Consider the following 115,343-nt stretch of genomic DNA (forward strand, 5'->3'; position numbering starts at 1 on the left):
TAACAGAATTTCATTATAACTATTGTTAGATGTCTAGTAGTATATCGGCCTAACAACATGAAAGATTTAATAGGTCCATATAAAACCATGATTTTTAATGGATTTATAATAGTAGTTACCATCCCAACTCTGGTGTACAAAATAGGGTATCTCTGAAAAGCAAAACCTCTTATTCATGTTTTCTTATTTTACAACCACTATATCAATGTAATAGTATATTAAAAATGATAATTATTTAATTTAAGTCTAATTCAATATAAGAGGTGTATACTTTGTCCGGAGAAGTGTATAAATATAAACGACCAGGTACCAAAAAACATTTTCACTTAAAAGAAGCAGACGTTTTTATGTTAACAGTTTTATATTACAAAAGAGCTCTTACAACACGACAAATCACAATGTTATATAGTGCATTTGAGGGAAGAGAATGTTCTGAAGCTAGCATATTTACAAAACTTGACCGATACTCACAATACGGGGCTATGCTAACTAAAAAAATAGATAAAAGGGATGACAGCATTACGAAACGTGCCTTATTTTCCTTAAAAGAAAAAGCAATTGAATTTTTAATGGGGATAGGGAGAATTCCCAAAAAAAGTTCCAAAAGAAGGTACTCACGAGCAACTTCTTTTCACACAGTATGTTCACGCGAAGTCATTATGCGTACTCTTCTAGCGACTACAAAGAAAACTCAAACCAATGAATTATTATATAAAATGGATATTCGTTCTTTTTACCAGAAACAAAATATGAAAATTGAGGATGACCAGTTGCCTTTGATTCCAGATGAACATATTTCATATCAAGGTAAAAATATCTATATCGAGATGGATATGTGTAAAGAAACAAATGCTACCTTAGTTGAAAAAGTAGGTAAGTACATAGAATTCTCACAAAAAACGACTGAGAATATAACCGTTGTTTTTGTTATGTACGACAAAACTATGTTTCTTGCAGAAGATGCTGAACCACCATACATGCGGATGAAAAATCTATTATTTTCTATGCGGAAATATCATGAAATTTTAATGAATCAAACCAATCTACATCTACACGTCTGCTCACTTAAAAATGCTGGAGATGTTATTTCAGATATCATCCTTGGAAAAGATGATAATCAAAACTTCGAACAAGATATTCTTTTATCTTTATCTCAACGTACAGTAGGAGATGCCGATTGGCGTTACGCATTTGTTGAAAAGGTTCAAACGTTCAAAGAATCAATAGATGGAGGACTTCGACGAACGTATAGGAGAGATAAAGATGTGATCCAAGATTTCTTCTTTATTTTCGGAAATGAAAATGATTACAGGATGATTGCTAGACTAGACGATGTCGTATTTTCAAGAAAAGAAGGGGACGAAGGCGTTCCACTTGTTGTTATTTATCCGAAACGTGAGAAACCTAGAGATATTCTTTTAATGAACACTTATAACAACGTACTACTACTATCCTTACAAAATGAGAGTGTCACTATGGACGCGAATGAACAGATCATGGCACGTACTGCAAATAACATTCATCCAAAAAGACGTAAACTTGTAGAATTATATTAATCCATTGTTTTTTATATACTTCTATACAATTTTATTGATTTCTATTTTTTAAGGTGTTAGAATAGCGATTGAACATATAATAAAAACTACAATCAAATCAGAACATATGAAATTAAGGCAAGCGACACACGCTGTTTTTACAGTGGGTGTCGCTTGTCTTTTTTTATATGGAGAAAGGTGGAAAATGATAATGAATTTACAATTTGCATCAACAACGAATGGAGGAGTGCTCTCTGCAAGAGAAGCATTTAAGAATCCAGAACTTGTCCTAAAACATATGACAGAAGAGGGGGCAACGTTTAGTGTTTCTCTACAAGATATCCAAATTCCAGGAAAACCGAATTACTTTTGGTATGATGTAATAATTGAAACGGCAACGAATAAAAAAATAGAAGTAAATATTGCGGTACTTTCACAAGAAGAATACGAGCAACTATGCGAAAGAAATAGCATTGATTTATATTTAAAACAAACCGAAGATGCAGCGAAATTCTTTTTAGAAAAATCAAAAGAACAATTTAAACAAGAATTCAATAATCGATTTACACTCCATCATAAAGCTCAATTATATCTGTAAGAGGTAGGTGAGCCTATATGGAGACATTTAAACAACGATTACCTCTATTTACTACAATTGGTTTAATTAGCGGGTTTATTCTTTCATTTGGATTCGGTTTAGTAAACTACATAAAACTACTTTACTATGCATTTGAACCACCGTCTTATCCTATAGAAATCACATATGTACCGCTCATTTTAATGTTCTTTTCTTTACTATTAGGAGAGTTCAGCTTTAGGTTTTACAGCCGTATTCCTGCTTTGCATGTAAAAAATGGGAAATTAATAATTTTGATTGCTTCTCATATTGCAGTTGATATTCAATTTTTATGGTTTGCAACTGCTCCGATCCATGCAAAGGTTATTCCTTATCTCACGGAGAAATCAAAACATGTTAATTTTGGTGAGTATGAGGCAATAGGTCACGTCTTAACAGGAAATTTTCACACACTCACTTTGATTTTTGTATTTTTACCTACAGTATTTATGATTTTGTTTACACTTTGGTATAGTGGCCATATTGTTCGTTACCGAGTGGAGATATTAAAGTGGGTACAAAAATACGAATATAAAAATCACAAGTTACAAAAATGGTTTAATAGCCAAGAAGAACAAATATATCCTGATGTAGAAATTGGGCCTCATATTGAGCATAAAGAGATGGTTCGTATTAAGGGGAAAGATAGAACGCTAAATGGAATTATTATTGGTCCAATTGGTTCTGGTAAAACATCAAGTTTAATTATTCCTATGATAAATCAAGATTTACACTGGATGGTACGTTTCATAAATAAGTTTAAAACAGCGTATAAAAAGAATAATTATGATACAGAAGAAGTAAAAGGAACATTTTTAAATGGTGTGACTGTTATTGAACCTAGTAATGATTTATGTCAAAAAGTATATAAGTTGGTACAAGCACATAAAATCCCTGCAAGTTCTGTTTACTATATCGACCCAACTAATCCTGATACCAAAAATATAAATATTCTGCGAGGACCAGTTGATAAAGTAGCAGAGGTTTTCGCAATGGTTATTCAAGGTTTGTCTGAATCTAACAATGCGTTCTTTGAACAGGCCCAGCGTAACCACCTTAAACAACATATCTATTTACTAAAACTACACAACCCACAAAAAGATGTTACCTTCGACGACTTAATTGAGATGTATGATGATGTAGAACGTGTCCATCGTATGCATAAGCTTTTAAAGGCCCAAGTAGAGAAGTTATATGATTTTGTTCAAAGCGGGGCTGCTTCACGTGACCAAAAAAATGAATATAAAATTATAAAAGGTATTGATGAATGGTTTGATAATACCATTCGTGAAAAAACAGGCTTCCAAGGAGAACCAGCAGTTTATAAATCAGGGAAATATCGCGGACAACCAATGCATTATGACAGAGAAGAAGAATATGTTAAAGGTTTACGTAATATCTTAAAAGATTTGGCATCAAACATTTTAATACGACGCGTTTTATTTGGAACATCCCATTTTGATTTCGATGTTCATTTAGAGCAGGGGGGCATTTTACTTGTTAATACAGCGAAAGGGGAGTTAGCGGACCTTTCAAACGTATTAGGAAAATTTATATTGTTAAGTATGCAGAATGCAGTATTCCGTAGAGAACCAAACATCTCACCTTACCATCACATTATTGTCGATGAGTTTCCGGATTATGTTGTGCGGCCATTTAAAGAATTCCCTGCACAATCTCGTAAATATAAAGTAATTCTAACAATCGCTAGCCAAACACTATCTCAATTAGCTCTCGACTTCACAGAGCAATACATGTTTACCTTACTGGGCTCATTCCGTAACAAAATGATATTTGGGGATGTAACGCCATATGATGCAAAAATCTTCTCTGACATGTTTGGTGAGAAAGAGGAATTTAAAGAGGCGGAATCCGAACAAGGTATTTCTCCTATGCAAGAGAATCCTGTTAGTCGATTAGGATCAACCTATCAGAAAACAAAAGAAGTTATTATGTCACCAGGAGATATCATGGCACAAGGTGCATTTATCTGTGCTGCTCGTATTGTACAAGACAATCATGTCCAACCCGTACAACAAATTACAAGTAACTTTGTACCAAAAGAAGCATATGTTCAAGCGGTTATTCAGCTAGATATGAAAATAGGACGATATTGGGAAAATGAACGTCTCCGTCTGATTAATGAATCTATCGTCAAAGCAAATCCTATGAAGCATGTAGATGCAGAGAAGATGAAAGAATTTGTACCTTTATTCCCTATTCAAGATGAGGAAATGGAGAAAGATATACCAATAAAATTACAAGATAAGCAACAATACATTGTATCATTGGAGAATTATAGGGGACATAAATCAGAAAGTACAACCTCTTCTAACGATTCTGCAGTTGTCAGCCAACAGATCGAGGTTGATAAAGAAGAGGCGGAAAATAAATTGTATAAAGAAATTAAAAGATTCGTTATTGAATCACAACAAGTCTCTCCAGCCTTTCTGCAAAGAAAATTTAAAATTAGCTATATGAAAGCTGCTCGATTTATTGAGCAGTTAGAACAAAATCAAGTTGTAAGTTCTTATGCAGGGAATGGTCCTCGTACAGTTCTAATTTCAAAAGATAATAGTATACCAATATTACCAAGAGAATCAGATATTAATACTACCCAATCACCTAATATAAGTGTAGAGAATACTATTTCACAAAAAGTAGCCATTTCAGGTGAAGACACCGAGGTCACGCAAGGAGAGACAGATTTCTTTAAAGATATTCTATATGACGATGTTTTAGCTTTTGTAAAAGAAGCTGGTACCACGTCTATATCTTTACTACAGGACAATTTTAAAATAAATTATACACGTGCATCGAGATTAATAAACTCCTTACAACGAAATGGCGAGCTGCCAGTATTAGAAGAAATATCAATAGAAAGTGTAATTCCTGAAATAACAAATACAGTCTCGGAAGAGCATATTGAGGAAGTCATGAGTATAGAATTACCTCATATGGAAGAATGCCATGAAATAAACATGGGGGTAGAGGAAATGAACAAAGAATTATCTATTACTATGCTAGAACAAGAGTGGGACAAAGATTCCATAATGCATTCCGAAATTTCTGATGAGACTGAACCATTTCTAGAAAAATTTTCATCAAACCGACTTCCAATTACAATAACAGAGGATGCAGAAACAAATATAGAATCTACTCCCATTTTAAAGGAAACAAAAACTAATGTAGAGGCCAATGCGATTCCAATTGCAAAAACAATTGATCATATTGAAGAGAATAAACTCGAAGAGGAAGTTGCAAAAGTTTACGAATCCATTAGCCTTACTGTTCATCAAAACTTAGAAAAAAATATGGTAGAGACCATTAGAAATGATGAGGAACAGCGTCAATATAAACTCATAAGCTATAAAAAACAACAAAATCGCTTGAAATCACAACAAAAAAATAAGTATAACAATACAAAATCACTACTTAATAAAAATGAGGAACCGAAGAACAAAACATCGAATGCTATGAGTAAAAGCCTGGATAATATATTTGGTAATATCGAAAGCTAATCTATTAATATTCAAACCCTACATCTCGATAAACTTATACTAATTTTATACTTGCAAAAATTACATAACACCATTATATTAAAATTAATAATTATATAAATAAAGCATAACTTACGTGAAGGACACACCTTACGTACCATTCCAACGGTACAGGTGTGTCCTTTTTTACGTTCTAGGAGGAAAATATAATGGCAGAAGGTAAAGTAAACACTCAAATTACAGAAGAACTAGGGATGGCTTTTGAACTAGAGAACAACAATATAGGGGAAATGCATGTAGAAATAACCTTTAATCAATTTGAACGAGTACGAGAGCATGAATTAGAAGAATTAGCTCGCATGAAACGAGAGCGTACTGTAGGAAAAGGGTTAATTACTGTTGTATCCGAAAAACTGTTTCCAACTAAAAATGGTACATCAGAGCGTATACAAGTACTTACAATTGAAATTGGTACTCATACGACTGCATACTGTCCCATTACAGAGGCTGGAATCAGTATTCCTAAAAACCCTCAGTGGCTAGTAGGAAGGACAAAACCTGTTATTATTGAGCACTTCCAAAGAACTGAAGAAGGTAACTTCGCCGTCGTATCTATTACCGCGGGAGAACTAGCACTTCAAAAGAGGTTGTATGAAGAAGTAACAGCACAAGAGGGGAATAAAGTATACACGGGAACTGTCTCTGGACATATTCCATCTGCACAAACTGTTTTAGTTGAGGTTCATGGTGTAACCGTAGGAGTGAGGTATTCCCAATGGTCACATTCATTTGTACGTCCAGAGAATATTGTGATTGGCGATGTTGTAGAACTTATCATTGATAAAATAGTAGAAAAGAATGGCCGTTATGAATTTAGAGGAAATAAAAAGAAACTAGAAACAGATCCAATGGATAAGCTATTAGAGCTAAAGAAACGCCGTGACCGATTTGTAGGTAAAATAGTAGGGGTAGATGCAATTGCTGGTATTTTCGTAGAAGTTGCACCAGGTATTCAGTTTAAAGGACTAAAGAGCCGTAATCTTGCCAACCCAACTGCGGAAGATGCACTAAACCAAACGATTGTTACATGTGAGCTGCTTAATATCGATGCCAAAAATAAAAAAGGAACTGTGCGTATCCTAAATTATCCCCAAGGACAGAGTAAAAAATCTAATTCGTCAATTTACCAATTTTAATGAATGATTATGCGTACAATGGAGAAACAATTGTCTACTTATGTACCATCTATTCCTCATTTATCAAATGGGGATGTACAGGGACTTCAAATATATGAATACATGAACTGGATAAATCCTATGTATTCCATTCTTATGAGGAATTGGTTAAGTTTAAGCAGCGTTTGACAGAGGAACAGTATGCCATACTCACTTTCATTGGTGTTCATACATCTGTTCGATTCAATCATTTACTATATTTATTCAAGAACAAATACTCACGTAAGAAAATAAATGATGCACTTCAAGGATTACTTTACTATCGCCTAATTGAAAAATGGCGGGTTAAGAGTTTTGATATGGAAATCTTTGAAGAAACATATACATTATCGGATAATGGTTACAAGCTCTTAAAATACTGGAAAGGTAATATGTTCTTCTTTTCTCCAGAGCGTCTTGATAATCACGGTAAATATGTTCATCTACGCTATTGGCATGATATAGACCTACTTTGCCACTTGCGTTATGCTCCTTCCTTTATAGGGCATATTATGCATCCATCTATTAGTAAAGGGGTTTTTACCCCTCCTTTAAGTTTTGCTGCGCAGGACGGAGTAAATCAAGAATTTAATTTTGTTGTATACTCTACCTTATTAACAGATAAAAAGGATCGCTTAAGACAAATTATTGCTAGATGGAGAGATTTCGTAGAGTCAGGTAAGGATGTTATTATGAATGATTTAGGGAATAACCCTACAATCCTAGTTATTTATGTTTCTACTGAAAAACAAGCAAAGCAAATTAATAATGAACTACTACTCGATTTAATTCCTGGTAAAGTATTACTATGTATAGGAGAAACATTACATGTAGAAGGATTACAACATGCCTTTTATCAACCTCTTGCAGAAGGAAAGATTAAGCAATTAAATACAAAGCTATTCACAATAAACTAAGCCACCCTTACAAGCTATTGCTTTCTTTTAGAGGGTGGCTTGTTTATTGTATAAAAAGCATAAAATATTTAAAAACAACTTAAGAGAACTAATTATCCCGTGTCTACCTCTATACAAAGTACGGATTTTACGAAATAATACTACTTGATGCCTATTTTAACAACAATGATATATATAGATGTTGTTATTATTAAAATAAAATATACAAGAAAGGAGTAATACATTGCTACGCATACAAAGAGGGTACATGTACGATCCAGATGATAATGAAGTAATTGTAAATGAAATTTTCTACGATGCTGCTTCAGCTAAAAAGCTAGGAAGTAAAATGGGGGTATTTTGTGCAGTAAAACTACCTACTGCTATTTTTCGAAAGCTTCAAGAAAATGAAAGTAAGTCCTATATAGAAAATATTGAAGTTAAAAAAGAAACTATTAGAGAAATACTTTTTTATTTAGACCAAAATCAAAAACCAGAAAAACTTTATTTTGAAATACAGTACATGAAGTAACACCGAGAACCGAAAATAAGAGGGGATTTGTAGCAGGGGAAGCAGGGACATTATTATTCAATACATATAACAACTGCATATAAAACCTCTTCTTATATTCGTTCAATTAAAACAATTGAATACAATATAAAAATAGTTTAATATAAACGTATGTTTATTGTTTAATTGATTCCGTTTATTCCCACGCCTTATGAGTTGTGGTTGAGTTGTAGAAGCAAGTTGTGTTCTTGTTTCAATTATGAAAGGGCTTCTTTGAGCCGATTAATGTATATAGCTTATTTTGCTATGCACATTTTCAATCGACTTAAAGAAGCCCTTTTTATGTTGTCTTTAAGTTAGGAATCACTTGTAAATAGACCCTTTGAGCTAATAATATGCTAAGTGAAAAAAGCACATATATTGTGCTTTTTTATTTAAATTAGAGGAGGGATCATATGAAACTTTACAAAGTACGGCATAAGAAAAAGAATGTAAGCGTAATATGTGATCGTATTTCTTATGAAGCAGTAAGTTTTATTAAAAGGAAGCGTACATGATTGCGATTGTGTGCAATGGCTAAACTATCAAAAATTAAGTTCAACCGAACAAACTAAAGTCATTCATAATGGATATGAAACATTAAGATTACTACAGGATACCTGTAATGAGATAAAAATTACTGGCAGTCTTTATACTCTTGTAGGAATAGTACAATAAAGAATGAATTCATAGCCTAACTTTTTAGTATTGTTAAGACTTTTTGAATTCAAAACGAAAAAAAGATATTTAATGCTAATTTATGGTAGAATAGATAAAGAATGTAATATACAAATTATAAGATAGGGAATTTATATAGAAATAAGGTACTCGTTGCAATGCTAAAAGCACAAGGAATTAGAAAACGAAATGTGAGAGGAGCACTATAATATGCTTACAGTTAACCGAGGATATATGTATGATCCAGATGATAATGAGGTTTTAATTACCGAAATTTATTATGAAGCTGCTACCGATACTAAGTTAGGAAGTAAGATGAGGAGTTTATCTTACACAGTTATTCCTACTGAAATTAAAGAAAAAATAGAGGCAGCTGATTCATTATCTTATATGGAAAACATTGAGGTGCCTCAACAATTGGCTGCTGTATATCAAGATGAAATTAACATGTATGGAAAACCGGAAAAATTGTACTTTGAATATACAAATATGTAAGAGGCGAGAAGACATTGAACTAATTGGTTCAATGTCTTTTTTTCTGTAGTTTATGAAAAAAATGAATAGGAAAAGATATTTGTTCATTTTTGAGATGAAATAACGTTATAAAATAACCATATCAATTTCCTGGGCCAAAAAGCTTTTAAGAGAATAATATCAACCGATGAATTGGTATAAATGTAAAAAATATGAGAGTGTAACTATTAGACAATCCTAAATTACAACATAAATTAATACCCCAAAAACGTATGTAATGTCGTCCTCAATACTATTAACTTAATTATTATAAAATCATTTTTATATTAAAATATTTAAAAAGTCTGTCACGAAATATTCAGATTTTCAGGGTTGCTATTTTCATATGATTCCATTTATTATAATCATCGAGATATCTCCAAATAATGGAAAAATACTGGTGTAGCAAAATAATTTTCAATTGTCTTTGCATTAAAATTTAAAAGGGATGAGAGGGAACGGGATGCTAAACAAACAAGTAATCCTTCAAGTAGAAAAAATAAAGAAAGCTTATGAAACCGAGGCAGGAACAATCCAAATTTTAAAAGGGATGAGTACTCAATTTTATTCTGGAGAGGTTGTTAGTATTATTGGTCCTAGTGGAAGTGGAAAATCCACACTACTTGGAATACTCGGATCATTGGATACACCTACCGAAGGACGTATTATTATTGAACAACAAGATATTACCTCCATGTCAGAAGAAAAGCTAGCTGATTTCCGTGCCCAAAAAATCGGTTTTGTTTTTCAATCGTATAATTTAGTCTCAACAATGACCGCTCAAGAAAATGTTATGATGGCGCTTATGTGCGCTGGAGTAAAAAGCCAAAAAGAAATGATAACAAAGTCTAGGGACATGTTGGACCTTGTTGGGATGGAAGAGCGATATCACCATTTACCAAGCCAGCTATCCGGGGGACAACAGCAGCGTGTAGCAATTGCTCGTGCATTAGTAAATAATCCAACCATTGTTATTGCTGATGAACCAACCGGGAACTTAGATTCAAAAACAGGAAAAAATATTTTGGACTTGATTTTTCAACTACGTGATCAACTCCATATGACATTTATTATCGCTACACATGATACGCATGTGGCAAAACTCTCAGATCGTGTTTTAAAAATGGAAGATGGTCTCCTAGTTCAAGAAACTCTTAACAACCATACAAAATCTAGTAAACAAGAAGGTGGCATAACATCATGCTACTAAAATCTGCACTACGTAGTTTAGCGCGTAATCGTTTAAGAACTTTTTTTACAGTGTTCAGTATTTTAATAGGAATAGCTAGTTTCTTTTCTATGTCCATGTTGGTAGAGCTAGTTCCTCGATCTATTCACGAATCTTCTAAAATCCTTTTAGGAGGGGATGTGTCAGTCCAGTCCTATTTGAAACCGATGGATCGTGAGACTCTTATTTCTTCCATACCTAAAGAAGAACAGAAAGCGCTCACAACTTCTTTATTAGGTCAAAGTATGGTCAAATCTGATCAAAAAACAACAAGCTTAATCGTAAAAGGAATTGAAACGAATCACTATCCTTTCTTTGGTGATAATCTGTTTCTTAAGATTCGCACTTTACATAAAGATGAACTTCTACTCTCCAAAAATACAGCTGACCGTTTGCAAGTCAAAATAGGAGATCGAGTAGAGATTCCTAATCGTTCTACTGGGGCAATGTCCTCATATAAAATCAGTGGTTTAGTAGAGGGTGTCCAAGAATCCTATGGCGATGCTTCGATTTTTGGAACTGCCTATTTACATTTAGATCAAGTACAGCAACTCTTAAATGTACCTACAGGTACATTTAATGAAGCATTAATCTTATTAAATGAGAATGTTAATACTACTTCTTTTAAAAAGAATATCCAAAAACAATTACCACAAAGTAGCGTAATAGATGTTCAGGATAAAGAACTAGAGAGACAAAAAGATTTACGGATGTTGTTACCATTTCTTCAACTTTTCAGCGTATTAGCCCTTGGAATTGCTGCTATTACTACTTCTAACACAATGAAAGTCATTATTGCTTCACGTACGCATGATATCGCTGTTATGAAGTCAGTAGGAATGAAAACTAAATATATTATTCGATATTTTCTATTAGAAGCATTTTGGTTAGCGATTCTCGGAACAGTTGGTGGGATTGTACTTGGCTTATTAGCCAGCGTTTGGCTAACTTCATATCTAGCAGACGTGCTTTCACTACCTCTACATTGGGGAATTTCATGGTCTGTAATTTTCACAACCATTATTGTGGGATTAATTGTAACCTTCGTAGCGTCTTGGATACCTGTAAAAAGTGGCATGCGTGTATCACCACTTCAAATGTTACGTGATACCGAGAATACAACTGTGAATTATACTTTACCATTTAAAAAGAAATTTCAACTTTTTATATTTATTTGTGGCATTCTTTCTATTTATGTTTATAATATAGCTTTTACAACAAATACAAATGGCAACGCCATCTTTAAGTGGTTTCTTGCTTTTTTACTTACAAATGCAGTTTTATTATTTATTTTTGCTTTTATCCGTTTTATAGGATTTATATATTCTTTATTATTTAAGTTAATTGGTGCTATGAAAAACATAATGCCACAAACTCTATTCCTTGCTTTACACAACATGGCTACTACAAGTAAACGAAGTGGTTTATTGGCAGTTACTTTAACGATTGGTGTTGTTTCTGTTGTCTCTAGCCATGTATTTGCAGACAATTTAATTGAATCAGTTCAAGGCCAATTGGAAAAAGAAGCAATGGGAAATCTTCTTATTACCAGTTCCATTCATGATGAAGAGAAAGTTGAAAAACAACTAAACTCTATTAAGGACATAAAAGGATGGAAAAAAGGATATCAACTAGATGGAAGACTCCAAAATATTAACGGGGTAGACGCAGCATCTATATTTACGAAAAATGCAAAAGATGATAAATTTTTTAGTTCAACTAAAATCTCTATAGAGGGCGTGGGTACAGCCCTTAATTCTAGAGCTTATACAATTTCTGAAGGACATGATTTATCTCTATCGGATGTAAAAGGGAAAAAAGCAGTTCTTTTGGACAGCTATAAGAAATTAGGTATGAAAATTGGCGATACAGTTGACATTCAAATTGGAAATGAATTAGTAAACTGCGAAATTATAGGTTTCTTTAAATCTGGTGTAGTTAAAACAGTTGGCATACGTATCCCAACTGAAACATTAGCTACATATGGGAAACCAAGCCGAATTACTTATTCCTTAGATAGTGATCCTCAAAAAACCAATGCTATATTAACAAAATTAAATGAAAAACTTCCTAGTTCAGCAATGACATATTCAATTGCCGCTACAGCAATCGATAGTCTTCAGTATATTATTCAAATGCAAAGTGCTTTCTTCTCAATTGTAGCGCTATTCGCATTTTTAACGGCTGTTCTCACAATTGGAAATCAAGTTGTCATTCGCTTAATGCAACAGACACAAGATGTTGCTATTATGAAAACAATTGGTATGTCTTCTAGTAATTTGATGAAATCCATTTTATTAGAAAATACGATTATCTCCCTATCAGCCGGATTAGTTGGTGCTGGAATTGCATTAGCCTTTTCAGGTATCATTTTGCGCTTCTTGTTCCAAATGCCGATGAAAATAGATATGACTTGGTCTATTTTAGGCATACTTTTATCTGTTATAACAACAATCATTGTGGTGTGGATAGCAGCTAAACAATCATTATCAGCTAAACCTATACACCTTTTACAAAATAAATAAAAAAGCGTATTGTGACTAGGGGTCAAAATACGCTTTTTTCCATTCCTAACATATTAAAAATAATAATTATCTCAATCAACTTAGATTCCTTAATTACAACTTTTTATATTTAAAAAGTTGTAAAAGCTAGAAAATTTCTTGCTATAGTAACCTCAATTATGAAACATATAGAGGTATTATTAGCTTATTTTGCTATGTACATTTTTAATCAACTTGAAGAAGCCTTTTTTGTTGTCTTCAAGTTAGGGCTTTTTGTATAGCCCCGCATTTTAGGTACGTTTCGTTTCGTACACTCAACGAAACGTACCTCGATTAAAATGAAATGCCACAAACAGGGGACTATCTGTGTGTTGTCAAGATCTTACTGGTTCCGGAATAGTCGTATAATATTTGTAAAGCTGTTGTGTATTTTCTTTAGTTAAGGAGACAGACTTAGTTAATCCATTTCCTCCAGATACCACGAAGGTATTTCTAGCAAACTGTATATGGCTCATATTAAGCGATACAAGCTCTTTCAAGGATAAACCATAGTTTACTATTAAATTGATTATACAAGCGTTTCTATCCATAATTAGAGTTCGTTATTTAGCCTGTCTTTAAGTTAACCCCTTTGTCTTCATTCAAATAAGTAGAAAAGGCTTTTAAGATTTTCTCTAGACTAATTGTCACCTTCATTATAATTACCTAATTTTTTTGGGTGTATTATAACAGAAAGTAGGGTGCAGACCTGCTATTGTTTTTTGCTACGCATGGTTACTGGTATATCAAAAAGCAAACGAACAAACAACTTTTTGCTTTTTGATATGTTGATTATTATTTACAAAGCCAAATGAATAAGGCAATCATACTACTCCAAAAAGGAACTACAAAGATTAGTCCCAAAAATATCCCTTTGAAAAATCTAATCTCATTATGCGTATTCATATCTATGTAATTTGTATTTTTTAGTACAGCCATATTTTATCCTTCTAATAATAATTGTTTACTATAATGAAAAAAGGACAAACCTCGCCCTGTTAGGGATACGTAGGTTTGTCCTTTTTTATGAGGGTAATGCTATCCTTAATTACCATTATTATAACTAAATTAACAAATATTATCAATTAGGTCTGACATCTTATTAACAATCATACTAGTAATAATAAAATCTATTATAAATATATATCTTATATATTAAAAAGAAATAAAGATAAAGCTATTATAGGTTATCAAAAATAGGGAGAAGATCTACTCCCACAAGGGAAAATTTGATGTTAGAACATAAAAAATCATAAATAGTAGAAAATGTATCCGTAGATTTAATGATTATTAGACTTTCAATTCTACAAAAAAGCAGAAAGAAAATTATATGTTTCTACATGAAATCGGAAGGAAATTAATACAAATCACAGTATATTTATTCAACCATGTAAATAGAAGGTATTTTCTTTATTTTAGTAAAAGGGATGATATTTAGCGTGCTATTATCCACAATTTATTCAGATTTAGTCTCTACTTGTTAACATAACTCAGTATTTACACATAACTCACATTATTATTGATGATTTTTATTAGGTAAAATGAACGACACTAGTATTATCAAGGATATTGAGGAAATCTTATTCACATTTAATTATAATTGTCCTCATATCCACTATTTTTATAAATATCCTTCTGATTTTTTGTAGATATAAAATCGAATGTTTTACTATACGTGAAGAATACCAAATGTGTAGTGTGGAGATTTTTGTATAGCCAGAAGAAGATTTGTATAGAATTGCATAAAAAAAGACCCCATTTTACATGAAGCCCTTCTGATTTGGTATGTATAAATAGATAAGTGGAAAAGGGGTATTAATGAAACAAACACGAATAGCCCTCCACTTTCGATTTTTTCAAAAATAGAGAGCTTGTTGCTTTTTATTTTATTTCCATCGCGGTTAGCACCTGATCCGGATTTGTTATTGTTACACCAGCACGTACTAAACGTTCGAAGGTACGCATAAACTCTAGTAAATTAAACTGCTTTGGTAGCTCAATAACACGAAGTTTTTCTTGTGGTAGCTTATCAATGGCTTCGATAAACCATTCACGTACATCACTTGGAATCGTACGTTCTTTATGACCACGAACTTTTAGTTTTTCACGCATTTCAATTTCTAAAGCGATATATGCATGGAGATTAACACCCTGATCATATGCATATTTTCTAAATAAAGTTTCTTCTTGGTATTTTAGATAATTACGGTGATAAGACTCTTCCGTCACTGGTACCGCAAACTTCTGCTTCAGTAGTGCATGCACATTTTTAAACATCTTCTTAATGTTATGAAGAGAGTACATAGAATAATGTAGACCAAAATTAAAGACAGCTTGCTCACGTTCACTATTTCTCTCTTTTGGTATATGTTGCGCAATAAGAGGGTAGATGCCTTCTTTTGCCGCTGTATCAAGAATTTGATATTGAGATGTTTGATGCAATAGTTTTTTCAATGTATATACAATTTTCGTTGGATATCCTTCTTTTCGATCAACCATGTCACGAAGACCACGAATGACACTGCGAATTTGACGATGACAAGTATACTTTAAAACATGAATGAATTTATTCATGTCTGCAGATAGTTCACCGATATTCATCTCTTGTAAGACTGCTTCGATAAATTTCGCTTTTCGAGCATAGGTAGCTTTTGGTGTAAATGGATCCCTATGTTGTTCTTCACCAGATTCTTTCGTGCATAAGAAGTCTGAATGGATTGAAAGGTATAGTGTTGTATATCTTTTTGTATGCTTTACACCTTTTTGCATTTTACAAATTTTGAATAGGGGATTCCCCGTACATGGTAATGCAGTTGTTAATTCTTCGATAACCGCACGAATTTGATGCGGATATTTTTTATGTAAGAAACGATACATCCCGCCAAAGTGAGTTTTATTGCCTCTTTCGTCCTGTTTGTCCAAAGAACGTTTTAAAGTTGTTTCTGTATGTTGTTGCATTGCGATATCTAAGAATAGCTTCTTAGCCGCTACAGAGAGCTTAAAGAAATCCTTTGTAAATACAACCGGACTAATATATACGTACGGATTTGCTTTTTCTGTTTCCTCATTCATAAAATGAGTCAGTTTAATTGTATATCGGCCATCTACGCCATTTTCAATGGAGATAATGTTATGTAAGTTTAATTTCTTTAATGCGATATAGAATTGAGAGTGTTGGATATAAGCACATTCTTCTTTATATTGCTTGTAATCTTCCCACATCATATGTATTGTTACATTTGGAATGACCCCATTTGTATAGCATTTTTTATGTAGGTACAAGAATACTTCAAGATCTGCATTCGTAATACCGTATAATTTATGTTTTCTTCCGGTTTTTTCTGCAATTGCAGACATTGCGCGACGTGAAAAAGATGGCTTGGCTTTTTCGACAAAGCCTTCTACGTCAGCAATACGTTCTTCGTATGTCATGTGCTGCAGAATATCTTCTAAATATGTATCTTTATAGCTGTAGTATTTCTCCTCAAATGTTTCCACAAGCTTTTGCCAAGATTTTAGTGTGACTAAAACTGCGTTTGTCTTTTCCCCATTTAAGCTACGTTGATTACGTATCACAAATGATTTCCCCATCTTTTTCACCTCCGTTCTGCAAAATTCGAAATGTATGCCAGAATACTATAAAATATACCAATTTTGATTATAGCAAATCGAAATTTGGCAAAATGTGCTCCTTTAAGAAGAAAATTAGCAACTTGCAACAGCTTATGAAGCTAGTTGTATCAAGGGATAAGAGAATTTCATAATTTTTTTTTGTGTTAAGGATACCGCAAACGTGTTGCAAGTTGTGTGATATGTATAAAAGTAGGTGAAAAGGTACCTAAACCCTTGGTATATAAAGAATTAGATTGAAATCTGTAGGGAAGTTAGGGAGAGGATACCGCAAACGTGTTGCAAGTTGATGAACGCAATCATTAAAAATGAATTACAATGATTAACCTTGATATAAAAGGACTTGTTGGCATTTATAGATTAAAAATAGGGAAAGGATACCGCAAACAGTGTTGCATCTTGCGAGAAAAATAAGGGTATGCATACCGCAAACGTGTTGCAAGTTGTGCGATATGTATAAAAGTAAGTGGAAAAGTACCTAAACCCTTGGTATATAAAGGATTAGAGTAAAAATGATAGAAAAATTAGGGAAAGGATACCGCAAACATGTTGCATTTTATGTATCTAACTTATTCAAAATATGAGAAAAATAGCTTAAAAACTTTAAAATGACATGATTTTTTAAAAATTACTTGGTTGAGAAATAAATTATACTGTTGCAAGTTGAAAGAAATAGGGCAAGGATACCGCAAACGTGTTGCAAGTTGAGAAAAATAAGGAAAATAAAGCGCAAAAGGAATGTAAGTAAGGAGAGATAGGTAAGAGAAAGAGCAAACTGTTGCAAGTTGAAGAGTTAAGGCAAACAAAGCGCAAAGGAATGTAAGTAAGGAGAGATAGGTAAGAGAAAGAGCAAACTGTTGCAAGTTGAAGAGTTAAGGCAAACAAAGCGCAAAGGAATGTAAGTAAGGAGAGATAGGTAAGAGAAAGAGCAAACTGTTGCAAGTTGAAGAGTTAAGGAAAGCAAAGCGCAAAAGGGATGCAAGTAAAGTGGAATAGGGAAGAAAAAGAGCAACGATGTTGCAAGTTGAAGAGTTAAGGGAAACAAAGCGCAAAGGAATGTAAGTAAGGGGAAGTAGGGAATAGGAAGAGCAAACTGTTGCAAGTTGAAGAGTTAAGGAAAGCAAAGCGCAAAAGGAATGTAAGTAAAGTGGAATAGGGAAGAAAAAGAGCAACGATATTGCAAGTTGAAGAATTAAGGCAAACAAAGCGCAAAGGAATGTAAGTAAGGAGAGATAGGTAAGAGAAAGAGCAAACTGTTGCAAGTTGAGAATTATAAGGGAAACAAAGCGCAAAAGAAATGTAAGTAAGGAGAGATAGGTAAGAGAAAGAGCAAACTGTTGCAAGTTGAAGAGTTAAGGCAAACAAAGCGCAAAGGAATGTAAGTAAGGAGAGATAGGTAAGAGAAAGAGCAAACTGTTGCAAGTTGAAGAGTTAAGGAAAGCAAAGCGCAAAAGGAATGCAAGTAAAGTGGAATAGGGAAGAAAAAGAGCAACGATGTTGCAAGTTGGAGAGTTAAGGAAAGCAAAGCGCAAAAGGAATGTAAGTAAAGTGGAATAGGGAAGAAAAAGAGCAACGATGTTGCAAGTTGAAAAATTAAGGCAAACAAAGCGCAAAGGAATGTAAGTAAGGAGAGATAGGTAAGAGAAAGAGCAAACTGTTGCAAGTTGAGAATTATAAGGGAAACAAAGCGCAAAAGAAATGTAAGTAAGGAGAGATAGGTAAGAGAAAGAGCAACCGTGTTGCAAGTTGAAGAGTTAAGGAAAGCAAAGCGCAAAAGGAATGCAAGTAAAGAAGAATAGGTAAAAGAAAGAGCAAACATGTTGCAAATTGAGGAGTTATGGAAAGAAAGACGCAAAATCTTGTAAATATCTGTTACAATAAATTAAATAAAATAGTAGTAAAGAATTTATGATAAAAACTACTTTGTTGTGATCCATGGTTTAGGGAGGAATATAAAGTGGATAACTTATTACAAATGTTTCGAGATGCTTTGCTAATCTCTGAGCCAATTTATAAAACGAATGAGCTAGTATGGAATAAGTGGAATGCATACTTTAAAGATGTTGAAAACAATAATAATAAAGTATTAACCTCACCGCATGCTTCCCCATCATTTACTGCATTAGTGTCTTGGCTAGAAAAAAAGCAAGAATCCGGTACTACATTAGTACAAATTTATGCCAAAATTGATTCCTATAAGGAAGAAATATATAAAGAAATTGAAGGATTTATAGACAAAGAATTTCAAAATGTAGCATCTTCAAGTTCCATAATATTAGAAAATGATCAAAATATAGAAGAGACCAACATAGTAAACCACGAGGATTATTATGAGGTAAATAACTCTGCTGTTTATTATAAATTAAGAGATGGAATTGCAAAGAATCAATTTGAGGAGGATGACAATACCAAAGTTTTACAATATCCTATTGAAACGAAGTCTTCTAATGGGATGGCCCAACTTTCTTCACATAAAGACGAGGATTTAAGACTTACAAATATTGAAGAAGCTGCCCGATGGAATACCCTTGTTGATGATGTAATGAGTAATATGGATGATTTAACGGCAGATTGTTTAGATGCAATTACAATACAGTGGATCAACGAAGCAAAATCTCCAGATGAGTTTATTGATTTTTCATATGAGCAAGTTTTAGAAATGTGCAACATTCCAAAGACAGTCGTTAAAAATAAAGAATATTATCGAGCTGAAGATAAAATTAAAATAGCAAAGAGAATTGCTGCTTTAGCGAGTATTTTTATCTATTTAAATGATGAAAATGAGGTTGTAGTATTAAATGACCGCGATGATGAAGGAGAACGACTAGAATTAAAGCGTGAGGTTGTTAAGAGATTATTCGTATTAGATTCGGTTGTATTGTGGAGACATAGTGTTACAAATGAGTATATGGGTATTGAGTCTTGTCGTATTAAGCCCGGCAGCTTTTTAACTAATTACTTATATGGATCAAATAATACAACGGCCTTATTGTCTAAAAAAGCACTTGAATATAATAGTTATAGACATAAATATCATAAAAGGTTAATTCGATATTTAACGTGGCAATGGAGAATTAGGCAAATGTATTCATCATTGAAAAAGCCTTATTCTATAGGAGGGGACAAAGGATTACTAGCAGTAATGGACATTCCAAAAGATTGGAAGCCGAATCGTATTAAGGAACAGCTAGAAAATGTTCTAATGGATTTGGAAAATGAGAAAGTAATCTCTCATTGGGAGTATAGTGATCCGCTGGATGAACAACAAATTGGGAAACGTAACTGGTTTAAAAATTATTACGCTAACTTAGGAATAACTATTTTACCTCCTGAGGAAATGCTGCAATCAATGGATAGAGTAATTGGAAAGAAGAGCATAGAAGAGCCTCAAGAACAATTACCTGAAGTAACAGTTGTTAAAGAGATAAAGAAGACTGTAGAATCGGTCGAGCAAATAGAGAAAAAGATTCGTGACCAAATACTGAAAGTACACAATGAAAAAAAGGTAAGCATTCGTGAAATAGCAGATGAAATTAGTATTTCTCCGTCTACATTATCGAGATTTTGTAATCATAAAACAAAACGTTTATCTAAAAAAGCATTAGAAAAGCTAACAAAATGGTGTGAAAGACAAGAAATATTAGAAAAGATGTAACATAGACTAAGTATTTCTCTTAATAATAGTCAAATTAAAAATACACATACATTATGTATGTGTATTTTACTTATTACCAATTACAATAGTCTGAATTCTCTTTATAATTAGTGGTTTTGAAGGGTAAAGGTCCTACTTGAATCTCGATATAGTTATGCTGTTTAATCAACTACAATTAAATTTCTTGTCTTATCGATATGGTTCAGTAACATACGATACTCTTCTTCATACATAGTTAAACGTTGTAAAAGGGATTGATTCTCAGCTTCTAAATCTTCAATTTGATTTTGTAACTTTGTCAATTCATTCACATCTTTATAATTTTGTAGAAAGAGAATAATGTCATCTAATGTAATAGGCAAAGAGTTTGTTTCTTTTTCTGGTGGAGAGAAGGGAATGTTGTTTCCCGCTTTTCGCTCTTGTTTTGCTTGTTGTATTTCTTCTTGATATTGTTTTCTCACATATGAATTCCAACGAAATCCACAGGCTGCGGGTGTTCTAGCTAGTAGTTTTGAGACTTCTTTGAATGCAGCTAACTGTGTTCCACCGTTACGAATATTCTGAAGTACTGTTGATGCGAGAAGTAAATCGTTATCATCAGTCCAGGAATCTTGTCTTGAGATTACCACATTTTAACCTCCTTATATGTTTTATATTACATATATGCAATTACTCAAAATGATAGAAGTTCAACTTCTTTTGAAATAATTGGAGGCAAGTTAATAGAAGTATGTATGATTTTACATGCAAAATTGCATTTAAGGTTGACTATTTTATAAAGGTGTAACTATAATGGTTACAGTTGTGCGACTGAATGAATAAAATTGTCGGTATGAATTAGTTGTATTAACGGTGTATAAACAAGTATTAAATAATGAATGGAGTTGAAAATACAGTCCTACATATAAAACGGTTTGATAAAAAGAAGTTAGGTAATATACATTTTTTTATAATTATATATTGATAAGAAGAGGTGCACGTTTTGAAAATTTTTAAGGGAATTCTAGTTTCTTCAATTGCATTAACAGCATTTAATGGAATAGGCGGTATACTTCCAAGTGAAAAATCAGAAGTTGCCTACGCAGCTACTTACAATTATTCAAATAAGCAATTGAATTCTACTGTACATAAGCAAGCTACTAAACAATTAATTTTAAAATTTAAAAATGAAGCGAATTTACCATATCAGGATGGAATAGAAAAATTCATTAAAGAAGAAAAACAAGATCCTGAATTCATTGGAATTTTAGCTGAATATCCAAATGTAACTATTAATCGACTTTTTAATTCTTTAAATCCTAAAGAAATTAAAAATCTAGGTAAAGAAATAAAAGATTCCGATCATATTTCTTCTAATTTGCTAAACTACTATATTGTAGAAACGCAAGATGATATTGATGTACAAGCATTACTTACAAAAATTGAAAAATCATCTCTTGTTGAAACGGCGTATTTACAGGAAGAAGAGGCGCCACCAGAAGAGCGTTTACCAAATTTATCTGTTAATCCATATGATGAGCCTAGACTTACAAGACAAGGTTACCTTGAACCAGCACCATTAGGAATTAATGCACCTTATGCCTGGAGCATAAAAGGTGGGGATGGAAAAGGGACTACATTCGTAGATATGGAGTATGGGTGGTTATTTAGTCATGAGGATTTAGTGAATCAAAAGATTGAATTGATATCTGGACAGAATAAAAGCGAGCACCATGATCATGGTACCTCAGTCTTAGGAATTGTTTCGGCAGAGGATAATAACATAGGTGGAATTGGGATCGCACCCAAAGCTAAGGTAAAGGTTGTATCTCAGATTAGGGATAACGGAAATTATAATACAGCTGATGCTATTTTAAGTGCGGTTAACAATATGCAAGCTGGAGATATTCTTTTATTAGAGGCACAAGCAACTTACGATGGATATGGGGATAAGAACTATTTGCCTGTGGAAGTAAAACCAGACATATTTGATGCAATTCGTATGGGAACAAATAAGGGTATTATTATTATTGAAGCAGGTGCAAACGGCGGAAATGACTTGGATCAATTTAGAGACCGTAGTGGTAAACAAGTTTTAAATCGTAATAGTCCTGATTTTAAAGATTCAGGGGCAATTATGGTTGGGGCAGCTTCTGCAAGGGTTCCTCATAAACGTTCATATTTCTCTAATTACGGTAGTAGAGTGGATGTGTATGGATGGGGGAATGCAGTAGATACTACAGATGCTAAACCAAGTGAATTTATAACAAATCTATATACATCTAGTTTTGCTGGAACATCTAGTGCATCGCCTATTATTGCTGGTGCTGCTGCATCAATTCAAGGAATTGCAAAAAATAATCAGGGGAGAGTATATACACCAAGCCAGATTAGAGCTATTTTAAGTGACCCTAGTACTGGAACGAAATCTAACGATCCAATCTCTGATAAAATTGGTGTTTTACCCGATCTAAAAGCTATTTTATCTAAACTTGGTTTTTCACCAAACTTAGGGAATGATTCTTCCATTGTATTTCCTGAGGAACAAGAAATAAATAAAGGGAATGGAGGTTCTACTATTACGTTCACGAAAGAGGATTCCGATAATAGTGAAGGAAACTCTAACTTCATTTTCCCAGAATAATAGAAATATCTCCTATTTAGAATAAGGCAAAATAGTATACTCAATAAGAACAAAGGATATGAATTCAATAGAAATATGAATTCATATCCTTTTAATTTTATGCTGTTTTTACTACCTTACAAAAACGTAATGTTAGAGTAATGTTAATGGATTTTGGTAGTGAGAAGATTCGGATATAATTTTTGTGAGAAAAGATATGAGGTGAATAATATGAAACGAATAGTGCTTATGTGTAGTGTTTTTGTGATGTTTACTGTATTGTTATCGGGGTGTAATTTAAATCGTCTTGGTACAGATACATATTATGTGCAAATTACCAAGGATGGTGAAAAATTAAAAGAGAAAAATGTAAATGGGGATACGACTTACGAATATAAATTACCTGGATTTGATAAGGATGGTAAAGAGAAAGAAATGGAGTTTACAGCGTTAAAAAACCTTCGTAAAGAAGCATTTTTACGTATATATTACTCTGAGAAAAAAGGTGTGAAATCTTGGGAAGAGGTTAAGAAAGACGAACTCCCTACAAAAGTAAAAGAAAAATTAAAGGTGGATTAATATATAAGTCTTTGTTAGGGTAATATACCCTCAAATTATTAGAATGTATATTAAAATAGGCTAAAGTTCTTCAGAGTTATAAAAGTAAGAGGCTGACAGTTATTGTCAGTCTTTTGCCTTTGCAAGAAGAAAATATAAAAGACATTTAATAGGCGAAGTGTTGGATTATAAACAATTATTTATGATTCAAAGCTACAACATACCTACTCCAGACCTATAATAATTTTAGGTCAGAAATAAGCTTCTAGTTTTGTTTAAGTATTTGTAGTCGTTTAAAGGATTGATGATTGGTTATGATATAATAAAATTCAAGTATACTAAGGGGGATTAATGAGATGATTTTTCAAGGCATGATAACAGCTATTATAGAAAAATTACAAGAGACGGTGAATCCCTATTGGATAATTGTGTTTGGATCAACGGCTGAGAACAGAGAACGAGAAGATAGTGATATTGATATAGCTTATTTAAGTGACACAACTTTAGGGAACTATGAACGGTTTTTATTAGCGCAGGAGTTAGCTAATATTGTTCATAGAGATGTTGATTTAGTTGATTTATCCGAAGCTTCTACAGTTTTTCAAGCTCAGATTATACATACAGGAAAGACAATATTTTGTTCGGATGAAAAACGTAAGGTCATTTTTGAAATGAAAACCTTAAAAATGTATTCAAAATTGAATGAAGAAAGACAGATAGTATTTGATGATATAAAGAAAAGAGGTTCTATATATGAAGAATGAGGTTATTTTAAATAAAATTTCTACAATAGAGCGTTGTATAAAAAGAATCCAAGATGTGTATGGAAATGACCCTGAAAATTTAGAGGACTTTACAAAACAAGATTCAATAATATTAAACATACAAAGAGCTTGTGAAGCGAGTATTGATTTAGCAATGCATATTGTTGCAGGGAAAAAATTAGGACTACCCCAATCTAGTCGAGAGGCCTTTGATTTATTAGTTACAGCAGGATTACTTAGCGCTGATTTAGCAAATAAGTTAAAGGCGATGGTTGGATTTCGTAATATTGCTGTTCATGATTATCAAAGTGTAAATTTAGATATTGTTCGTCAAATTATTGAAAAACATTTAACTGATTTTAAACTATTTACGAAAGAAGTAATGGGGATATTGGAATTTTAGGCAAAAGAACAGAATAATAGGGCTGAGAAAGAAAGTAATTCTATGATTCCCAAACTAGCTATTGAAACAATCACTTAATTTCGTAAGAAGAAACGCAGTCATAAGATGAATTTGTTTATGTTGTAGTGAGGCTTTGCATGAAATGTATGTAGATAATAGTAGGAACAATAGCCATATACAATTTTATCAACAAATAAGTAAATATTTTCAAAACTAATTTTTATACATATAATGTATACCAAAAACAAAAAAGTTTCCTTGAGGAAACTTTTTTTGTTTTTGGTGAATTTACAGCGATTAATTAATATACAGTTTTTGAGAAAAATGATGAATCATGTCAAATCATCTTCATTTACACGAACATGAACGTAGTATAAAAAGGAAGCATATCTAAAATAATTAAAGGGGCTGAAAAAATGATTAAAAAACTTATTATTGGTTCTATTGCTTTAGGCACAACAATAGGAGTGAGCAAACCTACATTTGCTGCTACAATACATTCTCCATCACATTTTAAAGAAATTCAAAATGTTCATGTGCAATCCCTACACTCTCCATGGCAGTATTTAGGGCAAACTTCAAGGGAACTGCAAATTAAAAGTAAGGATCCAAAAGTACTAGCTTTTGAACTAGCAAAAGAAGCGCCATTTTACCAAGAAGAATTAGTAGACATATGTTCGGTAATTTTAGATGCAAATGTAGATGTTGTATATTGGACAAGTAAGGAATGGGTTAGATTTGAAGAAGGAAATTATGAATTTAAACATGAAATTAAAATTTTTAGAGATAAAGAACGTCAGCAATTAATTACTGCGCTAGAATCTTAGATCTTTTACACAAAAGAAGCTATGCCATACTCCCCTCATAGTAGATAGGAAAAAGAAAACACATTAACCTATTTATTATGGAGGGGATTTTTCTATGGGTAAAATTAGAGTCACTGACGATGTAGAATATAAGAAAAAAGTATTGGATGTATACTAAAAGAATGTATGAGGTATAAATAATTGAGTCTTTTTTTATTTAACATGTGTACGTTTATTACTGATGAAAATCGTACTACAATTACATCCATGGCTTATATTGTAGGAGTATGTCCTTTAGTATTTTTTAATACAAAAGTTTCGTAATAAGAATTTACTGATTGTGCTATTTCATACGACTTTAAGATAATTGAAGAAATAAATTGGATTAGGCTAAAAGGGTTTAGGTTTACTTTGTACAAGTAGATATTAAAATGTTATAGAAAAATAAGGAAAATAGTTATAAAATAGGAAACTGGAAGGAACTTTCCAGTTTGTTTTTGTTGTGCGAGATAAAGATGGCCAAAGATGAGAGCTTAAGAATTCTTTTCTTCGTCTAAAACTAACACTTAACATAATGGATCTAGAAGGTATCAGTACAAATGGAAAAGGTGAAGTAGTAGAAGGTAAACGTCTTCCTACTAATAGATTTCCCAAATCAGCTGGATATATATAAGATGAGATTGCAAATGGGAAAACTGATATTTGTAGAATAGATTGTAATGGGGTTCAAAATAAACTTTAGCATTATTAATTATAGGTTTCATAACTATTATTTCTTTAGTGGAGATATATAAGAGATTGTTGTAAATTAGCTGTATTTTAATGCTCATTACAATGGCAGGATGCTTTGAGATTTAAATACATAAATGCTTAGATTCGTTAAATTATTACTTTAAATATAGTGAAGCTATCAGTATACAAGGAAAAAAACTCTATCAAACGAAAAAAATTGGAACGTTTGGTTGAATGACTAGTATGCTATTTCAAATATTTAAATTAATAACAGAAAGAGAACCTTTTTATATGTTACTACTTTGTTTTTGTATTGTTGAAAATAAGAAAGGTGAAATCAATGAAAAAATATTGGCATAAGCTATCGTTGCTTCAGAAAAATATATTACTAACGGTATTAGTAATTCTAACGCTTGTGGGAAGTATGGGGGCGTTAAGTTTTAATATGTTTCAAAATAGTATGATGTCTATGTTTGAAAGGCAGTCTTTTGAAACAGGCGATATAATAATAAATCAATTAGATCTAGAAGTAGTAAGAGATGTAGCAAAAGACCCCACAGCACAAAAAGTGAAGAAAGAAAAATTGACAGAGCAATTAGATAAAGCTATAAAGAATATGAAAAGTGTCGGACAAACATATGTTACAGGAGCCAAGCTAAATGATAAAGCTGAATTACAATTAGTAGCTTTGGATACAGAATTAGTAAATACAGTTTCTGTAAAACTAGGTTCTGTAAAAGCAGGTGACTATTATGAGCATCCTACTCATTGGAAGAAGGCATACGACAAAGTAATGAAAACGAAGCAGGCACAAATGACCGAAGTGTATGGAGATGCACTAGGTACATGGGTAACAATTTTAGAGCCAATTACAGATGAAAATAAAAATATAATAGCAATTGTTGCAGCAGATTTGGATGCTTCTATTATTCCTCTTACAAAGAAACAATTTATAGTGCACGGTTTACTATTTATAATAATTTCATTAACCATCGCAATTACAATTCAAATATTCATCTCACGAAAATCTCTATCGCCTTTAAAGGATCTACAAGAAGGGTTACGTAAAGTTGGTGAAGGTGATTTAAGTATTAAATTGAATGAAAGGTCTGATGATATAGGGATAACTAATAGCTATTTTAATAACACTATTAAAAAGTTTAATAAAATTATAGATAAAGTAAGGCAGACTGCTGAACAGGTTTCGACATCTTCACAAGAATTGTCGGTAGGTACAAAAGAGAATAGCATATCCTTTAAAGGAATTGCGAGTGCTATTACAGGATTAAATTTAGGAGCACATTCTCATGAACATGTAGTGCAAAAATGTTTAGGAATTGTTCAAGAAATGGAAAGTAAGATGAAAGAAATGAAAGGAGCTGCCAAACAAGTTGCGACTGCTTCGGAAGACATGGAACAGCATTCTGGAGAAGGAAAAGATTTGATTAAGCAAATTGTGAATCAAATGAAAAGAATCCAAGGTACAGTTCAAGATGTATCTTTTAGTATTTATGTATTAGAAGCACGATCTAAGGAAATTAATGAAATTCTTACTATAATTACAACCATTTCAAATCAAACAAATTTATTAGCTTTAAATGCTTCTACTGAAGCTTCATGTGTTGGAGAGATGGGAAAAGGATTTTCAGTTGTTGCAGATGAGGTACGTATATTAGCGGAAAGAACCGAGGCATCTGCAAGGAATATAACGAATTTAATTGGTGAAACCCAAGCTGAATCAGAGGAGGCTGTAAGATCCATACTGAAGTGTTCAAAGGAAGTGGAATCAGGAATAACGCTTGTTCAAAGTAGTGGTGCTTTCTTTGAAAAGATTTCAGGATCTGCACAATCTGTTACAAATCAAATTAAAGCGATTTCGAATAATTCAAGTGACATTTTAAAAGATTCTCAAACTATTGTTAAGGTTGTAAATGAATTATCACACATTGCAAATACATATGTGCATAGCAGTGGTAATGTAGAGACAAGTATGAAAGAGCAAGAACTGTATGTACAAGATATTGCAGAGTTAGCGAATTCTTTAAATTGGCTCTCCCAAGAGTTACAGGAGTTAATAGAGGAATTCAAAAGTAAGTAGGATAGGAGAAGGTGTAGGTATGACCTATACCTTTATTTATTCCCACATAAGGGATGAAAGTTTAGGTATATATGTAAAATGGCTAAACAAATAAATTTTTTTGCATATTTTGTTGGAAATAGAGCATGATATTACCAAATCCAACGGAGGTGTTTAAAAAATGCAAATTCGCGAAAATAATAATTCAAACGAAATCTTAATAGCAGCTGCAGCAAGTGCAATTGAACAAATGAAATATGAAATTGCTCAGGAGTTTGGTGTTACACTTGGACCAGATTCAACAGCAAGAGCAAATGGTTCAGTAGGTGGAGAAATTACAAAACGATTAGTTCGTATGGCGCAAGAACAGTTATCTGGTCAATATAAAATTCACTAAAGTTAAAGGTATATCCCATGGAAGGGATATACCTTTTTAATTTGCCTTTAAAGAGGATAGTGAAAATCTTTACTGCTAGTTAAATTTAGACACTGCAAATTTGGCTGTGAAATTCATCTTCTTCATGTAAGAAGAATTTACTCCTGCTTGAAATTGAACAGAAATATTACCGTCTTTTTGTGCTTTGAATACGCGACCGTATGGTGAATTAGCATTGTATGTGCCAATTACTTGATCATCCGCATCAAAGACTGTATAAGAAATTGGGAACCCGGAATTTTGTACAAAGACCGTAAGTTCTTCCCCTTTACTAAGATTAAATGATTCTTTTTGAGAAACTTCATAGGAACTCATAGAGTAATATTTTGTAACTTCTTGAATGTCTAAGTTCGTAGTTGCCGCACTTGCTTTTGGTGCCTCTGCTCCTGGTAAATTCATACCTGATAGTACTGCAATTCCTAATGCCCCTGCTAAAATAACTTTTTTCATAATGCTAGTTCCTCCTTTAATAAATTGTGAGATTTGAAAACGAAGTGAAAATATCACTTCTTGAAACCATTATAGTTACAACGAGAATGATTTTCAATGAGATTTGATATGTAATTCTGCATACATAAGATAAAGATATAAGGTAATTTATCCGAAGTTTAAAGTGTTCTTAAAGAAGGAGAGGACAAATCTTCAAAACTATGAATGGGACGGTAACTGTTTTTTGCATGCGTTGGTACTATAAGTAAATATTTAGTTGGCTTTATTTTTGTGCATTGTATGTAAATAAACATTTAAATGTTGATAAAGCTGTATAATTTGGAATTATTAAACGGAATGAGAGGTTATATGTTATAAAAAGCTGCAATAAGGTTCAGCATCCTAATCTTATTGTGTATATTTAGCCTATGTATGTCGTTTGTATTAAAAATAAGAAGTCTCTCAAAAAGAGGCTTCTTATTTTTGGTATGGAGGGGGATTACAGATGATTGATTATTATCAAATTTTTTTATATACAACATGTTAGAAAACCAACGAAAAGAAACAAATACAAGTTCATTTTCATAGTATCTTTATTTTTCCTTTTAAATTATTTATTTCTTAGATTCGTATAGGAAAATGTAGGAGGGGATACGTTTTTATTCTAAAATATAAATTTGTTATTTCTGATTCGTTATAGAGCATTAATAGATTAAAAGGGGGATACATACTTTGGTTATTTAAAAGAAAACGAAATAGAAAGTATATTTAGGGAAATTTAAAAGGCCTTGTCATTATAGACAGGGCCTTTCAAAAAGGGACACAATTGACAACTGAAGGTGACTTCATATTACCATTTTTGGTATTTTAATTCCAGGTGTTCATATTGAGAAATAAAATGATTATTTTGTAGAGTGTGAGATGGGGGATACTGCCTATTAATTTTTCAGGATGGGAAGGCATAAGCAGAATTTTTTATTTGCTTTAAACAAGGGATAGAAGAAATACTTTTGCTTAGTAAAGCGTGTTAATCATAGTTCAAAATTTATGTAAAAAACTGTTTTCAGAATGGGTGTCCTTTTTGTTTTAAGAAGAGAATATATTTTCTCAACAGGACAAATGGTAAACATCTATAAGTACTATTTATAAGGATAATAAGAAAAGTAGAAATTAATAATAAAGGAGAATGCGAAATGAAAACAGTAGTAACTGATAGAGATCTAGCTGAAATCCGCGAAGAAGACGTAGATGTTTTAAAGGTAATGGCACATCCGGTTCGATTACAAATTGTAAATGAATTAATGAAACATCAAATGTGTAATGTTACGCAATTAACGGAAATATTAAGACTCCCACAATCTACTGTTTCACAGCATCTATCAAAATTAAGGGGAACCGTACTTCGTGCAGAAAGAAAGGGATTAGAGATGCATTATTATATAGATAATGTTAAGGCTCGTCAGATTGTTGGAATTTTAGGCTTGTAGGTTAGTAAAAAGCAAAAAAGATTCCTATTATTAAGTAGGAATCTTTATATATAATAATTTTATTTCTTGAGGATTACTGTGTAAATAAGTAAATATTGTCCATAGAATTTCTGTACCTTTTAAAGGAGTGTAATGAAATAAGATCTACTAATTTGTTTACAATAGAGCTTATAATTATGTTTATGTTATAAAATTTTTTTGGTTTACCTATATTGATGGAATTTAGCTAATTCATAGGAAGATGTGGAGTAGGTTTACTATTTTCTTTATAAATAATAAACCTACTGTATTAACTGAGTTTTCTTATAAGAATTATAACAAATTATTTTAGTAATAAACAGACTTGAAGTCACTTCCCAATAAATCGTAAAATTTACATGTAAGGTAAATATAGGAATATTTGGAGGTTGTTATGAAAAGGGTATTAGCAAAATCATTATTAGGTATTTCAGCATTTTCTCTATTAACTACATCATTTTCTATGAGTACGCAAGCAGCGACTCATGAATTAGATAATGTACCGGTTATTAGTGTAGAAACAGTAGAAGATAGTAAAATTGAAGTGGCAGAATTTAATCAAGTAGAACGATTTGCATTCCCATTAGCCATTCCTGTGATTATTTGGGGTGCTAGAGGCGCACAAGTAGTTCATAAGGTATGGAAAGCAGGTAAATTAGTTACAATTGGATCTGCTGTTGGTATTTCTGGAATGAAAGCACAAGATGTCATTGGTAAATATAAAAAAGGTGCTATTAATAAGGAATTTCCAGGCTCAATGAAAAATAAAACGGTGAAGGAGATTGAAGATTTAGCTAAAAAAGGAAATAAAGATGCGAAAAAGGCAAAAAAATTACTAACAGATAAGAGATTTAACAAGGGTGATAATAGAAAATGAGTATAATTACTAAAAGTGATATTTTAAATACAGTAGATTCATTTTTTTCATATGAAGGACCTACGGATAAATCATCAGTAAAAATTTTAAAGCCAAATGAGAGGTTACTTTCTTTAAAGAAAAATAGTCAAGAAGATAATATAGATAAAATTTGGTATACCGAGTTTCAAAAATTATACTCTAATAATGCAGTTGTTAATTGGACGGATTTACCTAATAGCCAGTGTTTAGAGTATAAGGTTTTAGCTCACAGTAATCAGAAAATTTTAGATGATGATATTGATTTAATTAAATTATTAGGCGGAAAAAGAGTAGATTTAAGGATCTTTATTAGTTTACTAGGAAATTATTATTACTGTATGTTAGAGGAAACTAGCTATATTAAAGAAACAGACGAATGGAATTTCAATAATATAAGTGATAGTGGGCAATACGTTAAACTTCTAGAAGAGGCTAAAATTTTTATGGATAAAAAAGGGTTTAGTTATATCTCTAAAGAGTTATTAAATACTACATTAGAAGGTATAGAAACAGAATATATTTCTTATAATAAGGTCACTTTATTTAATTGCTTATTCTCTGAATTTGAATCTATAGATTAACAATAGGATGATAGCTTTCATTTTGATTAATAAGCTATGAGAAAATTTCTTAAAACAATATTAATTATTAGGTTACTGTCAAATAGATATATAGACTAAAAAACCTTCCTTAATGGAAGGTTTTTTAGTGCTTAATTTAAGTAGGATGGGAGTAATATGTAAAAACCTGATAGTATAATATATAATTTTAGGAGAGTAAAAAATATAGGAGAGACCAACTGAGTTATCCATTAAAGGAGATTGCTACATGTATAATTGTAATCAATGTGGAACAGAAATAATTACGCAACTGCAAGATAGATATAGAGAATATTGCCCGAAATGTGAAATGCCTAGGCCGAGTAGCTTATTGTATTATAATTTATATGAGCTGCTGGAATATATGGAAGTTAATGAATACTTGAGTAAGGAAAGTATGCTACATAACTTTCTAAAATGGGAATTTGAGTTAACGAAAGGAAATATATTCAAGTTGTATTTAGATGTAGAAAGATATGATCAAGTCGGTGATGAGAATTTTACAAAACAATTAAAAACATATATGAAGGGGCTTCGCTCAAAATTAAATGTCAAATATGAGGATGATTATATCTGGGTTAAGGTTAATTAGTAGGGAATCAACCTATAGTGTGTTCTAGTTTGAAAAGATAGTAAGAAATAGAGAGGAGACTAATAGTGATGGAAGATTTACAAAAGGCAGTAATAAAATTTCGAGATGAGAGAAATTGGGGACAATTTCATAATGCAAAGGATTTAGCCATTTCATTGAATTTAGAAGCTGCAGAATTGCTTGAGACTTTTCAATGGAAAACCAGTCAAGAAGCAACGGAGACTAAAATGGAGGAAATGAAAGAAGAAATAGCTGATGTAATGATTTACTTGCTTCTGCTAAGTGATCAATTAAATATAAATTTAGAAGAGGTAGTACAATCTAAGCTTATAAAAAATGCTGAAAAATATCCTGTAGAAAAAGCATTTGGAAAAAATAAAAAGTATAATGAACTCTAGAAGAGGAATGACATTTTTACATATTATTTAATATTAAGATTATATTTTATCAACTTTGCTTAACTTGCCAGGTACAATATATTACACTGTATTGGTAGAAACTTACAAGGGGGATGTAAAATGGAAATTAGTATTGAAAAACTAGATAAAAAAATGGATAATCGAGAGAGTATAAAAGAAATAATAGAATTATGGAACCTAAACGCAATAGAAACTGCAGATTGTGAATTAGAGGAAAGTCATAAAAAAGGGATTGAAGAGCAATTAGTGGAATTGATTCAATCAAGATATGGTGCGGTTTTTGTAGGAACTGATGAAACTAATAACCTAATTGGTTATGGAATTGGTTCAATAAAGCAAGATCTGGTTACAGATATGTTATATGGTCAAATAGAGGAAGTTTATGTAAAATCCGAATATAGGAGACAGCAAATTGCGCAAAATTTAGTTGGAAATATAAGCAATTGGTTGAATCAAGAAAATGTCTCTTTGATTCATGTCTATGTTGACTTAGCTAATAAATTAGCATTGAATTTTTGGGAGAATACAGGATTTGAAAAAGAATTTTTTCTGTTATCTAATAGTTAATCAATATATTGAAAGTATAAATAAAGATAGGATCACTATAATAATAGCATTTCGCTACTATAGTGATCCTATTTTTATTTAGAAGAAAATAAAGGTTAAAAGTCATTATTTAGAAACGTTTAAGTAAATGGATAGAAAAATAGTAGTATTATAGTTTTTGAAAATATCTTGATATGAATATATATTTTTTGTAATATATAGGTATATTGTTAGTTTATTTGATTCCGTTTATTCCCACACCTGATGTGTTGTGGTTGAGTTGTAAAAGTAAGTTTTGTTCTTACTTTAATTTTGAAAGGGCTTCTTTGAGCCGATTAGTGTAAATAGCTTATTTTGCTGTGCACAATTAATCGACTTGAGGAAGCCCTTTTTGTTTTGGGTGAAACAAGTATGAAAATGTATTTCTGTTACAATAACAGATTAAAAAAGGAAATTTATATAAGGGGAGAACCATTACGAATAATTTATTTGTATATGAGGGAATTAGGAGGGGGATATAGTTTTTTTAATGTATGAAATAGTTCATTGTACAGTTTTATTTATTAAATAATAATGAAAGATAGGTGGGGATGAGTATGAAATTTAAAACAGAGGAACAATTATTAGCATTTACGGAAGGAATTATTGGGAAGAGTTTTAAAGAAATTGATACAAAAGGAATCTTACAAGGAAATAGTAACGATAAAGGAATACTAGGTAAGGTTGTTGAGACAGGATTTTACGATTATGAATTAAATAATTGTCCTGAGGCAGACTTTGGAGAATTAGGAATTGAGTTGAAAGTTTCTGGTTTTAATCAACTTCGAAATGGATCATGGTCGGCAAAGGAAAGAATTTCTTTAAGCATGATTAACTATAAAAATATTATTCATGAAGAATATGAGTTTAGCAAAGTTGTTTCTAAGAACAAAAAGTTGCTAATTATTTGGTACGAATATATGAAAGGTGTTCCGTATGGAGATTTTATAATTCGAGATTTTCAACTCTATGATATGTCGCAAGATGAAGCAATAATCAGAAATGATTTTTATACAATAAAGCAAAAAGTGCTAGAAGGACTTGCTCATAAATTGTCTGAGGGCGATACCGTTATTCTAGGGGCGGCCACAAAAGGACAGAAAGGACAAAAAGCAGAACAGCCTAATTCGGAAATCTCTGCACCTACAAGAGCATTTTCCTTAAAAAATTCTTTCTTTCGTGGTGTTTTGAGAAGCCATGTAGAAAGAATGGACAGAGGTGAAAAATCTAATGTATTTGTCACACCTGAAGGATACATTTGGAATCAACTAAAACCGTATAAGGGGATGAATCAATTAGATATATTAAATCTTTTTGAGAAGCGTGATTCAGCTAAAAAAATACCTAACAGTATTAGTAAAATGGTAGCTAATAGGATAGTAGGTACAGATAAGGAATTACCAGAGAAGCATGAGGTATTCAGTAAATCTAATTTTCTAATTAAAAATATACCAATTCGAGAAGATAACAGTCCTATAGAAAAAGCAACGTTCAGAACCTTGCAACTTGCAGATTTTGAAACTTCTTGGGAAGAGTCTTCCTGGAAAACATTCTTTGAAGAAGTAACTTTCATATATGTAGGTTATCTAGGAGAGAAAGATGGTAAGAAGCTAGGTAATGGCCAAAGGATTCTGGATAAAATTTTTAAGGTTACATTCACTCCTGAAGAAGTGGACGAGTTTGAGAAAACTTATAACATGATAAAGGAGACAATTGAGACAGGGGATATTCGTAAACTTCCAAAAGCTTCACATGATTTAGGAAAGGAGCTTAAATTGGTTGTTTCAACAAAAGGGAGTGGTACAGGGGGCTATGAGAGGTTTTTTGATGATACAAGAGAAACATGCTTTATGTTAAATAAAGATTTTATTCATCAGAAGTTTAATGAAGCTGTGATTCTAAAGTAGATACGTAATCGATTTACGAATTAAATTACAGAAAAACAATCATATAGAAGTTTCGTAGATGACATAAATGTTCTAATTTATAAGAGGAGAGAATGGAAGTCTACTGTTAATTAACAAAAAACGTATCAATTGATACGTTTTTTTTGTTGTTATTCTAGTAAATATGAGGTATGATTTGAAAGGGGAAAGAACTTGAGTGCGCATTAGCTTACAAAATAAGGAGACAAAAAAGCACACTAATTTTACAATTGGTGAGATTGAGCAGTACATAATTGAATTTAAAAAATTAATTAAAACTAATCGATTTACGATTTCTCGAAATGAAAAAAGGAAAGAGAATATTGAATTTCTAGAGGCTTATAAGATTAATGCTAGTAAAGTGAAAGAGATTCTTCTTAATATAGGAGTACATGACTTTTGTTATGCAGTTGATAATAAAAATCTAAGTTTTTCTTATGAAAAATTGTATATCTTTTGTCTACAATATGAGCTAGATAATTGGGGACAAAAGAAGTCGGTAGACATATATGTTAAAACAAATTTAATTGAAAATAAGGACAGGAACAAATACATGATTGTTGTTTCTTTTCATAAAAGGAATAAACCAGTCACTTATCTTTTTAGATAAAGATAAGTGACTTATGGTTTTATAATGAGGGAGGATTTTTATGTTGGTTTTATGTGAGTGTTGTCGAGATATGGTAAAGTATTCTACTAAGGATGTTCCAAAAATGACAGTCATTAGAGGGAAGCAATATCATTACGTGGGTAAAGAAGCAAAATGCGAAGAGTGTAAATCTGAAATATTTGTTCCTGACATTCATGATTATAATTTAGAACAATTAGATCATGCATATAGGAAACAGGAGCAGTTAGTTACTATTTCTGAAATAAAAGAGGTTTTAGAAAAATATAAGATTGGAAAACGTCCACTATCTTTACTTCTAGGTTGGGGTGAAGTTACCTTAACAAGATATGTAAATGGGGATATTCCGACAAAGCAGTACTCAGATATATTGCAAAGATTAAGTAGGGATCGATCTTTTATGCTAGATATTCTGGAAAGAAATAAAGGTTTAATTACTCAAAAAGCATATAGGGTTTCTAAAGAAGCGATTGTAAAGCTGCAGGAAAATGAGAGTGTTACTTCTAAACAGACTACAAAAATTGAGGCAGTTGCTAATTATTTGCTATATAAAAATGATGATATTACTCCTTTAGCTCTTCAAAAGCTTTTATACTATGCGCAGGGATTTTGTAGGGTGTTTACTGGAACATATTTATTTGAAGATGATTGTGAAGTAGGAAGTCACGGCCCGGTATATCGAGTTATTTTTGATAAATACAAAGGATACCAGTACGACAATCTTGAAGTTAATTATGATAGTACAAATCAGTTAACTCAAATAGAAAAGGAACTATTAGATTGTGTAGTTAATACTTTAGGCTGTTATAGTGGGAAGAGTTTAAAGAAAATGATTCTATTTGACTTACCATGGGCAGTAACCAATCTAGAATTAGAAGATAATAATTCTGGTAAACCCATCATGGAAAAAGAGGAGATAGATAATTGTTTTAATACAATGAAACAGGCATATAATTTAGTTACTATTTCTGATATTAAACAATATAGCATAAGAGTATTTGATTATATAAACAATTAATAGTTGTAATTATATTATTTTTAATATGATTGACATATCGATTTTTTTACTGTTAACCAAACCTCTGTAAAGGTACTAAAAGATAGTACTAATTACAAAATATTAGGAGTGCAGAATATAAACACTCTTAACACGATGCAAATATGCATATTAAATAAAAAGTAAAATGAATTGATACATTATATGGTAAAATGATATATGTGAATACGCTTTATGAAGTAAATTTTATGCTTTGGACCTTTAGCTCAGCTGGTTAGAGCAAACGGCTCATAACCGTTCGGTCGTAGGTTCGAGTCCTACAAGGTCCACTTATAAACAAGGAGAAAGCACTCATTTGAGTGCTTTCTCCTTGTTTATAATAAATAAAGGGGATTGTGACATGAAAATAATTGATTTAGAGACAGAAAGAAAAAAGAAGGAAAAATTAATGGTAACTATTCCAATTATAAAACTAATATATAGAGAAAAAGGGGAAATTGAATTTAAAGTAGTAGGAAAAAAAGTTGTTCCACAATCCATGTTTGAGAATTAAACTACTTTTACTTCCTATAGGCTATAGGATTGTTATGTGAGATGTTCCTAAATATGGAAACTTAGTGGATATTAATAAAAGGAAAAACTAAAAGTTATGTTCGAAATGGAGGTGAATTTGTAGTGATAATGGTATATTCCTTGTAAAATACATAAAAAGACCGTCACAGTATTGTGACGGAAAATAGAAAAATTCTGATGACTTACTACTATTATTGTTTATTTGGAGTTTTTAAAGCCTGTAACACTATTTTGGTTGCTTCTGCAATAAGCTTATCATCGTATTTAGCATCCTCTTTATCATGATTAGAAAGTATTGCAAGAACAATTGGCTTTTTATTTGGTGGCCAAATAATTGCGATATCATTTCTGGTTCCATAAGATCCCGATCCCGTCTTATCAGCTACTTCCCAATCTCCCGGAACTCCAGCACGAATTAATTTGTCTCCTGTAGTGTTCCTTTTCATCCAATCTATTAATAAATTCCGTTTCTCAGTTGAAAGTATATCTCCTAGCGCGAAAGCCTGCAGACTAGTAGCTAATGCCTTTGGGGTACTAGTATCATGAGTGTCTCCTGGATGCACTTCGTTTAATTCTGGTTCAAAACGTTCAGGGTTTGTAACGGTATCTCCTATTTCTCTCAGTGATTTTTTGAATTCACTAGGTCCACCTAATTGTTTAAGAATAAGATTTTGTGCCGTATTATCACTATATCGAAGGGAAGCATCTGCAAGCTCTTTCAGAGTCATACCTGTATCAACATACTTTTCTGTAATTGGATTGTAATTAACAAGATCTTCACGAGTATACAAAATTCTTTGATTTAGATCTTCTATTGATTTCTTTTGTAAAAGTACTCCTACGGCTAAAGCTTTGTGGGTAGAAGCGTATGCAAACCGCTCATCTGATTGATACGTAACGGTTTGATTCGTATCAGTGTCCAAGGCATAAATACCGAGTTTAGCTTCAAATTCTTTTTCAAGCTTAGCAAAAGAGTGATTAACTGTATTTTCTTGTTTGGTTTGTTTAGGCGGTTCAGATTGAGTATTACTATTGGAACAGCCTATAAGCGTTGCGCATGAAAGAAATAATACAGGTACAATCTTTTTGTAAGGTAACATGTTAAAAAATTTGTTTAAGATTATCATAAATTTCAACCTCTTTCAAAAATATATGGTTTTTGTCTAGGCGTTCTAAAAATCAATACAATTAAAGAGTGTATAGGGTAACACTCTTTTTGCATCACTCTTATCATAAACACCTGTTTTATACGTATAATGAATAGACAATCTAAGTAGTAAGTTTGTTCCATTTAAAGAAATAAGAAGATGTTATTAGAATTCATTACCTTAAACAATAGACATTTAGGGTAAAGGGAATTTATTTTAATTCCATAATTGTGGAAACGTTAAAGTAGAAATTTAATGTTTTTTGTAAAAAAGAATTGACTTTTAATTCAGTTGTAACTATTATGGTTACATAAAGTGTAACTTATTTAGTTACAACGAATTACTGTTTTAAGAAAAAAGATTTCTATATTTAATTAAGGATAGCGGTCTATACGTTGTCGTTCAGTGCAGAAAATTACTACTATGTTAACAACTATGTATATTCTGAATGATAGTGTTTTCTGCTTCAGAGCCATAATGTGCAGTGTTATCTTTTATAAATAATTTTATTTGATCTTTTTTTGGAAGGATTAGTTTTTGGGGAAAATAATAAGGTTGCTAAAAAAGATGCACTTTTACAAACCAAAAAGCTAGCTAAGAATTTTTAAGTGATAGCTGAACTAGCTAATAAAAATAAAGGTAGGAGATTTAAATGGAGAAAAAACAAGATAACCTTATATACGTATGGGACGCATATTGTGGATGGTGCTATGGTTTTTCAGAAAGTATTAAAGGATTTTACAAAGAACACACTGAAATGCCGTTAACAGTTTTATGTGGAGGGTTATTTTTAGATGATCTACCAATAAAAAATTTCTCATATATAGAAGAGGGAAATAAAAGAATTAATCAACTTACAGGTGCAGAATTTGGTCCTTCCTATCAAAAATTGGTGGAAGAAGGGACTTTTAAAATGAATTCGAAAGATGCTGCAATTGGCTTTTCAGCTTTACGCTCATTAGCGCCAGACCGTTTGTTAGAATTCACGTCTGCTATGCAAAAAGCGTTTTATTATGATGGACAAAGCCTAAGTAATCCTGAGACATATCGTAAGATTGCAATTGAGCATGGTTTGGACCCTGAACAAGTATTAGAGCGTTTAAATGCGCAAGAAACAATTGTAGATGTCCAAAATGATTTCAATAAGGTTCGACAGCTTGGGGTTAATAGTTATCCTTCTTTACTTTTACAAAAGGATAATCAAATTATTCCTATTGGCGGTGGGGTAATGACGCCAGATAAAATTGAAGCACGTTTTAAAAATTTATATTAGGAAAAAGTAGGCTATAGTAGCAAACATGTTAGCTTATGCCATCCGACATACATCTCCCATCTATTTGCTGGTGCGATGAACCTTTCAAGAGAATTGAAGAGGAGTCTTCTGTCGGAACAAAATAAAAGTGTGTTATCTATTCAATAACTATAACAAAAGGAGAATAACATCTATGTTTAAAACAATCGATACAAATCAAAAAGATGTGAAATTAACGGTTTTTAGTTCGGATGAAAAAAGTTTTATGGTCACTGCAACCTTAGTTGAGAAAGCAGGACATGCATTTTTAATAAACTCAAAATTTACTCAATCTGATTCGAAAGAAATTGTGGATTATTTGAAAAACAATAACTTATCTCTAGATAAAATCTTTATTATCCATGGGGATCCTGATTACTATTTCGGGTTAGAAAGTATTAAAGCTGCATACCCAGAAACTATAGCGTATGCTACAGAGTCTACGGTTGAACATATTGTTCATTCTGTATTAGGGAAATTGAAAGTTTGGAAAGATGCGCTTGGAGAAAATGCACCAAGTAATGTGGTATTACCTCAAGTGTTTAAGGAAAAATCTATTGATTTTCAGGGACTAACATTTGAACTAGTAGGCTTAGACGATTACAGAACTAGCTTATTTAACAGAGAACTGAAATTATTAATTGGGGGAATAGATGTATTTAACGAAATCCATCTATTCTTAGCAGATACTAGTTCAAAAGCAGCCATGGAGGCATGGATTGAAAACTTGAAAGTGTTACAGGCTTTAAATGCTGACATTATTGTACCGAGCCATGGATCAATTGAAAAATCATTAGATAATCAAGCGATTACTGCAACTATGGATTATCTAAGAACAGCAATTCAAGCTTCTGAGGAAAGTAAAACTTCAAAAGATTTTGTAGCAAAACTTGATACAGCATATCCAGGCTATGCTAATAAAGGTGTATTAGAATTAAGTGCAAAAGTTGTAACAAAAGAAATGCCTTGGGGTTAATGCTATGAATAAATATCAAAAACTATTACATGAAACGTATGTGTTAACTGGCGAGGGGAAAATGGATGCTTTCAAAACGTATTTAAGTGAAAATGTATCTTGGACAGAAGCTGCTGGGTTTCCATATGCGGGCACTTATGTAGGTCCTGATGAAGTAGTGAAAAATGTACATGAACGTCTTGGAACTGAATGGGATAACTATAGCGCTAAAGATGAAATTTATGCTTTTAATAACAATACTGTTATTGTGTATGGAAAATATAGTGGAACATATAAAGTAACAGGGAAATCATTCATAGCAGATTTTTGTCATCTTTATGAGTTTGATGAGAACGATAAGGTCAAAAAGTTTATTCAAATTGTGGATAGTGCAACTGTTAATGAGGTATTAAGTTAGAGTTACTCGTTTCTAACATTCCTCGTATAGGGAGTATTGTTAGGAAAGATGGATTTTCCTAACAATATCTCTTACATCACATTCTGGGTAAGGTTTATCCTTTATCGGGTGTGTTATCGAATATGAATGATAAAATTAGAAGAGGTAGGTATATATGAAATTAGAGAAAAATTTAATAGTAATAATTATTTCTGTGTTTATTTTAGGAATTGTGTCGACTTTGATATTTCAAGCTTCAACTGGTAATACCAAAGGTCATTCAACAAAGAGCGAGAATGTTGCAACAGTATCTAAAGATAATGTGACAGAAAAAGAAAAGAATAAAAAGATGGTAGTTGATTTCTATAATGAAGTTTTTAACAAACATAATATCGATATTATCCCTAAATATGTAAGTGAAGATTATAAGCAACATAATCCTTTTGTTGCTGATGGACGAAAAGCCTTCATGGATTTCTTTAAGGAAGACTTTGTAAAAAATCCAAACTCTTCTGCAGAGATTAAACGTGTAGTAGCTGAAGGAGATACAGTTGCTCTTCATGTACATTCACGTACTAATTCTCAAGATAAGGGAGTTGCTATAGTGGATATTTTTCGTATAAAAGATGGAAAGATTGTCGAACACTGGGATGTAATTCAAGAGATTCCCAATGAGGCAGCTAATAATAATACGATGTTTTAAGATGAGTAAAAATAAAGGGATGCCCTAGATATGTTACTAGGACATCCTTTTTTGTTTTAATAAGATTTAATCTAATATGGTGTATAGGGTACTTATTATATGTATTTTTTATTACCGCACAAACCATGCCTAATCAGTATTTACGAGTTGCGCTATCCTCTACAAACTCATTAGAAGATTTGAAAACAGGGCTAGAAATACTAAAACAATATCTCGGCTAGTTTAAAAAGAATATTGCAGACATTTACTAAAATAAAGGAAAATGCTATTTAACAGTAAAATTGTAGTAAAAACTCTTCTATAGGAAAGAAGAGTTTTTGTGTGAGTCTATAGCGTTCTGGAGGGAATTAGTATTTTTATCATTAATAACAGTAAATAATTATATATAAATATAATGTATTTATGTTATTATGTTTATGTTGGAAAATAAAGTATATCTTTATTCGCAAAAATAATTAGGAGAAGAAGGGGAAATAGCATGAAAATGAAAAAAATGATTTTAACAGGTGCAGTACTTGCAGCAACAACTTTAACATCTTTAACAAATGTACAGGCAGATACAACATTTAAAGATGTTCCTACTAATCATTGGTCATATAAAGCAATTATGGATCTAAAAGAGAAAAATATCGTAGCTGGTTATGGAAATGGCATTTTTGGTTTCGGCGATAGTATTACACGTGGTCAAGTTGCTAGATTGCTTTATGTATACTTGAAACCAGTAGATGTAGATGCTAAATTTCAAAATCCATTTACGGATATAAAAGGTTCTATGTTCGAAAAAGAAATCTTAGCAATCACAAAAGCAGGGATTATGAGTGGATATGGTGATGGAAAGTTTGGACCAAATGAGGTCCTAAATCGTGAACAATTGGCAGCTGTTCTAACACAAGCATTTCAATTAAAAGCAACAACTGTCACAACTTTCAAAGATGTTGACAAGAATTATTGGGCTACGAAGGCAATCAGTGCAGTGCAGGAAAGTAAAATTGCTGCTGGTACAGGAAGTAACTTATTCGAGCCAAAAAGAGTTGTAACACGTGAGCAATATGCACAATTTCTATACAATGGAATTCAAAGTGTGAACAAACCAGAAACAAAACCAGAAACAAAGCCAGAGACAAAACCAGAGACAAAGCCAGAAACAAAACCAGAGACAAAACCAGAAACAAAACCAGAAACAAAACCAGAGACAAAACCAGAAACAAAGCCAGAAACAAAGCCAGAAACAAAACCAGAAACAAAACCAGAGACAAAACCAGAGACAAAACCAGAGACAAAACCAGAAACAAAACCAGAAACAAAACCAGAAACAAAGCCAGAAACGAAGCCAGAAACGAAACCAGAGACCAAACCAGGAGTAACGCCAATAGGTATTCCCAATGCGTTAGTGACAGAAGATTTTTTCTTTGATAGATATTCAATTGAAATTTCACCTGTAAGAGAGAAATCTATTTCTAAGCAAGGTCAAAATCTTGTTACTGAAGTAAATAAGAAATATAATGCAAATTTCAGATATAGATACGTTGCATCAGAAATTGATTTATATACTCCTAATTTGCCAAGAATGATTGATTCTCATGGTTCATTTTCGTTTGTTGGGAAGGATGAAGATAATTTCTATTTCGTGTTTGTCGTTGACAAATCAACTGTTGAGCTAGCGGAAAATTGGATGCATATGATAAATCCGAATTTCACCCTTGATAAAGAGATTGATAGACTAGTAAATCCAAGTCCAGAATTAAAAAAAGAAATTGATAGTTTTGTAAAAAATAATAAGGATTATATCAATCGTTTTGAAAAAGATAATCATAGCGTAGAAATAGGTATAAGTCCTCTACATTCAATAAGCCCTGGAGAGTCTGTAGTTACTCTAAATCCAGATTACTCTATATTACACGTTTCTGTAAAAACAAAATAATATTTAAGTAATGTATCGATTTTCGTACAGGGAAGTATGGACAATATTAGAGGTTAAAGATTTTTCGAAAAAGACCGACTGTTATTGAAGTGCACCCCAATTGTTAGACACATAATTAACAATTGGAGGTGCATTTTTATATTCGATTTAACTGTATAGATTTTTTAAACAATAGATACTATTTCATTTCTTTTGCTTTAACGATGGAGCATTCTCTTTTTCTCGTCAGCGTTTGAACCAATAATTAAAATGTCTTAATACCTATAGCAAGGCTTGTAAAATTCCAACAGTTCAACTGGAATATTATTTTTGTATGCTATACATGCTTTTGTATCACCAGGCTGAATGGTCCTTTTGTCAATCAACAAAAGCGCAGCAAATGTATTTGCTTCTATCTCTAATTTATCAACGGAAAAGAATGTATTTTTACGTAGAAAGGGTGTATTTGCATGAGTATGTAGGACCGCATGTCCTAATTCATGAGCACAAACAGTTCTCTGCATAGATGGAGATAAATTAGTATTAATAACAATGAAACGATTTCTTTTTTCATATTTATAAAAACCATTTATTTCTTCATGTAAATCCCATGTTAGTACATGTATTTTTAAGTAATCAGCAAGCTCATAGGGGTTTGTCGTGTTGTATTTGGTGCTAAGTTGTTGGACTAGATCTCTAATGACGAATTTCAATGTATTCCCTCCTAAGCTCGCATCAGTTATCGTCTGGCTTACGATATTTCTTAGGCACGTATTTTTTATTGATTACTTTCGTTTGTTTTACAATGTAATCCATTGCATCTAATAGTGATTCTACAGCTTCTTGACTCATAGGTTCACCAGAGAACATTAAGCCATTTTCTCCTTGAAGGTCTTTTTTTATTTCTTCCATTCTTTTTGCTATGTCTTTCTCGTTTTTTGGCGTTAATTGCTTCTTGGTTTCGTTCGTGACATCTCGTCCTAGTAAATAGTCAGCTGAAACCGAAAAGCAATCAGCTAATTTAGTTAGAACATCATGTGGAGGGAATCTTTCTTCTGATTCGTAGTAACCTATCATTCTTTGAGATACTCCAATTTTTTCAGCCAGTTGTTTTTGTGTTAAATTTTCCTTTTTTCGTAAGGATTTTAATCTAAGTCCTATCACATTTTTCACCTCTTCAATTGAACTAATTGTTCTCTTTGGAATATATTTTAGCACATATTGTTCTTTTTTGCATTGACAAAGAACAATTAGTTCTGTAATCTGTATTTAGAACTAATTGTTCTTTCGGAGGTGGAACTATGGGGAATAAAATGTACAATACGCAAAAAAATATATATAAAGAAATTGCTCATTATTGTGGGGTGACTGAACGGTATATTCGAATGATTGATCAAAAAGAGAGAACTCCATCAATGGAAACAGCTAAGAAGATTGCTAAGTATTTTGATATGAGTATAGATGATATTTTTTTTAGTAATAAATCGAACTTAAAGTTCTTTTTAACATCGTGTTGGTGTGAAAGGAATAAAAAGTAGGTTTCATCATAGGGAAGTTAGTAATAGTTAATACAGAATATAGATTGTAGGTATTTGATTTTAACAATAATGGAGAGGTAAATATTATGGGGATTTTTAGAGTTAAAAAGGATAATAATTATTCTGTTATTAATAATACGGGTTTAAAAGATAAAAGACTTTCTTGGAAGGCGAAGGGGATATTAGCATACATACTTACACTTCCAGATGATTGGGTGTTTTATAGAGAGGAATTATCCCAGCATGCAAAAGATGGTATTAACAGCTTAAGAGCTGGAATGAAGGAATTAAAAGAGTATGGATACATTAAAAGATTTCCGATTAGAGATGAAAAAAATAAAATTGTAAGATGGGAGACGCTTATTTACGAGATCCCAGTGGATGATTTTCCACCAGTGGAAAAACTATCTGCTGGAAATCCTGTTGCTGGTAACCTACCGGTGGATAATCACAAGCTACTAAATACGGATATACAAAGTACTAAAGAACTAAATACGGATATACCAAATACAAATTATCATCATGATAATCAAGATAAATTACTATCACAAAGATTGATGGATGAAGATTTTAAAATAGCTTATAGCTATTTGCTGAAAAACGGTATTCCGTTAAGTAAAACAGCTATCCCAGAGCTCGGTGAATTTTGCGGAGCATTGGGAATTGAATTGATTTTTGAAGCAGTAAATAGATCTATTGATGAAAACGTACCAAAGTGGAGGTATGTACGTGGAATTCTTAAAAATTGGGAAATCCAAGGGGTCAAAACACTAAATGATATTGCTAAATCAGATTTACAGTTTGATTTTAAAAAGAATAAAAAAGAAATTGGTTCAGGATATATCAAGCGAATTGAAATGGTACCGGAATGGTTGCATCAAAAAGAAGGTGAAAATCCTAGGGAACAACTCCAAAAAAATACTCAATCAAATATAGATGTAGAGCGTGAGAGATTAAAGGCTTTATTAAAAAAATATAAAGCATAGGAAACATCTAAATGTTTAATACAATTGGGGCCTGGAGTTAGTTTACCTTTGTGGTACCAATAAAAGTAGAACCTAAATAAAGATAAGTGGGTGAATTATTTTATGTTTGACTGGCTGAAAGATTATCAGAAACTAGAAGAAGAAATTACATATTTAGAATATAACTTAGACAAATCAAAAGTAGAGTTAAAGCGCTGGACTAGTGGGGACTTGCAATATGTACGATTAACTGCTGAATCGGAAGGGGCTAAAGTAGAAAATCGGATTGGAGCTATTGAATATGAATTAGGACATAAGATGAATGAAATGTTCAATTTAAAGGTTTTAATTAATAAATTTTCAGGATTAGATCATCAAATACTCAAAATGAAGTATGTTGATGGAATGACTTTAGAACAAATAGCGTTTGACTTGCATTATAGTACAGGCTATATCCGACGAAAACATGCTGAAATAAGAAAGATTGTCAAGTTTTTAGAGGAGTTTTAATGTTACCTTTTTGTAGGCTACATGCAGTGTACAGAAAGTCTTGAAAAAGTGATTTATAGTAGTAATATAAGATTTCGACGAAAGAGCAACTATTTTTATGGTTGCTCTTTTTGTTATGAAAGAAGGTGAGCAACATGAAGTAATTTTATAGATTAATGGGCATTTGATTGATAGTCATATTTCGTAAAATAGTAGTATTTTAGACAAAAATAATAGGGAAATAAGGAGATGTTTAATAATGAGTATATTAGCTGCTTCAGCTACAACAAAGAATCTGCCACAACAAGTGTTACGTTGGCAATCGATGGTAGAAAGTGAATGTTCTGCACAAGGTGTTTCTGAGTTGGTTCCTTACGTACTTGGAATCATTATGGTGGAAAGTGACGGGAATTCTGAAAAAACACCTGATATTATGCAGTCAAGTGAATCACAAGGCTGGCCAATGAATACAATTAAAAACCCTAAAGATTCAATTTATTATGGAGTAAAGCATTTAAAAGGAGCTTTTGATGATGCGAAAAAAAATGGTATTACAGATTTAAGTGCCATTGTTCAATCATATAATTTTGGACGAGCTTACCTTCGCTGGTTAGCTTCTAACAATAAACAACATTCATTACCGGTAGCGGATCTGTACTCTAAAACGGTTGTTGCACCATCACTTGGAAATACAACAGGTGCCATGGTTCGATATAGTAACCCGATTGCTGTGGCCTACAATGGTGGTTACCGATATAAAAATGGAGGGAATTTCTTCTACGCTGAAATTGTTAAACAATATGTAGATTTTAATGCAGGAGGTGTTCCGCAACCAGAGGGGATTGGGATGGCAAGATCAATATACTGGGAAGGATACGGCATTAATTACTACGATGGCCCACACGGTAAGTATATTGCGGACTTTACGACAGCAGCAGAAGTATTATACTGGGATGCATACTGGGGAGAAGATAATGATGTTTGGTTAGATTTAGGTAGAAGTCGTTGGGTAAAAGCAGAGCATTATTATTGGAGACCTTTTAAAGCCATATCAAAATTCCCAGAAGGATATGAAGTAAGCTATTGTGATGGAATTGACGGCGCATACAAAGGCAGTATTAACTCAAAAGAACCTCTTACAGTATTCTTCCGTAAAGAAGGCTGGATTGATATTGGTGGGAATCGTTGGACACCAGAGAAACACTTTGACATTGTAGATATTCGATAAAAACAACTCTGTTAAGAGTTGTTTTTTATCTTTAAACGGTGTTTTAGGTAAGAAGAGTTAGCTATATAGAATAATAGCTTTCGATATTTTTGGCTAATTTCAGTGACATTTAACTTATGGTTACAAGATGGATATTTTAATAGTAGATAACAATAGGGAAATGTTCTGTCTTGTTCATTTTGAGGTTGGAAAACCTACAATATATTTAAAAATAATAAATATAGACAATATAGAAATAGAAAGGAAGATTTATATGGCAACATTTATTTATCCAACAGATACAACGAGAGTAACAAGTGGTTTTAGGGGTGACAGACCAGATCATCATGGGATAGACCTTGCACAAGCAGGTTATCATCCAATTTATGCAGCAGCTGGCGGGCAAGTTAGTCGTTCGTATTTTTCAACTAGTTACGGCGAGTGTATTATGATTGTCCATAATATTAATGGAGTTACATGGGAAACCGTATATGCTCATATGCGAAGTGGCTCCCGTACAGTTAAGCAAGGTGATTATGTTACACAAGGACAAACAATCGGGGTTATGGGAGAAACAGGAGAAGCCTATGGTCAGCATTTACATTTTGAAATGCATAAAGGCAGCTGGAATATGAATAAGAGTAATGCTGTGAATCCGTTAGACTACTTGGGAAAAGGTGGTGTTGTTGGTACACCGCAACCAGAGGGGATTGGGATGGCAAGATCAATATACTGGGAAGGATACGGCATTAATTACTACGATGGACCACACGGTAAATATATTGCGGACTTTACGACAGCAGCAGAAGTATTATACTGGGATGCGTACTGGGGAGAAGATAATGATGTTTGGTTAGATTTAGGTAGAGGCCGTTGGGTAAAAGCAGAGCATTATTATTGGAGACCCTTCAAAGCAATATCAAAATTCCCAGAAGGATATGAAGTAAGTTATTGTGATGGAATTGACGGCGCATACAAAGGCAGTATTAACTCAAAAGAACCTCTTACGGTATTTTTCCGTAAAGAAGGCTGGATTGATATTGGTGGGAATCGTTGGACACCAGAGAAACACTTTGACATTGTAGATATTCGATAAAAACAACTCTGTTAAGAGTTGTTTTTTTATTCTTAAATTTTTATAGGGGAAAGAAGGAGAATGGAAATGAAGAAAATTGCAGATTTATCTCATCACAATAATTCAATAAATTGGGCTGCAGCTAGTAAGGAGCTAGACCTTGCTATTATACGTGTACAATATGGGTCAAGGACAATTGATAAACGTTATAAAGAGTATGTGCAAGGCTGTAAAGACTATGGTGTTCCATTTGGGCACTATGCTTATGGATGTTATGTAAGTGTTCAGGATGCTATTGTAGAAGCAAATGATTTTATGGCGCGCGCTGATAAAGAAGCAAAATTTTTAGTATTAGATGTAGAAGATGATACATTAGCAAGTTGTGGAGCGGCTAACTTAGCAAAAGCTTCACAGGCATTTATTGATACATGCCGTGCAGCAGGCTGGAAAGTGGGTCTATATGTATCACACCACATGTATACAAGCTATGGACTAAATACTGTGAATGCGGATTTCCTTTGGATTCCACGTTATGGAAATAAACCAGCGTATAGTTGTGATTTATGGCAGTATACAGAAACAGGTAGTCTTGCAGGCGTAACTGGTAATGTAGATTTAAATTATTTAAACGGTGAAAAATCTCTTGAATGGTTTACAGGTAAGGGTGGCGTTGTTGGTACACCGCAACCAGAGGGGATTGGGATGGCAAAATCAATATACTGGGAAGGATATGGCATTAACTATCATGATAGACCACACGGTAAATATCTGGGGGACTTTACAACAGCAGCAGAAGTATTATATTGGGATGCGTACTGGGGAGAAGATAATGATGCTTGGTTAGATTTAGGTAGAAGCCGTTGGGTAAAAGCAGAGCATTATTATTGGAGACCTTTTAAAGCCATATCAAAATTCCCAGAAGGATATGAAGTAAGCTATTGTGATGGAATTAACGGCGCATACAAAGGCAGTATTAACTCAAAAGAACCTCTTACGGTATTCTTCCGTAAAGAAGGCTGGATTGATATTGGTGGGAATCGTTGGGCACCAGAGAAACATTTTGACATTGTAGATATTCGATAAAAGGTTAAGGTTCACTCGTATGAGTGGCACAGGTTAGGGGCTTATTATACCGGATGTAGAATTAGTAAAGAAACAATGGATTTAGCTAATATAGATATTGCATCCACAAAAAAATAAAGAAATTAAAAAGTGGAAGGTGCTAAAAAATTATCGTAGTAATACAATAAAGTTTCAAAAATATTAAAGAGATTATACAAACTCTTACTCCAGTGAAAAACAAACAAGTAGAAATAGAAAAGCAGTTACTAAAATGGGACAGCCAAATGAAGGATTTAACAAATCTATAGAAAAAATAAAGAAAAAAGATAGTGAAATCACAAATAAATTAAACACATCAGAAAAGAATGTTAAAGGTATAAATAGAAGATCTCTAAAGCACAATTAAAAACTGAAGAATTAACAAAAATAAAAACTGAAAAGAAAATACAAACGGAGCAGCTATAAGCTGCTCTATTTTTATTTTAGGGGAGAGAACAAGATGACAAATCCTATCCAAAATAAACATCCAGAAGACAATCAATTACAGAGCCAAATTATCAAGCAAATCATTCCAATCTTAGAGAAGTTAGTTATGCAATTCATTCAAAATCCAGCCCCGAATGAGGATGCGATTCCAGGTAATGACAATAAATTCATGGAAATTGATGATGTTGTAGATAATTTAGTGAATGCTGGGATTATTACCGCTAGTAATTTTAATGTTAACGTGGAGCTATTTAGAGGTAGTCCAATTACGGTTTCCATTGACAAATCTGGGGGTCCAGCAGTAGAAGTTGATGTTGGGGATTCTAGCGAGGAACATATAGAAGAGACAGATAAAAAAGAAGGAACTAAATAATGAAGCGTATGTAATGTAGGCTTTTTTATTTTAAATCAAATAAGAAGTGGGAAAGAGGTGCAATATGGATGGTATACAAGAGGTGAAAGGCGATGTTCAGGAAATAAGGCAAGATATTAAGGATATACGATTAGAGATTAGAAGTTTAGAAATGCGGACAACAGGTAATGAAAAAGACATTATTAATATCAATAAGCAATTAGATAAGATTAGCGCTAATACAACATGGATCTTACGTCTTATTATTGGTGGTCTAATTGGAGCAGCTTTGACCTTTCTCTTGAAAGGTGGCGGTATGTAATGATTGAAATTGCGGCAATGATTGGGGTTGTTACAGGGTTATCACAAATTGCAAAGACAAATGGATTGCAAACGAAATATATCCCGATATTTAATTTGACGCTTGGCATTATGCTAGGTGTTTTATTTTTGTCACAAGATATCAAAATGAATATATTTCAAGGAATGATTATCGGATTGTCAGCAAGTGGATTGTTTGACCATACGAAAATTATGAAAAAGGATGACAATAGGAAATGAAAAAGAAATAGAAACATATTTTATCCATAGCTGTTGCTGGTTTTTTTAGATGCAGGATTTACGATTGATGCGAAAGTAACTGTCAATGGATTGTCATAATATAAAGTACACAATAGCAAAGGGAAAACATACTATGTAACAGCAAATGAAGCCTATGTGTATGTGAAGTGAAAAAGAGCCGATAATCCTGTTCAATAATATAGGATTTTCTGGGCAAATGTGTTTAGCGGAAAGACGTATAAAAAATGGATGGAGGAAAACTTAACAAAATCGTGATTTGAATACAAAAAAAGAGCGTACAAATGAGTAGGCTCTTAGAAAGATAAGCTTTATGAGCATTGAATTATCATATATATTTTATTCTTCATAATCGTGTAAACAACATTGAATAAAAAGAGCACCTTTTTATGTTGCCTTTTCTAAAGAAGTTCTATCAATGACAAGCTGTCGCATCAATAATACATGTTTGTCCGGTTTAAAGGCGAAAAGTTATTTAACAAATAGTTGCTTTAATCAAATTAAAAAGTTAGAAATTATATTCCCTAAGTGATTCACAAAAGTCAAGGAGAGTTGCATTAAGAATCACATTTCTAACCAAATTAATCATCCTACCTGAAAAATACTTATACTTGCAGATACACTTGTTAAAGAGCCACCATCATTATTTGAGAGAGTGATAGTACCTGCTGAAGAAATATTATTTATTAAAGTTAATGTCGAAGGTACGGCTGCTACTGTAAAAGCAACAGTGCCTTGATTTATTGAATGGGGTGATCCCGTTCCAAATCGTCCACCTGGAATTGGTGTACCATTTAGTGCAAAGGAAAATTGATTTTCACGAGCAGCTTCTAATTGAAACCCTGCTACATATGTTCCTATTGTATTAATTATAATATTTCCAGTACCTGTTATGTGGGTAAGGGCAGTTCCTATTATAGGACCATTTGTATTAAAAGTAACATTACCTCCCACTACAATTGACTGATTAGTTGTATCAAAAACATATAGATAGTTTGTTAATCCTACACCGGGGGAGCCAGTAGAGCCAGTGGAACCAGTAGAACCAGTAGGACCAGTGGAACCAGTAGAGCCAGTGGGACCAGTAGAGCCAGTGGAACCAGTAGAGCCAGTGGAACCAGTAGGACCAGTGGAACCAGTAGGACCAGTGGAACCAGTAGAGCCAGTGGAACCAGTAGGACCAGTGGAACCAGTGGAACCAGTAGGACCAGTGGAACCAGTAGAGCCAGTGGGACCAGTAGAGCCAGTGGAACCAGTAGAGCCAGTGGAACCAGTAGGACCAGTGGAACCAGTAGGACCAGTGGAACCAGTAGGACCAGTGGAACCAGTAGAGCCAGTGGAACCAGTAGAACCAGTGGAACCAGTAGGACCAGTGGAACCAGTAGAACCAGTAGAACCGGTAGAGCCAGTGGGACCAGTAGAGCCGGTAGAACCAGTAGAGCCAGTAGAACCAGTAGAACCAGTGGAACCAGTAGAGCCGGTAGAACCAGTAGAACCAGTAGAACCAGTAGAACCGGTAGAGCCAGTGGGACCAGTTAGACCAGTGGAACCAGTAGAGCCGGTAGAACCAGTAGAACCGGTAGAGCCAGTGGGACCAGTAGGACCAGTAGAGCCAGTAGGGCCAGTGGAACCAGTAGGACCAGTGGGTCCAGTAGGATAGTGGGGGAGGATAATATTTTTAATATCCATAAGGGGAAATTTATTGAGTATATCTTTGTCTTTATAATCTATCAAAATCACCTCACTTGTGTGTTTAGAGAAATAGTATAATAAATTTTTTATTAATATCTCATTTTTATAGTATGAATTCTTTTGGTTTTGGAAACAGCAAATAAATAGTATAGGGCGGTATTATTTTTAAATCTCAATAAAATCTTATTTAGTAATAAATAAAAAGAACGCCTTTAAAAGCGCTCTTTACCAAGATATATATTGAAAGAGGAAACAAGACAGGATATGCATCCTTTTTTAGAATGGTGTGGTCCTAAAGCTAAATCTTTATTAAATAATAAATTAAAAGAGTACACATATAAGCGTACTCTTAAACAAGAAAGGTAGATCTCAATGAGCGGAGAGACTACATACAATATCGTATGTTGGTTTCATTTAAATGTGAAGAAAAAATCAACAAAATGTCAACGGAAAATCAACCAAAACGCTATTTTAAATAAAAGAACAGCTAGTGAAACCTAACTGCTCAGTTCTTTGAAAAATAAGAATTAGAATTTGTTTTATTAATGTTTTACATCAATCAACGAAATTGCTTTATAGAGGTTAATAAACTTTTATGAATACGCAATAATGTTTGAACATCATCTTCTTGAAGCTGCTGTAATGCTAGGGACATCGCTTTGTAGGAAGTAGAGTTTTCAATGGATTTTTTCGATGCCTCTTGTCCTTTGGGTGTTACTTTTAATTTGATTTCTCTACGATCTTCATCTGATTGTTTTCGTTCGATGAACTCTAGATTAACTAAATCATCTACATTTACACTCACTGTACTTTTAGGAACTGAAAGACGTTCTGAAATCTCTTTAAGAGTGATATTAGGAATTGCATAAATTGTATTTAAAATACCCATTTGTTGTACTGTTAATCCTAAACTTGAGGCGTTTTGATGTGTGAACTTTATAATTTCTTTGTTAATTGTTACAAATGACTGGACAACTTCTCCCGCTTGTTTGAAACTATCATTTCTTAAGTTCATTATATTCAGTTCCTTTCTTTTTTAGTTTAGACTAACACAAAATAGTTTATTGTTGAACTATCTATCTTTAAGCTAATTCAGAAAAGAAAACAATATATATTATTAATAGAAAACTTAATAAAAATTTCATTTTGTAGAAAAGGGGAATGGATATGAATTTATTAGAGCAATACATTGAAGAAGTGATCAGTGAGGAACCGTACACTGAGGAATGGACAAACGAGTTTGATAAAAAGTTTGTAAAGGTAAAGCTGGTTACTAATTGCTATGGTCGGAAACGCAATGAAGAACAAATCTTTGATACTGATAAATGGGAAAAGATAAAAGAACAAGGTTATTACATGGGATAAGTAAAAGAGCAGCTAGCAAAAGCTAACCGCTCGGTTCTCCAAGGGGGAAAGGAGAAAAGATTACCGTGTCATCTACATTATTGACGGAATATTTAATTTTATCCAGGGGAGGAAGAAGGAAATGGATAAGAAAATTATGATTCCTAGAGCAGTTGCTGAAGAGCTATCAAAAAAGGCTGAGAAGTACGGGAGAGAAGGCTCGGTATACATGATGCTTGAAATGTGCGACATAAATAACAATTCAACTTATGAATGGTTAAGAGGAGAAGGGAATCTTGTTAAATTAGCATCTGCTATTGAGTTTGGATATGAGATTCAAGAAGATAAGTTATTAAATCGTTATCAATGGAGCAAAGGTGAAAGCTGAAGTATTGGTCGGCTCTACGGAGCATAAACGGGAAGATTCTTACTCTTCTCCCAGTCACCGAACGTAAAGCGCGTAGCTAATAAGAGCTAGAAAATTACATGATGCGGTGGCTTGGAGAAGGTTGAGAGTGCTCAGCCTTAAATTGACTCATTTCGAAATTCCCCTTTCGTGAATGTTTCTCCCATCCCTTTGAAAGCTGTCACTTCGGTGTTGGATTTTTGTTTGTTTAGATAAAAAGGATGTTGAAGTTCTTTTTCGAATAGATAGATTTGGGGAGGAGGGGGATTTATGCTTGTTTCTTTTAAAGACGAAAAGAAAAAACTAAAAGCTTCAATAGACAGCCATGATTTAGCAGGGTTAATTGCAGTGTTAGAAAAAAACAAAAAAGTAAAAATAGGACATGATCGTTATGAAGTTGTCGAAGTAAGTTTAGAAATCAATAAGTACACAAATAGTGATGATTTAGCAGAAGTTACAGTAACTGTGAAAGAGGCTTAAAAAGAATCAAATAACTCAGAAATAGCATCCAATATGGGTGCTTTTTTCTTTGTTATATAGAAATTACACATTAATGGACTATTGGACACCTAAAAAGAAATTGGGTATAAGCACATTGCTTGAAGAGATACATATTATATATCATGAAAAGCTTCTTTGTTTTTCAAATAACGAACAACATGATGGGAACGAAACTCACAGAAATAGGTACATAAAGAGTTCGCCTTAATTGGCGGACTCTTTATTTTGAACAAAATGGGCATTTGAATAGATAATCTTCCTTAAAATAACCTTAATTAAAATATTAATTTTCTAGATATCCTAAATCAAGTTTATTTACCATTACGTTCATAGGAGTCCTGAGTAGTTCATTGGAAATGGTGATGTGAATGAATAAAATAATAAGCAGTCAAGGTCGGACGCAGATGATGCATGGCATGAAAATGTGTTCAAAAATGAATATCCAAAGCAATATAAAGATTTTGAAGGTTGGAGCGAATAGAAGTAGCGAATCAGCTGCTTTTTTATTTAATAAAAAAGCATTTTAAACATTTCTTATAGAATCGAATACTTATGTAAATATGGGAAACAGATTTGATTCTTGGAATGAGGGTATCGATGTGGATATAACACATATAATGGCGAGAATAGTGGTGAATGGGAAAGATCTTCCGTTTACTTCAGTTAGAACCTCTGCGTGGATTAATGGACCAGCGAACGATTTAATTGTTACGACTAAGCAAAGAGTGAATGAACTTTATCGGTTTATGTGGTCACGGGTGCCAGTTATGCTAACAATGTATTTCCTTCAGGGTGCTGACGTGATGAGATTTGCTAGGGTTGCTGGAATTAATGAAAGTGTAACGGGAGAATATATATATCATTTTATTTGGTGATAAGACGAATTTTAAGTAGCCTAACAGCTGCTTTTTTATTTTGAACAGAAAAAAAGAACCTGCAGTGGCTCCTTTTCACAATGCTACCTTATACTTATTAATTTTCCGCTTAACATCCATAAAAGCTAATAGTGCTGCAATCGCACAAAGGCCTTTAAACCAAAGGAACTCGGAAGAAAATAGTCCGCCCAAAAAAGCGACTGAGTGTACAAAACAAGTAATACCAAATAACCAAAGCATGAACTTTAATTCTTTTGAGGAATATTTATAGTTTTTAAATCTTTCCCACATATGTATCACTCCTATTGTTATGAGGTTCTGTAGTTTTTCTTTTTAAAATCGCGCATGTTGAGGATAAAGAATAAAAGGAAGATAACAGCTGCGATGCCATTAATCCAGTAGTATGTACGTCCTGTTGTCAATCCGTGATAGAAGGAATTGAAATTCCAAATTATAAGAAGTACTGAACAGATAGTAGAGATTATTAATGAGCTAAAACTTCTCATGATTTTCACCTCGATTCAAAATATTAGAGCTCATTTATAATTTTACATTTAAATAAATAGATTTACAATAAGAGGAATGAAAAAGAACCCGATGGAGTTCGAGTCCTTTCAGAAGTGATGATGTATTCTCGGCTTGGGAACTGAGAAAATACAAAAATATAATACATCGAGATTTAGAGAATTTCAATATTAAATTAGGGATTACCGCGAGGTGGTGAATATGGCTAGGCAAAGAAGCCTAAATTGTGAAGTGAATAATTTGTTACTGCATTTTATTTTTTACAAAAAATAACCATTTTCTTCAGATTTCAAGAAGGTTTTACAAAAAAATACATAGAAGTATAAATATATGGTAATGAAATGAGTCGAATTTTCATCATGACTGATATCCATAATATGTTCATTTCAATTAACATGAAATACACATAGAGGAGAGCGATTATGAAAAGGAGAATTGGTACAGCAGTCGTAGGTTTATCTGTTTTAGGATTTGGAATTTTTGGTTTTACTCATGGAAATGGTGGAGGGGTTGTTCAAGCGGCTTCAGAAGGGGATGGAGGAGGAGCGCCTGCATATGCACATGGAGATTATGGGGGAGCACCAACTTATACTCATGGAGAGGGCTGGTCTCCGAGTTATGCACATGGACATACAGGTGGAGCACCGTCCTATACTCATGGGCATACAGGAGCACCAGTTTATGGATATGGAGACTATCCAATACCTTCTTTTAATGTAGGAGATACACCTGCACCGAAGTTAGAAGCTGATGGGGATCATGGAGGAGCGCCAACTTATACGCATGGACATTTCCCTGCGCCGAAATTAGAATCGCATGGGAATACAGGAGCACCAGCTAATACAGAGCTTGGTGGGGGGATTTAACAATACTAAAATGAAAGTTGTAAATTTATATATAAGAAAAAAGGCTTTGTAATTTACAAGGTCTTTTTTCTTTGTAAAAAAGTTATTCAAAGGGGAAAATAAATGAATTTCTTCGTATTTTATTATTAACAAAATACGGATTTTGTATGGGGTTTCCTGTAATCAATTCACCACGAATAAGGTTGTCTCATATTATGTAAAGATTGCTCTATTAAGATTATAAAAGGATGTGAACACATTGGAAGATGTTTATGTAAAAATTGACAGTTTAAAAGCAGAACAAAAAGAACTAATGCGAGATATTCGTAATTTAGAAACTCGCACAACAATTAATGAGAAAGACATAGCTACAATTAATAAGCAATTAGAAAAGATTAGCATGAATACAACTTGGATTCTACGAATTATTATTAGCGCGATCACTATGTCGGTTTTGGGTTTAATATTAAAAGGGCTGATTTAAAATTTTAAAATAAAAGTACTTATTGAGAGAGGGACAAGTATCTCTCTTTATTTTTATCATTTTAGCCAAGAGGGGTCCTTTAGAATATGGCATAGGTAATCTGTACGATTGAATAGGAGACATTAGTCAGTGGTTATCGATGGTAAAGTAGACGTATATAATTTAAAAGGGAACCCATGAAACAATACAAATAAGAATTTGTATGTGAATGTAAACAAGACCAAGACCGTCCTGGAGAGGAGGGGGCTTGGTCTTGTTTAGCTAAGATCACGATTTTTTAAGTAATTTTCACATTCTGTTAACCATACTGATATCAAGTTCTTTAATTCAATCGTTTCAATTTCGCAAGTTTATTTTTCATCTTCCACATATCGGTAGGTAATCTTTGTATAATCTTATCTTATGTTTAAATCACAACTGTTACTCAATCACTATCCAGTTAAAGTTTTATAATACTCCAAAATGAAAAATACACTATTCTTTTTGTAGAATCATAGGAATGGGTGGCGCATTTTTCATTTTGTTTTGCTAACTTGATTTTGATGTGACGTAACCTTAAGTATTTAAAAATTAAAAAATTCCCTCAATAATGTTAAAGGGACCTTGCTCACGCAAATGATCTGTAAATCAATTCATCTTTGATATACAGATCATTTGTATGATAATATTTATAAAGAATTGCTAAATAATGAAATTACATAAATGCTTTTAGAAGTTCTTGAACTAATGGGATTGCTCCACCAATAAATTTTAAAACTGCCATTGCGATTTCCATATTATTCTCTCCTCTGTTTTTGTATTAAGATGTGTGAATCTTTATAACCTTATTATAGTAAGCGTTTACATTTATAACAATACATTTTTGTATGCAATATTGCATATTTATACGTTTAGACAAAAATTAGGCTCTATTAGTCATTCTTTAATGGTATCATAGCGAGGTGTGAGTCTTTAAGGGTTTTCCCTAATAGGAGGAAATATGGAAAGAGTACAAGTGATTTACAGCAATCTGAAAGTTAAAAGTTGGGCTAAACAGGTATTAGCTGTAGGAGGAATATTAGGGTTCTGCTACTTGGTGTTATATGTTTTTAGTTTCTTAGTTGTTATGTAAATATTATATAACTAAACTAGTAGAGTCTTGCCTAGATAGGTAAGGCTCTTTTGTTGTATCTGTGATGAGCAAACTACATACAAAACCTCTCAAGTTTGTCAGATACTATGTATGGTGCCTTATTTCTCTATGTTTTAGAACACTACCTCTTATTATTGAAAGTAAATAAACTTCTATTAAAAATTTTTCATTTATATTGAAAACACAATTGTATTGATAAAAAAATCTATTTTTATTAGATACATCTTAAAAAGACAAGCATAAGTTATATTCAGTTTTGGTGAAATTTTTTTATCTTTGAAAAGGATTTAAATCTTACAAATAGATTTGATCCCTTTCTGTATACCATAATTCCTATATTATCATATGAATATAATATACTGAAATTAATTTAAAAGCAAGAATATTAGTAGGGGTCCGCCACATGCCCATCAACTTAAGATTTTAAAGTAGCTCCTAAATGAAGAGTTTTTTAATATTAATGTATAAAAAATATATAAATACATAAATGTATAATTGTTATTTGAATACAAAAAAGAGAGAGGGAAGATAAAAAAACGTACCTTATATGGGGACGGCTGTTCAATTAACATGTGCTGGAGTTTGATCTCAATGGCATGAGATGTCTTCTCTAAATAGTATGAACAAGAGATTTTAAGATAAAAGTGCAAATAATTAAGTTACCTGCCTGTTCCTAGAAGATACGGAGGAAAGAGCCCCGTTTTGAAAGAGTGCAGTCGATGGGAGGAAGGAACTCTATGAGTAAGGAGTGTATCGAAGATGATACTCAATAATTAATAATGAGATAATCATGATTAGTATATGTACATTTTTAATGTATGTGAAGTCTTTATTTCATAACAAGAGAAAGAGAGCACCTTGTATAAGTGCCCTTTAGAAAATGTCACAAGATAATTATTACATACTTAATTAACTGTAATATTTATGGCAAGAGTTGTTTTCACTATTCTATAAAACTGAATAAAAACGTTATTTTAAAAGGTATTCTTTGAATTTCTATTTATACTAATATAAATAAAAATGAATAATCTTGATATAACATGCAAAAGATTGTTCAAGAAAGAGCAATATCTATAATAAAATTTGGAGGTAGAATTATGATTGAAAATTTAAAAAGACATCCTCATTATGGTCACACTTTAGCTGACCATCCTATGGAGCATCATCGTCATCCATTATCACATCACGGTCCGATTGTTCATGTTAAAGGAATTATAAAACAAGTGGAAGAAGATGATACAAACCCTCAAGGGGGTACTCATCAACATATTATAGTTGATCAAGTAGAACTTATTGATGCTCATGGGTTACCAGAATCATTAACCATCGATACGATAGTATTTTGTGCAATTCGTTATGGGGATAATTTAGGAATACCAAATCGTATCCCAGATTTAGAAGAGGGAGAAGAAATTGAATTACAAGGTGAGTATTTAGATAAAACTACTGCGACTCCAAGCGAAGGTAATCCAGGGTATGCGGTAATACACTTTACTCATCGCCCTGTAGGATTTATTAAGTATCATGGGAAAGAGTACAGATAGATATTTGAATATCAAAAAAAATTAATTTGTAATTTATTGAATGGAATGTATCACATGTAAGTGATACATTCCATGAATTACCTTATTACTAATAAGTATTTTATATTTAAACGTTTTGCATAACTTTACTCGAATTTTATGGGGTGAAGAGTTAAGGAGGAATCATAGATGAAGAAGGAGTTGAAATTAGCGTTTTCTGGAGGTGGGTTTAGAGCGACTTTTTATGCGTTAGGGGGGTATAAACGTTTAGTTGAATGCAAGCTAGATCAATATGTAAATTGCATTAGTTCTGTTTCAGGTGGCAGCATTACGGCCGCCGCTATTATGCTTGCATTGCATAAAGGTGGATCATTCCGTAATGTAAATGATTTTGAAGAACGCGTAGTGAATCCGTTGGTAAAATTAGGACAAATAGACCTTCGTACAAAGTTACTCACAAATTCGTTTACAAAACAAGCATTATCTTTCAAGTCTATTCGTGAAAAATGCAGCAAAGCCTTTCCGACAATGTTAGATAAATATTTATGTGAAGGGGTAAGGATGAAGGAATTAGAAAATTCCCCTATAAAATGGTACTGTAATACAACTTGTTTAGATACGATGAGGATGTTTTATTTTTCCAATCAAGAAATATATGGAACACTTATTGGAAAATCAAATGATTTTGATGATATTACAGTTTCTTATGCTGTTGCGACCTCAGCTGCTTTTCCAGTTTTATTTGCACCTATGTCACTATCATTAGAGGGAAGAAATTTTAGTGATCCAGAAAATAGAATGCAGGGGAATCCTTTGTTGAAATTTGACACACTTTGGTTTTCTGATGGAGGGGTTTTTGATAATATTGGGACTGAGCCGATATTAATATCAGATGGTGAGAACAAAAACAGTAGTTCCCCTTCAAATACAAAACATAGAAAAGAGCCTATGAAATTTATTCCAGATCCAGACGCAAGTATTGATGAAATTTACCTTGTATTAGACGCTTCTGCATCTGAAAAATTTTGGAAAGAAGATGAAGTACCTTCACATTTTGAATTAACGAAACGGATTTTAGATACATCTAATAGTCAAATTGTAGTTTTAAGGAGAAGACTATTAAAAACCTTAGATCCCCAAATATACCCAGGATTGCAACTTATTCTTAGTAAACCTATTCAATCTTTATTCGAAAAAAATAATAATCCTTTTTATAATGATAAAACTTCTTTACCTGATTATAAATTACCAAATCGTTCTAAGGATGTTGAAAGTCTGTTAGCTGGTCTTCGCACTGATTTAGACAGCTTTCATGATAGTGAGATTAATACTTTAATGCGTGCGGGCGAAATAAGAATGGATATCGCGTTAAGATCGTTATTACCTGAGTACATGGAGAATATAAATACCGTGCCTATTCCTGTATTTCCTTCGGAGGATATGGATGGTCTAGAAAAAATATTAAGCCGGGGTGGAAAACATAGATTTACGGGAGGATTTTTTGAGAATTTACATGATGTAGATAAATTTTAAAATAATGAAAATGTGTTGTGTAATTTTTATTTTGTTTAAAAATACTAATAATATTCATACGCTTGTAGTTTGAAATTATCAAATGGGGAATTTTAAAAAAAAATTAAAATAGCCAAAATGAGAATTAGCTAAATCAAACAATAGATAAAACTGAATATTATGTTGATAAAAGAGAATCATAGTTGTCATACATGAGTTATATAGTTAATCAAAAGAAATTAATAACTTTTAGAAGAGGGATTTTAAAGGGGTATTAAATATTATATAGTCCGACTAGAAAACTAGAAGACATCAATTCATTAAAGCAGCAATGAAAGCTGTTTTAGGAATAGGTGTTCTTTTTATTATGAAAAGAGCGATGAGAAAATGAAGGTACTAAGAGATCAGTTACGTGAGTAAAAAGTAATCCAAGAAAAAAAGAAGAAAAAACAAAAAGAGAAATTAAGTACTCGTGAAGTTGGGGGAATGGGGATGCATAGTCCTTATTATGAACGTAGACGCCAAGCGTTAAGACAAAAGTGATTTTAAAATAAAAAGCAGTGGTTTTACATGATTAAACAATTATCTTTCTTACCAAAAACCGATAGATTAGCAACGCAAGGGGAGTTAGAGGGTGTTCTTATATAAACAGTTAGGAACGATTCGTAAGGTAATGAAAGTCACTCCTCCTTATGAAAGGAGAGAACGTGGCCCTATACATGCTGTTGGAAAGCCGTTGGAGGATGTAGCAATTGCAAATTTGCAATAAAGCGGGCATGAAGAGTGGCTGGAGTTAATGTCATTCCGTATTGATCAGTTTTTAAGTCGATTGGGTCATGGCTGTACTGGTAAGATGCAGAGGGAGATTATTAATAAGCGTTATTTAGAAGGAGAATCTGTATGTGATTATATGGTCTATAGCGAAATTGGAATGGCTGAACGTATTTATCATCGTTGGAAGTTCAGAGCAATTTCTAATTTTGCTTTTGCTCTTAAATTAGAAATTAAGAAGTAAGTGATTTAAAGCCAAAAAAAGACCACCCTTTTAGGCGGTTTTCTTTTTCATATATTTGTACCACAATTATTTTTTGTATGTGGTTAAAACTAGTTTTTAAGAAGCATATGTTGTAGCAACTGCAGAAATTCTTTATCACTTTTATCATCTTTCATATAATCCTGTTCATAGTTAAAAATCATTCGCACTAACATAAAAGCTGTTAGCGGTAATGGTACCTTCAGAAAAGCCCCTTGCTGATAACCTTTTTCAAGCAAATTACTTATCATTTTAATTGCTTCTTCTTCAGATTTTTTAAAACAAGCTATAATTTCAGGTGAATGGTACTCTTTATATTCTTGAAAGAGTGTAGAAACAAATGGGTCTTGATGATATTCTAGGCTGATGTAATGAAGGATTTTTTGTATTCGAAGTAAAATATCCTTTTCCTCTTTAAATAAATCAAATAATTGTGAGCGTTTAAGTTGAATATGACGCATATAGCAGTCACATAATATTTCAGTTTTATCTGTATAGTAATAATAAATAGTACCTTTACCAACTTTAGCTTTCTTTGCAATTTCATCAACCGTCGTGTTACGGACACCACGCGTAGAGAACAGTATTGTGGCAGATTGAATGATTTTCATCTTTTTATTCTCTTTTTCTAATTTGATCATTGTCTACACCCTATCCTTGATATATTTAGCGAAGTTTTCGGTCTTTACATACTGTATCAGTTCATTTGTAATTTTGTAACTCTTAATAAAAATTCCTCTATTTGTTTCTTATAGAATAACATACACCATTCTTATTTCTAGTATATAACTATAATAGAATGCAACTTTCTAATTTAGGGATAAAATGAAAGTGTGAGGTAATAATTTTTAATCGGACGATGAGAATTCAAATGAAAGGGGATAGTTACTTCTTTATCGATTGAATTATTTGATTTTTCATTCGATTCATTTTATTATATAAACATGACTAAAAGATGTTTTTAGTCGGATTTTTTTATGAAAAACCGACTGATATCTGATTTTAGTCGATTTCTATACTATTTGAGAGAAGGTAGACACTATGTGTGGAATTGCAGGGTGGATAGACTGGTCTAAAGACTTGTCTAATGAACAAGAAACGTTAAAAAAAATGACAGATGCTATCATTCATCGAGGACCTGATGCAGAGGGGCATTGGTTTTCAAAGCGAGCGGCATTAGGTCATCGACGTCTCATCGTCATTGATCCTGAAGGTGGCCTTCAACCTATGCTGTATAAAGATGGAAATGATACGATTGGTCTTACGTTCAATGGAGAAATTTATAACTATCAAGAATTACGTAAAGAACTTGAGGAGAAAGGTCATGAATTTCAGACAAAGTCTGATACAGAGGTATTACTGCATGCTTATTTAGAATGGCAAGAAGATTGTGTTCAACACTTAAATGGGATTTTTGCTTTTGGTATTTGGGATGAAAGATTTGGGAAATTGATGCTTGGTCGTGATCATCTAGGTGTGAAGCCTTTATTTTTCGCTCAAAGAGGGAGTGCAATTCTCTTTGGTTCAGAGTTAAAAGTTTTACTTTCGCATCCACTTGTAGATGCAGAAGTAGATAAAGAAGGGCTTTCTGAGATATTTTGTCTTGGACCAACACGTACTCCAGGTCATGCGATTTTCAAGGATATACACGAAGTGCGTGCTGGCCATTATATGACATTTACCACTAATGGCTCGAATACGACACAGTATTGGAAACTTGAAAGTAAAAACCATATAGATGATATTGATACGACAGTGGAGACAATCCGCTCTATTTTACAAGATACGGTTAAACGTCAGTTAATTGCTGATAGACCAGTAGTATCTATGCTTTCCGGAGGTTTAGATTCAAGTGGCCTAACAGGTTTAGCAGGAAACGAATTTGGGAATAAAGGGGAACGCCTTCATACTTATTCCCTGAATTTCATCAATGATGAAAAAGACTTTAAGCAAGACTTTCTTCGTTTTGATCGTGATGAACCTTGGGTGAAACGTGTGGCAGAATATGTAGGAACAAAGCATCACTCTATAGAGTTGGGATCAGATAGTTTAATAGAGCATTTATTAATTCCAATGCGAGCGCGTGATCTACCTGGAGTTGGAGAACTAGAAACGTCTCTTTATTTGCTATTTAAGGAAATGAAAAAAGACGCAACAGTTGCACTTTCAGGCGAATCTGCAGATGAAGTATTCTCAGGATATCCATGGTTCCATCAAGAAAAGTTTTTAGATGCAGAGATATTCCCTTGGAGTGTTAATTTATGGTATAGTACCGAAATTTTATCTGAGGATCTTAAAGCGAAGATTAGCCCTGAAAAATACCAAAAACAAAAATTTGAAGATGCGGTTGCTGAGGTTCCCTTTTTAGAAGGTGAAAGTGATCTGCAAAGGAAGCAACGTCAAATGTCTTACATGTTTATTACACGTTTCTTGCCATTTATGCTAGAACGAAAAGATCGTACAAGTATGATGAATGGCTTTGAAGTACGAGTTCCATTTTGCGATTACCGGCTTGTAGAATACTTATGGAATGTCCCATTCGAAAAAAAGAGTATAGACAATATTGAAAAAGGTATTTTACGTCGAGCTTTTGAAAATGTACTTCCAGAGGATGTACGTTATCGCAAAAAAAGTGCATATCCAAGCACAAAGGATGCTTCTTATCTACAAGGTATTAGTGATTGGATGTTACATGTGTTGAACGATCCTCAATCACCTATTTTGCCATTAATTAATGTAGAAAGAGTCCGTGCTATTGCAGAAGGAAAAGACGAAGTAATTTCAGGTAATGATGCACGAGGTATAATAGATTATTTACTTCAAGTTAATAGTTGGCTTCAGGAATATAAGATTAAATTAGTATGGTAGATTTGACATTCCCACCCCTAAAGGGGCAAGCTGACTAACGTCAGTGGGATTCTTGCTACCAAAGGCAAAGTCCATTTCTGGTATCGCTGACGTGCAAGATTGCGGTGTGTCATCACCACTCCCACAACAGACCATATAGGTTCGTGGGCTACGTTACTGTGACCATACCGTACAGGTTGTTGGTTCTCAAATGTTTTAACGTCTTGTTCTTGACGACTTAACACATTTTACGGAGTAGAAGAATTGGCTACTCCAACCTCACATGTATTCTGCTTTCAGAGAACAGTTGTTTTAGAGTCTTTTGCATGACTATAAATGAAGTATATCATGTTTTGTTATGCAAAAACGATACTTTCATCCCATGCCTAAAGGCGGACTAAAGTCCTACATGGGCTTTTCCATATCGCAAAAGCTGTAATTTTCAAATAAAGAGAATAGCTGAAACATCAATGACCTAAGTGAACCGCATCTCCAATGTATTAGATAGTTATCTAATAATTGGAGATGCGGTTTTATTATTTTGATTTGCAATAATGCTAATCAGTTAGTAAATTAGAATTGAATAAGGGACATGGAAAGAACTAGGGGGAATAATATGAATTGGAGGTCCCACGTAAAGGAGAATACGATGAACCTTATAATTAGAGAATTAGAAGTAGATGATTTAGACAATTTACCGGAGATTGATGATAATTTTATAGTAAACTCTCGGTTAATTTTTTCTCTTTCAAAAGTAAATAAGCAAATAGAATATACAGTAGAAGACGTTCCAAGTTATGAGAAAAGTTATTTACAAGATCAATATGATGATGAACTAGCATACACTGAATATATAAATAAGACTGAACAAGTAATTTACATAGCAATTTTACATGACCAAATTATAGGAGTAATGGTATTGAAAAAGAATTGGAATCACTATGCTTACATAGAAGATATAAAGGTGGATAAAAAATATCGTTCACTTGGAGTTGGTAGGAGGTTAATTGAGCAAGCAACGCAGTGGGCAAAAGAAAGCAATATGCCAGGTATAATGCTTGAAACACAAAATAATAATGTAGCAGCATGTAGGTTCTATGAAAAATGTGGGTTTGTAATAGGTGGATTGGATTTTTTAGTATATAAAGGGATACATGAAGTAAGCGATGAAGTTGCAATGTATTGGTATTTGCATTTTAAATGAAAGTAAACCATAACTCGAATATATAAATTCCTCGCTGTTATATTCGGGACAAGCAAATAATTAAAAGAAAAAGGAGGTTTCTTTCCGAGAGTAGGGGCATCTTTGATCTTGCTACCGATAATCAAATGATATGTTAATTAGATTTTGATATTGTATGCATCGTCTTTTCTTCAATTAAATAAAAAATACATCCTTATAGGGATGTATTTTTTATTTAATAATAATGTTATAAATTATTCTACATGAACCGATATACTTTTAGATAATACTTGCATTGAGAAAGGAACTCTAGCTTCAAAAGCTATAGTGTTTGTTGAATTTGGTGTGTTTGAGAAGATGTACGAATCTTTGATACGTAATCTAAATGTTTTTTCAGATCCGAATGGACCAGTATAAGAACTGACTTCGTCTAAAGAACCTCCTGCATATCTAACACCATTAATAGTTAAAGCTTCTGAATATGAATCCGGTGTACCTACTTCACTAACTTTCACATAAAGATAATCGCCTTTAAGAACAGGAATAGATAAGTAAGAACTTGCACTATACATTTTGTTATTATCGCCTACAGCACTAATGCTAACACTTCGTAGTGGAGAAGAATCCGCCTTTGAAATAGTTGGTAAAAATGCTAGTGTAAGTGCAAAACACATAGCTAACATGCCCATAAATTTTTTCATATTAACAACTCCTTAGGTATTTATTTAACATCCTGTATTTTACAGGTTAAAAATGTAAATTTCAATATCGTTATATAAAGAAAAATTATGTAATTATGCATAATTAATATAAAGTACACAAAAACTCGGATACATAAATCCCTTGGGGTTACATTGGGGATACGAAAATAACTAAAAGAAAAAGGCGTCTACAGAAAAAATTTCTATTCTTATATTTGTAGGATAGTTTTAGATAAAAAAATAAAGAGTTTAGTAATATATATATGTCTTAATGTAAAATATATATTGCATATATTTTGTTGATAATTTAATATATAGAATATAAGATATTGTGGTATGAAGTTAACTTTACAAATGAGGTTTATTTAATGTTTGTAAGTAAAGAGAAAATGGGAAGAGTTAAAAAGGTCTAACTCAACAGGAGTTGGCCGATGTTGTAAACGTTACGCGACGAACCAGTAGCCTTATTGAAAGCAATAAGTGTAACCCTTCTTTAAAGCTTTGTATGCATATAGCTAAAACAATAGATAAGAATTTAGATAAATTATTTTGGGAGGAACTCTAAAATGGAAAAACTAAAAAAATGGTTTTCACTCAGTACACACTCAGATGAAAGAATTCAACAAATCGAAATGAAAATTTGGGCGCAATCTGGAATTATTGTCCTACTTTTAGCTTTTATAGATGTTGTAATAAGGGGAGCATATCTACACCACCCATTCCTAGAATGGATGGCTTCATTAGCTATTATAATTTGTTATATGATTTTCTTCTTTATTAAATCTATTCTAACTGGTGTTTATGAAACAGATATTAATAATAAAGAGCAATTAAAAGAAAAATTAAAAGAAAAAATGAGTAATACCTTTATTTTTTCTTTTGTCGCAATAGGTGCTACTACATACAAATATTACTTCCCTGAAGATTTGGGTGGATGGTTAGCAGCAATAGCAAAATTCATTATACTTTTCGTTTTCCTATTTGGTATTCAATATCTTATTACAGTAATAGCTTGGAAGAGATCAAATAAAATTTAAAACATATAGACAAAAAAGCTTATCCTATAGTACTTAATGATAAGCTTTTTTATTATTTTTTTCATTATTTTTCTGCTATTGTGTACTTGCTTCTCTTAGGTTGATAGTGATGTGGCCCTCCCAAATCGTGCTCTTAAAAACAGTAAATCTAATATCTAGTATTATATCTGTATCCACAATTTAATTGATAAACAAAACACAGAATATTCAAATAATAAAATTGTAAATATCTTGAAACCGCTGTTTTAAAGGTAATAATCGTTGAATTTCATTATTTTTCCGCTTTCTGTAGGGTATATATTTTTATAGCTTTATGTATTAAGATAGAGTTGTGCTAGAAAATACCGGTAAAAAAGCATAAATAAGGAAAAAGGGATGGGATTAAAAATGAAGACTATGTTAAGGAATATTGTATCAATGGCTCTCGTGCTAGCTTTGTTTACAACTTCTTTCGCTGGAATCTCCAAAGCTCAAGAGATCAATAGTGAAGAAGAAAAATTAGTACAAGAAGTAGCTGCACAATTGAAATTTGTTGTTGAAGAAGCTTCAGTTAGAGATAAACATGGAAGAGTAGTAGATATTGATATCGATATGATAGAAAACAAATATGGTAAAACTGAAGAATTAGAACAATTGAGACAAGAAATCCAACGTGTAAATACACCACCTGGCTATGAAGATCCATTCAAACAAGAAACAGAAGCTGTAGATAACTGTATAGAAAGAAAACTTATTGCAAATTATGTAGAATTTCTATCAGTAGGTTTTTTAGGTTCTATTATTGCTAATATTACTAACAAAGAATATGAATTAGCGGCTAGAAAAATGATTAGATTAGGCGTCAAAGGTAATTTAGTTAGTTTAGCTGGTCAACTTGCTTGGTATCTAGGTACATGTATATATGAAGAAGAAGGATGGACTGGAAAAACTTGGTGATTGATAAAAAACAACCTCTTATCTTCTAGAGGTTGTTTTTTTTGAAGAAAATAACCACATCATAATTTCAAAAAACGCTACTATAAATAGTGTTTTTATAAGGTTTTCAAACCAATTGAAATGATTATGATTAGCATAGTTAAAAGCTATCAATACAATATACAGTAGGACTATAAAAATTAACGGTCTCTTATTAGTGAAACTCAAATTATTCACCCCTTAAATACTTACTTAAGAAAGTTACCTTAATACTATGTTAACCCAAAGTGCAATCATTTTCGATGATTTTCTATATTTCTCCACATTTGTAACAGGAACCCTTTTTCGAAAACGCGTTCTCATAATAAATTCTCTTTGAAAAAACGTCGAAATTTGTCATCAGAATGCCCCCCTATATATGAGAGGCCGAAACCAGTTCCTGCTGATGAGAGATTGAGTGAACGTATAACGTTGTTCTTCCTTATTCGCAGGATGTTTTAATTAGCATGCAAATAAGAGGTAACGAGCCTTATTCTGTATGTATTTCTTGATTTCATTCGTAATTGAAATAGTCTTCAAAACTTCATTAATTTAAAGGGTCTAAGCAGAGGAAAGCTTCTGTTCTCCTTTAAGTTGATACCTGTGCCTACTAATAGGGTGTCAATTTAAAGGGGTACGGAAATATCCCGATATAAAATTTGGAAATTACTGGGAGAACTTTTGCTTCTCTCATAGCCACTGACGTTAGGCGCGTAGTCATATTTTAAAAATGTAAGGGTGCAGTAGCTATGAGAGAAATAGAAATTCTAAATATATATTAGAATTTATTTTCTTGCATTGAGAAAATGAGTTCCTAATATTCACAATAATTAAATAAAATTTTCTATATATTATAAATATTTACAATTATGTAAACTTTGTTACAGTTAAGGTGTGAGTTATAAAACTATTAAAGGGGGAATTTTTATGTTCAAGAAATTAGTAGTGGGAGCATTAGCAACTGGTTTTGTATTAACAGGGGGTATGGGAGCCTCAGCTGCAACATCTACAGTTGATCATACTAATAAAAAACTTGATTCACCACAGTTTTCATCTTATGACATGTATGAATATCATACTAGTTGTCCTAGGCTTACTAGTAATGCTCCCTATAGAATGTCAATGATAAATGAAAATGGGATTTTCGCTAACTCTTTTACTGATCGAGAAACAGGAATCACTTGGTACTTTAAAGGAACTGGGGCTCATAAGTCCATTGGATGCTACGAGGGAAAAACGAAATAATCAAAGATACCTCTATAAAGGAAGTACACCAAGAAAGGTATTAATTAAAGAATAGCATCCGTAATGGGTGCTTTTTCTTTGCTATATAGAAATTACACAATAATGAACAAATTTAACACCTAAAAAGAAATTGGGTATAAGCACATTTATTCTTAGAGATACATATTATATATCATGAAAAACTTCTTTGTTTTTCAAATAACGGACAGAATGATGTGAACGAAACTCGCAGCAATAGTACATAAAAAGTTCGCCTTAATTGGTGAACTTTTTATTTTGGACCAATTGGACATTGGTAAAGGAAATAAGAGGTGACTTTAACACTAGATGTCTTGTTTGTCGTTAAGGAAAGGTCAGTGCAAAAGTGTTGCATTTTGCAAAACAAACTCAACAAAAACCAAATAATGTAAAAGAGATGTGAAAATCACTTAATGTAACACATTATATAATAAAGATACATTTAATGTAACATAACGTATGGAGGGCTAAGGAATGAAGATTGTGCAGCAAATTTGAGATAAGAAAAAACTAGAAGAAGTGAAAGAGGTTTTACGTTGTCAATCTTATCGTGATTTATTTTTATTAGAAAAGGGAATCAATACAGATTTAAGAATTAGTGGCTTATTAAAGTTACATGTAAATAATGTGAAAGAAAGCTACATCTAATATTAAACCCAATACATTTATGGAAATAGTAAATAATAGAGTCATGTTACGATTAATGCATGTAAATGATGTCGAAAATTTATTTACCACTGTGGAAGAAAATAAGGAAATATGGAAGTGTTTAACAGTTAAAATGGATAGCTATCAAGATATGGAGCAGTATGTTCAAGTAGCAATAAAAGGTTTTGAAGGGGAAACTGATTTACCATTTGTTGTTGTAGATCAGAAAACGAATGAAATTGTAGGCAGTACACGTTTGTACAGTATTTCAAATGATAACAAAACGGTTGAACTTGGGCAAACGTGGTATCACCCCAGTGTACATCGTACAAGTATAAATACTGAGTGTAAGTATATGTTATTGCAATATGCTTTTGAAGAATTACATATGTTACGTGTGCAAATAAAAACGGATTTACGAAATGAAAAAGCTCAGCGCGCAATTGAAAGGCTTGGTGCTGTAAAAAAAGGTGTATTGCGAAACGAGAGACAACTGCCAAATGGTTATGTAAGGGATGCAGTTGTATATAGTATTATTGCAAGCGAATGGTTGGTTATATAAGAACAAATATTACAAAAACTAGCTGTATATAAATAAAGAGAAAATATATAATGCTTCTATATTATTAATGTTTTTATCTACTTTTTGTTTTATGTACAAAAGGCTATTGAAAAGGGTTCTGATATGAATATCAAACCCTTTTCAATAGGTATACTTATTTCACTGCCTCTTTTAATTCTTTTCCAGCCTTAAAAGCAGGTGCTTTTGAAGCCGCGATTTGCATTTCTTCACCTGTTTGTGGGTTACGTCCTGTACGTGCAGATCTTTCACGTACTTCAAATGTACCAAAACCAAGAATCTGTACTTTTTCTCCATTTGCTAACGCATTTGTTATTGTATCTAATAACGCTTGTGTTGCTGCAGCAGCCTCTTTTTGTGTAAGTTCAGCTTTTTCTGCTACTACTTTTGTTAATTCTGTTTTATTCATTTTCTGCACCTCTGCATATGTAATTAGGTGATTATTATAACGTGTGATTACTTATGATGCAATTATACTGTGCATAGGAAAAGCCATAGCAAGAGCTAGGGGGGCAATTGCTGTGTAAAAGGCACAAGGAGTATATTAATTATCGCGCTAAATTCTGTTCATATTTCTTTACTTCTTCCAAAGTTTTAAATATTAACACATCAAAAACTCCTTTTTCATTCCCACATACAACAACAAAACCATCCGTTGCTTCCAGAACTCTACCGACGCCACCATCTGTAAGCGTAATACTGGTGAGCTGTTTTACTTTCAGTTTTTCTTCTTTTCGAATGTAGGTAGTTATGGGTGTCCCAACAGGAAATGCGTCTGTGATCTCTTTTGTTGTATATGTGCCTTCATCTATTGATTGAGTTTTAGCTGTAATAGAATCAGTTTGAGTGGCACATCCTGTTGAACATATTAAAAGAATGCCAGTAATAATACTCGCACAAGCTGTTTTTACCATTCACAAAATCCTCCTATAACTGTTCGTATTTTCAACCCATTTAGGGTAACAAATTATATATACGAAGTTTGTTGGTTTATATGAGTCGTAAATCAACAAAGATACATGTATTTTGCCAGAATGTGTTTCAAACAAAAGAAAAGACACCCTAAGGTGCCTTCTTGCGATTTGAACCATCGTAATATGGTATTGGATGCCAATCCAATTATTATTTTACCACATTAAGTAATTTTGGTTGTTGAGAAATATAATTCAAATCTATATTTTGTTTATTTTTGTTTCGTTAGATTTTTGGTAGTGGATTCTTCAATCTGGTCAGATTTACTTTTAATTTCAGGGGTTATTGCTATCTTGCTACCCGGGTGCACACAATAACAGTATTACTTGCACCAGAATCAACTAAATTAATTAAGTGTGAAAAAAGTTAAAAACTAAAACGTATGCTATTATTATATTGAGAATTATAAATTAAAAGTGGCTTCTGGAAGGTAATAGTTATAACTGAAAACAATAAAGGGCAAGTTGTTTTTTAGCATTGATATTATAGGTTGTATTCTTTGCATTATAATTCTTGTTAGTTTTAGAACATGGATACACCCTTTATTATTCCTTATCTTCGGGCTAATTTTTCTTATTAATATAGTAAATACTCTTAAGGGAAATGGGCCTAATTCAAATTAAAATGAATTTGAATCCCTTTAAGGGGTCACAATATCAAAAAAAGAAATTGTACGTTTAGACACAAATGAACCAGTTCCCTGTACGTTAAGGAACTGGATACTTCTTTATTACTTTTTGATATAATTTTTGTCTCTTAATGGTCTTAGATTATTATAATTTGTTTTTTGGTTTAAACTACACAAATAATCCAAGAAACCAAAATGATTTTAATTTTTACATTCATCTGATTGAAAGATGAATGTTTTTTTGTACATATAAAAAAATAAAAATTTTTGTCACAAAAATCGCTATTCCGGGTTCTTTATAATACAGGCATCAAATGAGAGTGAGGTTTTAACCGACATGTTTAAGATAAAAAGGGAAGAAAGGCCTGTTTCAGATGTGACATTTGAAGATTTATTTAAACAAAACTATGTGTACGTTGTGAAACAGATTGTTTGGATTGTCAAAAACCAGACGATTGCTGAAGAATTGGCACAAGAAGTATTTTTACAGTTATACCGCAACAATTGGAAGAGGATTGAGAACTTATCTGGATGGCTAATAAAATCATCTACTTTTGTAGCTTATAAGTATTTAAGATCCGAAAAACGGCATCAGGCGAGAGTAGATAAAACCATACAATATCATGAAGTACAGCACATTTCATCCCTAGATGATGATTGGATTAGAAAAGAAGAAATTGCACAAGTACAAATGGCGCTAAGTGAAATGAATGAGAAAGATCGAACCATTTTATTAATGAAATTTTCTGGTTTTCAATATAAAGAAATTGGAGAGGTTCTACAAATCGACATATCATCTATTGGAACATTATTAGTACGAGCCAAGCAAAAGTTTCGTAAAATCTATCAACAATTAGAGGAGGCGTAATAAATGAATTGTTATGATATGGGATTTATTCAAGCATATATAGATGGTGAATTATCTGATGGGACAAGAAAAGAATTCACAAAACACATAGATACTTGTAACGCATGCCAAGATTTATTACTCGAAATCACCAAATTAAATCAATGGGAAAATGTCAAGTTAGAGGAAGCAACAGTACATTCATCAAAAGAAATTGAGATTGATGTTGACCAAGCGTGGAAAGTATTTGAAAGTCACACAAAATTAGAAAATGTTTCTTATATCAATGAAAAAACTGAACCGAAGAAGGGATTGTTTACAAATATGAATAAAAAATCAAAACGTTTCATGTATACTGCAGTAGCGGTAGCAGGGCTCTTTGCAACAGCTATGATTCCACAAGTTCGAGTGGCAGCTACAGATGTTGCCTCTTATTTTTCCAATGCAATTTCAAATGATACGATTATTGATGAAGGAAGAGACGTTACAAAAGGACAATTTATTCCTCTTGATGAAAAGATTACAGATCAAGGTGTTACAGTACATCTGAAAGAATTATATGTAGCGGATGAACGTATATCCGTTCATTACAAAATTGAAAAAGAAAATGGAAATGTAGTACCGTTTGAATTTGATACAACAGGGTTACAACTTGAAGATGACGGCAAAGTAAATGGTCAACAAGAAAATAACCCAGAGTATAAGAAAAATGGGTACTTCGGACAATTAGCATTTATTCAAGGAGGAAGTGATGGACCATTCGAACTAAAAGCATCAGGTGCAGAATTAAAGGAAATTGGTATTCGTTTTAAGGATAGACCAGAAGGTGTAATCACATTTATCGAAGGTCCTAAAGGAAAAGGTTCTTTCAAACAACCGCTCACGTTAGATGTAAACATAAACAGAATTGGAAAAGTATCTGGATCTTGGAAAGCACAACTTCAAATTGACCCTACCAAATTAAAAAAATAAAGCAAGTTCAAATGAAAAAAAGAATAGCACGATGTGTTTCCAATACCATGTTTATATTCTTGTTTGTGTTACTTACATTTATTTCATACATGATTTCTACTCTATCTTTGTTAAATTCATAATCATAAGAAGGTAGTAAATTAAGTAGCCGGTTCCGTAACGTACAGGGAACCGGCTGAAATGCGTTCAAATGGTATCCAAACGTACAATTTTCTTAAAATGATATGGTGCCCCCATGCCTATCAACTTAAGAATCTTTACTATCCCCAATTGTAAAAAACGTTATTCTTTCTAAAAAGCTAAATAGAAAGGATGACGTTTTTTTATGAATCTTTCGATTAAAGATGAATTACAACTATTTTCTGAAGAATTAAAGCAATATATTACACCTGTATTTTTAGCAGAACTTGCAAGAGAAATCGGATTTATAAAGCGAAAACGTAAGTTTTCTGCCTTAGACTTAGCTACGATTTGTATTTGGATCAGTCAACGAGTAGCAAATGCTCCCTTAGTACAATTATGTAGTAAACTTCATGCAGCCACTTATACCTTACTCAGCCTTGATGGCTTAAATAAACGCTTAAATACAAAGGCGGTTTTATTTTTACAACATATTTTTCTTTATTGTTACAACAAAAACCTGTGAACAAACACAGACTTTAGCATTTAAAATACATAAATATGTTTATGTATTTTAATAAATTGGAATACCATCTAAAAAATATCTAAATTTTTAAAAAACTTTAGATAAATTTTTAAAAAAACTTTAGATAAACTTTAAAAAAAACTTTAGATAAACTTTAAAAAAAACTTTAGATAAATTTTATATTTTCTTTGTATAATTTATGCATGAATATGAAAACTCTCTTTAAAAGATACACAACTTTTTTTGTAGTATCAAGGGTTGAAATGAACTTTATTAACAGCAAAAACTACAATATACAAGGAGAACACTTTATGAGTAAGAGAATAAACGAATTAGACTCAATACGAGGACTAGCGGCTATTACAGTTGTATTTGGACATTTTTGTTTAATGCTACCATCGTTGCCTAATTCTATTAAATTTTCCCCGCTTAGGTTTTTATGGGCTGGTGGGGAAGCTGTAATCGTTTTTTATGTACTCAGTGGTTTTGTGCTATCTATGGCACTCTATCATTCAAAAACAAATTATTGGGGATATTTAATTAAGCGATTTGTACGAATCTATATCCCTTATTATTTCTGGATATTCATCACCTTTGCTTTATTTGTTTTGTTTTCACCATATGAAGTTACGGGACTACGAGATTGGTTCTATGATAAGTGGCAAGGGCCAATAACAAACTTAGATATTATGAATCACTTTGTACTTCTGAATAACTTTTTTACGGATAATTATAATCCGGTTATCTGGTCATTAGCTCAAGAAATGCGTATATCTATTGTGTTTCCGTTGTTATTCCTTCTGTTTTATAAACAGAGTTGGAAGAAAACGCTACTGTTTGCTATGAGCTTTTCTTTAATTGGTATTTTCCTTAATATGTTGCATATTGGGAAAGCTGAGGGGTTTTATAATGGTTATGCCGATACACTGCATTTCACATCTATGTTTATGGTAGGAATGCTACTTTTTAAACATCAGGAAGAACTTACTCAATTATATAGAAGTATGAAAAACTTAAACAGAAAACTTTTTATCGCATTAGGGGTCTTTCTATATCTATATTCCATTATGATTTATGGGCTTTCTAGTAATGATACTACTTTCTTATTAAAAGATTGGGGTGTCGTAATTGGTGTTAGTATAATAATCATTATGGCAATGAATAACCTAAAGGTAAAAGCTATTTTAAATAAGGGTGTATTTGTTTATTTAGGGGAAATTTCATATAGTATCTATTTATGTCATTTTCCAATCACTATGGTACTCTTTAAACTTTTGTATGCAAAGATACCCACCCTTTTCCTTCTTATCTTATGTATTACAACGACAATACTTTGTTCTATATTATCGTATCATTTAATTGAAAAGAAATGTATCAATTGGGCAAAACAAAGAACAGCAAAGTTCAAAAAAAGTGTGACATTTGTAGGGGTACGGAAACGATTCAAAGAATAACCCCCTTTGAAAAATCCTCCAATTCAGGCGGTAGTTTTTCTTTAAAATTCTATATTAAACTTTGCACCTAAAAGAAATAATTTTGAGTCCGAAAAGGTACGAATTTTTAATACGAGGAGGAGTATATGAAGGATACGATTAAAACACGATTTATTATATTATTCTATATTAGTATTTTAGGTTTAGGAACCATGCTTGGAATATTTTATGTTAAGCATAAAACCAATATTCAAAGAAATAAAGTGATTGCTGCCGAAAAACGTTTATTGCAATATGAGCCCACCTTGAAAAGAGAATTAGAAAAATATAATTTAGGAGAGAAAACAGCAGTTTTATTAGGAATTATGTACCAGGAGAGTAGAGGTGAGGGTAACGATCCTATGCAGTCTTCTGAATCACTTGGATTAACGCCAAATGAAATTCAAGAGACAAGCTCGAGCATTAAACAAGGGGTAAAACACTTTGCTCAAATGTACAAATATGGAACGGAAAAAGATGTTAGCATGGATACAATTATTCAAAGCTATAATATGGGACCAGGGTATATTGATTTTATTGCTAGTCAAGAAGTTAAACAACACTCGGAAGATTCGGCCAAAAATTTTTCTAAGATGAAAGTTGATCAAAATCCAGAGATGTACACTTGTGGTGGAAATAAAAAAAATTTTAGGTATCCATATTGTTATGGTGATTTCACATATGCAACAAAGGTGAATGAAAAAGCAAAACTTATTGAAGAACTTCTCCGAAAAAATTCAAAATATATTTCAGAAAATTTTTAATGTAAGAACTTTAAGATTCATGTGAGAGATCTATTAAATCAGGTCATAGTGATACCCGTATTCTAAAAATAGTCTGACTACATGTCTGTTTCTGATAAGTTTGGAGTGACTCATGCAAAGTAGGCAGGATTTAAAAAGCACTCCACCAAGTTACGAGAATTTAGGTTTTACCGTAGGTACCATTTCACATTCTACAAAATAATATTAGGTTGATAATGTCTCTATTTAAATAAACTTTCCTTACCAAACTAATCATACACCTTTTTAAAGTAGTCTAATCAGTATGGATAATTTTGAGAATGTTCAATGTATCCTTATTATTGTAAAATTATATTAATAAATGTTAATGTACACATAAAAAACAGGATAGCTCCTATAAAAAGTATATACCACAATGGCTAGGGGGTTGAAATGGTGGAAAAAATAGTTTTTTTTAAAAAATTAGATAAGAAACTAATATTCATTTTATTCATATTATGTGTCACCAGTATTGTTGCAATATATAGTAGTCAGCAAACCGGGCAATATGGTAACCAAAATTTTGCTATGAAACAAATGGTAAATTACGCCATCGGATTTGTTTTATTATTAATTGTTGCCAATCTCGATTTAGATCAATTACAAAAATTAGCTTGGCCGATTTATATTGTGGGGTTCATCTCAATTATCATCTTAAAGATATTACCAGTATCAAGTTTTACACCTGAAATATCAGGTGCAAAAAGATGGTTTAGATTTCCAATTATCGGTGCTACTCAACCAGCTGAATTTTTTAAGCTTGCCTTACTTCTTCTGGTCGCAAGTTTAGTCGTAAAACATAATGCACAGTATATGGCACGGACATTTCAAACTGATTTACTTTTGATTGGTAAAATATTTTTGATATCTATTCCACCAGCGTTAGTTGTTTATAGTCAACCCGATACGGGAATGGTGTTCCTATATATAGCAGCCATTGCATGTATTATATTTATGTCAGGAATTCAAAAAAAGTTAATCGTACTATGTGCAGGAATTCCGATGACTGTATTGTCTGCTTTAATATTTATATACGTAAAATATCCAGATATTTTCTTCAATAAGTTAGTTACTTTATTAAAGCCTCACCAACAATCGCGAATTTTAGGCTGGTTAGATCCATTTCAGCATACAGATCAGGGATATCAAACTCAACAATCAATTTTAGCTGTTGGTAGTGGAGGAATAGAAGGAAAAGGCTTCGGTTCTGGAAATGTTTATATTCCAGAAAAACATACTGATTTCATTTTTGCCACAATTGCCGAAGAAGGCGGTTTTATAGTTGCCACTTTTATAATATGCATATTCTTCTTACTGCTTTCCCGAATACTTATAATTGGTAATTCCGCAAATAATTTATTCGGCACCTTACTATGCGCAGGAATTGTAGGCGTTCTAATGTTACAATTTTTTCAAAATATCGGTATGATTGTGGGATTAATGCCTGTCAAAGGTATTGCACTTCCATTTTTATCATATGGCGGAAGCTCTTTATTTTCGAACATGCTAATGATGGGGCTTATTCTATCCACACGAAAAACATACAAAGAATATATGTTTTCAGTGAACCAGAACTAAATATCAAATAAAAAGTGCTTATACCTTAAACTATTCGTAGAATAACACGAGATGAATAAAAAAGGTTACAGAGCTATAATCAAGTATTGTTAATAGACAGAGGTAGGAGAAAAATAAATCTACAAATTATGGTCAGGAGAGGTTTTGCTCTTTGTAAGGATGAAAGGAGAAAAGAACAACAAAGTTTCAAAAAAAAGTGTAATACATGGCGGAATCTTATTTCTTTAGTAAATATAAGAATCCCAAGTTGTTAGAAAAGCAATACCAGGATATGCAAGGTTTATCAATGGATTAGGCGGAATTTTTAAAGTAGGTGTAAAATGAATTTTATTAATGAACTAGAAAAGAAATTTACAAAACGACAAGTTATATTATTTATATCAATAATAGGATATTATTCTCTTTTAATAATGGCTACCACATTTGGTCGTTCAGCTGGGAATATCTTTGTAAGAACAATTGATTTCGATGTACTAAGCCAGTATCAACAAGCATGGAATCAATTTTCATTTAATTCTTTTTTTCATATCTTTGTTAATATAGGTATGCTGTTGCCGTTAGGGATTTTATTACCTTTATTTAGTGAAGTTTTTTTAAAAGCAAAATGGATGTTAATCAGTTCAATTACAACATCTTTATTTATTGAAACTCTTCAATTTATAACACTTCGTGGAAGTGCGGAACTAGACGATTTACTTCATAATACTATAGGAATGATGCTTGGGTATTGTATATTAAATATAATTCTTATTTTTATTAAAAAAAAGGAATCACACACACAAATAGTCAAATATTTAATCTTACCTACTGCAGTAAGCTTCGTCGCACTTGGAATAATTATTTCGTATCAAATGAAGGAATTTGGTAATATGCCATTTGATCCTTACAGAAAAACAGATATGTCTCATGTCACTATAAAAACATCACTAGAGTTAAGTAATGAAGGTAAAAAAATGCCTGTTTACGATTCTAAAGGTGAAATAGTGCGAGACGTCGAAATTATTTCTCCAAAAGAAGCATTTCAAAAGCTGAAACAAGGAGACATTTATCCTATGGGAACTTTCGAAGCGGGTGAAGAATTTGAAGGTGAGACATTAGTCATTACAGAGTATAATTTGGAGCACGTCACTGATACAAAAGGTTTTTCTCAACCGGTATATATTTTTCGCGTACAGTTAAAAAATCATGACATAGTTATTACGGTTCCACCTATTTCTGCGAGAAAATAATGCGAATTTTCTTATTTTATATATGATCAATAGGGTGGTTCTGTTGCAAAGTTTGAAAAAAACATAAACAGGTTGATAAATGTGAACTGCACCTCCGATTGTTAGACTGTGTCTAACAATCAGAGGTGCAGTTTTTTTATGACTAAATTTATTGCAGAAGACAAAATGAATGCAGTTATACATTATTAAAATGGAAATGAAAGTATAGAAGACATCGCGAAATCACTAGGAGCGAATCACGAAATGGTCCGCATGTGGATAAAAAAATTTGAATATCATGGAATTCAATGGTAGATACAGGATACGGACAAGGTCAAGTATTAATGACCCTTCTTCATTTAGCATTACCTATGCGGGGGCACCCATGCCCATCAACTGAAGGGTTTTTACTACCCTAAGTACAAAAAAACGTTATTCTTTCTTACATAATATAAATGAGAAAGGGTGACGTTTTTTTATAAATCTCTCGATTCAAGAGGAGTTACAACCATTTGCGGAAGAATTACAGCGCTATATCACACCCGAATTTTTGGAAGAACTAGCAAGAGAGATGAAGTTTGTAAAGAGAAAACGCAAATTTTCGGGATCAGATTTAGCTACCATTTGTATTTGGATTAGTCAAAGGGTGGCCAGTGATCCTTTAGTACGATTATGTAGTAGACTTCACGCAGTTACAGGTACTGTACTTAGCCCGGAGGGCTTAAATAAACGATTTAACGAAAAATCAGTGTTATTTTTAAAACATATCTTTTCTTTGTTGTTACAACAAAAAATCTGTGAACAAACTCACATTTCTAGCCAACTTTTTGCGCATTTTAAACGTATTCGCATCATGGATGCCACTATGTTTCAAGTACCCCATACTTTGGAACATATATATCCTGGTTCAGGTGGCTGTGCGCAAACAGCTGGGATCAAAATTCAATTAGAATATGATTTGCATAGTGGACAATTTCTTAATTTTCAAGTGGGACCTGGAAAAAATAATGATAAAACATTCGGAACAGAATGTTTAGATACGTTACGGCCAGGCGATTTATGTATTCGTGATTTAGGATATTTTTCATTAGAGGATTTAGATCAAATGGATCAACGAGGTACGTATTATATTTCGCGGTTAAAGTTAAATACAAACGTATATGTAAAAAATCCAGATCCGGAATATTTTAAAAATGGTTCCATTAAAAACAATCAGAATACATACAAATCAATGTCATACAGATTTTGAATCAACTCCAACCAGGGGAAACGATAGAATATCAGCAAGCTTATATTGGAGATAAATAGCAGTTATTTTCACGTCTCGTTTTTCATCGTTTAACAGCGGCACAATTACAAAAACGCCTAGAGAAAATTGCAGAAAAAGAAAAGTCAAAACACAGAACCTATTTAGAGAAAAGTAAATTAGTAGCGGGATTAAATGTATATGTGACAAATGCACCTTGGGAGTGGGTTCCGATGGAACAAGTACATGAATTGTATACATTACGCTGGCAGATAAAAATTGTTTTTAAAACGTGGAAATCATTATTTGATATAGATCATTGTCGCACTGTCAAACAAGAAAGAATAGAGTGCCATTTATACGGAAAACTGATCGCTATTTTCTTATGTTCTTCTACCATGTTTAAAATGCGTCAACTTTTATTACAGAAGAAGCAAAAAGAATTAAGTGAATATAAAGCAATTGGAATGATTCAAGACCATCTATTTCTACTCTATCAATCCATACAAAACACCCAAGAGATAACAAAGCTTCTAACCCGCCTGTTTCACCTTCTACAACAAAACGGACGGAAATCTCATAGATACGAAAAAAAGACTGTCTTTGATATTATGGGTGTTATCTATGAGTATAGTGGATGCAGCAAGCAAAAGAAAGCTGCATAGTGAAAAAATGAAACCCGTTAGGGTTTATTTTGCGTGCTTATTTTTAATAAATCCCCCATTTGGAGAGATTTCAGTTCAAATGAACAAAATTTTGTTTTGTATCCATCCTTAAGTTGATGGGCATGTATGGTGCCCCCTATAATCAAAAACGCTATACTTTTTGTAGAAATATACAGAGAGGATGGCATCTTTTATAAAAATAGCTCATGAGATAGCTAAGAAGCCTATGCTGGACAAGTAGATACAGCTGGTATGACTTCAAACACCTTGAGACAGTTGCTAGCTTTGTAAATACGGCCGAAGAGAAAGTTACTGCTTATTTGCATGATGTTCTTGAAGATACTGAGATAATAGCTGCTGATTTATCATTTTAGCCAAGAAGACTCCTTCCTCAAGGAGCGTGAAGGGTCACAGCCCAGTGAGTAGGTGGGAGATGAATTGGCTTCGAACAAGGGATGGCAGGAAGCCATCTTAATTGTTCGACATACAGAAAGTGTTACTTCACTATCTATCGAATGTACGTTCGGTGTATAATAGTTATATACCGAAATGGAGGTGAATGAAATGATGATCAATAAAGCCTATAAGTTTCGTATCTATCCAAATCAAGCACAAGCAATTCTAATCAACAAAACGATTGGTTGTTCCCGCTTTGTATTCAATCATTTCCTATCCTTATGGAATCACGCATACAAAGAGACAGGAAAAGGCTTGACCTATGGGACATGCTCTGCCAAACTACCTGCCATGAAGAAAGAGTTTGTTTGGCTAAAAGAAGTGGATAGTATTGCGATTCAGTCGTCTGTTCGCAACCTTGCCGATGCTTATACTCGCTTTTTTAAAAAACAAAACAGCGCACCGCGCTTTAAATCTAAGAAGAATAACGTACAATCTTACACCACAAAACAAACAAATGAAAACATTGCCGTTGTAGGGAACAAAATAAAGTTGCCGAAACTAGGCCTTGTTCGATTTGCCAAAAGCCACGAAGTAAAGGGACGTATTGTAAATGCGACTGTTAGACGAAACCCTTCTGGCAGATATTTTGTGTCACTATTAGTTGAAACAGAAGTACAAGAACTTCCGAAAACACATTCTTACATTGGTATAGATGTAGGACTAAAAGATTTCGCTATTTTGTCAGATGGTAAACCCTATAAAAATCCGAAGTTTTTCCGATTATTAGAAGATAAGTTGGCGAAAGCACAGCGTGTTCTTTCTAGAAGAATGAAAGGATCTTCTCGCTGGAATAAACAACGAGTAAAGGTAGCTAGAATTCATGAATACATATCAAATGCTAGGAAAGATTACTTGCACAAAATCTCAACTGAAATCATCAAAAACCACGATGTTATCGGTATAGAGGATTTGCAAGTATCAAATATGTTAAAGAATCATAAGTTAGCAAAAGCAATTAGTGAAGTATCTTGGTCACAGTTTCGAACCATGTTGGAATATAAAGCAAAATGGTATGGCAAACAAGTCATTGTCGTATCGAAAACATTTGCTTCTAGCCAATTATGTTCTTGTTGTGGATATCAAAACAAAGACGTTAAAAATCTAAACCTACGTAAATGGGACTGTCCTTCTTGTCGTACACACCATGATAGGGATATTAACGCAAGTATCAATCTAAAGAATGAAGCGATAAGGCTTCTAACCGCAAGGACTGCGGGGTTAGCCTAATCAATTAGAGTTCGATAGAACTCTTTACTTAGGAATTCCTCACTTCTAAACGAAGTGAAAGTGGGGGTAGTTCAATAAATGCTGATATACCTCATAACGTAGTTGAGGCAGTGCAGGTACTGACAAAAGAGAAATACACACCTTATTTTGAGTATCTCAGCAGAGTGAAAGAAAATTCTCTCGCCCGTACAGTTAAACTTGCAGACTTAAAACATAATTCTGATCGCTCAAGACTTGCTAGGATAACAGATAAAGACCTAAAACGATTGGAGAAGTATAGCAAAGCGATTCAGTTTTTGGGGAATAAAAGAAACAGCAGCTTCTTTAGTGACAATTTCTTATAATACTAGTTGTTTAAAGAAACTTCTTCTTTCAAAAGTTTTAAGGCATGTAAGAACAATTTACTGATTGCTGTAAAATAAAAAAATAAGAGATGATATTCTAAAGGAGTCTAGAATATCATCTCTTATTATAAGCCTTAAAGCGTCAATTCAGGAATATGTAAATGATTTTTTAATATGTTTTGAAAAAAGGTGCGATAAAATATAAAAAGGAAATGGACCATTTGTTAAAAAAATCAATTTCCTTTTTACGATTTAATTATGTTTAAATTTTATGATAAAGGAACCTAAATCATGGCCTGTTTTTATTATAGCTATAGCTGAAATGATAGCTAATGGGTATTTAATAAATGGTTTGTTGAGGAATTCCTTTATGTTTTTCATGTTGTAGACCTCCATTTTATTAATTGTATTATTATATATAGTATCATAAATATGGTGGTTAACAGTCATGATATTTATCTCTATTAAATATAAAAAGAAATACTAATAATAAAGGATTATATTTTTAATATAATTGTTACTGTATTAATAATAGATTAATTTCTCCGGAGGTAATAGGACTTAATATTTAGAGAAATTAGCAGCAGCTTACTAATATAATTATAGATACACCTATGTACTTACAGAATAAATGTAGAGTCTTTATAAGCATGGGAAAATTGCAGTTTCAATTGAAACTGCAATTTTTAATTCATCCCTGCCATTATAGGGTAGGGGATTTGAAGTGTGCTAAGATAAAGTCATTTTAGTAAATTTGCTTCATTTTAAAATAAGTTTGAATGAAGGAGACAATTTGCTAAATACACTATGTTGTTCATTTCCTTCTTGATTCATCCCTGCCTGATAAGATAAAAATCCTTTATACGTTTTTCGTTTCCATTGCCAAACACCATTACTTTGATCGAATTCTCCATAGTATTGATTATAATCAAGTTTATTTCCAGTGTTTTTATTAAAATTATTACTAATAAAAATACGGCTATTACTTGCATAGATTTGGTTATTAATAATTACATTGTTGCGGGTATCGTAATTTAATTCGATTTGGCCACTCTCTTGATCTTTTGTATCATTTTTATAAATTACATTGTTCGTAATCGTGTTATTTTCAGCATATCCTTGCTGATTGTCATATCCACCAATTGCAATACCACTCATGATATTATTGGATATCGTATTGTCTCTAACGGTAATTTGGCTTGCGTTTTTTCCTGCATGTTCGCTTGCCACCTCAATACCAAGGTCGTTTTCATAGCTTTGATTTTGCTCAATAATAATTTCCTTCCCACCATCCACGTAAATACCATCAGCTGAATATTCATTATAACTGGTATTATTGATAGATGAATTATGATGGACAATATTGTTACGTACAAGTCCGTTCCGTGCTTGATCTAAAGAAGCTACTGGTGATACACCTTCATGTCCAATCAGAACAATTCCGATGTTGTTGTTATCATGTACTTTGTTATTAGTAACTTCAAAAGAATCTACATTCCCATTCACAGCAATTGCTTCACTCAGTCCTAATTTTAAATTTGTTACTTCGTTATTATCGATGACAATATGATTTAGGTTATTTTGTGCACTTGATGAAGTACCATAGACAGCAATGCCGTGTGCGTTTCCATCCTTTACATTTGCTTCAATGTGATGGATATAATTATTTCTAATCTCGATATGACTCCCTGTTCCAGTAATATAAATACCAATAGGGGTCTCGTTCACTTTTGCTGATTTTAAATTGCGAAACTCTAATCCTTTTACCTGAATATAATTTTTGTCCTCTATTGTAAATAACCCATCATCTTCTAACTTGACTTTAGAACCATCAAGAATGACTTTTTCATCTTGGTAATTTTGAAAAGTAATAGGTGCTCCTGAGGTACCAGAATGAGTGACACGAACTTTTTGGTTATAAATCCCGCCTCGTATGTAGATTGTACTTCCTTCTTTAGCAACGTTAGCAGCTTTTTGAATGGTAGCAAAAGGTCGATCTAATGTGCCGGGATTGAGGTCGTTACCTGTTTGAGATACAAAGTAATTTGTAACAGGATTTGCATTGTTATTGGATTGTGCAAAGGCTGGTACTGGAAGTGTGAAAATTAACATACTGAGAGAAAACATGAAGATAAAAAGAGATTTTTTTAATGAGGGGAATATTTCCTGATAGTTCATCATTTTCTTCCTCCTTTTTATTAGCATTCCTTCTCAACTATATAATTCAAACTGACGATTTATATCTTGTACTAATAAAAAAAGACTCAGTAATGTATTATGGATTAAGAGACATCAACTACCACGGTATACTACAATTTGTATAAGTCTTTATTGACTCAAGAATGACGCTACATGGTGGATTTCAATATAAATAAATTGAAAATACATCTCTTAAATAAGCCACCCTTGAATCATTAAGAGTTTCTTAGTCATTGATTTTTTGTACAAAGAGTATTTGTAGTTCTTAATAGAAAAAAACTGCCTCCCAATTGTTAGACATATCTAACAATTGGGAGGCAGTTTTTTGTGCTCTGTAGTAGAACATAACAATTTAATCTCCATTCTTTTCATTTATATCATTACGAAGGTGAATGGGTAAGAACTTCGCTAAATATGTCCCTGTTCCTTTAATTTATATAATTACGGAGGTGAAACAGAAAAGAACTCCGCTGAATTTTATCTTTATTGGTTTTTTATTATAAATCATTAAGTAAGCAAAATGTAATAATTTTACTTAATTTAACAACTATTAAATTATGACATAAATAATAATGATATACAAATAAATTAATATATATATGTTTGATTTTCAACATTATTGGTTTGATTATTATAGGACTCGTTGCAATATTTATTGGGGCTAACATGGTACTACTTTTGAATTATGTAGGGAATAGAAATGGGAAAATCAAGTGAAAATATTGCTTGATTTTTCAGCATCATCTTTTTCATTTTATAGCATTCCTTCTCAACCGCATAGTCAAAATTTACGATTTATGACTTGTATCAATAAAAACAGTTAATATGTAAGAGGAGATACCCAGCGTAGTCTATTTAGTATGTAATAGTAATAAAACATTGATATTATAAATATAATATATTAATATATATAATTATTAATTGTGTAAGAGGTGCATCTATGGAAAGAGAAATATGTTTCAATAATATTTGTGAGGGGAAACCTTTAGTAGGAAAATTGTATAATGTTAGGAAAGAATACTATAGATTAAGTAGTCCATATTTTGATCTAGATCAACTTCCAAACTTCTTAAATATTATCTTAAGTATAGTATTTATATTTATAGCTTTTATTCCCTTTGCATTAGTTTTTAGTATAATTCCAGAGTATTTTGCAATAATACGATTTATATTTGTATGGATTAGTTTTGGTGGTTCAATATATTTAGGGGCAAGATTGTATACCGAGGTAATTTATAGATTAAATAGGATACAAATAAAGAAAAGAGTTGAAAAAAATAATCATACATTGACGAATCTAATACTAGCTGAGAAACAATTAGTAGAACAATTAGATATATTAAAGATACCAGTAGATTATCGTTATCCGTATGCAATTAGTAGGTTTGAGAATTATCTTTCTAATTATAGAGCAGATAACTATAAAGATTGTGTGAATATATTTGAGCAAGAAAGACATAATGAAAGAAGAATAGATGAATTAAGAACGATTCAGGAATTACAAAGAGTTACTAATCATAAAATAGATGAAGGAAACACTATTGGTTTAATAAACCTTATAAAAAATAGATAATATGTAATTGTAAATCTTTCAAAGTAGATAAAAATATTATTTGGTAGTTGTATAGAAAAACAGTGGAAAGGCGTATCTAATAAATAAGATACGCCTTTTTCATGTTAATAATTATAATTATTTATTGAGCAAGTCTTTTGTATTTCATGTTTTGAAAGGAACGTACTTAAAACACATTAAAGTGTTGTGACTGTGCAGAGATATTAAAGTCATTTCTGTAGTGTTTAAAAATTTTTCTTCCAATAACGGATTAGATTAGTTCAATAAGGAATTAAAATAAGAACTTGTAGATTCTGAAGAACTGGAAGAAACGAAAGATCTTAAATACAAAGTAGGCTCTGCTATACAGGGGTAGAGAGATTATAATTCATTTTTGATAAATTGGATATAGTTAGAAAATCTAAAAGGAGATACTAGATTTGAAGTCGTACCTCCTTTGCTTTCTATGTAACATTTAATTTGGTAAGAGCTTTTTAATAATATCTTCCTCCATCTTTTCGAGCTTAACACCCTGAATACTATAATCTAAGGATTTGACTATAATTTGTCGCACAATTCTATCTAATCCCTCTAATTCTTTGGCTAGTTTTTCTTGGGGAAGGTTTGAGTTGCCATGAACCAAATTAGACCTTATGCCATATAAATTTTTCACTTTCTTATATGTATCTGGGCTACCATCTAATAATCCCGCTGTATATAATGATATCCTAAATAACAATTCTCCCCTGACAGAAGGATACATTGATTCTAAAGAGATTATTAAATCAATAAATTTGTCCCCTAAATCTATTTTGTTATGAGCTGAGGCTAACCTATCGAGAGCAATGGATTTGGTAGGTAATTGAATAAGTTTATTGAAATAATCAGTAAGTAGTTGTGGGGATTTAATAATCACATTTTTCTTTCTCAGTTTATTATGCACTTTATTAATATGTTTGATTGTTTGAATCATTCCATTATCAGCAAAATAACTAAATGTGATAATAGGTGAAAAATATATGTGATTGAGAGTGCCATTATATAGAAGGATACTCTCAGCTAATTTTTCAATTTTCTCTCTAAATGAATTATCATCTTCAAAACCACTTAAAACTTGTTTCCGTTCCAACAACACTCTTGCATTAGGTTCGTGAGAATCAAATTTGTGTCTAAAGGTAAAATTATGCTGAGTGTTATACATTTCTAATGTGTTGTAAAAATATTCTATATTCTCTTTGTCTACAGGTTTGATAACGAAATCTGAAAGTTGAATTTCATCATTTTGAATGTCAAAATGATGGATTAACGCAATAGTTCTGTAAACATATTTCCCCTCTAAGTATAATTGGAATTCTTCAAATATTTCTTCGAAGACATAATCTATAAAATTAAGGGATTTTGCTTTTACTAAATATCCTATTAGAAATTTAACAGATGCTTCTTGATAATCAAAATCATATTTTAAATGATGCTCAATACTACTAAGATTATAGCTATCTAAAGGAACTGTTTTTTCAGGATTAATTGTAACTATGTTTCCGTTACTATCAAGTGTGATTTTTTGGGTGTTGTGCTGAAAGTTTATACTTTGAATGATGATCAATTGCTGCATAAGATCACCTTTCATCAATTCTTTTGAATACATGATACCCCTCCTTTTCACAATCTTACCATATTAGAGTAGTTATAGTGCCATGCTTTATCTCTTCAATCAAAGAATTCTAACTGAGTTTTAATCACACTTTTTTAGAAACGGAAAGGTCATCCAAAAAGAAAAGAATCCATTTTGGCTAATCTTTTTTCAAAACATGCTCTTTATATTTGTCTTTATATCAAGGTTATTAGTAATAATTTAATTACACTTTATTTTAAAGCTACATTAGATAGTTTAGAAGTGCCTTATTATATATTACTGATAAAGGTAACATATAAAGTGATCTATTAATCTCCATTCTGACAAAATACAGCAAAGACCGTACGAGCTTCGTCGATGGATTTTAAGAGGTATTAACCTTTGGATATGGAATTATGCTTATAGGAGGTGGTGTAGCGCTATGTCAGAAACAGAAATAGTATATAACAGCAATGAGGTCTATAGTCGTTTGGGAGTAAGCGGTAGCACCCTTAGAAAGTATTCGGATTGTATGGAACGTGAAGGGTATGAAGTGAGAAAGAATAGTCGAGGGAGAAGGGAATATACAGAGTTTGATGTTGTACTTATTGAACAGTTAGTAGAATTGAGTAAGCAAGACGGTATGACATTGGAAAAGGCAGCGAAAATGATTGCAAAGCAGTTTGGAATCGCTAATAAGAAAGAGGAGTCCCAGGGTACAGATCCAGTTCCTTACCAAATGCAGTATCAATTCCAACAACAAAATAGCGCTATGATAGAAGAATTTAATAAGGTGCAGCAAGCAAATCTATTAGAAATGGAAAAGAGACTAGGTGATCATATAGATCAAAAGAATAAATTAATAGAAGAGGACATTCAGCAAAGAAATAAATTAATAATGGAAGATATGAAAGATCGAAAGGAACGAGAAGAAAGGATAGAAAAGAGATTAGAGCTAAGTGATGATAACCTTATGAAGATGGTCAGAGAGATTCAAGATGCTAAACGTACGATTGTATCAGCTCAGGAAGAAATAGCAGCAACAAAAAGAAAATCATGGTGGAAGTTTTGGAAATGAGTACATCCATTGAGCGGTGTACTCATTTTTCTATTGAATAGTATATTTCTACTGTGCAGAAATATACTTTTTAGAAATTATTCAAATTATTATTAATAGATTATATACTGATAGATATATAAGGAGGAGTAATATGAACAATTCAAACAAGTTATTTATTATTGGAAATGGGTTTGATCTTGCGCACGGTATTGAATCGACATATGAACATTTCAAAAACTATTTAGAAAAAGAATGCCCCGATGATATCGCTGATGTGAAAAAAGCGATATCATCGGGCAAAGATATATCTGAGAATAGTGGTGTAATGTTTGGTTTGTTATTCCATGCAATAAATGAAATTGAGGGAGGGGGCTTATGGTCGAATTTAGAAAAAACGTTAGGTGATATAAACTATGACGGATTTCTAAGTAGCAATGGATACAAGAACAACGATATATTGCTAGATACCCTAAAAAACCGTGCTTTTATATTTAAGGAGTATTTTTATAGCTGGGTGAATGAGATTAGTATAGAAAGGGCTAATTCAAAGGAGGATTTTAAAAAATTAATTAATTCAGATGACCTATTCCTTAATTTCAACTACACAAAGACTTTAGAAGATGTTTACAATGTGAATGAAGATGCGGTAGTCCACATACATGGAGTGGTTGGGGATAACGTAGAGTTTGGGCATGGAGCAGACTACAGGAATTCTGGTTTTGAAGAAGAAGAATTTATCCATGAACAATTCAGAAAAGATACTGATAAAATAGTAGAAAATCATGAATTCTTTTTTGCAGAGCTGATCCCTGGACGTCAAATTAAAGAAATATATTCATTTGGGTTTTCATATGGTGATGTAGATCAGGTTTATTTAATGAGATTATTCAAAGGTCTCGGAAAAACTGAAGATATCACTTGGTTCTTTAATCGTTATGATAAAGAACGTGAAGAAGAATTTATGGATATACTAAAAACATGCGGATTCAATGGAAATTATGATGATTATGAGGTTATATCATAATGCAAAATCAAGTTAGAAACATTTTTATATAATAAATTAAAAGTGGTGTAAATAACACGCTCTTTTTATTTATACGAGATTATAATTTCACATACCTTACTATATATCAGATTCAAATTGTATAAAATATAAGAATTTTGGAAATGATTATAATGCGGTTAAATGAATCTTTTTTTATGCATAATGTTCGATTGGTTAAGCTACTGATCATGGTGTATTCAATCGAAAAGAAACAGAAAATCGTCACGAATAATCAGGCACATACATAGCCTGGTGCACCTCTATATTTCAAGTGTCTGAAAAAATATCGCATAGGGATATATGTTGTTATTTGATTTACTAACAATACATAGTGAAAATCGCCTGGTTGATTTGCCCTAAATCAATACCGGGATATTCGTGTATGTTGTTTTATTTGTTTTGTATAAGGGGTCTCCATATCGAAAAAGAATCTTGTACGTTTAAATGCAATTTGGATACATTCTAGCCCTTTTATGTATGCTATGGAGTATTGGTTCAGGTTAAAGTAAAAAGATAAAATACATTTATATCCAAGTTTCGTTTTACTTTCCACTCGGAAATTCTACAACCTCCAGCATGTAAATCTGAGGATGAGGAATAGTCAAAAAGGGAGTAATCATTTCCCTATTGTCAACAAATGAAGTTATTTTATTCATAATACCATGGTTCATACCTGTCTATTTGGAGGAATTAATATGACACGCAGAATTGGATTTAGTAATGTAAAGGTTTTTCTTAGAGATGCTGATTTCTTTGGGGATGATTCAAACTTAGTAGATGTTCCTTATCAAGAAATTTTGGTTCCATCTGGCGGTTTTAAATCAGACCGTTGGGATATAACTCATCCTAATAACGATGTACATTTGATAGTTTCAGCAGAGGTAATTGAAAATGATGATGAAATCGGAATCGGAGATGTACGTGTAATGGTGTGGTGGGCTCTTATGGAGAATGACGACACTCTCATAAGTAAGGAATTTACTTCTCTTAATCTTGTCCATGGTGGTATCGTGGACATTCCTAAAAAACAATTAGATGACCCTAGCGATAGCGGTAATTACGCTCAAATGTCTATGACCATTTCTAACGGAACGGTGTAAGGGGTCTCACCAACATTCCGCGGTTTACAACAATAAGATAGGGGGAGCATCAACAAAACGCGAATTTCGTACGCTAAGCAAAAAAGCTTGATATAAAATGGTATCTAGTTCTGTTAGTGTAAATATCAATTCATTTTTCTATTTTGTAACTAAAACTTTGCCACAGATAAAAAGAACCATAATCTTGCCAAAGTGGCAAAGTTATGGTTCAAATCACAAATATCATTAGCGCTATAAATTTCCTCCATATGGACTTCCTTGGTCCGATATTGTAGAGGGAGGATTCCAATTACCGTTATTAAATGATTGGCCCCACCAGGTACTCCAGACTTGTCCATCTTGTCCAACCCAAAATACATTCAGGATATCTTCAAAGCGAGCAAATGCCTGCAATGGTGAAGATTTGCTGACCTTAACCGAGCCTGAAATTTTCCTAGGCACGGGGTTCGGCTGGTCTAATTCAGTCATATAATTGCCATTAAACCCGATAGTCCATATTGCATCGTCTTCCCCGATCCAAAAGATGTCTATCCAATTGGCAGTTCTAGACAAGGCTGTTATCGGAGAATTCAGCCTAGCTTTAACTGGCTGATCCAGATTTGAATCGTAGGGATTGAAAATCTTGCGTGGTAGTGAGAAGAATGTAATATCTTCATTCCACCAGGACCACCAAATAGCGCCGTCGATTCCGATCCAAAATACATCCATACGGTGCCCTGGGGAGACATATGGATCTTGCATCAATACAACTGAGACTGGAGAATTTAAGCTGGCTGGAACTGGCCGATCTTTAGGTTCCCGTTTCGGATCCAGGGGATCTGATACTTTGAATGGAGTGTTCAGCTTACCATTATTAAAGTATTTGCCCCACCAGTTAGACCAGACGGCACCTTCAGGTCCAATCCAAAATACATCCAAGTTGTCCGGGAATCTAGATAATGCCTCTAAGTGGGAAGCTTTAAAACAGTCATCTATTTCCTGGATTTTGAAAAAGAAAGGGTCAACTGATGGGCGGATCCCTGCCACGCCGTCGGAACCAACCAGTGATGTCCCTTGAGTGTTACGCTGGTAACGAAAAGTGCCGCCACCGTTTGGGAAGAAGTTGGCAGGATCAGGCGTATTCATAGCTGGAAACACACCATAAAAGTCCTCACCCACCGTGTCCATTCGCATGTAATCACCTGCAGATAATACTGAGGGTCTATCAGGGGTGTCAGTGCGAGCTAGTAGAGTATCGTCCCAGTTGATTCCATCAACAGTAGTCCTAAAATGCGTCTCTACTTTATTGTTAACCAATTGTTGATAGGTAAGTCCGACTTTTCCCTTATTGTTGACCACCATAGTGACAATGAGTACATCGGCATCACTTACTACGAGCAGATCGTTAGACCAGGTAACACCTCTGTCTACCGACTTGCGCACTCGCAACGTGTTATGGCGTGGCCTTCCATCCAACCAAGCAATATAAACAATACTGCTGTTAGTTGGATCGACAGCAATGTTGAGGTTGGCTCCGAGTCGATATCCAAAGAATGGCTGGTAATTGTTAGTCCAAATTTCTGCGGAATGTACCACTATTTTACCAGCCAGGCCATCGCTTGAATCAGTTAAGGCGGTAAACGGCGTTCCGCTATCTCCCCAATGATCATCACGCACAACAACTATGTCTGCAAATTCTAGATCACCGCTAACATCTATTCGTCTTTTATATGCAATGTATACAGTCCCATCAGGGTGGACGGTCGGGCGAATTTCCCAACTATCACTTGGTACCGGATTTCGTGAATCGAGCGTTAAAGGTTTAGAAAACTGCGGATTTGCTGCATTCGCATCTTGGCAAATATAAACAGTTGCTGACTTCCCTGATGGTGGTTTGCTGTTGTATCCTACATAGAGACGATCTTTGCCGTTATCCGGGCCGCCAAACACCGTAGTAGCCACCACCCAAGGCATGTCCGCTTTTGGATGCGGATCGGGATCGATGATTTGGGCCATGGTATTGAAATCAGTAGTTCTTGCCACATTTAGAAAATCGTTTTCGCCAGAAGCACCGTTTACAAATGCTAAATACAGTTGGCCAGAACTGGAGTAGGCTGGAGTTATATCCTGGGGCATTCCATCCGGAATATCGAGCGCCTGGCTCCAGTTCTCGCCACCGTCTGTGGAGAAGAACAATGATCCAATAAATCCTGAGGGTGTAAAAGCGGTTATCACCATTTCGTCAGGATTAATGGGGTTCACTGCAATACTCGGCTCGGCATCGTTGTTGGTTTCGTCACTTAGTTCAACAGGTATGCTGTTTACAATTCTCATAACTCTCATAATTGACTACTCACTTCCTACTTGTTATGTATAATAAAATTCTTTTATATAATTCCAAAACAGTAATTTTATATACTAAGTTTTTGTGCGAATGTCGTCGTGAGTTACACATTTGGATTCGTAGGGAGAGTCAATTGTTTCTTTTATAATCCTCTATAAAACTAAAAACTACCTTTTAATATTTAAGTAGGTTTTAGGACATTGAAAAAATAGATTTAATACAAATAGAAAGTGAGAGGTGTTTAGATAGAGTTATTAAATTCGCAATATAATAACCTGTAAAAATCGGCTTTTTATTTGGGTTTTAATAATTTCACATACCTTACTAAAAATAAATTTTAGTGATTGACACATTAATATCTAGAGTGCTACGTTTTTAGTGTTAAAGTAATAAGAGGTTTATTATTTGGTAATCTTCGAACGATTTAAAGTTGATTAGAATACATAAAAAAGAATCCATGTGGATTCCTTTTTTATAATAAATTATTCTATTTTGCATAATCTACATTAAATAGTATACTGAATTGGGTATATTGAGCCGAAGAATACTTGTGTACTTTTAGTTCAGGTTATAGATGGATTGTAAGGGTAGGACCTAACAGTCCGTTTTTTATATCTTCCTATAAGCTTTTTAATGTAATCAGATGTAATTTGTATAAGATATATGATGTCCTATAGAAAAGGACCTTACATTGGAATAAAGTTAATATCTATAAAGAGATTTATAAAAAATTCATTAAAATAATTAGTCCAAGTTTAGAAGTATGAAGACAACGCTTTTCAAAGTATATAAAGCAATAAAAAGAATGTAGATTAAAAACCTACATTCTTTTTGACTTAGTATATAAATTCTAGCTAATAAATAACTTGTAGGATAACAAGTACAGTAGAAGCAGGCAGGGTTATTAATAATATATTTTGACTAAATATTAAGTACTAATGAGTATCTTTGTATTAAGTTATTTGTATTAAAGAGTAGATTTTTTAATTTCTAGTAACTTAGCTCTTAGTTTTTCATCATGTGCATATAAATAAAGACCTTTTATACCTCGTTTTAGCAAGATATTTAGTGCATTTAAAATGATTTCTTCTTTTATTTTTGCAGCATTAGGTTGATTTCCTAATCCTTTAAATGCTTCGGTGTCTTTATATCTATCACTTAATATTACTAGTTTATTATTTTTTTCATCATACGAGATAGATGGGCCTAATATTACACCCACATAGTTTAAGTCAAATCCTTGTACTGTATAAATTGAACCTACCTCATCAACTGAACTTCCATGTGGGGAAGTTTTCTCTCGTTGTGCCCATGTTGTAGAAGAATCGGTAAGGTTCCATGGTAGATCCAATCCACCAGTTGTAACATGATACTCTCCACCATCTTTTTTATGTTCAAAATCAAATGTAGAAACAACCCTAGAAAGTCCCCATTTCGTATTTTGTTGTTGTATTTTTTTGTGCATATCAGAAGCATGTTCAAAGATGTCAAAATCATAAGTCTTAGGGACATTTGGCATAGGTGTAATTTTCTTTTGAACTAAATTATCTAACCATGAAACTAATTCATCACCAGCATGCATTCGCATTTGAGTAGAAAGTTCATATCTTTTAGGCTTATATTTTGATAGGACAGCGTTTAAAGTTTTAGCATCCCAATATGCCTTATTTCGGGTTACTTGCTTAGAATCAAATATAATAATAGTCACCTTAGCTCTTTTAATAATATCTTCTAGATGGTTATGACCGTAATATGAATTATAAGAATCTGAACTTGAGAGTAGTAGATGGGCTTCATCAACAAATACAATATCAGCTTGTGTAATCTCTTTATCTAACGGCATTTGATTAATAAAAGAAGTAGGTTTTAATATTTTATTCTTCTGCATAATTTTCACGTTAGAAGCTATGCTATGGAACGTTTTTAACGCTTCATTATGGTTAATCAAAATATAACTGGAAGTATTATATAAATGTGAGTTTTTGTCTTTAGACATCTCTAACGTTTTATAATAAAGAGAACTTAAAACGACACTTTTACCAACCCCAGCACTACCTTCAATAAAAATCACTTTATGTTCTGTTTTGTTTTGAGTATTCATTTTATAGAATTGCTCTTCTAATTCATATACAACATCTTGGTATAATTCAAACTGTTCAGATGTAAGTTGTTTAAACGGAGATAGTTTGAAAATATCATTATTCTCAATTAAAAATAGATCCTTATTAACAATTAGTTCAGTATCTTTCAAGGTTTTCCAGATTGCTTCAAAAACTTCATCATTATAAAAGCTTTTTTCATAGTAGTTATGCACAAATGAAGATACAGTTTGACTCACATTTCTTAACGTGTAACGTTCATCACCTAAGAAATAATTAATTAACTTTGTTTCCAAATTATATGTAGCAGATTGATTAAATTTTTCATGTTTAATCATTGTTACGTGCTTAAAATCATGTCTGTTTTTAGCATTAGAAGTATTATTCCTATTTAGTCTATGGTTGTGTAATCTATTAAAAGCATTTACTGTTTCACCAATATAAGCTTCCTTCTCCTTATGTAGGATATAAATAATAGGGTAGTCATTAAAAGCATTATAATCCGTTTTAATTTTATCAATTTCTTCTTTTGTGAAAGGGATAGTTTTAATAGTTAATCCTTCCATGCATATACCTCCTATTTTTAGATACCAATGCCTTAGATTCAAAGTGGAAAACATTAATGTTAAATCTTGCTTAAATAAAATGGCTTTGAAATACTTAGAAAAAGGTTTAAAGGTTTTAAAATTAAATAATTTCACTTTAATTGTATAATTTAAAAAATAAATATACAACTTATGTATTATTTATTGGTACAATGTAAAATGGTAACTATATTTTATAATTAATATCTTAAGATATTATATTTACAAAGGGAATATAACTGTTTAATAGAAAATAAATGGATTAAGCCTTAATTGAGCTGAAGAAAAATTATAATTCAGATTCTAATTATGGGAGTTAATTACCATATAAAATACCAAAGTATGTATTAATTTGTAAAAAATTATCTATTTTAGATTGAAGGTTTAGTATAATAATACTAATGTTTTTTATTTGGGGGTTTGTACAAATTGTTTATTGAAGGAATGGTTGAATATCGGCCAGGCATTGATGCGGAGCGTTACGTTTGGAAAAAAGTAAAATCAGCATTCATTGAACGTGAAAGTTTTGGTTTTTTACATTTTCCAATGTTCAAGGAAAATCATGCTAGTAAAAGAGAAATAGATATCTTATTAGTTGATCGTGACATTGGTGTAACTGTAATTGAAGTAAAAGGAATAAATATAAAACAAATTCAGGGAATACAAGGTCATATATGGCACTTTACCAAAGATTATTATGCATCTAAAGGTGAGCCTTTTAACCAAGCGGAGCAACAATTAAATATGTTGTGTGATGATATTGAAAAAAAGGACAGTCTGAATCGAGCATTTTCTAAGCGAGCGGTAGTAGCCTTGCCTTATATTACGAGTGAACAATGGATAGAGCGTGGTTTTAACCAATTGTTAAATACTCCTTTTATATTGTTTAAAGATGACTTTGAACAAGGGACTTGGATTCAAAAACTTGAGCGTATGAATATATATAAAGCAAGATTGAATTTACAGGATTCTCAATGGGATGCATTAAAAAAACAATTTTATATTAGAAATTTGGCAAGGGAAAAAACAGATGAAATAAAAAGCGAAAAACAAAAACGGTTCTCTAATTTATATGTTTTTACTAGTGAGGAGCAATTTCACAAAGAAAAAGAGGAAATCGACAAATTATTAAAGGAAGGCCTAAAAATCTATATCTTTAGTACGTTTTCTATTTCTACGAGTTGGCTTGCATTGCAAAAGGATTTTTGTGATGAATTTCAACTTCAAGTTTTTCAAACAAAAGAGACACTCCTTTCAGTGGATACAAGAATTATCCAAGACGGAGAGGTAGAGGCATCCTTCTTAAAAAATATATTGTCTCCGGCGTTCCCAGAGTTTAATTTGGGTCAGTATATAGCAGTTCATACGCCGCATACGGATAATTTAATGATTACAGCAGGTGCGGGAACAGGAAAAACATACGTTATGATTGATCGTATTTTTTATCTGTTAGAAAAGGTTGGCATTACACTGAAAGACATCATAATGGTTACTTTTACAAATGCGTCTACTAATGAAATGAAGGAGCGTTTGCAAAAGAAATTATTAAGCATGTTTAAATTGACAGGGAAAACAAAATATCTTTACTTTGCTGAAGAAGTAAAAAATATACAAATTAGCACAATTCATTCGTTTTCTAAATCTATTTTAACTCAATTAGCACATGAAATTGGGTTTGGTAGAAACTTAAAGGTAAGAAGTTTTATTAAAACGAAAAGTGACATTCTTGAAAAGCTTGCTAACGAGTTTTTCCAAAAACATTCTGCGAAAGCTTTAGTCGATTTAAATTTAAAGTTTTATGAAGTTACAAAAATGATGAAGAGTTTCTGGGATGAAATGGAGAAGAAGGGTTTAACTAGACAAGAAATTGAGTCAATGGATTGGGGTACGGTAGTAAAAGAAGAGCATCAGGTTCTTAAGAATCTTTTTCAATATGTATTCAAGCAATGTGAAGGTTTATTAGAAGCACAAAAGAAGAAAGAAAATGCGATTGATACAGGGGATATGGTTCGAAAACTAAAGTTATTTACACAGGGTGATACACTCAAACAGCTTCAAAATGATAAATATCTATTTGTCGATGAATTTCAAGATAGTGATAATACACAAATTGAACTAGTGGCAAGTCTACAAAATCAGTTAAAATATCATCTTTTTGTAGTTGGGGATATTAAGCAATCGATTTATCGTTTCCGTGGTGCTGATTACACGTCCTTTACAAGATTAGCAGAGAGGGTGAATTCATCATTTACGCCTGTTGCTTTAAATCAAAACTATCGAACAACTAGCAGTTTATTAGAAAAGCTAGATAAGGTATTTTCTGTTTGGGGCCAGAAGTGCTGGGGTCCAAAAGGTAAAGAGTGTCTGCTTCCTTATACGGAGGATGATCGTTTAAAGGGGATGAAGATTACTGAACCAACAATAGGGGAGTTCCTTTATCCTAATACAAATAAAGATAATGTAGAAGAAGAAACAGTTCGTCAAATTTTAGAATCGGTGGATATAGCTAAGCAGTTATCAGATGATGAAAATAAAAGAATTGCCCTTGTTGTACGTACGAATAAACAAGCTCTTGAAGTACGAGAGTGGTGTGAAAAAGCAGGAATAGGGACTGTACAAAACTTAGATGGTACGTTTTATAAATCAGATGCAGTCATACATTTTAAAATGATGTTAGATGCCCTGTTGTATCCAGGTGAGGCAAAGCATGTCGTTAATTTTCTACAATCACCTTATTTTAGGTATGCAATTCCAACTAAACTACTTGTTCCCTTAAAAGGTGATAGTGAGAAAATTATAAAGTTTTTACAATTACATATGGGAAATGATTTTACGCAGTATCTTGATGAGTTAAAAAGATTACCTGTTATGGCTGTTATTCAGAAGATTATTTCTGAAAAGGGATTATTACAAAATATTTCTTCCTATTATGATGTGAAGTATGGAGATGACCCAGACATAGATGAGTCTATAAAAAAACTAGAGATTGAGATAGCTGTAAAACAGTATGAGAAAAATTTATATCATTTAATGAACATCATTCAAAAGCAGTTTGATTCCATGAGTGGTACGCTTTGGAACATTCATGAATGGTTAACATTACAAATTCGCGTAAATCGTAATGAAAATGAACCAATGATTGAAACGAAATTAGGAGTTGTAGAAATTACGACTGTTCATCGTTCGAAAGGCCTAGAGTACCATACTGTTATTATGCCTAAACTGAACCACTCATTTAGTAATAAACAAGCCTCTTTTTACATACAAGATGAAAAAGAGATGGGTGACGATAAACGGATTGTTGGTTGGAAGGCTAAGGATATTAAAAACAACCATTTTGCTACACTTCAAAATTATGAAAGTTTTGAAGTAGAAAGAGAAGAAACACGATTATTGTATGTAGCAATGACACGTGCGAAAAAGAGACTAATTTTAATGATACCTGAAAAAATAAGTGAAAATACATGGGGTAATTTACTAGGACGAGCTTTTAATGAGGTGAATCATGAACGTTGATGTATATACATATGATGATCCCAAGCGTTGGAGAAATCATTCAAAATATAACAAGATAAAAAATGCTATTCATATATGTGCTACCAAAAATATGAAGGACGGTATTGTAGAGGCTTATCAAAACAAAGAAGAACGAGAGTTTTGTTATGTGTTTACAATTCGTGAGATTATTGATGAATTATTAACAAGATGGAATTTACCCGAAGAGCAACTAAAACAATATTTAAAGCTTTCTCGGGTTATCAATGAGCTCAGTACGGATAATACAGAATTAAAAAATGCATTTAAAAATAATCGTCCTGACCTTCTTGAAACGATTCGATTTCTAACGTATACCGGCGTGAAGCCCATTGATTTAACTACAATAAATCTAGAAAGTAATAAGCTAACAGAAAAGGAAAAGCTCTTTCAACAAATTTGGTTTGAAGTAGAGGAAAAAGATACTACCTATAAAAATATCCGAAATAAGCTTCGTAAGGGATGGGCAATAGAAGAAATCAAAGAGAAAATCAACAAGCTTTTAGAGGAAACTCAAAGACCTGTCCTAGATATAGGGATGAATCAGCTTGTCTTACATGGATTTTACTTCATTACACCTGAGCAGCAGATTTTTCTACAAGCTCTCAGGAAGGCAGGCTTTTCTATTACATTTTTTAATTTTTATGATCATCGCTTTCCAGCAACTTTTGATTTTATAAAGGGCTTTATTTCTAAAGAATATCAGTGGACTGATAATTGGCAAATTGAAAGTAATCGAGAAAACAAGGATGAGTCTCTCGGTACTGAATTTTTGGGTGCATTTGAAGGAGAGAATGCACCAGGGGGAACTCTTAAAAAAGAAGTTATTCGTTATAATTCCTTTTTTGATTTTTTAAATGATGTAATTGTTCCTAATTATCCGATTGGTGAGACAGAGGATGATGAGGATAAAAACAAGGATAAAGTACAAATTATTGCAACCAATGCTGATATGTTGAATGAGATTCTTGTTCAATATTATCCTAATAAATTTGCGGAAAACAGAAACTTTTTACAATATCCGATTGGTCAATTCATTAGTAAGATTCATCAGATGATTGATGATAATACATTGATTTTAAATGAAGATATTTTAATTTCAGCGTTTTCATCAGGTTGGTTATATAATCCTATCACGAAGAAAAACGCTAGAGATTACACATACTTGCTAAAGCAACTGTTACCGTTCTTCGGTAATTGCCGTACAATTCATGGGGATTGGTTGCCAAGGTTTTCTGACTTAATGAAGCATTACAAAGAAATATTACCAGCCTTTGAGGGACCAGATGATGATAGGGTTGTAACGAGTGTGCGTAGTCCCTTTTCTAAATTTGCTCATTTTTCACTAAGCAAGAAGCAAGTTGAAGAAGTTCACTATTTTGTGAAGCAACTCGTTTTCATTGCGGAAGAATTGTTTGATATAGAAGCAAAAGAAGCTTCTATAAGTGAGCATTTTAATAAATTGTTAGCGATATTAGATAAACATAATCCAATGCAGCATTCTAAATTACTTCAAGATGAAACGGATATTATTCATTCATTGAATGAAAAATTAAAGAAAATTCAGGATGATAATTTCTTTCTATATGATGATGTTGGGGAAGCCATCAATGTCTATTTGAGTGGGAAATTATCAAACACAGATGAAGCCTTTATAAAACCGTTTATTGAGGTTGATGGGGAAGCTTTTAAACCAAATATTAATACCTTTTATCTAACAGGGCTAGATGAAAAAGGTCTACCTCTTGATGAATTCAGTACACCATGGCCATTACAGGAGGTTACGTTTGAAAAACTCTCCATTCGTCATGAAGTACTTGAATTACATACATTGAGAAACCAATCTATCAAGCAGATCTCAAGGTATTTACTATTTATTGCTTTGGAATTCTTATTAGATAAAAATACGGAACTGTCTTGGATGCAAAACTTTTTAGATAAGGAAGATCTGCAACCTGCTGTGTATGTCCATCAACTAGGATTAAAAGTAATAGATTATAAGGAGAAGGCAAATCACCTTGTAGTGAAAACACGTCCTAATCCAGTTGATTTTAAAGACATAGCGGTAGATATAAATGATGAGGATTTAACAGAACTAACATTTCCAGATTTTCTAATAGAATATAACCAATGTAAAAGGAGATTTTACTTTAGTTATATCCTAGGTCATTCACCTGTATTTAATGATGAATTTATCCATCAATTTATGTTTACGGAATTAATTCGATTGGTCAAGCGTAGTACCACTTTAACGGATGAAAAGGTTATTAAAACGGTAAGCGAATTATTCCCTCACTGGACGAACTATAAAAAAGAAGTAATGGCCGAAACGTTTATTAAAATTGCGAGGCAAGATGAAGAGCTAGAGAAAGTTAGTGGAAATATTAGTATCAGTAAAGCAAGGAAGAATTTTCAGCTTCCAGGTCTTACAAATGCTAAAAGAAATGAATGGATAGAAGAAACTGTTAAGAATAAGCCTTCCTTGCTAATTGATTTGAAGGAAGATGTAATGAATGAGAATGTATTCCATGCTAAACCAGGAGAGAATTGTCGTTACTGCCCCCATGTAGATATTTGTAGTGAAGGACGACATCTCATTGGTTAGGAGGGAACAGGATGAATAATATTTGGAGGCAAATAGCTACTAACTGGAGAACATTTGAAAACGATAGTGATTCAGAAGTTTTGATAGAAGAACTAACAAATGATGCATTGAATATGGTTTTAGTAGAAGACTCCTTTAAAAGTGCATTTGAATATTTAGATGAAGAAGAAAATGATGATGACGATGATTGGCCGTAATATGATAAGTGAGGTGTAGGAGAAGGGGAGAAACTCCCCTTTGTATGTGTATGGAAAATAAACTCGAGAGTACTGAAATAACATTAACTAAGCAACAACAGGATATAGTTGATTACACAGGGAATGAAATTTTGATTAGAGGTATTGCTGGTAGTGGAAAGACGCTTGTTTTATTAAAAAAAGCGAAGCAAACAGCACTGAAATATCCGAATGAGAAGGTTGTAATATTCACTTATGCAGGATCGCTTTCTAATGCAACTAAATTTTTAATTGAGAAGTACAACCTTCCTAACTTAGAAGTGAAAACATTCCATTCATGGGCGTTTGGTGCATATTGTAAGGTCATGAAAAAGAAACCTATTATTACACAAAAGTATAAACAGGAAGAATTTTTAAAAGAGGCTATAAAAGGCTTAGCAAGTCTTGACCACCGCTTTGTAAAAAATGACGATTATTTCGATTTCCTAAAGGATGAAATACAATGGATTAAAGGAAAAAACATCACTACTTTAAGTGATTATTTGAAAGCAGATCGAAGAGGGCGCGGTACCAATACACGTGTTACTATGAATGATCGTGAGATAATTTATCAAGTCTTTGATCAATATAATAAGAAGAAAAACTATTTACTTGATTTTGATGATTTAGCTGTTGTTCTCATGAAGAATCCAGCTATATTTCCAGATTCCATTAAATATGATCACATTTTTATTGACGAGGCTCAAGATCTACAACAGGTTCAACTGCAAGCATTAAAGCAGATTGCTAGAAAATCATTTATTGTTGCTGCTGACAAAGGGCAAAAAATCTATAAAACATCTTTTACATGGAAAGAAATTGGTTTGAATGTCACGGGTAATCGTACGAAAATCTTAAAGGAATCCTATCGTTCGACAAAACAAATTATTCAGCTAGCAGCAAGTCTTCAACAAAATGATATGATTATTCATGATGAGGAATATGTAATTCCAAATTTACCGGAGAGGGAAGGGCCTATCCCGTATTTAATGAATTGTAAAAATGCTGAATCGCAAGATAGAGAAGTTATAAAATCAGTAAAACAAATTATTGAACAAGCACCAAATTGTACAATTGGTATTTTATATCGTGAGGGATCTTCAAAAAACTCAGCAAAATTTAGAATGCAACGTGCATTAAACGATGCCGGGATTCCATCAGAAGATATTAGAGAGAAGGGAAATCCACATACCCCTGGAGTAAAACTTTGTACCTTCCACTCAGCAAAAGGTCTAGAGTTTGATTTTGTATATATTATTGATTTAATTGAACCCACTAGAATACCAGACGAGGATAAAGAAGAGAATTATTGGGAAATTGAAAGACGTTTGCTGTATGTTTCTATAACACGTGCTTGTAGACATTTACAATTATTTACTTATGGTGATACGTTAAGGTTGGTTAAGGAACTAGATTCAGAGTTCTATAAGAGTTTTACTTTATAGAACTTTAATTAAGATAGAAGATTTTATAAAAAGGGTAGAAACGTCTATCCTTTTTATTTTTAGATGCATTGTGATGACAATATTGTTACGAATAATTCTATTTCGTTCATGATTTAAAGCAAATGCTTCCTTCTTTTGTGATGTTAGCAGCTTTTTTAAAAAGGGAAATTTTTAGTGTGTTTCTACAATAAGTTTAAAATATAATTATATAAATTTATTAATTATAATATAAGGAATGAGAAATATAATGTTTTGATTGAAAATATAGTGTATCTTAATTCGGAAAAATAATATGGAGGAAATAAAGTGATGGTTAAAAGAATAGAAAAACTTTTAACAGCAGCTACGGAAGAAGAATTTGAAGTGTTTGTAGGCGGAATTGATGAAGATTTACTAAGAAAGTAATAGTAATATAGTCAAACATGTATGATAGGGATTTAAGTTGAAGAAAGTATGCAGAAATAAATTCTCTACACACTTTCTGATTATTGATATTTTAATTTAGATATGAATTGCTAACTTTTATGTATAGGTTAAAAATAAAGGATATGAGAATTTAAAAAAGGAAACCGTGAAAGAGAAAGGATTCATTATATAGACTATGGAATATAATTCGGTTAGTCAGAAAGATGTTTTCAAATATAATAATTTAGTTCTTCTCTGTCCTTTTCATAAAACTTAAAATACTTTTTTTGCTGTTTGCATTTAGTTTATCTAGATATTTCTTTGCTTCATCATAATTAAGGATTAAGAGGTGTATGTAAGCCCTTGCTATGAATAAAACATAAATCTCTGCTTCAGTACTTGCCGCTTGTATATTGTGGGCTACGTGCAATGTATTCCAACTACCTTCTTCGAATTCGTAGTTGATATTATAAAAGTTTTCTTTTATATCATTTTCAGGTAGAATGTGCCCAGGGCCCACCTGCACAAAAGGATATCTTTTTGCCAAAAGAATATTTAATAAAGATTCTAGATTGTAAAAAGATTTTATATCACCCTGTACTGCCAGTATTTCGAGTGACAAATCTGTATCTTCATCAAGCATAGGATAAAACATACTACTCAATTCATAATCAGTTTCTTTGTTGGCAAGCCATATACCATACCTTTTTGTAAAGCTTTTCTCAATGTGTGGGAAGAGATTGAAAACTTTCTCTGCTTCAGTGCGATCTCTATCTTTTACGAGAAGCAGTTCCCTTTGGAAGTTCATTTGTTTTAATAGCTTTACATTCCCAGTATGTTCTTCCCCTTCTACATGTCTTATAAAATCTTCTAATAACCTTCTAACAAAAATATCATTAAATGTTTTTTTATCAATATCGGCGTAAATAGTTAGTAAATTAGAGAAATCATCTAAATAAGTAAGCTGATTTTCCCAAAGACTCTCTAGAAATTGTACTTTATCACTGTCAATTGATATATATTTAGCAGCGAAATACTCCATAAAGGATTTGTGAATCCATTTATAGCTGGAACCTTCTTTAATTAATAAAGGAACATTTTGTATTATATCTGATAGAACTTCGGAAGGTTCAATTTTTCTTTCAAGTATACTATTTTTCAGTACGTCTTTAATTAGGCTTAAAAGATAGTCTTTTTCAAAGTCGTTAATACGATTTTCTATACATTGAAACGCAAAATGTTGTAAAAATCCATCTAATTCATCTTTAGATAGCCCACTCAATATTTGTCTTTTATAACCATCTTCTTTAGTTAAGTCATGGTCAGAGTAAAGGGCGTCGTATACCTGACGATAGAAAGAGGCTTGAGTTAGAGGGAGTTCATGTTTATTTCTATATGTAAGGTATAACAAGGAAACATATAAAGGATTGGCTAAGAATTCATTAAAATAACCTTTTGCATCATTAATAGTTCTTACAAGATTTCCGTGTATATTGTATCCTGAAACTTTATCGTATTTATATATTAATTCAAAGGCTTCATTTTTTTGTAAACGTACAATTTCAAATTTCTCAAATTCAGGGAAATGAAGGCCATGATGCGGTCTAGATGAGATAATGAAACGATTTTGACCGCCATAAGAAATAAATTGTTTTAAGTCTGAAGATACTTTGTCTCTATCATTTCCAGAGATTTCATCATATCCATCTAAGAAAAAGAGAAAATCCCCATCTTTTATCAGTTCTATGATATGTTCTTTTGTAAAATCAGAAGATATGAAATTTATCTTTTTATATATCTCATCTAATATTCCATGTTTTGAATTTAGTCTTCTTAATTCAATGAAAACAGGGATTTGAATTTGTTGTTTAATTGAAGATAAGAATAGAAACTTTAAGAATGTTGACTTACCCATACCAGCACTATCAGTAATAAGTATTTTAGTATGATTGTTAAAAAAGTCTTCATTATACGTGTCTAGTAACACAGTATTGTTAGACTTGGCGTGAGTATCAAATTTTAATGATACTATTTTTAATGGTTGATACACCTGTTCTAAAAATACTTTGTGATGCTTTAAAGCAATAGTTGGAATAGTGCTGTATTCATTAACACTACTCTCTAGGTACCTATTGAATTTTTCTGCCAACTCATCGTAATGTTCAAATTTTATTTTTTTTCTTTCAAAAACATTGTTTATTTTAGATTTTAATATTTCAAATAAATATTTCGTAGATTCAGTAGCTATTGCCCTGGTTGCTGAATCTGCTAGCATTTGTTCTAATGGCATATTTTTCCCCCCTAAACTAAAATACAGAATATCTTTATTCTATATTAATTTTGTATATATTTAAATTCTCTTATTTAATTTTATAGGTATTGTAGAAGTGAAGTTTATTGAAAATCTATTCAGCATGGTATAGGCGTATTTTTCTTCTAAGATATAGAGGGCTAGTTACTATTATAGTGTAAGTACTAAAACATATAATAAGGGGAAAGGTGTCTATGGTTCTTAATAGAATAATGAATGATGAACAAGCAGAAAGGAAAAAGATTTATCAATTCTTTCAATGAAGAAGAATAAAAAGACCGAGACCGATGCTTGTTCTTTTTATTCTTCTTGAAAGAAAGGCATTGTGTTTTTGTATCAATATTCTTTTGTTTTATGAAGTTTTTTTTAATTGATAGCATTTTCTTTCTTTTGCTATTATGTTTTTCTAAAATTTCTTTAATCTATTTTGAATAGTAGTCTATGTTGCTGTGCAATTTTGTAATTAGTGAAAGGATAGAGTGTATAATGCTCCTTGTAATTTATCGTATTTTTCATATGTCTTTAGATAATCATATATGTACTTAGTAGAGAACCAAAGTCTGCAGGAGGATAGTCAGCTAACCTTCTATTTACGATTCCAAAGTCTTCGTAAATCTTAATATGCTGCGTCAATAAATAAATAGGCTTATATTTATTATCGGTTACGCTTCGATTTTGTACTACAATATAAAATTTTTTGCCCTTCGAAGAATCTTCTTCAATAAGAGAAACATAATCATTAATCTTTAAAGTTCCTCCAGAATTTTTCTCTTTACATAGCTTACTCTAAAATCCCATTCTGTTAATATAATATGGTTTATTTTCCCTTGGGGATATATTACTATGAATCTTAAGGGAATTAGTCCTATTTCTGGGGATATTCTATCGTGTAACTATGAATAATAAAAAACAAAAAGGATTGGTATTAAATTATGGACTTTAAAGAAATTATTAACAAATCAAGGTTGAATAACGATCCGGCATACAGTTACATATTTGGAGCTAGGTTCGGTACAATCATTCAAGATGCTTATACCAAAGATGGTGTATCAGATATAGTTGGAGCTTTGGATGATTTATGTAACCCAAAAACTCTTGAATGGGGATGGGCTTCTTCTGGGATTTATACCTTTTGGAATTATGAGACAAGAGAGTTACTGTATATTGGACTTGCAGTTAATTTAGCTGAAAGGTTTAAACAACACAACGGTATAATTTCCTCCCGTCCATCTAGTTGCAAATACAAAAAAATCACTGAATATTTTAATACAAATAAAAAACTAGGATATTCTATTTTGACAATGCCTTCTGTTTGCCAACCAGTAATACGTAAAAACATCGAAGGAATTTTTGAAGGGGAAAAAGTGGAATTATCGGATTTCAATCATGAACAATTTAAAAAAGATGTAAAATTAGTCGAGGGAATTCTAATAGAAAGTTATCGGAAAATGTTTGGTCAATTGCCACCATGGAATGAAGTAAAGGGTAGTATAGAGGGGGCTAGCAGGAGTACAAAAGGAAATTACAAAATTGTCGAAGGGTTTACCACATCTAATCCACATCATCCTCTCGTGGCAAAATGCACATTAAGAGAACTAAAAGGTAATATACATTATGCTTATGAGGAATTCCTAGATAAAGTTAGGCAATTTATGCTTACTCATGGTACTTCTTTTAATGAAGCACTTGAACAAGTGTTGAAAGAATCAGGTGGGAAGGATGCAGTATATGATTTAATTATAAGAGACGATTACATGTTAAAAACCCTAAACTTGAATAGATAACTACAAAAAATGGTTATATTGCTTCTTATTAGAAACATAAAATAATGAAACCCTTCATGGTAGGCAAATGAAATGGCCAGCTATAAAATAACTTTTGGTGGAATCAGGTTTTAAAATTGATAATGGAGCAACTAGAATTAATTAAAAGCAAGTAAGGTTTGACATCATTGAGCAGAACAACTAAGATTGCTTTTGGAAAATAAATGAAAAAATTTTAATCATACGTACAAAAATGAGTTGGAACGTATATATATTATAGAGAGAGAAAAAGTTTCATAAATGTGAGGAAAACTGTCTAAAAATCGCCACTTGTTTATATTATAAATAGAGAGTCGTATAAGTAATACATCTTACTTCTTCAACTCTTTAATTTTCATTTTCCATATTAATCTCCTTTTTAATGTAAGTTAGGATTAATCATTGTTACATATGCAAGTAGTTCAATTAGAGATCCAATAAGCTTTTATAGTTCATTAAATCGAATTTTAAAAGTTTATTGGATTGCGCTTCCTAAAAATTAAATAAAAGATTATTAGATAAAACATTTGAAAGCATCATTTTGAATGTTTTATTTAGTAATTTTGGTTATAGAACTTAGGCGATACTTCCGTATCGTCTATTTTATTTTTACAATTCACTGTTTTTAAAAGCAGTGTTAGGAACTTGAAAGGAAGTAATAAACAATGAAAATGGAACTTCGTGTTGCAGTCTCAGATTTACATACAAATACAGATGGAAATGCAGCGTTTATTATGGCACGTAAAACATATAACTAAATTGCTAAATTAAAAGATGCGTTAGGTCATTCTTATGTACAAAATGGATTAGTAAAGGGAAAACCTACAAAACATTATTTGGTAAAGCAATTTATATTACTGATGTTTTACCTGAATCAACACCAATAATTTTCGCAAACTTTTATCATGCTTATGCAATAATGATTAAACAAGCTGCAAGATTACAGTCAACAGTTGATACTGAAAACGCTTTGGCAGGAACAACTACTTTCGTGCTGGATAGTTACATGGATGGAGCAGTCTGCAATCCACAAGCTATTGCTAAATTGATTGTTGCTTAAATTATTCGAAACAACAAATAGATTATTGATTAAAAGGATCGGCATTCGCGAGACTTCTTTTTTTATTTTATGCGCTATTTGATGAAAGGTGGAAGCATATAAATGAAAGAAATTGAATCAGTAAAAAAATTTAGAAGTATACTTCGTGAAAGTCAGTATAGATTATTGATTGCTCGTATAGCTACTCATTACTTAAAAGAAAAGGCAGGAAGTAAATCAGATTTACACAAAGAAGTAAACAAAGTACTAATATCGCAACAGTTAGAGCCAGTACCATTTAGTGTTATTCGTAATAACCTATATCCACAAAATGAAAGTAATACTTAATGAGGTGAGATAAGCACTATCTTATATATACGGATAGGTGCTTATATGAGGTGCTGTATGTATATCTATAGGGTGCAGCATTATATACGAATGAGATGCGTAATATATAACATTATGTACATGCATCTCTATTAGAAGGTATTAGCAGGTTCATAGAAGATATAAACAGAATATAAAGCAGATACAACAGCATATTAAACTGCATTTATAAGTTTGTGTGAGAGATTAATAAAGCCGATCTCAATGCAGCACTAATCGTTGTAGAAGGCAGATGATAATCAGCAACTAAATCTAATGGAGCGGCAGTTGAAGCAATCACAATGAAGTTGTTAGAGAAGCTGTTTGTGTTATTGAGGAAGCAAAGTTGAGAAGAGTTTTGGAGACAAAGTTTGAGTGAAAAAATTTTTTTGGGAAAAATCTCGGGGAGTATCGCCTCCCAATTTAGAAAAAAAGCTAAAATCACCAGTAATAACGGGGAGAGTGTTGTTTTTAATGCAGATACCAATTGGCCCAAACTCCGTTGAACTCCTATTTTAGTTTATGTAAAAAAAGGCCCTTCGGAAAAAATTCACGAAGGTACCAAAATGCCTTTTGAATGTAAGAAGTCTTCAAAATTTTTATTTAAATATCTTTAGGCAACGAACGATAAGCTAAATTCTCCTAGTGAATATAGCTTATAAAAAATTTTTTTATATACATTTTATATTATGTGCCCATTCTTATCTAAATTTTTTTCTGAAATGTATGGTGAATTGTTTTCATAAAAAGAGAATATGGTTTGAGTTTCTTTAGAAACACTTACATTATCAATACTTCTAATGGCTTCTGCAAAGAGTTTATAAAAATTTTCAGGTGAGTATGTTCTTAATCTGGAAGAAATATAGGAAGCTACCTCAGTTTGTCCATCACCAATTATTGAAGAATCCCGATTTTCGCCGTTGAATTCGAAATTATTTGTGCTTTTCAATTCATAGAGAAATGAAGTTTTTTTGTCCGGATCATATCCACCCAGTATAGTATACATAAGGTTGTAATTAACCTCTGGATTTATATCTTTAAATGTTTGAAATGTAAATTGAAAACATCGCTGTGTATATATGACAGCATCTTCTACTGAAACATAGTCCTTATGATTAATAAGGCTATGTATTAGATCTACTGTGGCACTACCTAAATCCCCAAGTCCTGCTGTAGCAATTATTATATTAGGTCTAATAGATTTTATTTTCTTTTTAGCATGAGAAGAACCTAACACATTCCCATCTTTATCAATATCACTAGATTTTGTATCAGCTGTAATAGTAACTCCATTTGGAAACTTGTAACCAATAAGAATTGTCATATTAACCCCCCTTTATCTATTTATAAAAAATACTTGGCTAAATATTTTATTATCGTTTAAAACAGTTATTAAAGTTTTAGATTCAAGAATATATCAATATCTTCATCAGTATTTGACATAACTGAATACTTGCAAGGTATTATTTCTGATTTTGAACGAATTATATAACATTGGTTGTTTTTTTACTAAATGTATTTTAAGTGGTTGGAAAAGCTTTGTTTTAGGACTTTAAATAGTCTTGCAAGTTTGTTCCTTATGTAAATAGTTTTTAAAGAATATTAATAGGTTGAAATTAGTAAAACTATCCTTACTTTCTATTATATAACTTTTTGGGAAGATTGTAATAAGAAATTGATTGT

Annotated in this window: 93 protein-coding genes, 1 tRNA gene and 11 pseudogenes; 82 read left to right on the plus strand and 23 right to left on the minus strand. The window is 32.4% G+C overall.

The genetic code is table 11. The annotated features are described in order from the left end of the window. The first annotated feature begins 272 nt into the window (after positions 1–272). From QCI44_RS28345 to QCI44_RS28385, 9 genes and pseudogenes are all read left to right on the plus strand, one after another. Entirely contained in the window at positions 273–1,556 is a 1,284-nt protein-coding gene (locus QCI44_RS28345; protein WP_016135719.1) for a replication-relaxation family protein, read from the plus strand. A 190-nt stretch (positions 1,557–1,746) separates the two neighbouring features. Beyond that, the gene (locus QCI44_RS28350; protein ID WP_016135720.1) at positions 1,747–2,133 is read left to right on the plus strand and encodes a hypothetical protein; all 387 of its coding nucleotides are present in this window, start codon (positions 1,747–1,749) and stop codon (positions 2,131–2,133) included. Positions 2,134–2,150: 17 nt separating this feature from the next. Then, on the plus strand, positions 2,151–5,672 hold the full coding sequence (locus QCI44_RS28355) for a DNA translocase FtsK (RefSeq protein WP_016135721.1): 3,522 nt from the start codon (positions 2,151–2,153) through the stop codon (positions 5,670–5,672). Between the two features lie 188 nt (positions 5,673–5,860). Further along, positions 5,861–6,847, plus strand: a complete 987-nt coding sequence (locus tag QCI44_RS28360; protein ID WP_016135722.1) for a S1 RNA-binding domain protein — start codon at positions 5,861–5,863, stop codon at positions 6,845–6,847. 9 nt (positions 6,848–6,856) lie between these two features. After that, positions 6,857–7,782, plus strand: a pseudogene (locus QCI44_RS28365) (hypothetical protein). A 223-nt stretch (positions 7,783–8,005) separates the two neighbouring features. Continuing rightward, on the plus strand, positions 8,006–8,293 hold the full coding sequence (locus QCI44_RS28370; RefSeq protein WP_016135724.1) for a hypothetical protein: 288 nt from the start codon (positions 8,006–8,008) through the stop codon (positions 8,291–8,293). A gap of 906 nt (positions 8,294–9,199) precedes the next feature. Beyond that, positions 9,200–9,484: a hypothetical protein gene (locus tag QCI44_RS28375; RefSeq protein ID WP_016135725.1), complete on the plus strand. Its 285-nt coding sequence runs from the start codon at positions 9,200–9,202 to the stop codon at positions 9,482–9,484. Between the two features lie 481 nt (positions 9,485–9,965). Next, positions 9,966–10,712 carry an ABC transporter ATP-binding protein gene (locus QCI44_RS28380; protein WP_016135726.1) on the plus strand — a complete coding sequence of 249 codons (747 nt, stop codon included), beginning with the start codon at positions 9,966–9,968 and terminating at the stop codon, positions 10,710–10,712. Continuing rightward, positions 10,703–13,255 (plus strand): ABC transporter permease, encoded by a 2,553-nt coding sequence (locus tag QCI44_RS28385; protein ID WP_353811536.1) that lies wholly within the window; start codon positions 10,703–10,705, stop codon positions 13,253–13,255. Before QCI44_RS28380 ends, QCI44_RS28385 begins: the two co-directional genes overlap by 10 nt. A gap of 356 nt (positions 13,256–13,611) precedes the next feature. Here QCI44_RS28385 and QCI44_RS28390 read toward each other — a convergent pair. Together QCI44_RS28390 and QCI44_RS28395 are read right to left on the minus strand one after the other, a co-directional pair. Continuing rightward, positions 13,612–13,836 (minus strand): annotated as a pseudogene (locus QCI44_RS28390) (integrase); the annotation flags it as partial. Between the two features lie 1,318 nt (positions 13,837–15,154). Next, positions 15,155–16,864: a hypothetical protein gene (locus QCI44_RS28395; RefSeq protein ID WP_353811537.1), complete on the minus strand. Its 1,710-nt coding sequence runs from the start codon at positions 16,862–16,864 to the stop codon at positions 15,155–15,157. A gap of 1,996 nt (positions 16,865–18,860) precedes the next feature. Here QCI44_RS28395 and QCI44_RS28400 point away from each other — a divergent pair. Continuing rightward, complete coding sequence (locus QCI44_RS28400; RefSeq protein WP_016135730.1) at positions 18,861–20,558, plus strand: helix-turn-helix domain-containing protein; 1,698 nt, start codon at positions 18,861–18,863, stop codon at positions 20,556–20,558. Between the two features lie 161 nt (positions 20,559–20,719). On the opposite strand, the gene QCI44_RS28405 is transcribed toward QCI44_RS28400, so the two are convergent. Further along, a complete protein-coding gene (locus QCI44_RS28405) occupies positions 20,720–21,187 on the minus strand; it encodes an RsfA family transcriptional regulator (protein ID WP_087953982.1) in 468 nt (155 codons plus the stop codon). Between the two features lie 353 nt (positions 21,188–21,540). Between QCI44_RS28405 and QCI44_RS28410 the strand changes: the two genes are divergently transcribed. The 7 genes from QCI44_RS28410 (at position 21,541) to QCI44_RS28440 (ending at position 28,897) form a co-directional block, all read left to right on the plus strand. Next, positions 21,541–23,181, plus strand: coding sequence for a S8 family peptidase (locus QCI44_RS28410; protein ID WP_353811538.1), 1,641 nt, complete (start codon positions 21,541–21,543; stop codon positions 23,179–23,181). Between the two features lie 210 nt (positions 23,182–23,391). Further along, entirely contained in the window at positions 23,392–23,739 is a 348-nt protein-coding gene (locus tag QCI44_RS28415; RefSeq protein WP_000822914.1) for a YxeA family protein, read from the plus strand. Between the two features lie 335 nt (positions 23,740–24,074). Next, positions 24,075–24,482 carry a type VII toxin-antitoxin system MntA family adenylyltransferase antitoxin gene (gene mntA / locus QCI44_RS28420; RefSeq protein ID WP_000577173.1) on the plus strand — a complete coding sequence of 136 codons (408 nt, stop codon included), beginning with the start codon at positions 24,075–24,077 and terminating at the stop codon, positions 24,480–24,482. Beyond that, on the plus strand, positions 24,472–24,885 hold the full coding sequence (hepT, locus tag QCI44_RS28425) for a type VII toxin-antitoxin system HepT family RNase toxin (RefSeq protein ID WP_000787540.1): 414 nt from the start codon (positions 24,472–24,474) through the stop codon (positions 24,883–24,885). The genes mntA and hepT overlap by 11 nt, the downstream gene beginning before the upstream one ends. 416 nt (positions 24,886–25,301) lie before the next feature. Beyond that, positions 25,302–25,712 carry a hypothetical protein gene (locus tag QCI44_RS28430; protein ID WP_173601892.1) on the plus strand — a complete coding sequence of 137 codons (411 nt, stop codon included), beginning with the start codon at positions 25,302–25,304 and terminating at the stop codon, positions 25,710–25,712. Positions 25,713–26,763: 1,051 nt separating this feature from the next. Continuing rightward, the gene (locus QCI44_RS28435; RefSeq protein WP_353811539.1) at positions 26,764–28,521 is read left to right on the plus strand and encodes a methyl-accepting chemotaxis protein; all 1,758 of its coding nucleotides are present in this window, start codon (positions 26,764–26,766) and stop codon (positions 28,519–28,521) included. Positions 28,522–28,681: 160 nt separating this feature from the next. Next, a complete protein-coding gene (locus QCI44_RS28440) occupies positions 28,682–28,897 on the plus strand; it encodes an alpha/beta-type small acid-soluble spore protein (protein WP_001167047.1) in 216 nt (71 codons plus the stop codon). Positions 28,898–28,972: 75 nt separating this feature from the next. Here QCI44_RS28440 and QCI44_RS28445 read toward each other — a convergent pair whose 3' ends face one another. Next, positions 28,973–29,386 (minus strand): hypothetical protein, encoded by a 414-nt coding sequence (locus QCI44_RS28445; RefSeq protein ID WP_070169553.1) that lies wholly within the window; start codon positions 29,384–29,386, stop codon positions 28,973–28,975. Positions 29,387–30,558: 1,172 nt separating this feature from the next. Here QCI44_RS28445 and QCI44_RS28450 point away from each other — a divergent pair. The 11 genes from QCI44_RS28450 (at position 30,559) to QCI44_RS28500 (ending at position 38,066) form a co-directional block, all read left to right on the plus strand. After that, complete coding sequence (locus QCI44_RS28450) at positions 30,559–30,852, plus strand: ArsR/SmtB family transcription factor (protein ID WP_353811540.1); 294 nt, start codon at positions 30,559–30,561, stop codon at positions 30,850–30,852. Between the two features lie 412 nt (positions 30,853–31,264). Beyond that, positions 31,265–31,747, plus strand: a complete 483-nt coding sequence (locus QCI44_RS28455) for a hypothetical protein (protein WP_353811541.1) — start codon at positions 31,265–31,267, stop codon at positions 31,745–31,747. Continuing rightward, entirely contained in the window at positions 31,744–32,349 is a 606-nt protein-coding gene (locus QCI44_RS28460) for a hypothetical protein (protein WP_353811542.1), read from the plus strand. Before QCI44_RS28455 ends, QCI44_RS28460 begins: the two co-directional genes overlap by 4 nt. A gap of 247 nt (positions 32,350–32,596) precedes the next feature. Then, positions 32,597–32,959: a hypothetical protein gene (locus QCI44_RS28465; protein WP_098375477.1), complete on the plus strand. Its 363-nt coding sequence runs from the start codon at positions 32,597–32,599 to the stop codon at positions 32,957–32,959. Positions 32,960–33,027: 68 nt separating this feature from the next. Next, complete coding sequence (locus QCI44_RS28470; protein ID WP_353811543.1) at positions 33,028–33,357, plus strand: nucleotide pyrophosphohydrolase; 330 nt, start codon at positions 33,028–33,030, stop codon at positions 33,355–33,357. Positions 33,358–33,477: 120 nt separating this feature from the next. Then, a complete protein-coding gene (locus QCI44_RS28475; protein WP_353811544.1) occupies positions 33,478–33,945 on the plus strand; it encodes a GNAT family N-acetyltransferase in 468 nt (155 codons plus the stop codon). 575 nt (positions 33,946–34,520) lie between these two features. Then, complete coding sequence (locus QCI44_RS28480; RefSeq protein ID WP_353811545.1) at positions 34,521–35,870, plus strand: Sau3AI family type II restriction endonuclease; 1,350 nt, start codon at positions 34,521–34,523, stop codon at positions 35,868–35,870. 196 nt (positions 35,871–36,066) lie between these two features. Next, complete coding sequence (locus QCI44_RS28485; RefSeq protein WP_173601904.1) at positions 36,067–36,498, plus strand: hypothetical protein; 432 nt, start codon at positions 36,067–36,069, stop codon at positions 36,496–36,498. A gap of 40 nt (positions 36,499–36,538) precedes the next feature. Further along, positions 36,539–37,534: a type II toxin-antitoxin system antitoxin SocA domain-containing protein gene (locus QCI44_RS28490; protein ID WP_353811546.1), complete on the plus strand. Its 996-nt coding sequence runs from the start codon at positions 36,539–36,541 to the stop codon at positions 37,532–37,534. A gap of 234 nt (positions 37,535–37,768) precedes the next feature. Then, positions 37,769–37,842 (plus strand) — tRNA-Ile (locus QCI44_RS28495). 71 nt (positions 37,843–37,913) lie between these two features. Beyond that, positions 37,914–38,066: a hypothetical protein gene (locus tag QCI44_RS28500; RefSeq protein ID WP_353811547.1), complete on the plus strand. Its 153-nt coding sequence runs from the start codon at positions 37,914–37,916 to the stop codon at positions 38,064–38,066. A gap of 211 nt (positions 38,067–38,277) precedes the next feature. Here QCI44_RS28500 and bla read toward each other — a convergent pair whose 3' ends face one another. Then, the gene (bla, locus tag QCI44_RS28505) at positions 38,278–39,213 is read right to left on the minus strand and encodes a class A beta-lactamase (protein ID WP_353811548.1); all 936 of its coding nucleotides are present in this window, start codon (positions 39,211–39,213) and stop codon (positions 38,278–38,280) included. Between the two features lie 673 nt (positions 39,214–39,886). Between bla and QCI44_RS28510 the strand changes: the two genes are divergently transcribed. The 5 genes from QCI44_RS28510 (at position 39,887) to QCI44_RS28530 (ending at position 44,501) form a co-directional block, all read left to right on the plus strand. Next, complete coding sequence (locus QCI44_RS28510; RefSeq protein WP_353811549.1) at positions 39,887–40,507, plus strand: DsbA family protein; 621 nt, start codon at positions 39,887–39,889, stop codon at positions 40,505–40,507. Between the two features lie 172 nt (positions 40,508–40,679). Beyond that, the gene (locus QCI44_RS28515; RefSeq protein ID WP_353811550.1) at positions 40,680–41,501 is read left to right on the plus strand and encodes an MBL fold metallo-hydrolase; all 822 of its coding nucleotides are present in this window, start codon (positions 40,680–40,682) and stop codon (positions 41,499–41,501) included. 4 nt (positions 41,502–41,505) lie between these two features. Continuing rightward, entirely contained in the window at positions 41,506–41,898 is a 393-nt protein-coding gene (locus QCI44_RS28520; protein ID WP_087952270.1) for a nuclear transport factor 2 family protein, read from the plus strand. 154 nt (positions 41,899–42,052) lie between these two features. After that, positions 42,053–42,580 carry a nuclear transport factor 2 family protein gene (locus QCI44_RS28525; protein WP_000764200.1) on the plus strand — a complete coding sequence of 176 codons (528 nt, stop codon included), beginning with the start codon at positions 42,053–42,055 and terminating at the stop codon, positions 42,578–42,580. A 478-nt stretch (positions 42,581–43,058) separates the two neighbouring features. Next, on the plus strand, positions 43,059–44,501 hold the full coding sequence (locus tag QCI44_RS28530; protein WP_353811551.1) for an S-layer homology domain-containing protein: 1,443 nt from the start codon (positions 43,059–43,061) through the stop codon (positions 44,499–44,501). Between the two features lie 254 nt (positions 44,502–44,755). Here the strand turns inward: QCI44_RS28530 and QCI44_RS28535 are convergent, their stop codons facing one another. After that, on the minus strand, positions 44,756–45,193 hold the full coding sequence (locus QCI44_RS28535; RefSeq protein ID WP_353811552.1) for an ImmA/IrrE family metallo-endopeptidase: 438 nt from the start codon (positions 45,191–45,193) through the stop codon (positions 44,756–44,758). A gap of 22 nt (positions 45,194–45,215) precedes the next feature. Beyond that, positions 45,216–45,644, minus strand: a complete 429-nt coding sequence (locus QCI44_RS28540; protein ID WP_353811553.1) for a helix-turn-helix domain-containing protein — start codon at positions 45,642–45,644, stop codon at positions 45,216–45,218. A 137-nt stretch (positions 45,645–45,781) separates the two neighbouring features. Here QCI44_RS28540 and QCI44_RS28545 point away from each other — a divergent pair, with 137 nt between their 5' ends. The 10 genes and pseudogenes from QCI44_RS28545 to QCI44_RS28590 form a co-directional block, all read left to right on the plus strand. After that, positions 45,782–46,018 carry a helix-turn-helix transcriptional regulator gene (locus QCI44_RS28545; RefSeq protein WP_353811554.1) on the plus strand — a complete coding sequence of 79 codons (237 nt, stop codon included), beginning with the start codon at positions 45,782–45,784 and terminating at the stop codon, positions 46,016–46,018. An 86-nt stretch (positions 46,019–46,104) separates the two neighbouring features. Next, positions 46,105–47,004, plus strand: a complete 900-nt coding sequence (locus tag QCI44_RS28550; protein ID WP_353811555.1) for a DnaD domain-containing protein — start codon at positions 46,105–46,107, stop codon at positions 47,002–47,004. Between the two features lie 102 nt (positions 47,005–47,106). Continuing rightward, positions 47,107–47,493: a hypothetical protein gene (locus QCI44_RS28555; protein WP_353811556.1), complete on the plus strand. Its 387-nt coding sequence runs from the start codon at positions 47,107–47,109 to the stop codon at positions 47,491–47,493. A 238-nt stretch (positions 47,494–47,731) separates the two neighbouring features. Then, complete coding sequence (locus tag QCI44_RS28560; protein ID WP_046955426.1) at positions 47,732–48,700, plus strand: lysozyme family protein; 969 nt, start codon at positions 47,732–47,734, stop codon at positions 48,698–48,700. A 253-nt stretch (positions 48,701–48,953) separates the two neighbouring features. Next, on the plus strand, positions 48,954–49,775 hold the full coding sequence (locus tag QCI44_RS28565; protein ID WP_353811557.1) for a M23 family metallopeptidase: 822 nt from the start codon (positions 48,954–48,956) through the stop codon (positions 49,773–49,775). Between the two features lie 66 nt (positions 49,776–49,841). Continuing rightward, the gene (locus QCI44_RS28570; RefSeq protein WP_353811558.1) at positions 49,842–50,837 is read left to right on the plus strand and encodes a GH25 family lysozyme; all 996 of its coding nucleotides are present in this window, start codon (positions 49,842–49,844) and stop codon (positions 50,835–50,837) included. 478 nt (positions 50,838–51,315) lie between these two features. After that, positions 51,316–51,675, plus strand: coding sequence for a hypothetical protein (locus QCI44_RS28575; protein ID WP_353811559.1), 360 nt, complete (start codon positions 51,316–51,318; stop codon positions 51,673–51,675). Between the two features lie 64 nt (positions 51,676–51,739). Further along, positions 51,740–51,976 carry a hemolysin XhlA family protein gene (locus QCI44_RS28580; protein WP_000348715.1) on the plus strand — a complete coding sequence of 79 codons (237 nt, stop codon included), beginning with the start codon at positions 51,740–51,742 and terminating at the stop codon, positions 51,974–51,976. After that, the gene (locus tag QCI44_RS28585) at positions 51,976–52,215 is read left to right on the plus strand and encodes a holin (RefSeq protein WP_353811560.1); all 240 of its coding nucleotides are present in this window, start codon (positions 51,976–51,978) and stop codon (positions 52,213–52,215) included. Before QCI44_RS28580 ends, QCI44_RS28585 begins: the two co-directional genes overlap by 1 nt. Before the next feature lie 54 nt (positions 52,216–52,269). Next, a pseudogene (locus tag QCI44_RS28590) lies at positions 52,270–52,386 on the plus strand (N-acetylmuramoyl-L-alanine amidase); the annotation flags it as partial. Positions 52,387–52,818: 432 nt separating this feature from the next. On the opposite strand, the pseudogene QCI44_RS30680 reads toward QCI44_RS28590, so the two are convergent. Together QCI44_RS30680 and QCI44_RS28605 are read right to left on the minus strand one after the other, a co-directional pair. Next, positions 52,819–53,466 (minus strand): annotated as a pseudogene (locus QCI44_RS30680) (collagen-like protein); the annotation flags it as partial. A 1,018-nt stretch (positions 53,467–54,484) separates the two neighbouring features. Beyond that, positions 54,485–54,940 (minus strand): MarR family winged helix-turn-helix transcriptional regulator, encoded by a 456-nt coding sequence (locus QCI44_RS28605; RefSeq protein ID WP_353811563.1) that lies wholly within the window; start codon positions 54,938–54,940, stop codon positions 54,485–54,487. Between the two features lie 152 nt (positions 54,941–55,092). Between QCI44_RS28605 and QCI44_RS28610 the strand changes: the two genes are divergently transcribed. From QCI44_RS28610 to QCI44_RS28625, 4 genes are all read left to right on the plus strand, one after another. Then, positions 55,093–55,290: a hypothetical protein gene (locus QCI44_RS28610; RefSeq protein WP_353811564.1), complete on the plus strand. Its 198-nt coding sequence runs from the start codon at positions 55,093–55,095 to the stop codon at positions 55,288–55,290. Between the two features lie 121 nt (positions 55,291–55,411). Then, positions 55,412–55,657, plus strand: coding sequence for a hypothetical protein (locus QCI44_RS28615; protein WP_353811565.1), 246 nt, complete (start codon positions 55,412–55,414; stop codon positions 55,655–55,657). A 288-nt stretch (positions 55,658–55,945) separates the two neighbouring features. Then, positions 55,946–56,155, plus strand: a complete 210-nt coding sequence (locus tag QCI44_RS28620) for a hypothetical protein (protein ID WP_016135790.1) — start codon at positions 55,946–55,948, stop codon at positions 56,153–56,155. Positions 56,156–56,736: 581 nt separating this feature from the next. Further along, the gene (locus QCI44_RS28625) at positions 56,737–57,051 is read left to right on the plus strand and encodes a hypothetical protein (RefSeq protein WP_353811566.1); all 315 of its coding nucleotides are present in this window, start codon (positions 56,737–56,739) and stop codon (positions 57,049–57,051) included. Positions 57,052–57,126: 75 nt separating this feature from the next. Here the strand turns inward: QCI44_RS28625 and QCI44_RS28630 are convergent, their stop codons facing one another. Both QCI44_RS28630 and QCI44_RS28635 read right to left on the minus strand, forming a co-directional pair. After that, on the minus strand, positions 57,127–57,342 hold the full coding sequence (locus QCI44_RS28630) for a hypothetical protein (RefSeq protein ID WP_353811567.1): 216 nt from the start codon (positions 57,340–57,342) through the stop codon (positions 57,127–57,129). Between the two features lie 17 nt (positions 57,343–57,359). After that, positions 57,360–57,557, minus strand: coding sequence for a hypothetical protein (locus QCI44_RS28635; protein WP_080345102.1), 198 nt, complete (start codon positions 57,555–57,557; stop codon positions 57,360–57,362). A 441-nt stretch (positions 57,558–57,998) separates the two neighbouring features. Here QCI44_RS28635 and QCI44_RS28640 point away from each other — a divergent pair, with 441 nt between their 5' ends. Further along, positions 57,999–58,442 (plus strand): hypothetical protein, encoded by a 444-nt coding sequence (locus tag QCI44_RS28640; RefSeq protein ID WP_353811568.1) that lies wholly within the window; start codon positions 57,999–58,001, stop codon positions 58,440–58,442. 238 nt (positions 58,443–58,680) lie between these two features. Beyond that, positions 58,681–58,905, plus strand: coding sequence for a hemolysin XhlA family protein (locus tag QCI44_RS28645; RefSeq protein ID WP_016135794.1), 225 nt, complete (start codon positions 58,681–58,683; stop codon positions 58,903–58,905). Between the two features lie 694 nt (positions 58,906–59,599). Here QCI44_RS28645 and QCI44_RS28650 read toward each other — a convergent pair. Then, positions 59,600–59,785: pseudogene (locus QCI44_RS28650) on the minus strand (hypothetical protein). Positions 59,786–59,884: 99 nt separating this feature from the next. Between QCI44_RS28650 and QCI44_RS28655 the strand changes: the two are divergent. The 4 genes and pseudogenes from QCI44_RS28655 to QCI44_RS28670 all read left to right on the plus strand — a co-directional run bounded on the left by QCI44_RS28655 (position 59,885) and on the right by QCI44_RS28670 (position 64,087). Continuing rightward, positions 59,885–60,016: a hypothetical protein gene (locus QCI44_RS28655; RefSeq protein WP_255302392.1), complete on the plus strand. Its 132-nt coding sequence runs from the start codon at positions 59,885–59,887 to the stop codon at positions 60,014–60,016. A gap of 1,118 nt (positions 60,017–61,134) precedes the next feature. Continuing rightward, on the plus strand, positions 61,135–61,581 hold the full coding sequence (locus tag QCI44_RS28660; RefSeq protein ID WP_016089889.1) for a hypothetical protein: 447 nt from the start codon (positions 61,135–61,137) through the stop codon (positions 61,579–61,581). A 168-nt stretch (positions 61,582–61,749) separates the two neighbouring features. Next, positions 61,750–63,093: a patatin-like phospholipase family protein gene (locus tag QCI44_RS28665; protein ID WP_016135795.1), complete on the plus strand. Its 1,344-nt coding sequence runs from the start codon at positions 61,750–61,752 to the stop codon at positions 63,091–63,093. 549 nt (positions 63,094–63,642) lie between these two features. Next, positions 63,643–64,087: pseudogene (locus tag QCI44_RS28670) on the plus strand (ArpU family phage packaging/lysis transcriptional regulator). Positions 64,088–64,176: 89 nt separating this feature from the next. On the opposite strand, the gene QCI44_RS28675 reads toward QCI44_RS28670, so the two are convergent. Beyond that, complete coding sequence (locus QCI44_RS28675; protein ID WP_016089892.1) at positions 64,177–64,746, minus strand: TetR/AcrR family transcriptional regulator; 570 nt, start codon at positions 64,744–64,746, stop codon at positions 64,177–64,179. A 400-nt stretch (positions 64,747–65,146) separates the two neighbouring features. On the opposite strand from QCI44_RS28675, the gene asnB reads away from it, so the two are divergent. Both asnB and satA read left to right on the plus strand, forming a co-directional pair. Then, entirely contained in the window at positions 65,147–66,973 is a 1,827-nt protein-coding gene (gene asnB, locus QCI44_RS28680) for an asparagine synthase (glutamine-hydrolyzing) (protein WP_016089893.1), read from the plus strand. A 628-nt stretch (positions 66,974–67,601) separates the two neighbouring features. Continuing rightward, complete coding sequence (gene satA, locus QCI44_RS28685; protein ID WP_033659953.1) at positions 67,602–68,156, plus strand: streptothricin N-acetyltransferase SatA; 555 nt, start codon at positions 67,602–67,604, stop codon at positions 68,154–68,156. Positions 68,157–68,389: 233 nt separating this feature from the next. On the opposite strand, the gene QCI44_RS28690 is transcribed toward satA, so the two are convergent. After that, the gene (locus QCI44_RS28690) at positions 68,390–68,836 is read right to left on the minus strand and encodes a hypothetical protein (RefSeq protein ID WP_016089895.1); all 447 of its coding nucleotides are present in this window, start codon (positions 68,834–68,836) and stop codon (positions 68,390–68,392) included. Between the two features lie 368 nt (positions 68,837–69,204). Here QCI44_RS28690 and QCI44_RS28695 point away from each other — a divergent pair. From QCI44_RS28695 to QCI44_RS28715, 5 genes and pseudogenes are all read left to right on the plus strand, one after another. Beyond that, a pseudogene (locus QCI44_RS28695) lies at positions 69,205–69,401 on the plus strand (helix-turn-helix transcriptional regulator). A gap of 1 nt (position 69,402) precedes the next feature. After that, entirely contained in the window at positions 69,403–69,873 is a 471-nt protein-coding gene (locus QCI44_RS28700) for a DUF6773 family protein (RefSeq protein WP_016089896.1), read from the plus strand. Positions 69,874–70,248: 375 nt separating this feature from the next. After that, a complete protein-coding gene (locus QCI44_RS28705) occupies positions 70,249–70,809 on the plus strand; it encodes a hypothetical protein (RefSeq protein ID WP_016089897.1) in 561 nt (186 codons plus the stop codon). A gap of 945 nt (positions 70,810–71,754) precedes the next feature. After that, positions 71,755–72,072 carry an LCI fold-containing protein gene (locus QCI44_RS28710; RefSeq protein WP_016089898.1) on the plus strand — a complete coding sequence of 106 codons (318 nt, stop codon included), beginning with the start codon at positions 71,755–71,757 and terminating at the stop codon, positions 72,070–72,072. A gap of 685 nt (positions 72,073–72,757) precedes the next feature. After that, the gene (locus QCI44_RS28715; protein ID WP_033659935.1) at positions 72,758–73,300 is read left to right on the plus strand and encodes a GNAT family N-acetyltransferase; all 543 of its coding nucleotides are present in this window, start codon (positions 72,758–72,760) and stop codon (positions 73,298–73,300) included. Positions 73,301–73,454: 154 nt separating this feature from the next. Here the strand turns inward: QCI44_RS28715 and QCI44_RS28720 are convergent, their stop codons facing one another. Then, a complete protein-coding gene (locus QCI44_RS28720) occupies positions 73,455–73,727 on the minus strand; it encodes an HU family DNA-binding protein (protein ID WP_353811569.1) in 273 nt (90 codons plus the stop codon). Between the two features lie 139 nt (positions 73,728–73,866). After that, positions 73,867–74,232, minus strand: coding sequence for a hypothetical protein (locus tag QCI44_RS28725; protein WP_016089901.1), 366 nt, complete (start codon positions 74,230–74,232; stop codon positions 73,867–73,869). Positions 74,233–75,255: 1,023 nt separating this feature from the next. On the opposite strand from QCI44_RS28725, the gene QCI44_RS28730 reads away from it, so the two are divergent. The 11 genes and pseudogenes from QCI44_RS28730 to QCI44_RS28780 all read left to right on the plus strand — a co-directional run. Next, positions 75,256–75,786 carry an RNA polymerase sigma factor SigX gene (locus QCI44_RS28730; RefSeq protein WP_016135797.1) on the plus strand — a complete coding sequence of 177 codons (531 nt, stop codon included), beginning with the start codon at positions 75,256–75,258 and terminating at the stop codon, positions 75,784–75,786. 3 nt (positions 75,787–75,789) lie between these two features. Beyond that, complete coding sequence (locus QCI44_RS28735) at positions 75,790–76,737, plus strand: DUF4179 domain-containing protein (protein WP_353811570.1); 948 nt, start codon at positions 75,790–75,792, stop codon at positions 76,735–76,737. A gap of 325 nt (positions 76,738–77,062) precedes the next feature. After that, a pseudogene (locus tag QCI44_RS28740) lies at positions 77,063–77,390 on the plus strand (IS4 family transposase); the annotation flags it as partial. Positions 77,391–77,694: 304 nt separating this feature from the next. Continuing rightward, a complete protein-coding gene (locus QCI44_RS28745; protein WP_016135800.1) occupies positions 77,695–78,837 on the plus strand; it encodes an acyltransferase family protein in 1,143 nt (380 codons plus the stop codon). 125 nt (positions 78,838–78,962) lie between these two features. Next, positions 78,963–79,619, plus strand: a complete 657-nt coding sequence (locus QCI44_RS28750) for a lysozyme family protein (RefSeq protein WP_016089906.1) — start codon at positions 78,963–78,965, stop codon at positions 79,617–79,619. 411 nt (positions 79,620–80,030) lie between these two features. Further along, on the plus strand, positions 80,031–81,215 hold the full coding sequence (locus QCI44_RS28755) for an FtsW/RodA/SpoVE family cell cycle protein (RefSeq protein ID WP_353811571.1): 1,185 nt from the start codon (positions 80,031–80,033) through the stop codon (positions 81,213–81,215). Positions 81,216–81,535: 320 nt separating this feature from the next. Continuing rightward, positions 81,536–82,444: a VanZ family protein gene (locus tag QCI44_RS28760; protein ID WP_353811572.1), complete on the plus strand. Its 909-nt coding sequence runs from the start codon at positions 81,536–81,538 to the stop codon at positions 82,442–82,444. 457 nt (positions 82,445–82,901) lie between these two features. Next, positions 82,902–84,334: pseudogene (locus QCI44_RS28765) on the plus strand (IS4-like element IS231Q family transposase). A 181-nt stretch (positions 84,335–84,515) separates the two neighbouring features. Continuing rightward, positions 84,516–84,699: pseudogene (locus tag QCI44_RS28770) on the plus strand (GTP pyrophosphokinase); the annotation flags it as partial. Between the two features lie 199 nt (positions 84,700–84,898). After that, positions 84,899–86,020 carry an IS200/IS605 family element RNA-guided endonuclease TnpB gene (gene tnpB, locus QCI44_RS28775; RefSeq protein WP_353811573.1) on the plus strand — a complete coding sequence of 374 codons (1,122 nt, stop codon included), beginning with the start codon at positions 84,899–84,901 and terminating at the stop codon, positions 86,018–86,020. 74 nt (positions 86,021–86,094) lie between these two features. Further along, positions 86,095–86,364: pseudogene (locus QCI44_RS28780) on the plus strand (hypothetical protein); the annotation flags it as partial. Positions 86,365–87,123: 759 nt separating this feature from the next. Here the strand turns inward: QCI44_RS28780 and QCI44_RS28785 are convergent. Beyond that, positions 87,124–88,542: a right-handed parallel beta-helix repeat-containing protein gene (locus QCI44_RS28785; RefSeq protein ID WP_353811653.1), complete on the minus strand. Its 1,419-nt coding sequence runs from the start codon at positions 88,540–88,542 to the stop codon at positions 87,124–87,126. Between the two features lie 961 nt (positions 88,543–89,503). Here QCI44_RS28785 and QCI44_RS28790 point away from each other — a divergent pair. Then, a complete protein-coding gene (locus tag QCI44_RS28790; protein WP_173601923.1) occupies positions 89,504–90,136 on the plus strand; it encodes a hypothetical protein in 633 nt (210 codons plus the stop codon). Positions 90,137–90,590: 454 nt separating this feature from the next. Here QCI44_RS28790 and QCI44_RS28795 read toward each other — a convergent pair whose 3' ends face one another. Further along, entirely contained in the window at positions 90,591–91,760 is a 1,170-nt protein-coding gene (locus QCI44_RS28795; RefSeq protein ID WP_353811574.1) for a hypothetical protein, read from the minus strand. Between the two features lie 409 nt (positions 91,761–92,169). Here QCI44_RS28795 and QCI44_RS28800 point away from each other — a divergent pair, with 409 nt between their 5' ends. From QCI44_RS28800 to QCI44_RS28810, 3 genes are all read left to right on the plus strand, one after another. Then, complete coding sequence (locus QCI44_RS28800; RefSeq protein ID WP_353811575.1) at positions 92,170–92,805, plus strand: DUF3967 domain-containing protein; 636 nt, start codon at positions 92,170–92,172, stop codon at positions 92,803–92,805. A 133-nt stretch (positions 92,806–92,938) separates the two neighbouring features. Then, complete coding sequence (locus QCI44_RS28805; RefSeq protein ID WP_262744302.1) at positions 92,939–93,811, plus strand: bacteriophage abortive infection AbiH family protein; 873 nt, start codon at positions 92,939–92,941, stop codon at positions 93,809–93,811. A gap of 716 nt (positions 93,812–94,527) precedes the next feature. Further along, a complete protein-coding gene (locus tag QCI44_RS28810) occupies positions 94,528–94,932 on the plus strand; it encodes a hypothetical protein (RefSeq protein WP_353811576.1) in 405 nt (134 codons plus the stop codon). Between the two features lie 231 nt (positions 94,933–95,163). On the opposite strand, the gene QCI44_RS28815 is transcribed toward QCI44_RS28810, so the two are convergent. Together QCI44_RS28815 and QCI44_RS28820 are read right to left on the minus strand one after the other, a co-directional pair. After that, on the minus strand, positions 95,164–97,254 hold the full coding sequence (locus tag QCI44_RS28815) for a PLL family lectin (RefSeq protein WP_353811577.1): 2,091 nt from the start codon (positions 97,252–97,254) through the stop codon (positions 95,164–95,166). 968 nt (positions 97,255–98,222) lie between these two features. Continuing rightward, positions 98,223–99,920: a DUF2075 domain-containing protein gene (locus tag QCI44_RS28820; protein ID WP_353811578.1), complete on the minus strand. Its 1,698-nt coding sequence runs from the start codon at positions 99,918–99,920 to the stop codon at positions 98,223–98,225. A 447-nt stretch (positions 99,921–100,367) separates the two neighbouring features. On the opposite strand from QCI44_RS28820, the gene QCI44_RS28825 reads away from it, so the two are divergent. From QCI44_RS28825 to QCI44_RS28840, 4 genes are read left to right on the plus strand one after another with little or no spacing between them, the layout of a single operon-like run. Further along, the gene (locus QCI44_RS28825; protein ID WP_353811579.1) at positions 100,368–103,454 is read left to right on the plus strand and encodes a UvrD-helicase domain-containing protein; all 3,087 of its coding nucleotides are present in this window, start codon (positions 100,368–100,370) and stop codon (positions 103,452–103,454) included. Further along, on the plus strand, positions 103,444–106,077 hold the full coding sequence (locus tag QCI44_RS28830) for a hypothetical protein (protein WP_353811580.1): 2,634 nt from the start codon (positions 103,444–103,446) through the stop codon (positions 106,075–106,077). The genes QCI44_RS28825 and QCI44_RS28830 overlap by 11 nt, the downstream gene beginning before the upstream one ends. An 11-nt stretch (positions 106,078–106,088) precedes the next feature. Then, a complete protein-coding gene (locus QCI44_RS28835; RefSeq protein ID WP_098625978.1) occupies positions 106,089–106,274 on the plus strand; it encodes a hypothetical protein in 186 nt (61 codons plus the stop codon). A 44-nt stretch (positions 106,275–106,318) separates the two neighbouring features. Next, positions 106,319–107,737, plus strand: a complete 1,419-nt coding sequence (locus tag QCI44_RS28840) for a UvrD-helicase domain-containing protein (RefSeq protein WP_353811581.1) — start codon at positions 106,319–106,321, stop codon at positions 107,735–107,737. Between the two features lie 649 nt (positions 107,738–108,386). Here QCI44_RS28840 and QCI44_RS28845 read toward each other — a convergent pair. Beyond that, positions 108,387–110,432 carry an NACHT domain-containing protein gene (locus tag QCI44_RS28845; protein WP_353811582.1) on the minus strand — a complete coding sequence of 682 codons (2,046 nt, stop codon included), beginning with the start codon at positions 110,430–110,432 and terminating at the stop codon, positions 108,387–108,389. 953 nt (positions 110,433–111,385) lie between these two features. On the opposite strand from QCI44_RS28845, the gene QCI44_RS28850 reads away from it, so the two are divergent. The 3 genes from QCI44_RS28850 to QCI44_RS28860 all read left to right on the plus strand — a co-directional run bounded on the left by QCI44_RS28850 (position 111,386) and on the right by QCI44_RS28860 (position 113,642). After that, positions 111,386–112,237, plus strand: coding sequence for a GIY-YIG nuclease family protein (locus tag QCI44_RS28850; protein ID WP_353811583.1), 852 nt, complete (start codon positions 111,386–111,388; stop codon positions 112,235–112,237). 871 nt (positions 112,238–113,108) lie between these two features. After that, complete coding sequence (locus QCI44_RS28855) at positions 113,109–113,315, plus strand: phage major capsid protein (RefSeq protein WP_353811654.1); 207 nt, start codon at positions 113,109–113,111, stop codon at positions 113,313–113,315. 102 nt (positions 113,316–113,417) lie between these two features. Next, positions 113,418–113,642, plus strand: coding sequence for a hypothetical protein (locus tag QCI44_RS28860; RefSeq protein WP_353811584.1), 225 nt, complete (start codon positions 113,418–113,420; stop codon positions 113,640–113,642). A 205-nt stretch (positions 113,643–113,847) separates the two neighbouring features. Here QCI44_RS28860 and QCI44_RS28865 read toward each other — a convergent pair whose 3' ends face one another. Both QCI44_RS28865 and QCI44_RS28870 read right to left on the minus strand, forming a co-directional pair. Beyond that, on the minus strand, positions 113,848–114,156 hold the full coding sequence (locus QCI44_RS28865; protein WP_353811585.1) for a hypothetical protein: 309 nt from the start codon (positions 114,154–114,156) through the stop codon (positions 113,848–113,850). Positions 114,157–114,342: 186 nt separating this feature from the next. Further along, entirely contained in the window at positions 114,343–114,984 is a 642-nt protein-coding gene (locus QCI44_RS28870; protein WP_088083666.1) for an Ntn hydrolase family protein, read from the minus strand. Positions 114,985–115,343 lie beyond the last annotated feature (359 nt).

Origin of the sequence: Bacillus cereus group sp. RP37 (genome assembly GCF_040459695.1) — a bacterium.
Lineage (GTDB): Bacteria > Bacillota > Bacilli > Bacillales > Bacillaceae_G > Bacillus_A.

Excerpts from the sequence above, each read along its gene's own strand:
- QCI44_RS28350 (WP_016135720.1), top strand. The coding sequence starts at position 1,747 with ATGAATTTACAATTTGCATCAACAACGAATGGAGGAGTGCTCTCTGCA.
- QCI44_RS28355 (WP_016135721.1), top strand. The coding sequence starts at position 2,151 with ATGGAGACATTTAAACAACGATTACCTCTATTTACTACAATTGGTTTA.
- QCI44_RS28360 (WP_016135722.1), top strand. The coding sequence starts at position 5,861 with ATGGCAGAAGGTAAAGTAAACACTCAAATTACAGAAGAACTAGGGATG.
- QCI44_RS28375 (WP_016135725.1), top strand. The coding sequence starts at position 9,200 with ATGCTTACAGTTAACCGAGGATATATGTATGATCCAGATGATAATGAG.
- QCI44_RS28380 (WP_016135726.1), top strand. The coding sequence starts at position 9,966 with ATGCTAAACAAACAAGTAATCCTTCAAGTAGAAAAAATAAAGAAAGCT.
- QCI44_RS28385 (WP_353811536.1), top strand. The coding sequence starts at position 10,703 with ATGCTACTAAAATCTGCACTACGTAGTTTAGCGCGTAATCGTTTAAGA.
- QCI44_RS28395 (WP_353811537.1), bottom strand. The coding sequence starts at position 16,864 with ATGGGGAAATCATTTGTGATACGTAATCAACGTAGCTTAAATGGGGAA.
- QCI44_RS28415 (WP_000822914.1), top strand. The coding sequence starts at position 23,392 with ATGAAACGAATAGTGCTTATGTGTAGTGTTTTTGTGATGTTTACTGTA.
- mntA (WP_000577173.1), top strand. The coding sequence starts at position 24,075 with ATGATTTTTCAAGGCATGATAACAGCTATTATAGAAAAATTACAAGAG.
- hepT (WP_000787540.1), top strand. The coding sequence starts at position 24,472 with ATGAAGAATGAGGTTATTTTAAATAAAATTTCTACAATAGAGCGTTGT.
- QCI44_RS28430 (WP_173601892.1), top strand. The coding sequence starts at position 25,302 with ATGATTAAAAAACTTATTATTGGTTCTATTGCTTTAGGCACAACAATA.
- QCI44_RS28435 (WP_353811539.1), top strand. The coding sequence starts at position 26,764 with ATGAAAAAATATTGGCATAAGCTATCGTTGCTTCAGAAAAATATATTA.
- QCI44_RS28440 (WP_001167047.1), top strand. The coding sequence starts at position 28,682 with ATGCAAATTCGCGAAAATAATAATTCAAACGAAATCTTAATAGCAGCT.
- QCI44_RS28445 (WP_070169553.1), bottom strand. The coding sequence starts at position 29,386 with ATGAAAAAAGTTATTTTAGCAGGGGCATTAGGAATTGCAGTACTATCA.
- QCI44_RS28450 (WP_353811540.1), top strand. The coding sequence starts at position 30,559 with ATGAAAACAGTAGTAACTGATAGAGATCTAGCTGAAATCCGCGAAGAA.
- QCI44_RS28455 (WP_353811541.1), top strand. The coding sequence starts at position 31,265 with ATGAAAAGGGTATTAGCAAAATCATTATTAGGTATTTCAGCATTTTCT.
- QCI44_RS28460 (WP_353811542.1), top strand. The coding sequence starts at position 31,744 with ATGAGTATAATTACTAAAAGTGATATTTTAAATACAGTAGATTCATTT.
- QCI44_RS28465 (WP_098375477.1), top strand. The coding sequence starts at position 32,597 with ATGTATAATTGTAATCAATGTGGAACAGAAATAATTACGCAACTGCAA.
- QCI44_RS28470 (WP_353811543.1), top strand. The coding sequence starts at position 33,028 with ATGGAAGATTTACAAAAGGCAGTAATAAAATTTCGAGATGAGAGAAAT.
- QCI44_RS28475 (WP_353811544.1), top strand. The coding sequence starts at position 33,478 with ATGGAAATTAGTATTGAAAAACTAGATAAAAAAATGGATAATCGAGAG.
- QCI44_RS28480 (WP_353811545.1), top strand. The coding sequence starts at position 34,521 with ATGAAATTTAAAACAGAGGAACAATTATTAGCATTTACGGAAGGAATT.
- QCI44_RS28490 (WP_353811546.1), top strand. The coding sequence starts at position 36,539 with ATGTTGGTTTTATGTGAGTGTTGTCGAGATATGGTAAAGTATTCTACT.
- QCI44_RS28500 (WP_353811547.1), top strand. The coding sequence starts at position 37,914 with ATGAAAATAATTGATTTAGAGACAGAAAGAAAAAAGAAGGAAAAATTA.
- bla (WP_353811548.1), bottom strand. The coding sequence starts at position 39,213 with ATGATAATCTTAAACAAATTTTTTAACATGTTACCTTACAAAAAGATT.
- QCI44_RS28510 (WP_353811549.1), top strand. The coding sequence starts at position 39,887 with ATGGAGAAAAAACAAGATAACCTTATATACGTATGGGACGCATATTGT.
- QCI44_RS28515 (WP_353811550.1), top strand. The coding sequence starts at position 40,680 with ATGTTTAAAACAATCGATACAAATCAAAAAGATGTGAAATTAACGGTT.
- QCI44_RS28520 (WP_087952270.1), top strand. The coding sequence starts at position 41,506 with ATGAATAAATATCAAAAACTATTACATGAAACGTATGTGTTAACTGGC.
- QCI44_RS28525 (WP_000764200.1), top strand. The coding sequence starts at position 42,053 with ATGAAATTAGAGAAAAATTTAATAGTAATAATTATTTCTGTGTTTATT.
- QCI44_RS28530 (WP_353811551.1), top strand. The coding sequence starts at position 43,059 with ATGAAAATGAAAAAAATGATTTTAACAGGTGCAGTACTTGCAGCAACA.
- QCI44_RS28545 (WP_353811554.1), top strand. The coding sequence starts at position 45,782 with ATGGGGAATAAAATGTACAATACGCAAAAAAATATATATAAAGAAATT.
- QCI44_RS28550 (WP_353811555.1), top strand. The coding sequence starts at position 46,105 with ATGGGGATTTTTAGAGTTAAAAAGGATAATAATTATTCTGTTATTAAT.
- QCI44_RS28555 (WP_353811556.1), top strand. The coding sequence starts at position 47,107 with ATGTTTGACTGGCTGAAAGATTATCAGAAACTAGAAGAAGAAATTACA.
- QCI44_RS28560 (WP_046955426.1), top strand. The coding sequence starts at position 47,732 with ATGAGTATATTAGCTGCTTCAGCTACAACAAAGAATCTGCCACAACAA.
- QCI44_RS28565 (WP_353811557.1), top strand. The coding sequence starts at position 48,954 with ATGGCAACATTTATTTATCCAACAGATACAACGAGAGTAACAAGTGGT.
- QCI44_RS28570 (WP_353811558.1), top strand. The coding sequence starts at position 49,842 with ATGAAGAAAATTGCAGATTTATCTCATCACAATAATTCAATAAATTGG.
- QCI44_RS28575 (WP_353811559.1), top strand. The coding sequence starts at position 51,316 with ATGACAAATCCTATCCAAAATAAACATCCAGAAGACAATCAATTACAG.
- QCI44_RS28580 (WP_000348715.1), top strand. The coding sequence starts at position 51,740 with ATGGATGGTATACAAGAGGTGAAAGGCGATGTTCAGGAAATAAGGCAA.
- QCI44_RS28585 (WP_353811560.1), top strand. The coding sequence starts at position 51,976 with ATGATTGAAATTGCGGCAATGATTGGGGTTGTTACAGGGTTATCACAA.
- QCI44_RS28605 (WP_353811563.1), bottom strand. The coding sequence starts at position 54,940 with ATGAACTTAAGAAATGATAGTTTCAAACAAGCGGGAGAAGTTGTCCAG.
- QCI44_RS28610 (WP_353811564.1), top strand. The coding sequence starts at position 55,093 with ATGAATTTATTAGAGCAATACATTGAAGAAGTGATCAGTGAGGAACCG.
- QCI44_RS28615 (WP_353811565.1), top strand. The coding sequence starts at position 55,412 with ATGGATAAGAAAATTATGATTCCTAGAGCAGTTGCTGAAGAGCTATCA.
- QCI44_RS28620 (WP_016135790.1), top strand. The coding sequence starts at position 55,946 with ATGCTTGTTTCTTTTAAAGACGAAAAGAAAAAACTAAAAGCTTCAATA.
- QCI44_RS28625 (WP_353811566.1), top strand. The coding sequence starts at position 56,737 with ATGGGAAACAGATTTGATTCTTGGAATGAGGGTATCGATGTGGATATA.
- QCI44_RS28630 (WP_353811567.1), bottom strand. The coding sequence starts at position 57,342 with ATGTGGGAAAGATTTAAAAACTATAAATATTCCTCAAAAGAATTAAAG.
- QCI44_RS28635 (WP_080345102.1), bottom strand. The coding sequence starts at position 57,557 with ATGAGAAGTTTTAGCTCATTAATAATCTCTACTATCTGTTCAGTACTT.
- QCI44_RS28640 (WP_353811568.1), top strand. The coding sequence starts at position 57,999 with ATGAAAAGGAGAATTGGTACAGCAGTCGTAGGTTTATCTGTTTTAGGA.
- QCI44_RS28655 (WP_255302392.1), top strand. The coding sequence starts at position 59,885 with ATGGAAAGAGTACAAGTGATTTACAGCAATCTGAAAGTTAAAAGTTGG.
- QCI44_RS28660 (WP_016089889.1), top strand. The coding sequence starts at position 61,135 with ATGATTGAAAATTTAAAAAGACATCCTCATTATGGTCACACTTTAGCT.
- QCI44_RS28665 (WP_016135795.1), top strand. The coding sequence starts at position 61,750 with ATGAAGAAGGAGTTGAAATTAGCGTTTTCTGGAGGTGGGTTTAGAGCG.
- QCI44_RS28675 (WP_016089892.1), bottom strand. The coding sequence starts at position 64,746 with ATGATCAAATTAGAAAAAGAGAATAAAAAGATGAAAATCATTCAATCT.
- asnB (WP_016089893.1), top strand. The coding sequence starts at position 65,147 with ATGTGTGGAATTGCAGGGTGGATAGACTGGTCTAAAGACTTGTCTAAT.
- satA (WP_033659953.1), top strand. The coding sequence starts at position 67,602 with ATGAACCTTATAATTAGAGAATTAGAAGTAGATGATTTAGACAATTTA.
- QCI44_RS28690 (WP_016089895.1), bottom strand. The coding sequence starts at position 68,836 with ATGAAAAAATTTATGGGCATGTTAGCTATGTGTTTTGCACTTACACTA.
- QCI44_RS28700 (WP_016089896.1), top strand. The coding sequence starts at position 69,403 with ATGGAAAAACTAAAAAAATGGTTTTCACTCAGTACACACTCAGATGAA.
- QCI44_RS28705 (WP_016089897.1), top strand. The coding sequence starts at position 70,249 with ATGGGATTAAAAATGAAGACTATGTTAAGGAATATTGTATCAATGGCT.
- QCI44_RS28710 (WP_016089898.1), top strand. The coding sequence starts at position 71,755 with ATGTTCAAGAAATTAGTAGTGGGAGCATTAGCAACTGGTTTTGTATTA.
- QCI44_RS28715 (WP_033659935.1), top strand. The coding sequence starts at position 72,758 with ATGGAAATAGTAAATAATAGAGTCATGTTACGATTAATGCATGTAAAT.
- QCI44_RS28720 (WP_353811569.1), bottom strand. The coding sequence starts at position 73,727 with ATGAATAAAACAGAATTAACAAAAGTAGTAGCAGAAAAAGCTGAACTT.
- QCI44_RS28725 (WP_016089901.1), bottom strand. The coding sequence starts at position 74,232 with ATGGTAAAAACAGCTTGTGCGAGTATTATTACTGGCATTCTTTTAATA.
- QCI44_RS28730 (WP_016135797.1), top strand. The coding sequence starts at position 75,256 with ATGTTTAAGATAAAAAGGGAAGAAAGGCCTGTTTCAGATGTGACATTT.
- QCI44_RS28735 (WP_353811570.1), top strand. The coding sequence starts at position 75,790 with ATGAATTGTTATGATATGGGATTTATTCAAGCATATATAGATGGTGAA.
- QCI44_RS28745 (WP_016135800.1), top strand. The coding sequence starts at position 77,695 with ATGAGTAAGAGAATAAACGAATTAGACTCAATACGAGGACTAGCGGCT.
- QCI44_RS28750 (WP_016089906.1), top strand. The coding sequence starts at position 78,963 with ATGAAGGATACGATTAAAACACGATTTATTATATTATTCTATATTAGT.
- QCI44_RS28755 (WP_353811571.1), top strand. The coding sequence starts at position 80,031 with ATGGTGGAAAAAATAGTTTTTTTTAAAAAATTAGATAAGAAACTAATA.
- QCI44_RS28760 (WP_353811572.1), top strand. The coding sequence starts at position 81,536 with ATGAATTTTATTAATGAACTAGAAAAGAAATTTACAAAACGACAAGTT.
- tnpB (WP_353811573.1), top strand. The coding sequence starts at position 84,899 with ATGATGATCAATAAAGCCTATAAGTTTCGTATCTATCCAAATCAAGCA.
- QCI44_RS28785 (WP_353811653.1), bottom strand. The coding sequence starts at position 88,542 with ATGAACTATCAGGAAATATTCCCCTCATTAAAAAAATCTCTTTTTATC.
- QCI44_RS28790 (WP_173601923.1), top strand. The coding sequence starts at position 89,504 with ATGGAAAGAGAAATATGTTTCAATAATATTTGTGAGGGGAAACCTTTA.
- QCI44_RS28795 (WP_353811574.1), bottom strand. The coding sequence starts at position 91,760 with ATGTATTCAAAAGAATTGATGAAAGGTGATCTTATGCAGCAATTGATC.
- QCI44_RS28800 (WP_353811575.1), top strand. The coding sequence starts at position 92,170 with ATGTCAGAAACAGAAATAGTATATAACAGCAATGAGGTCTATAGTCGT.
- QCI44_RS28805 (WP_262744302.1), top strand. The coding sequence starts at position 92,939 with ATGAACAATTCAAACAAGTTATTTATTATTGGAAATGGGTTTGATCTT.
- QCI44_RS28810 (WP_353811576.1), top strand. The coding sequence starts at position 94,528 with ATGACACGCAGAATTGGATTTAGTAATGTAAAGGTTTTTCTTAGAGAT.
- QCI44_RS28815 (WP_353811577.1), bottom strand. The coding sequence starts at position 97,254 with ATGAGAGTTATGAGAATTGTAAACAGCATACCTGTTGAACTAAGTGAC.
- QCI44_RS28820 (WP_353811578.1), bottom strand. The coding sequence starts at position 99,920 with ATGGAAGGATTAACTATTAAAACTATCCCTTTCACAAAAGAAGAAATT.
- QCI44_RS28830 (WP_353811580.1), top strand. The coding sequence starts at position 103,444 with ATGAACGTTGATGTATATACATATGATGATCCCAAGCGTTGGAGAAAT.
- QCI44_RS28835 (WP_098625978.1), top strand. The coding sequence starts at position 106,089 with ATGAATAATATTTGGAGGCAAATAGCTACTAACTGGAGAACATTTGAA.
- QCI44_RS28840 (WP_353811581.1), top strand. The coding sequence starts at position 106,319 with ATGTGTATGGAAAATAAACTCGAGAGTACTGAAATAACATTAACTAAG.
- QCI44_RS28845 (WP_353811582.1), bottom strand. The coding sequence starts at position 110,432 with ATGCCATTAGAACAAATGCTAGCAGATTCAGCAACCAGGGCAATAGCT.
- QCI44_RS28850 (WP_353811583.1), top strand. The coding sequence starts at position 111,386 with ATGGACTTTAAAGAAATTATTAACAAATCAAGGTTGAATAACGATCCG.
- QCI44_RS28860 (WP_353811584.1), top strand. The coding sequence starts at position 113,418 with ATGAAAGAAATTGAATCAGTAAAAAAATTTAGAAGTATACTTCGTGAA.
- QCI44_RS28870 (WP_088083666.1), bottom strand. The coding sequence starts at position 114,984 with ATGACAATTCTTATTGGTTACAAGTTTCCAAATGGAGTTACTATTACA.